At 61.1% G+C, this 114,931-nt stretch carries 102 protein-coding genes, 11 tRNA genes and 1 pseudogene (2 of these 114 cut by a window edge); 43 read left to right on the top strand and 71 right to left on the bottom strand.

Annotated features, from left to right (window positions below; genetic code table 11):
* Both KZO83_RS02140 and pncB read left to right on the top strand, forming a co-directional pair.
* On the top strand, positions 1–21 hold the final stretch of the coding sequence (locus KZO83_RS02140; protein WP_247619586.1) for a DUF4190 domain-containing protein. Its footprint begins 276 nt before the window's first position; only the last 21 of its 297 coding nucleotides appear in the window; the start codon falls outside the window, past its left edge; the stop codon is at positions 19–21.
* Positions 22–123: 102 nt separating this feature from the next.
* Positions 124–1,296: a nicotinate phosphoribosyltransferase gene (pncB, locus tag KZO83_RS02135; protein ID WP_040244435.1), complete on the top strand. Its 1,173-nt coding sequence runs from the start codon at positions 124–126 to the stop codon at positions 1,294–1,296.
* Between the two features lie 52 nt (positions 1,297–1,348).
* On the opposite strand, the gene KZO83_RS02130 is transcribed toward pncB, so the two are convergent.
* From KZO83_RS02130 to gap, 4 genes are all read right to left on the bottom strand, one after another.
* Positions 1,349–2,155, bottom strand: a complete 807-nt coding sequence (locus KZO83_RS02130) for a dienelactone hydrolase family protein (RefSeq protein ID WP_040244437.1) — start codon at positions 2,153–2,155, stop codon at positions 1,349–1,351.
* Positions 2,156–2,231: 76 nt separating this feature from the next.
* Positions 2,232–3,548 carry a sensor domain-containing diguanylate cyclase gene (locus KZO83_RS02125; protein WP_247619585.1) on the bottom strand — a complete coding sequence of 439 codons (1,317 nt, stop codon included), beginning with the start codon at positions 3,546–3,548 and terminating at the stop codon, positions 2,232–2,234.
* Between the two features lie 75 nt (positions 3,549–3,623).
* Positions 3,624–3,911, bottom strand: a complete 288-nt coding sequence (locus tag KZO83_RS02120) for a hypothetical protein (RefSeq protein WP_178997803.1) — start codon at positions 3,909–3,911, stop codon at positions 3,624–3,626.
* A gap of 382 nt (positions 3,912–4,293) precedes the next feature.
* Positions 4,294–5,295 carry a type I glyceraldehyde-3-phosphate dehydrogenase gene (gene gap / locus KZO83_RS02115; RefSeq protein ID WP_247619584.1) on the bottom strand — a complete coding sequence of 334 codons (1,002 nt, stop codon included), beginning with the start codon at positions 5,293–5,295 and terminating at the stop codon, positions 4,294–4,296.
* Between the two features lie 165 nt (positions 5,296–5,460).
* Here gap and edd point away from each other — a divergent pair, with 165 nt between their 5' ends.
* From edd to KZO83_RS02085, 6 genes are all read left to right on the top strand, one after another.
* Entirely contained in the window at positions 5,461–7,332 is a 1,872-nt protein-coding gene (gene edd / locus KZO83_RS02110) for a phosphogluconate dehydratase (RefSeq protein WP_247619583.1), read from the top strand.
* Positions 7,333–8,292, top strand: coding sequence for a glucokinase (gene glk / locus KZO83_RS02105; protein ID WP_247619582.1), 960 nt, complete (start codon positions 7,333–7,335; stop codon positions 8,290–8,292).
* Positions 8,289–9,200, top strand: coding sequence for a D-hexose-6-phosphate mutarotase (locus KZO83_RS02100; RefSeq protein WP_247619581.1), 912 nt, complete (start codon positions 8,289–8,291; stop codon positions 9,198–9,200). Before glk ends, KZO83_RS02100 begins: the two co-directional genes overlap by 4 nt.
* Positions 9,197–10,072: an aldo/keto reductase gene (locus tag KZO83_RS02095; RefSeq protein ID WP_178997793.1), complete on the top strand. Its 876-nt coding sequence runs from the start codon at positions 9,197–9,199 to the stop codon at positions 10,070–10,072. Before KZO83_RS02100 ends, KZO83_RS02095 begins: the two co-directional genes overlap by 4 nt.
* Before the next feature lie 119 nt (positions 10,073–10,191).
* Positions 10,192–11,838, top strand: coding sequence for a glucose-6-phosphate isomerase (gene pgi, locus KZO83_RS02090; RefSeq protein WP_247619580.1), 1,647 nt, complete (start codon positions 10,192–10,194; stop codon positions 11,836–11,838).
* Positions 11,835–12,806 carry a carbohydrate kinase family protein gene (locus KZO83_RS02085; protein ID WP_247619579.1) on the top strand — a complete coding sequence of 324 codons (972 nt, stop codon included), beginning with the start codon at positions 11,835–11,837 and terminating at the stop codon, positions 12,804–12,806. The genes pgi and KZO83_RS02085 overlap by 4 nt, the downstream gene beginning before the upstream one ends.
* 64 nt (positions 12,807–12,870) lie before the next feature.
* On the opposite strand, the gene KZO83_RS02080 is transcribed toward KZO83_RS02085, so the two are convergent.
* Positions 12,871–13,428: a DJ-1/PfpI family protein gene (locus KZO83_RS02080; protein WP_247619578.1), complete on the bottom strand. Its 558-nt coding sequence runs from the start codon at positions 13,426–13,428 to the stop codon at positions 12,871–12,873.
* A gap of 165 nt (positions 13,429–13,593) precedes the next feature.
* Between KZO83_RS02080 and KZO83_RS02075 the strand changes: the two genes are divergently transcribed.
* The 3 genes from KZO83_RS02075 to KZO83_RS02065 all read left to right on the top strand — a co-directional run bounded on the left by KZO83_RS02075 (position 13,594) and on the right by KZO83_RS02065 (position 16,403).
* Positions 13,594–14,277 (top strand): hypothetical protein, encoded by a 684-nt coding sequence (locus KZO83_RS02075; protein ID WP_247619577.1) that lies wholly within the window; start codon positions 13,594–13,596, stop codon positions 14,275–14,277.
* 83 nt (positions 14,278–14,360) lie between these two features.
* The gene (locus KZO83_RS02070; protein WP_247619576.1) at positions 14,361–15,287 is read left to right on the top strand and encodes a LysO family transporter; all 927 of its coding nucleotides are present in this window, start codon (positions 14,361–14,363) and stop codon (positions 15,285–15,287) included.
* Positions 15,288–15,395: 108 nt separating this feature from the next.
* Positions 15,396–16,403 (top strand): LacI family DNA-binding transcriptional regulator, encoded by a 1,008-nt coding sequence (locus tag KZO83_RS02065; RefSeq protein ID WP_246939707.1) that lies wholly within the window; start codon positions 15,396–15,398, stop codon positions 16,401–16,403.
* Between the two features lie 13 nt (positions 16,404–16,416).
* On the opposite strand, the gene KZO83_RS02060 is transcribed toward KZO83_RS02065, so the two are convergent.
* Positions 16,417–16,956, bottom strand: a complete 540-nt coding sequence (locus KZO83_RS02060) for a gluconokinase (RefSeq protein ID WP_247619575.1) — start codon at positions 16,954–16,956, stop codon at positions 16,417–16,419.
* A 160-nt stretch (positions 16,957–17,116) separates the two neighbouring features.
* Here KZO83_RS02060 and KZO83_RS02055 point away from each other — a divergent pair, with 160 nt between their 5' ends.
* Positions 17,117–18,463, top strand: coding sequence for a GntT/GntP/DsdX family permease (locus KZO83_RS02055; RefSeq protein ID WP_246939701.1), 1,347 nt, complete (start codon positions 17,117–17,119; stop codon positions 18,461–18,463).
* Positions 18,464–18,575: 112 nt separating this feature from the next.
* On the opposite strand, the gene KZO83_RS02050 is transcribed toward KZO83_RS02055, so the two are convergent.
* The 8 genes from KZO83_RS02050 to KZO83_RS02015 form a co-directional block, all read right to left on the bottom strand.
* Complete coding sequence (locus tag KZO83_RS02050; RefSeq protein WP_247619574.1) at positions 18,576–19,715, bottom strand: tRNA nucleotidyltransferase/poly(A) polymerase-related protein; 1,140 nt, start codon at positions 19,713–19,715, stop codon at positions 18,576–18,578.
* Between the two features lie 4 nt (positions 19,716–19,719).
* Positions 19,720–20,052, bottom strand: coding sequence for a thiosulfate sulfurtransferase GlpE (glpE, locus tag KZO83_RS02045; RefSeq protein ID WP_247619573.1), 333 nt, complete (start codon positions 20,050–20,052; stop codon positions 19,720–19,722).
* A 26-nt stretch (positions 20,053–20,078) separates the two neighbouring features.
* Positions 20,079–20,897: a symmetrical bis(5'-nucleosyl)-tetraphosphatase gene (locus tag KZO83_RS02040; RefSeq protein ID WP_247619572.1), complete on the bottom strand. Its 819-nt coding sequence runs from the start codon at positions 20,895–20,897 to the stop codon at positions 20,079–20,081.
* Positions 20,898–20,914: 17 nt separating this feature from the next.
* Entirely contained in the window at positions 20,915–21,298 is a 384-nt protein-coding gene (gene apaG, locus KZO83_RS02035; protein ID WP_247619571.1) for a Co2+/Mg2+ efflux protein ApaG, read from the bottom strand.
* Positions 21,295–22,110, bottom strand: coding sequence for a 16S rRNA (adenine(1518)-N(6)/adenine(1519)-N(6))-dimethyltransferase RsmA (rsmA, locus tag KZO83_RS02030; protein WP_247619570.1), 816 nt, complete (start codon positions 22,108–22,110; stop codon positions 21,295–21,297). Before rsmA ends, apaG begins: the two co-directional genes overlap by 4 nt.
* A 33-nt stretch (positions 22,111–22,143) precedes the next feature.
* On the bottom strand, positions 22,144–23,166 hold the full coding sequence (pdxA, locus tag KZO83_RS02025) for a 4-hydroxythreonine-4-phosphate dehydrogenase PdxA (protein ID WP_247619569.1): 1,023 nt from the start codon (positions 23,164–23,166) through the stop codon (positions 22,144–22,146).
* Positions 23,166–24,473, bottom strand: coding sequence for a peptidylprolyl isomerase (locus KZO83_RS02020; protein WP_247619568.1), 1,308 nt, complete (start codon positions 24,471–24,473; stop codon positions 23,166–23,168). The genes pdxA and KZO83_RS02020 overlap by 1 nt, the downstream gene beginning before the upstream one ends.
* 72 nt (positions 24,474–24,545) lie before the next feature.
* Positions 24,546–27,011: an LPS-assembly protein LptD gene (locus KZO83_RS02015; RefSeq protein WP_247619567.1), complete on the bottom strand. Its 2,466-nt coding sequence runs from the start codon at positions 27,009–27,011 to the stop codon at positions 24,546–24,548.
* A 214-nt stretch (positions 27,012–27,225) separates the two neighbouring features.
* Here KZO83_RS02015 and KZO83_RS02010 point away from each other — a divergent pair, with 214 nt between their 5' ends.
* The 4 genes from KZO83_RS02010 to speD all read left to right on the top strand — a co-directional run bounded on the left by KZO83_RS02010 (position 27,226) and on the right by speD (position 30,475).
* Complete coding sequence (locus KZO83_RS02010; RefSeq protein ID WP_247619566.1) at positions 27,226–28,260, top strand: aminoglycoside phosphotransferase family protein; 1,035 nt, start codon at positions 27,226–27,228, stop codon at positions 28,258–28,260.
* Positions 28,257–28,925, top strand: a complete 669-nt coding sequence (murU, locus tag KZO83_RS02005) for an N-acetylmuramate alpha-1-phosphate uridylyltransferase MurU (protein WP_247619565.1) — start codon at positions 28,257–28,259, stop codon at positions 28,923–28,925. The genes KZO83_RS02010 and murU overlap by 4 nt, the downstream gene beginning before the upstream one ends.
* A 152-nt stretch (positions 28,926–29,077) precedes the next feature.
* The gene (locus tag KZO83_RS02000; protein ID WP_247619564.1) at positions 29,078–29,497 is read left to right on the top strand and encodes an OsmC family protein; all 420 of its coding nucleotides are present in this window, start codon (positions 29,078–29,080) and stop codon (positions 29,495–29,497) included.
* A gap of 183 nt (positions 29,498–29,680) precedes the next feature.
* Positions 29,681–30,475 carry an adenosylmethionine decarboxylase gene (gene speD / locus KZO83_RS01995; RefSeq protein WP_178997753.1) on the top strand — a complete coding sequence of 265 codons (795 nt, stop codon included), beginning with the start codon at positions 29,681–29,683 and terminating at the stop codon, positions 30,473–30,475.
* A 143-nt stretch (positions 30,476–30,618) separates the two neighbouring features.
* Here the strand turns inward: speD and coq7 are convergent, their stop codons facing one another.
* The 5 genes from coq7 to phaR all read right to left on the bottom strand — a co-directional run bounded on the left by coq7 (position 30,619) and on the right by phaR (position 34,625).
* Positions 30,619–31,260: a 2-polyprenyl-3-methyl-6-methoxy-1,4-benzoquinone monooxygenase gene (gene coq7, locus KZO83_RS01990; RefSeq protein ID WP_178997751.1), complete on the bottom strand. Its 642-nt coding sequence runs from the start codon at positions 31,258–31,260 to the stop codon at positions 30,619–30,621.
* Between the two features lie 138 nt (positions 31,261–31,398).
* Positions 31,399–31,740, bottom strand: coding sequence for a histidine triad nucleotide-binding protein (locus KZO83_RS01985; protein WP_178997749.1), 342 nt, complete (start codon positions 31,738–31,740; stop codon positions 31,399–31,401).
* Positions 31,741–31,776: 36 nt separating this feature from the next.
* Complete coding sequence (locus KZO83_RS01980) at positions 31,777–32,649, bottom strand: phosphoribulokinase (protein ID WP_075370205.1); 873 nt, start codon at positions 32,647–32,649, stop codon at positions 31,777–31,779.
* 138 nt (positions 32,650–32,787) lie between these two features.
* The gene (gene purD / locus KZO83_RS01975; RefSeq protein ID WP_247619563.1) at positions 32,788–34,086 is read right to left on the bottom strand and encodes a phosphoribosylamine--glycine ligase; all 1,299 of its coding nucleotides are present in this window, start codon (positions 34,084–34,086) and stop codon (positions 32,788–32,790) included.
* 80 nt (positions 34,087–34,166) lie between these two features.
* Positions 34,167–34,625: a polyhydroxyalkanoate synthesis repressor PhaR gene (gene phaR / locus KZO83_RS01970; protein WP_247619562.1), complete on the bottom strand. Its 459-nt coding sequence runs from the start codon at positions 34,623–34,625 to the stop codon at positions 34,167–34,169.
* 117 nt (positions 34,626–34,742) lie between these two features.
* On the opposite strand from phaR, the gene KZO83_RS01965 reads away from it, so the two are divergent.
* The 3 genes from KZO83_RS01965 to KZO83_RS16310 all read left to right on the top strand — a co-directional run bounded on the left by KZO83_RS01965 (position 34,743) and on the right by KZO83_RS16310 (position 38,524).
* Positions 34,743–35,453: a 16S rRNA (uracil(1498)-N(3))-methyltransferase gene (locus KZO83_RS01965; RefSeq protein WP_247619561.1), complete on the top strand. Its 711-nt coding sequence runs from the start codon at positions 34,743–34,745 to the stop codon at positions 35,451–35,453.
* A gap of 183 nt (positions 35,454–35,636) precedes the next feature.
* Complete coding sequence (locus tag KZO83_RS16315) at positions 35,637–36,959, top strand: methyl-accepting chemotaxis protein (protein ID WP_272493564.1); 1,323 nt, start codon at positions 35,637–35,639, stop codon at positions 36,957–36,959.
* A gap of 212 nt (positions 36,960–37,171) precedes the next feature.
* Entirely contained in the window at positions 37,172–38,524 is a 1,353-nt protein-coding gene (locus KZO83_RS16310) for a methyl-accepting chemotaxis protein (protein ID WP_272493563.1), read from the top strand.
* A gap of 9 nt (positions 38,525–38,533) precedes the next feature.
* Here the strand turns inward: KZO83_RS16310 and KZO83_RS01940 are convergent, their stop codons facing one another.
* Complete coding sequence (locus tag KZO83_RS01940; RefSeq protein WP_247619560.1) at positions 38,534–39,835, bottom strand: lytic murein transglycosylase; 1,302 nt, start codon at positions 39,833–39,835, stop codon at positions 38,534–38,536.
* Positions 39,836–40,141: 306 nt separating this feature from the next.
* Here KZO83_RS01940 and KZO83_RS01935 point away from each other — a divergent pair, with 306 nt between their 5' ends.
* From KZO83_RS01935 to KZO83_RS01905, 7 genes are all read left to right on the top strand, one after another.
* Positions 40,142–40,318 carry a hypothetical protein gene (locus tag KZO83_RS01935; RefSeq protein WP_178997736.1) on the top strand — a complete coding sequence of 59 codons (177 nt, stop codon included), beginning with the start codon at positions 40,142–40,144 and terminating at the stop codon, positions 40,316–40,318.
* 91 nt (positions 40,319–40,409) lie between these two features.
* Positions 40,410–43,208 carry a monovalent cation/H+ antiporter subunit A gene (locus KZO83_RS01930; RefSeq protein WP_247619559.1) on the top strand — a complete coding sequence of 933 codons (2,799 nt, stop codon included), beginning with the start codon at positions 40,410–40,412 and terminating at the stop codon, positions 43,206–43,208.
* Positions 43,208–43,558 carry a Na+/H+ antiporter subunit C gene (locus tag KZO83_RS01925; protein ID WP_178997732.1) on the top strand — a complete coding sequence of 117 codons (351 nt, stop codon included), beginning with the start codon at positions 43,208–43,210 and terminating at the stop codon, positions 43,556–43,558. The genes KZO83_RS01930 and KZO83_RS01925 overlap by 1 nt, the downstream gene beginning before the upstream one ends.
* On the top strand, positions 43,555–45,069 hold the full coding sequence (locus tag KZO83_RS01920; RefSeq protein WP_247620163.1) for a monovalent cation/H+ antiporter subunit D: 1,515 nt from the start codon (positions 43,555–43,557) through the stop codon (positions 45,067–45,069). The genes KZO83_RS01925 and KZO83_RS01920 overlap by 4 nt, the downstream gene beginning before the upstream one ends.
* Positions 45,066–45,563, top strand: coding sequence for a Na+/H+ antiporter subunit E (locus tag KZO83_RS01915; RefSeq protein ID WP_247619558.1), 498 nt, complete (start codon positions 45,066–45,068; stop codon positions 45,561–45,563). The genes KZO83_RS01920 and KZO83_RS01915 overlap by 4 nt, the downstream gene beginning before the upstream one ends.
* The gene (locus KZO83_RS01910; protein ID WP_178997728.1) at positions 45,557–45,826 is read left to right on the top strand and encodes a K+/H+ antiporter subunit F; all 270 of its coding nucleotides are present in this window, start codon (positions 45,557–45,559) and stop codon (positions 45,824–45,826) included. Before KZO83_RS01915 ends, KZO83_RS01910 begins: the two co-directional genes overlap by 7 nt.
* A gap of 10 nt (positions 45,827–45,836) precedes the next feature.
* Positions 45,837–46,238, top strand: coding sequence for a Na+/H+ antiporter subunit G (locus tag KZO83_RS01905; protein WP_178997726.1), 402 nt, complete (start codon positions 45,837–45,839; stop codon positions 46,236–46,238).
* Positions 46,239–46,328: 90 nt separating this feature from the next.
* Here the strand turns inward: KZO83_RS01905 and hemH are convergent, their stop codons facing one another.
* A complete protein-coding gene (gene hemH, locus KZO83_RS01900; protein WP_247619557.1) occupies positions 46,329–47,315 on the bottom strand; it encodes a ferrochelatase in 987 nt (328 codons plus the stop codon).
* A gap of 109 nt (positions 47,316–47,424) precedes the next feature.
* Here hemH and KZO83_RS01895 point away from each other — a divergent pair, with 109 nt between their 5' ends.
* Positions 47,425–48,999: a cryptochrome/photolyase family protein gene (locus KZO83_RS01895; protein ID WP_247619556.1), complete on the top strand. Its 1,575-nt coding sequence runs from the start codon at positions 47,425–47,427 to the stop codon at positions 48,997–48,999.
* 146 nt (positions 49,000–49,145) lie between these two features.
* Here KZO83_RS01895 and KZO83_RS01890 read toward each other — a convergent pair whose 3' ends face one another.
* The 9 genes from KZO83_RS01890 to rnr form a co-directional block, all read right to left on the bottom strand.
* Complete coding sequence (locus KZO83_RS01890) at positions 49,146–49,448, bottom strand: DUF6482 family protein (protein WP_040244514.1); 303 nt, start codon at positions 49,446–49,448, stop codon at positions 49,146–49,148.
* A gap of 352 nt (positions 49,449–49,800) precedes the next feature.
* A complete protein-coding gene (locus KZO83_RS01885) occupies positions 49,801–50,100 on the bottom strand; it encodes a hypothetical protein (RefSeq protein ID WP_040244516.1) in 300 nt (99 codons plus the stop codon).
* Positions 50,101–50,165: 65 nt separating this feature from the next.
* The gene (gene dnaB, locus KZO83_RS01880) at positions 50,166–51,554 is read right to left on the bottom strand and encodes a replicative DNA helicase (protein WP_178997719.1); all 1,389 of its coding nucleotides are present in this window, start codon (positions 51,552–51,554) and stop codon (positions 50,166–50,168) included.
* 204 nt (positions 51,555–51,758) lie between these two features.
* Positions 51,759–52,205 (bottom strand): 50S ribosomal protein L9, encoded by a 447-nt coding sequence (rplI, locus tag KZO83_RS01875; RefSeq protein ID WP_040244521.1) that lies wholly within the window; start codon positions 52,203–52,205, stop codon positions 51,759–51,761.
* 15 nt (positions 52,206–52,220) lie between these two features.
* Entirely contained in the window at positions 52,221–53,072 is an 852-nt protein-coding gene (locus tag KZO83_RS01870; RefSeq protein WP_247619555.1) for a hypothetical protein, read from the bottom strand.
* A gap of 18 nt (positions 53,073–53,090) precedes the next feature.
* On the bottom strand, positions 53,091–53,318 hold the full coding sequence (gene rpsR, locus KZO83_RS01865) for a 30S ribosomal protein S18 (protein ID WP_040244525.1): 228 nt from the start codon (positions 53,316–53,318) through the stop codon (positions 53,091–53,093).
* 23 nt (positions 53,319–53,341) lie between these two features.
* The gene (gene rpsF / locus KZO83_RS01860) at positions 53,342–53,758 is read right to left on the bottom strand and encodes a 30S ribosomal protein S6 (protein WP_247619554.1); all 417 of its coding nucleotides are present in this window, start codon (positions 53,756–53,758) and stop codon (positions 53,342–53,344) included.
* A gap of 175 nt (positions 53,759–53,933) precedes the next feature.
* Positions 53,934–54,719, bottom strand: a complete 786-nt coding sequence (gene rlmB / locus KZO83_RS01855) for a 23S rRNA (guanosine(2251)-2'-O)-methyltransferase RlmB (RefSeq protein ID WP_247619553.1) — start codon at positions 54,717–54,719, stop codon at positions 53,934–53,936.
* Positions 54,720–54,750: 31 nt separating this feature from the next.
* A complete protein-coding gene (rnr, locus tag KZO83_RS01850; RefSeq protein ID WP_247619552.1) occupies positions 54,751–57,165 on the bottom strand; it encodes a ribonuclease R in 2,415 nt (804 codons plus the stop codon).
* A 203-nt stretch (positions 57,166–57,368) separates the two neighbouring features.
* On the opposite strand from rnr, the gene KZO83_RS01845 reads away from it, so the two are divergent.
* The 3 genes from KZO83_RS01845 to KZO83_RS01835 all read left to right on the top strand — a co-directional run bounded on the left by KZO83_RS01845 (position 57,369) and on the right by KZO83_RS01835 (position 57,689).
* Positions 57,369–57,455, top strand: a tRNA-Leu gene (locus KZO83_RS01845).
* A 31-nt stretch (positions 57,456–57,486) separates the two neighbouring features.
* Positions 57,487–57,573: transfer RNA gene (locus tag KZO83_RS01840), tRNA-Leu, on the top strand.
* Between the two features lie 29 nt (positions 57,574–57,602).
* Positions 57,603–57,689, top strand: a tRNA-Leu gene (locus KZO83_RS01835).
* Between the two features lie 55 nt (positions 57,690–57,744).
* Here the strand turns inward: KZO83_RS01835 and KZO83_RS01830 are convergent.
* From KZO83_RS01830 to KZO83_RS01800, 7 genes are all read right to left on the bottom strand, one after another.
* Positions 57,745–58,596 (bottom strand): DNA/RNA non-specific endonuclease, encoded by an 852-nt coding sequence (locus tag KZO83_RS01830; protein ID WP_247619551.1) that lies wholly within the window; start codon positions 58,594–58,596, stop codon positions 57,745–57,747.
* 72 nt (positions 58,597–58,668) lie between these two features.
* A complete protein-coding gene (locus KZO83_RS01825) occupies positions 58,669–58,944 on the bottom strand; it encodes an Lrp/AsnC family transcriptional regulator (RefSeq protein WP_040244535.1) in 276 nt (91 codons plus the stop codon).
* A gap of 142 nt (positions 58,945–59,086) precedes the next feature.
* On the bottom strand, positions 59,087–60,646 hold the full coding sequence (locus tag KZO83_RS01820) for a SpoVR family protein (protein WP_247619550.1): 1,560 nt from the start codon (positions 60,644–60,646) through the stop codon (positions 59,087–59,089).
* 22 nt (positions 60,647–60,668) lie between these two features.
* Entirely contained in the window at positions 60,669–61,949 is a 1,281-nt protein-coding gene (locus tag KZO83_RS01815) for a YeaH/YhbH family protein (RefSeq protein WP_247619549.1), read from the bottom strand.
* Between the two features lie 77 nt (positions 61,950–62,026).
* Complete coding sequence (locus KZO83_RS01810) at positions 62,027–63,949, bottom strand: PrkA family serine protein kinase (RefSeq protein ID WP_075370560.1); 1,923 nt, start codon at positions 63,947–63,949, stop codon at positions 62,027–62,029.
* A gap of 222 nt (positions 63,950–64,171) precedes the next feature.
* Entirely contained in the window at positions 64,172–65,221 is a 1,050-nt protein-coding gene (locus tag KZO83_RS01805; protein WP_247619548.1) for a threonine aldolase family protein, read from the bottom strand.
* 225 nt (positions 65,222–65,446) lie between these two features.
* On the bottom strand, positions 65,447–67,459 hold the full coding sequence (locus KZO83_RS01800; RefSeq protein WP_247619547.1) for an FAD-dependent oxidoreductase: 2,013 nt from the start codon (positions 67,457–67,459) through the stop codon (positions 65,447–65,449).
* Between the two features lie 145 nt (positions 67,460–67,604).
* Between KZO83_RS01800 and KZO83_RS01795 the strand changes: the two genes are divergently transcribed.
* Positions 67,605–68,606 (top strand): alpha/beta fold hydrolase, encoded by a 1,002-nt coding sequence (locus KZO83_RS01795; RefSeq protein WP_247619546.1) that lies wholly within the window; start codon positions 67,605–67,607, stop codon positions 68,604–68,606.
* A gap of 24 nt (positions 68,607–68,630) precedes the next feature.
* Here the strand turns inward: KZO83_RS01795 and KZO83_RS01790 are convergent.
* The 6 genes from KZO83_RS01790 to KZO83_RS01765 all read right to left on the bottom strand — a co-directional run bounded on the left by KZO83_RS01790 (position 68,631) and on the right by KZO83_RS01765 (position 70,012).
* Positions 68,631–68,707 (bottom strand) — tRNA-Asp (locus tag KZO83_RS01790).
* A 23-nt stretch (positions 68,708–68,730) separates the two neighbouring features.
* Positions 68,731–68,807: transfer RNA gene (locus KZO83_RS01785), tRNA-Val, on the bottom strand.
* Positions 68,808–68,881: 74 nt separating this feature from the next.
* A tRNA-Asp gene (locus KZO83_RS01780) sits at positions 68,882–68,958 on the bottom strand.
* A 47-nt stretch (positions 68,959–69,005) separates the two neighbouring features.
* Positions 69,006–69,082 (bottom strand) — tRNA-Asp (locus KZO83_RS01775).
* A gap of 51 nt (positions 69,083–69,133) precedes the next feature.
* Positions 69,134–69,209: transfer RNA gene (locus KZO83_RS01770), tRNA-Val, on the bottom strand.
* A 65-nt stretch (positions 69,210–69,274) separates the two neighbouring features.
* Positions 69,275–70,012 (bottom strand): alpha/beta family hydrolase, encoded by a 738-nt coding sequence (locus KZO83_RS01765; RefSeq protein WP_247619545.1) that lies wholly within the window; start codon positions 70,010–70,012, stop codon positions 69,275–69,277.
* A gap of 98 nt (positions 70,013–70,110) precedes the next feature.
* Between KZO83_RS01765 and fnr the strand changes: the two genes are divergently transcribed.
* Positions 70,111–70,854, top strand: a complete 744-nt coding sequence (gene fnr, locus KZO83_RS01760; protein WP_178997702.1) for a fumarate/nitrate reduction transcriptional regulator Fnr — start codon at positions 70,111–70,113, stop codon at positions 70,852–70,854.
* 3 nt (positions 70,855–70,857) lie between these two features.
* Here the strand turns inward: fnr and ttcA are convergent, their stop codons facing one another.
* The 3 genes from ttcA to KZO83_RS01745 all read right to left on the bottom strand — a co-directional run bounded on the left by ttcA (position 70,858) and on the right by KZO83_RS01745 (position 74,310).
* Positions 70,858–71,712, bottom strand: a complete 855-nt coding sequence (gene ttcA / locus KZO83_RS01755; RefSeq protein ID WP_178997700.1) for a tRNA 2-thiocytidine(32) synthetase TtcA — start codon at positions 71,710–71,712, stop codon at positions 70,858–70,860.
* A gap of 87 nt (positions 71,713–71,799) precedes the next feature.
* The gene (locus tag KZO83_RS01750) at positions 71,800–72,417 is read right to left on the bottom strand and encodes a 3'-5' exonuclease (protein ID WP_178997698.1); all 618 of its coding nucleotides are present in this window, start codon (positions 72,415–72,417) and stop codon (positions 71,800–71,802) included.
* A 75-nt stretch (positions 72,418–72,492) separates the two neighbouring features.
* On the bottom strand, positions 72,493–74,310 hold the full coding sequence (locus KZO83_RS01745) for a putative nucleotidyltransferase substrate binding domain-containing protein (protein ID WP_178997696.1): 1,818 nt from the start codon (positions 74,308–74,310) through the stop codon (positions 72,493–72,495).
* A 557-nt stretch (positions 74,311–74,867) separates the two neighbouring features.
* On the opposite strand from KZO83_RS01745, the gene KZO83_RS01740 reads away from it, so the two are divergent.
* The 6 genes and pseudogenes from KZO83_RS01740 to mntR all read left to right on the top strand — a co-directional run.
* Positions 74,868–75,128, top strand: a complete 261-nt coding sequence (locus tag KZO83_RS01740; RefSeq protein ID WP_178997694.1) for a DUF4212 domain-containing protein — start codon at positions 74,868–74,870, stop codon at positions 75,126–75,128.
* A gap of 6 nt (positions 75,129–75,134) precedes the next feature.
* Complete coding sequence (locus tag KZO83_RS01735) at positions 75,135–76,916, top strand: sodium:solute symporter family protein (protein ID WP_247619544.1); 1,782 nt, start codon at positions 75,135–75,137, stop codon at positions 76,914–76,916.
* A gap of 93 nt (positions 76,917–77,009) precedes the next feature.
* The gene (locus KZO83_RS01730) at positions 77,010–77,525 is read left to right on the top strand and encodes a hypothetical protein (protein WP_247619543.1); all 516 of its coding nucleotides are present in this window, start codon (positions 77,010–77,012) and stop codon (positions 77,523–77,525) included.
* A gap of 66 nt (positions 77,526–77,591) precedes the next feature.
* On the top strand, positions 77,592–81,542 hold the full coding sequence (locus tag KZO83_RS01725; RefSeq protein ID WP_247619542.1) for a hybrid sensor histidine kinase/response regulator: 3,951 nt from the start codon (positions 77,592–77,594) through the stop codon (positions 81,540–81,542).
* Between the two features lie 136 nt (positions 81,543–81,678).
* Positions 81,679–82,959 carry an Nramp family divalent metal transporter gene (locus KZO83_RS01720; RefSeq protein WP_247619541.1) on the top strand — a complete coding sequence of 427 codons (1,281 nt, stop codon included), beginning with the start codon at positions 81,679–81,681 and terminating at the stop codon, positions 82,957–82,959.
* 10 nt (positions 82,960–82,969) lie between these two features.
* A pseudogene (gene mntR, locus KZO83_RS01715) lies at positions 82,970–83,392 on the top strand (manganese-binding transcriptional regulator MntR); the annotation flags it as partial.
* A gap of 125 nt (positions 83,393–83,517) precedes the next feature.
* Here mntR and KZO83_RS01710 read toward each other — a convergent pair.
* From KZO83_RS01710 to KZO83_RS01700, 3 genes are all read right to left on the bottom strand, one after another.
* Positions 83,518–84,180 carry a response regulator gene (locus KZO83_RS01710; protein WP_040244569.1) on the bottom strand — a complete coding sequence of 221 codons (663 nt, stop codon included), beginning with the start codon at positions 84,178–84,180 and terminating at the stop codon, positions 83,518–83,520.
* A gap of 259 nt (positions 84,181–84,439) precedes the next feature.
* Positions 84,440–86,389, bottom strand: coding sequence for an acetate--CoA ligase (acs, locus tag KZO83_RS01705; RefSeq protein WP_247620162.1), 1,950 nt, complete (start codon positions 86,387–86,389; stop codon positions 84,440–84,442).
* Positions 86,390–86,529: 140 nt separating this feature from the next.
* Positions 86,530–87,096 carry a SprT family zinc-dependent metalloprotease gene (locus KZO83_RS01700; RefSeq protein ID WP_247619540.1) on the bottom strand — a complete coding sequence of 189 codons (567 nt, stop codon included), beginning with the start codon at positions 87,094–87,096 and terminating at the stop codon, positions 86,530–86,532.
* Between the two features lie 71 nt (positions 87,097–87,167).
* Here KZO83_RS01700 and KZO83_RS01695 point away from each other — a divergent pair, with 71 nt between their 5' ends.
* Positions 87,168–87,818: a UPF0149 family protein gene (locus KZO83_RS01695; protein WP_247619539.1), complete on the top strand. Its 651-nt coding sequence runs from the start codon at positions 87,168–87,170 to the stop codon at positions 87,816–87,818.
* Positions 87,819–87,826: 8 nt separating this feature from the next.
* Here the strand turns inward: KZO83_RS01695 and KZO83_RS01690 are convergent, their stop codons facing one another.
* Positions 87,827–88,939 carry a phospholipase D-like domain-containing protein gene (locus KZO83_RS01690; protein ID WP_178997680.1) on the bottom strand — a complete coding sequence of 371 codons (1,113 nt, stop codon included), beginning with the start codon at positions 88,937–88,939 and terminating at the stop codon, positions 87,827–87,829.
* Positions 88,940–89,084: 145 nt separating this feature from the next.
* Here KZO83_RS01690 and plsB point away from each other — a divergent pair, with 145 nt between their 5' ends.
* Positions 89,085–91,520, top strand: coding sequence for a glycerol-3-phosphate 1-O-acyltransferase PlsB (gene plsB / locus KZO83_RS01685; protein WP_247619538.1), 2,436 nt, complete (start codon positions 89,085–89,087; stop codon positions 91,518–91,520).
* A gap of 27 nt (positions 91,521–91,547) precedes the next feature.
* On the opposite strand, the gene KZO83_RS01680 is transcribed toward plsB, so the two are convergent.
* From KZO83_RS01680 to ampD, 7 genes are all read right to left on the bottom strand, one after another.
* Positions 91,548–92,321 carry a class I SAM-dependent methyltransferase gene (locus KZO83_RS01680; protein WP_247619537.1) on the bottom strand — a complete coding sequence of 258 codons (774 nt, stop codon included), beginning with the start codon at positions 92,319–92,321 and terminating at the stop codon, positions 91,548–91,550.
* The gene (locus KZO83_RS01675) at positions 92,318–93,115 is read right to left on the bottom strand and encodes an undecaprenyl-diphosphate phosphatase (protein ID WP_247619536.1); all 798 of its coding nucleotides are present in this window, start codon (positions 93,113–93,115) and stop codon (positions 92,318–92,320) included. The genes KZO83_RS01680 and KZO83_RS01675 overlap by 4 nt, the downstream gene beginning before the upstream one ends.
* 86 nt (positions 93,116–93,201) lie before the next feature.
* Complete coding sequence (tsaB, locus tag KZO83_RS01670) at positions 93,202–93,888, bottom strand: tRNA (adenosine(37)-N6)-threonylcarbamoyltransferase complex dimerization subunit type 1 TsaB (RefSeq protein WP_247619535.1); 687 nt, start codon at positions 93,886–93,888, stop codon at positions 93,202–93,204.
* A 143-nt stretch (positions 93,889–94,031) separates the two neighbouring features.
* Positions 94,032–94,688, bottom strand: coding sequence for an adenylate kinase (gene adk / locus KZO83_RS01665; protein ID WP_178997672.1), 657 nt, complete (start codon positions 94,686–94,688; stop codon positions 94,032–94,034).
* Positions 94,689–94,980: 292 nt separating this feature from the next.
* Positions 94,981–97,056, bottom strand: a complete 2,076-nt coding sequence (aceF, locus tag KZO83_RS01660) for a dihydrolipoyllysine-residue acetyltransferase (RefSeq protein WP_247619534.1) — start codon at positions 97,054–97,056, stop codon at positions 94,981–94,983.
* A gap of 156 nt (positions 97,057–97,212) precedes the next feature.
* Complete coding sequence (gene aceE, locus KZO83_RS01655; protein ID WP_247619533.1) at positions 97,213–99,903, bottom strand: pyruvate dehydrogenase (acetyl-transferring), homodimeric type; 2,691 nt, start codon at positions 99,901–99,903, stop codon at positions 97,213–97,215.
* Positions 99,904–100,215: 312 nt separating this feature from the next.
* Positions 100,216–100,791: a 1,6-anhydro-N-acetylmuramyl-L-alanine amidase AmpD gene (ampD, locus tag KZO83_RS01650; RefSeq protein ID WP_247619532.1), complete on the bottom strand. Its 576-nt coding sequence runs from the start codon at positions 100,789–100,791 to the stop codon at positions 100,216–100,218.
* Positions 100,792–100,944: 153 nt separating this feature from the next.
* Here ampD and nadC point away from each other — a divergent pair, with 153 nt between their 5' ends.
* The gene (nadC, locus tag KZO83_RS01645) at positions 100,945–101,799 is read left to right on the top strand and encodes a carboxylating nicotinate-nucleotide diphosphorylase (protein ID WP_178997664.1); all 855 of its coding nucleotides are present in this window, start codon (positions 100,945–100,947) and stop codon (positions 101,797–101,799) included.
* A 36-nt stretch (positions 101,800–101,835) separates the two neighbouring features.
* Here the strand turns inward: nadC and nadA are convergent, their stop codons facing one another.
* From nadA to KZO83_RS01585, 13 genes are all read right to left on the bottom strand, one after another.
* Positions 101,836–102,867, bottom strand: coding sequence for a quinolinate synthase NadA (gene nadA, locus KZO83_RS01640; protein ID WP_247619531.1), 1,032 nt, complete (start codon positions 102,865–102,867; stop codon positions 101,836–101,838).
* 204 nt (positions 102,868–103,071) lie between these two features.
* A tRNA-Lys gene (locus tag KZO83_RS01635) sits at positions 103,072–103,146 on the bottom strand.
* A gap of 34 nt (positions 103,147–103,180) precedes the next feature.
* Positions 103,181–103,255 (bottom strand) — tRNA-Lys (locus KZO83_RS01630).
* 55 nt (positions 103,256–103,310) lie between these two features.
* Positions 103,311–103,385: transfer RNA gene (locus KZO83_RS01625), tRNA-Lys, on the bottom strand.
* 68 nt (positions 103,386–103,453) lie between these two features.
* Complete coding sequence (gene rluB / locus KZO83_RS01620; protein WP_178997660.1) at positions 103,454–104,314, bottom strand: 23S rRNA pseudouridine(2605) synthase RluB; 861 nt, start codon at positions 104,312–104,314, stop codon at positions 103,454–103,456.
* The gene (gene scpB, locus KZO83_RS01615; protein WP_247619530.1) at positions 104,311–105,222 is read right to left on the bottom strand and encodes an SMC-Scp complex subunit ScpB; all 912 of its coding nucleotides are present in this window, start codon (positions 105,220–105,222) and stop codon (positions 104,311–104,313) included. Before scpB ends, rluB begins: the two co-directional genes overlap by 4 nt.
* On the bottom strand, positions 105,222–106,094 hold the full coding sequence (locus KZO83_RS01610; RefSeq protein ID WP_218975901.1) for a segregation and condensation protein A: 873 nt from the start codon (positions 106,092–106,094) through the stop codon (positions 105,222–105,224). Before KZO83_RS01610 ends, scpB begins: the two co-directional genes overlap by 1 nt.
* A gap of 153 nt (positions 106,095–106,247) precedes the next feature.
* Positions 106,248–107,363, bottom strand: a complete 1,116-nt coding sequence (gene pqqE, locus KZO83_RS01605) for a pyrroloquinoline quinone biosynthesis protein PqqE (RefSeq protein ID WP_247619529.1) — start codon at positions 107,361–107,363, stop codon at positions 106,248–106,250.
* Positions 107,360–107,641: a pyrroloquinoline quinone biosynthesis peptide chaperone PqqD gene (pqqD, locus tag KZO83_RS01600; protein ID WP_247619528.1), complete on the bottom strand. Its 282-nt coding sequence runs from the start codon at positions 107,639–107,641 to the stop codon at positions 107,360–107,362. Before pqqD ends, pqqE begins: the two co-directional genes overlap by 4 nt.
* Entirely contained in the window at positions 107,638–108,405 is a 768-nt protein-coding gene (gene pqqC / locus KZO83_RS01595) for a pyrroloquinoline-quinone synthase PqqC (protein WP_247619527.1), read from the bottom strand. Before pqqC ends, pqqD begins: the two co-directional genes overlap by 4 nt.
* Positions 108,405–109,304 carry a pyrroloquinoline quinone biosynthesis protein PqqB gene (gene pqqB, locus KZO83_RS01590; RefSeq protein ID WP_247619526.1) on the bottom strand — a complete coding sequence of 300 codons (900 nt, stop codon included), beginning with the start codon at positions 109,302–109,304 and terminating at the stop codon, positions 108,405–108,407. Before pqqB ends, pqqC begins: the two co-directional genes overlap by 1 nt.
* 7 nt (positions 109,305–109,311) lie before the next feature.
* On the bottom strand, positions 109,312–109,389 hold the full coding sequence (pqqA, locus tag KZO83_RS16450; RefSeq protein WP_075370104.1) for a pyrroloquinoline quinone precursor peptide PqqA: 78 nt from the start codon (positions 109,387–109,389) through the stop codon (positions 109,312–109,314).
* A gap of 94 nt (positions 109,390–109,483) precedes the next feature.
* The gene (locus KZO83_RS01585; RefSeq protein WP_247619525.1) at positions 109,484–111,298 is read right to left on the bottom strand and encodes a DNA repair helicase RadD; all 1,815 of its coding nucleotides are present in this window, start codon (positions 111,296–111,298) and stop codon (positions 109,484–109,486) included.
* 167 nt (positions 111,299–111,465) lie between these two features.
* Between KZO83_RS01585 and KZO83_RS01580 the strand changes: the two genes are divergently transcribed.
* Positions 111,466–111,675 (top strand): transposase, encoded by a 210-nt coding sequence (locus tag KZO83_RS01580; protein WP_247619524.1) that lies wholly within the window; start codon positions 111,466–111,468, stop codon positions 111,673–111,675.
* A gap of 48 nt (positions 111,676–111,723) precedes the next feature.
* A complete protein-coding gene (locus KZO83_RS01575; protein WP_247619523.1) occupies positions 111,724–112,041 on the top strand; it encodes a putative quinol monooxygenase in 318 nt (105 codons plus the stop codon).
* A 203-nt stretch (positions 112,042–112,244) separates the two neighbouring features.
* Here KZO83_RS01575 and purL read toward each other — a convergent pair whose 3' ends face one another.
* Positions 112,245–114,931: the 3' portion of a phosphoribosylformylglycinamidine synthase gene (purL, locus tag KZO83_RS01570; protein ID WP_247619522.1), read on the bottom strand. It continues 1,255 nt past the right edge of the window; only the last 2,687 of its 3,942 coding nucleotides appear in the window; its start codon lies beyond the right edge, outside the window; the stop codon is at positions 112,245–112,247.

Here is a 114,931-nt window from a genome sequence, read left to right as displayed (position 1 = left end):
GGTGTCATGGCCTTCATGTAAGCACTTTACCAGCCGACGCACAGCCCGGTGGCAGTGGTGCCTATCGTATAGCTGCGCTAAGCTGGCGTCCCCGTTTCGGAACCTCGCCGTATAGGATGCACGATGCTGGATTCGCTCCTCGACAACGACTTTTACAAGTTCACCATGCAAAGCGCGGTCATCAAGCGCTTTCCTTATGCGCGAGCTCGCTATGCATTTATCAACCGGGGTGACCATACCTTCCCCCCTGGCTTTGCCGAGCGGCTACGCGAGGCAGTGGACGCCATGGCGAACCTGTCGCTGACCCTCGAGGAAAAGCGTTACCTGGAACGCACCTGCCCTTATCTCGACCCGACTTATCTCGACTTCCTGTCGGGGTTCCATTACAACCCCGAGGAAGTCGAAATCGTACAGCAGGGCGGACACTTCACGTTGCGCATCGAGGGGCTCTGGTATCGCACCATTCTCTGGGAAGTGCCGCTGATGGCGCTGATCAGCGAAATCTGGTATCAAATGGGCGACGGTCAGCGCGATTCGGATGCGCTCATCGATACTCGCACCCGCGACAAGATCGAACACTACAAGCGCATGGGCCTCAAGATCGCCGAGTTCGGCACCCGTCGGCGCTACTCTTATGATGTCCATGATCGCGTCGTGGCTTCGCTATGCCATCACGGAAGCGGTACCTTTTCCGGTTCGAGCAACGTTCATCTAGCCATGCGACATGGCGTCAAACCGATCGGTACGCATGCCCACGAATGGTTCATGTTTCACGGTGCGCGCTTCGGCTTCAAGATGGCCAATAGCCTGGCCTTGGAGCATTGGGTAGATGTCTATCGCGGTGACCTGGGCATCGCGCTTACCGACACCTTCACCTCAGCCACCTTCTTCGACAGCTTCGACAAGAAGTTCGCCAAGCTCTTCGATGGCGTGCGTCACGATAGCGGCGACCCACTTGACTTCGCGGCCGCCACCATCGCGCATTACGAGCGCATGGGCATCGACCCACGCACTAAGACCATCATCTTCTCCGATGCCTTGACCCCCGAGCGCGTGGAGCGTATCGACAATTTCTGTCGTGGGCGCATTACCACCGCGTTCGGTATCGGTACCAACTTCACCAACGATGTCGGCGTTACGCCCATGAACATGGTCATCAAGATGACCGAGGCGCGCCCAGAGGGGCAGCACTGGATCCCGGTGATCAAGCTTTCCGACGTCCCCGACAAAAACACCGGCGACGCCGACATGATCGAACTCGCCAAGCGCGTTCTGGCACTCTCTCGGCGCGCCTGATTCACGCCCGGCAGCAATCTAGCGGCACGGCATGGCGCCGCTGGATTGTATGTCAGTCTTGGTTGAGAGCACGATCCAGTGCCACCAGGGCCGATTGCCAAGAGGCCGCGTCGGCGGCGGCATCATAACCCAAGGGCAGATCGAACTCGTCAGCCTTGGCATCGGATCCCGGATTGCTGAAACCATGCTTGGCGCCCGGATACTGCACCACGCGCACCTCAGCGCCCTGATCGCTTAGCGTCTGTGCCATCGACTCCAGCGCATCCGATTCGACAAGGCCATCGGCTTCGCCATTGTGAATCTGCACGATGCCATCGAAGGGCTGCGGGTCGGAGACCGCTTGAGTAGGGCTGCCATGGAAACTGATCGCTGCCTCAATGGGCATGCCCGCCAACGCCATGTTCATCACCACGCCGCCACCGAAGCAATATCCCAACGCCGCCATACGATCGCCACGGACGTAGGGCTGCTCTCGCAGCTTGGTCATGGCCGCCTCGAGGCTCGCACGCGCCGTAGGCCAGTCACTCATGACACGCTTGGAAAACGCCTGCGCATCGTCGGGATGCGCGGCAGTCTTGCCTTGACCGTACATATCGACCGCCAAGGCGACGAATCCCAGCGCCGCCAGTTGATCGGCGCGTGACTTCGCGTAATCGTTGAGACCCCACCATTCGTGCACCAACAACACCGCGGGGCGCGGCTCCTCGTCATTGACGTTGCGTGCCAGGTACCCCTGATACGTTTCTCCGCCAGTGGAATATTCGAACGTCTCACCAACGACCTTCGGGCCCTCCACGGTCTCCGCCCAGGCGCCCAGGCTCAGCATGCTTAGCAAACAGGCCAGTAGAAGTCGCATCATGTTCTTCTCCTTGATTCTTACGTCGTGTCCGGCTAATGCGCGGCGATGTGGCAACGAATGTCAGGTCATCACCTGTTCATACGGGTTGTGGTGGCGCCTGGTGCACGCGGTTGCGGCCATTGTGCTTGGCGGCATAGAGCCCCATGTCAGCGCGATGCAGCAGCGACTCCACCCCCTCGTGAGATTGGCGTTCCGCTACGCCGAAACTGACTGAAAAACTCAGCCATTCACCATGAAATTCGACCCGAACGCTTTCGAATTTCTTGCGCAGCCGCTCGGCCAGCAACGCCGCGTCGTTCAGTGACTGGCCGGCCAGCATCAACGAGAATTCTTCCCCACCGATGCGCCCGAACACATCATGATCGCGTAACGCAGTACGGCATATCTCGCCCACGCAAGCCAACACCAGATCGCCGGCCGCATGCCCCCAAGTGTCGTTGATCGTCTTGAAATGGTCGATATCGAAAATCATCAGAGACACACGCTGGAACACATGATCGGCGGCCTCCAAGCCACTACGCAAGCAACTCAAGTAGGCACCACGATTGAGCGCTCCGGTGAGACTATCAGTTGTCGAAAGCTCATGTAGACGATGCTCGCGATGCTTGCGGTCGGTAATATCGCGGGCCACCGCCAGGATCCATTCGTAGCGTTCGCTGGCAGGGTTCAAATAGGGCGAACAACAAGTCTCCAGCCACACATAATGACCTAGTCGATGCCGCATGCGCAGTTCCATGCGCAATGGTTCGCCATGACGCGAGGCATCGTGAATCAGGCGCTGCACGCGCGGCGCGTCGTCCGGCGGCAACAGCTCCAACAGTCCGCGATCGTGCAAAGCTTCGGGACGATGCCCGAGCAGGCCGCGAATCGACGGCGACGCGAAACGGCACTCCCCATCGGCGTCCATCAACAGGATGGCATCGCTGACATTTTCGACGATAAAGCGATAGCGGCGCTCGCTGTCGGCCAATCCCTCAAGACGGGTAAGCGCCACCTGCGTCTCGCTGATGTCGGCTAAGGAACCCACCAACTCGATCACATCGCCCGTGGCGTCACGCTGCACTGCTATATCATCTTGCATGTACCGAACATGCCCCTCGGCGCATGCAATGCGATAATACAGGCGAAGACGCGACTCGCCCGCCGCCAGCCCCGCGAACAGACGTGCCTCGACGTCCTCAGCATCGCGGACATGCTCGAGCCACAAAGCAGGAGTAGACTGAAGTTGCGCCCGCGTGGCGCCGATCAGCGTCGCGAGATTATAGCTAACGTAGTGCAGATCGTTACGCCACCAGCCGGGGCCGGTCGCATATAGGATGGCGGGAGAGCCCTCCAGCAATGCATCGCAATCGCTGGGAAGCGTGGAGAACCCCTTCGCGGCCGGTATGTCCATAATGAATCATCGCCCCACTTCACAGGCTTCGTGACGAATTCACACGACCGCTGACTCGGCGAAGGCACAAGCGGGCTACCGCACCCCGGTGCGCCGTTGCGGCGGCGAGACCTGTGAAGCTTCCGGCTCGGCTTGCTCAACGGGTCGGCGATCATGCGTTTCGAGATAGGCCGACACCAGGGTGCGCAGCTCTTCAATGCTCAGCGCCACACGCTCGCAACGGGACTGTCCCGACCAAGCGACGTAGACGGCAGGCGTGTCGCGCGATTGATCGACACCGGTGATCTTTCCTTGGCGATTGCGGTGTCCGTCGCGCAGCATGACACCGACTAGCCGATGAGCCTGTTGCACAAAATCGCGCATGATGCCCGTTCCGTTGATGAGAAATGATGCATGCCTTTTGCAGTCTATCACAGGAAGGGGATAAACCCGACCATGACGTGATGATGGACTCATTATGGCACTTTCGTCATTCTCTACAGGTTAGGAACTTAGGCATCGTCACGAAAGTTGCAACATGCCAGTGGCAATGCGGTGCTGCCTTACTTTGGAACATCGGCCGAGGGGTATCGAATCTTGAATGCCTCCGGCAGAAAAAAGGCGCCCTGAGGCGCCTGATTTCCCGAGTACTGACGCACTCGATGGGAAGCGAGAGCGAACGGACAACGATCGAGCGGAGCCGTGAGTGCGCGAGACGCATGTCCGGACGCTCCCACACGGTGTGGTTACGTCACCGACGATGGCCTTACTTGGCCGCGTGCATTGCCAGTGCCGTATCCAGCATACGGTTGGAGAAACCCCATTCGTTGTCGTACCACGCCATCACCTTGACGAGGCGGCCATTGACGCGCGTGTGGTTGGCATCGAAGGTGGATGAGTTCGCATCGTGGTTGAAATCGATCGACACCAGTGGCTGAGCATTAGAGGCCAGCACAGGAGACGTCTCGGCCGCCTTCTCGACGATGGCGTTGATTTCTTCCTGAGTGGTTTCACGGCCGGCAGTAAAGGTCAGATCGACCAGCGACACATTGATGACCGGCACGCGGACCGCCAAACCATCGAACTTGCCTTCGAGCTCGGGCAACACTCGTCCCACGGCCGCCGCAGCGCCCGTCTTGGTAGGAATCATCGACTGGGTCGCACTACGCGCCCGGTAGGGATCCTTGTGGTAGACATCGGACAGATTCTGGTCGTTGGTGTAAGCATGCACCGTCGTCATCAAGCCATTTTCGATGCCCACCGCATCGTTGAGCGCCTTGGCGACCGGCGCCAGGCAATTGGTGGTGCAAGAGGCGTTGGAAACCACACGATGCTCACTGGTCAACACGTCCTCGTTGACACCGAACACCACCATGGCATCGGCATCGCCGCTGGGCGCGGAGATCAATACACGCTCGGCACCAGCCTCGAGGTGCTTGGCGGCGGCGTCACGCTTGGTGAAGAGCCCCGTGCACTCCATGACCAGATCGACATTCAGCGATGTCCAAGGCAAAGCGGCCGGATCACGCTCGGATAATATGCGAATGCGGTCGCCATCGACGTTCAGCGACTCGTCGTCGTGCCCTACCTCGAACATGAAGTGTCCATGCACGCTATCATGCTTGAGTAGATGGGCATTGAGCGATGGGTCGCCCAGATCGTTGATGGCCACAACCTCGACGCGGTCGCGATAACCGTTTTCGTAGAGAGCCCGCAGGACGTTACGACCGATACGCCCAAACCCATTGATTGCAATACGCAGCGTCATAATGGCTTCCTCCTTTGATTGGCGTCACCCCAAGGATACGATAAGTACCTTTTGGAAGAATACTACAGCTATCCCCTTAATTTGGGCAAAAGACGCACGACCATCAAGGTATTTTTTGCTAAATTTACTTACATGACCACCCAACGCACTTGATGAGGTCCTGACATGCCACTGAATCAGACCGTTGCCGACGTTACTCGCCGCATCGAAGAACGCTCCAAGGAACGCCGAGCACTCTACGAAAAGCGCATGCACGATCAGTACAAGCGCGGGGTCCACCGCAGCGACCTCAGTTGCGGCAACCTTGCTCATGGTGTCGCTTCCTGCGGCAGCCAGGACAAGAATCAGCTCAAGCTGATGAACTCCGCCAATTTGGGCATCATATCGGCCTACAATGACATGCTGTCGGCGCATCAGCCCCTCGAGACCTTCCCTGCTACCATCAAGGATGCCGCTCGACAAATGGGCTCGACCGCCCAGTTCGCGGGTGGCGTTCCCGCCATGTGCGACGGCGTTACTCAGGGCCAGCCCGGCATGGAGCTGTCACTGTTCTCACGCGATGTCATCGCCATGGCCACGGCAGTAGGCCTGTCGCACAACATGTTCGATGGCGCGCTCTACCTCGGCGTGTGCGACAAGATCGTACCGGGGCTGTTCATCGCGGCTGCGCGCTTCGGCCACCTGCCGGCCACCTTCGTGCCCGCCGGCCCGATGCCCAGCGGCCTACCCAACAAGGAAAAAGCCCGGGTCCGCCAGCTTTTTGCCGAGGGCAAGGCGACGCGTGAAGACCTGCTGGAAGCCGAGTCGCAGTCCTATCACAGCCCCGGCACCTGCACCTTTTACGGCACCGCCAACTCCAACCAGCTGATGATGGAAATGATGGGCCTGCACCTGCCAGGGACATCGTTCGTCAATCCTGGCACCGAAATGCGCGAAGCCCTGACTCAGTTCGCCACCCAGCAGACGATTCGCAACACCGAGCCGGGTGGCGATTACCGGCCCTTCTACAAGCAGATCGACGCCCGCGCCATCGTCAACGCCATCGTCGGTCTGCTCGCCTCGGGCGGCTCCACCAACCATACCCTGCACCTGGTGGCCATGGCCGCCGCTGCGGGACTGACCCTGACCTGGGATGACTTCACCGATCTTTCCGCGGTAACGCCGAGCCTGATGCACGTCTATCCCAACGGCCAGGCAGACATCAACCACTTCCAGGCCGCGGGCGGCATGAGCCTCCTGTTTCGTGAGCTGCTCAATGCCGGGCTCATCCATAGCGACATCCCGACCGCGTTCGGTACCGACATGACGGCCTACACCAAAGAGCCCTTCCTCGAGGACGGCGAACTGATCTGGCGCGAAGGCCCCGAACAAAGCCTCGACGAGGACGTCCTGCGCCCGGTATCGAACCCCTTCTCCCCGACCGGTGGACTGACGGTACTCGACGGCAACCTGGGACGCGGCGTGATCAAAATCTCCGCCGTGAAGCAGGAAAATCGCCTGGTGGAAGCACCCATTCGAATCTTCGAGGATCAGAACGACCTCCAAGGCGCCTTCGAAGCCGGCGAGCTGGACCGTGACGTCATCGCTGTCGTCCGCTTTCAGGGCCCTCAGGCTAACGGCATGCCCGAGCTGCACAAGCTCACACCCTATCTCGGGGTCCTGCAGGATCGCGGCTATAAGGTCGCGCTGGTGACCGATGGCCGCATGTCCGGCGCCTCCGGCAAGGTCCCCGCGGCGATTCACATGACACCCGAGGCCCTCGACGGCGGTCCGTTGGGCAAGCTGCGCGATGGCGATGTCGTGCGCCTCGACGCCGACAACGGCCGCCTGGAAGTAAAACTCGACGCACAGACCTGGGCGCAACGCGAGCAGGCTGTCGGCAACCTCGATCACTACCATGTAGGGCTGGGACGCGAGCTCTTCGGCGGCTTCCGCCAGCTCGCTATGCGCGGCGAAGAAGGCTGCAGCGTACTGGGCGGCTTCGAGGCCGACGACCTCGCCCGCCAAGGAGCGCACACTCAAGGTGGGGATGTCTGAATGAGCCGACCTGCCTTGATTGGCGACATCGGCGGCACCAATGCCCGCTTCGCCTTGGTGACGCCGGGGGCGTTCGATCTTCAGGCCATCCGAACGCTTCCTTGTGCGCACTACCCGACATTGTCCGAGGCGATTCGCGCCTACCTCGACGAGGTGGGCGCAGACGCCCCCCGCGAGGCCTGTCTCGCCTTCGCCTGCCCCGTACACAACGATGAAGTCCGCATGACCAACAACGCTTGGTGCTTCTCCAAGCGCCAGGTTACCGAGGAGTTCGGGTTCGAGTTATTCAAGGTCATCAACGACTTCACCGCACAAGCCTTGGGTGTTCCCCACGTGGATGCCAAGGACCTGGTGCCGCTAGGAGAAGGCGAGGCCGCGCCGGGCAGCGCAAGGTTGATCTTCGGCCCCGGCACCGGCCTGGGAATGGCGGGTCTCTTTCCCGGTCAGCACGACTGGATACCACTTCCCACCGAAGGCGGACACGTGTCCTTCGCGCCCACCGACGCGCATGAACGCGAGCTGCTGGCGTACTTTTATCAACACTACGGGCGCGTCTCGGTAGAACGTATTCTCTGTGGTCAAGGCTTGCTGGATCTTTATCGCGCGAATGCGCACCTGGCAAAGCAGATTGCCCATTACAACACGCCTGCCGAGGTGACCGGCGCGGCACGCGCTGGCGACCCGCTCGCGCGTCAGTCTCTAGAGCGCTTCCTCAAGATTCTCGGCGATGTCAGCGGCGATGCAGCCTTGATGCTCGGTGCGCGTGGCGGCGTCTATCTGTGTGGTGGTATCCTGCCACGCCTTCTCGATTGGCTGCCCCACAGCCATTTCCGCGACGCCTTCACCGACAAAGGACGCATGCACGCGTACACTGCTCACATTCCCGTGTGGGTGGTCACAGCACCCTGGAATGGGTTGCTGGGTGCCTGCGAAGCGTTACATAACGAGGAGGTGGCATGATTCCTGATTCCCTGCGTCAATTGCTCGACGCGACCCAGGGGCAGCGCGAAGCCGAATGGCAAGGCCGTCGCGTGCTATTGTTCAACACGGCCTGGGGAGAACTCGCGGTCTCTCTGCAAGGCGCTCAGGTACTGCACTATTTGCCTTTCGCCCCCGACACCGAGCGGGCCACAGGCACCCAACCGGCACCCAGCAAGGAGGACGGCTGGCTGTGGGTCACCCCCACGCCACAGGCACTGCCCGGCACGATCCGCGGCGGCATCCCGGTATGCTGGCCCTGGTTCGCCGACGAGTCGCCGGACGGCCGCGGCCCCAAGCATGGCACTGCGCGTCAGGCCGAATGGCGACTGGACGGCGTCGACGACGAGGACGAAGGCGTCGAGGTGCACCTGTCGCCGACAGCACGCCTCGACGAACAACTCACGCCCCGCGTGATGATCCACGCCAGCGCCCAACGCCTGCATGTCGAGCTGGTTACCGAACACCGCGGCGAAACGCCCGTGAAACTGACCGCGGCATTGCATAGCTACCTGAGTGTTGCGCATACGCATCAATGCCGTGTCGAGGGACTGGCCGGCGCGCGCTACCTGGACAAGCGACAGGACTTTTCCGAGGCGCACCAACAGGGCGAGCTCGGTGTGCGCGGCCCACTGGATCGCATCTACGAATCCAATCGTCCACTCGTGCTCGACGACGGCGCACGCCGCCTTCAGATCGCCAAGCAAGGCAGCGATTCCACGGTGGTATGGCATCCTGACACTGAGTTGCCCGGCGACACGCCCGCCGATGTCGGCTACCGCTTCCTGTGCGTCGAGGCCGCCTGTACCCGCGTCGACCCCGTATGGCTGGTGCCTGGCGCCCAACACCTCCTGGCCACTACCCTGACCCGCGAGGACATGACGCAATGAGCGATGAGCTGACGTTTGACGTTCCTTTTGTGCTAGGCATGATGCGTCTTCACGAGCGCCCCGAACTCGCCGGTGCCACGCGCTTGGCCGACTGGATCGAAGCACGCCTCGATGAAGGGCTCGATTGGTTCGATCACGCTGATATCTACGGCAATCGTGAGTGTGAACGACTGTTCGGCGAGGCCTTGGCACGACGCCCAGCGCTCAAGGCCCGCGTCAAGGTAATCACCAAAACGGATATCGTGCTGCCCGCACGTGACACATCGCGTTTCGGGGTCAAGCATTACGATACCTCCCCCGAGTACCTGAATGCGCGAATCGACGCTTCGCTGGAGCAGCTTGGCGTCGAGCGCCTCGATCACTTCCTGCTACACCGCCCCGATCCGCTACTCGATGCCTCTGCCACTGCAGCCGCACTGGATGCCGCCATCGACGCCGGCAAGGTCGGCGCAGTGGGTGTTTCCAACTTCCTGCCCGAGCAGTGGCGACGCCTGCAGGCCGCCATGCGCCACCCGCTCGGCGCACATCAGTTTGAGCTGTCGCTGGCACGTCCGGAAGTGCTTTTCGATGGATTCTATGATGCCGTGATCGCCGACGACCTCGCGCCCATGGCCTGGTCACCACTCGGTGGTGGATTGGTCTTCGAGGATGTTCTGGGCAGCGCGCTGGAGCATTTCGCCGAAGAGTTCGAGTCGAGTACCGCCGGACTGGCTCTGGCCTGGCTACGACGCCTGCCGGGACATCCCGCGCCTGTCATCGGCACCCTCAAGGAAAGTCGTATTCAAGCATTGCACCGTGACAGCAACCTGACGCTGGATCGGGCCACTTGGTTCGCATTGCTTGAAGAGGCACGCAGTCATCGTGTGGCCTAGCCTGGGTCTCGCATGCGGCTTTCGTCGCATGAGCATTGTGGACCCGATGGCAAGCTGACACGATTCATCCAACCGACCCGCGTGGTCATGCCGCTCGATTCATGAATAAGGATGACGCCATGTTCCAACTCACGCGCAGCGTCACCTGGCGCGCTCTCGAACGTCTCCACCGCGAGACCGCCGATGATCGCATCAGTGATTACTTTGCCGCAGACCCCAAGCGTTTCGACAAGATGAGCCTGCGCGTCGGCGGCTTGTTCCTGGATTACTCCAAGCACCATGTCTCCGACGCGGTACTCGCCAAACTGATCGAACTCGCCGATCACTCGGCCCTGGTGCAGCGTCGCGCGCAGATGTTCTCCGGTGACATCATCAACGTCACCGAAGATCGCCCAGTCCTGCATACCGCCCTGCGTCATCTGGGTGATGAGCCGGTCTACGCCGATGGCAAGAACGTCATGCCCGAGATTCAAAGCACGCGCGAACAGATCAAGCGCTTCTCGGAGGAAGTACGCAGCGGTGATTGGAAGGGCTACAGCGGCGAGCGGATCAAAGATGTGGTCAACATCGGCATCGGCGGCTCGGACCTGGGGCCCAACATGGCCTGCCGCGCGTTGCTCAAGCACCGCCACGGCGAACTCAACTTTCACTTTGTCTCCAACGTCGACGGCGCGCACATCCAGAAAGTGCTGAGAGCACTCGACCCAGCGACCACGTTGTTCATCGTCTCGACCAAGACCTTTTCGACCCAGGAAACGCTGCTCAACGCCAAGACCGCGCGACGCTGGTTCCTCGACAATGCCGGCGAAGATGCCGATGTCGGCGCGCATTTCATTGCTGCCTCGACCAACCGCAAGGCCGCGATGGAATTCGGCATCCGCGAGGAAAACGTCTTCGAATTCTGGGCCTGGGTCGGCGGGCGATACTCGATGTGGTCGTCGATCGGTCTGCCCATCGCATTGTCCATCGGCTTCGAAGGGTTCATGGAACTCCTCGAAGGCGCCTACGAAATGGACCAGCACTTCATCGAGGCACCATTCGAGCAGAACATGCCGGTACTCATGGCGTTGATCGGCATCTGGTACATCAATTTCATCGGCGCCGAAACGCATGCCATCGTGCCTTACGATCAGGCCTTGCATCAGCTACCGTCGTTTCTCCAACAGCTCGACATGGAATCCAACGGCAAGTCGGTGGATATCTTCGGTCAGCCGGTGAATTACAAGACCGGCCCCATCGTCTGGGGGCAGACGGGTTCCAACGGGCAGCATGCGTTCTTCCAGCTGCTGCACCAGGGCACGCGCTACGTACCCATCGACTTCATCGCCTCGCTCAAACCCGAGCCGGAATTCGAGGATCACCACTTCGCCCTGCTCACCAACATGCTCGCGCAGGCCAACGCCTTCATGGAAGGCAGCCAGGACGGCAGCCAACTCGATCCCTATAGCTGTCCCGGCAACCGTCCCTCGAGCACACTGTTGCTCGATGAGTTGACGCCCAAGAATCTGGGCGCCTTGATCGCCTTGTACGAACACAAGGTCTTCGTCCAGGGCGTGATCTGGAACATCAACTCCTTCGATCAATGGGGCGTTCAACTCGGTAAGCGTATCGCCGGCGAGATTAGCGAGCGTATCGACACCAACGTCGGGGACTTCGATGCCTCGACCCAGGGCCTGCTGTCGCTGGTCCGCGAGCACTTTCCTGCATCGGCGTCGAACGGCAAGGCACCGGACAACAACAAGAAATCACGAGGAAAGACGTCATGACACCGCTCATTGCCTTCGGCGAGGCACTCGTCGACATGCTGTCCAATCGCCTGGATGACGCCACCGACGACATCCCCGAAACCTTCACGCCCTATGCGGGCGGCGCGCCGGCCAATGTCGCTGTGGCCTGCGCCCGCCTGGGGCTGTCGAGTCGCTTCTTGGGCATGGTCGGCGACGACCGCTTCGGCGACTTTCTCGTGGAGGAACTTGCGCGTCATGGCGTGTCGGTCGAGGACATTCGCCGCACGCGTGAGGCGCGCACGGCTCTGGCATTCGTCTCGCGCGATGCCCAGGGCGAGCGGCGTTTCGACTTTTACCGACCCCCCGCGGCGGATCTGCTTTATCGTCTCGAGCATTTGCCCGCCGGCATCTTCGCCGAGCCGGCGATCCTGCACATGTGCAGCAACAGCCTCACCGATGACGCAATCGCCGAGACCACACTGAGCATCGCCGACATCGCGCGGCGCGGCGAAGCCTTGATCAGCGTCGATGCCAACCTGCGCCACAACCTGTGGCCCGATAACCGCGTCGATATCGGCCGTGTCACCGCCCTGCTCGACCACGCACACTTGCTCAAGCTGTCCCGCGAGGAGCTCGACCTACTGCGCGGCGATCACGACGCCGATACGTGGCTGCAATGGCGTCTCGCTGCTGGCGTGCGCCTGATCGTAATCACCGACGGGCCAGACCCGGTCGTCGTGCACCGGCTTGGCAAGGTCATTCATGTCACACCGCCCGACGTGACGGCCGTGGACACCACCGCCGGGGGCGATGCCTTCGTCGGCGGCCTGCTGGCGCAGTTGGCCGAGGCCGATATCACCGCCGCTACGCTGGGCGAATGGTGCCAGGACGAGGCCCGCTTGCGTGATGCCACCCAGCGTGCCTGTCGCTGCGGAGCCTTCGCCGTAACGCGTCCCGGCGCTTATACGGCACTGCCCACCCGCGACGACCTCGACGCCATGGCCTAATGTCCGGCGGGGAAGCACCGCCGCACCACTGGGCACACACCGGGGCAGCGCGTGCCCGCCACCTTTACAGCAGGGCGTTGAACTGCTTCAGCCATTCGGGATGCGCGGGCCAGGCCGGGGCCGAGACCAACCGGCCACAGGTCACCGCTTGATCCGCCGCGAGCTCGACGAACTCACCGCCCGCCAGCCGCACCTCCGGCGCACAGGCGGGATAAGCCGAGACACGTCGCCCGCTTAGCGATACTGCAGCGGCGAGCAACTGCGCGCCGTGACAGATGGCGGCAACGGGCTTGTCGGCTTCCATGAAATGACGCACCAACGCCAACACCCGCTCATCGAGGCGAAGATATTCGGGGGCGCGTCCACCCGGCACCACCAGCGCGTCGTAGCCGGAAGCGTCGATATCGGCGAAACTAGCATTCAGGCTGAAGCGATGACCGGGCTTTTCGGAATAGGTCTGGTCGCCTTCGAAGTCGTGAATCGCCGTCTTGATACTGTCGCCCTTTTTCTTGTCCGGGCATACGGCTTCGACGCTGTGCCCCATCGCCTGCAACGCTTGAAACGGCACCATGATTTCGTAGTCTTCGACGAAATCCCCAGCGATCAACAGTATGCTGGCCATGCGTCAGCCTCCTGAAAGGGAAGAGGAAAGTGATACTATGCCGCTACTTTCAGCGTAGCGCCTGACGCGGCGCATCGCACGCGAAAGCCTGTCACGCCCCGCTCCCCCATCCATTGCCGGCTGCATTCATCGCCACATGCTCCAAACCCCACGGCGGAGGAACCCATGCCTGGATTATCGCGCCTAGTGATGCAGGTGCTGGTGGTGGTCCTGAGCGGCCTGACCGGCGCTGCCAACGCCCAGGACACACCTACCCCCTTCAGCGCCACTTATCACCTGCGCCTCGACGGCTGGCCGGATGCCGACGTCGATCACCGCCTCAGCCATCTTTCAACGAACGACTGGCAAAGCGAGATGCGCGCCAGCATCCTCACTGCCGAGGGCTACGAGCGCGGAAAATTCCGCCTCCAGGAAGAGGACGTGCAAGCCTGGCACTATGCCAGCGGCTATTCGCTGTTCGGCCTCGGGGAGCGTTATTACCTATCGGCACGCGACCTCGCCGACCTGCCCGATCGCCAGAGTGCCTTGTTCCAACTATCCCGGAAGCTGGACGATGCGCCCTGCCAGGATGACAAAGCCACCCCATGCGAACTGGCATATGCCGACCACAAAGGACGTACCGAGCATTTCGCTTATCGCGTCGCGGCACCGCAAACGCTCGAGGTCCCGGCCGGCGCGTTCGAGGCCCGCTGGGTCGATGGATGGAATCCTGAAAAGCCCAACCGCCGCCTACGCCTGGCCTTTTCATCGACCACACCCGGCTTGCTGATCAGCGTGGAATACTACCGCGACGGCGAGCTGACGAGTCGTATGGTGTTGACCGAACTGCAACGGGATGAAAAGCGCTAACCGCCCATAAGCAAAAGCTTTTGCGTCGCCGCGAACGCTCGCATAGAGTGGCGAGCTTTCGTGAAGTCCTACCTGGAGCGCGCATGCTGGCCGGATTGCTGTTGATCTTGTTGCCCTTGATCGTGGGCTATCTCATCCCGATTCGTCATCGCGGCGCTCTGGCTCTGATCGAGCGCGGCGTGAACGCCTCGGTCTACATCATCCTGTTCTTGATGGGCGTCAGTCTCGCCGGCCTCGAGGACCTGCTGGGCCAGCTCTCGCGCATGAGCGGCCAGGCCGCGACCTTGTTCGCGATCATCACCCCGCTCAACTTGCTGGCGTTGGCCTGGTTGTCACGCCGCAGCCGCCTGCGTGCCGGAGAGTCGCCGCGCGTCGCCAACGCACCGACCAGCACCGGCGCGGCGCTGGCCGGCTCGTTGTCGCTGGCAGGCGTGGTGGTCTTGGGAACGCTATTCGGCGTGGCGGCCGGCCATTGGGGCGACGGGGTCGTACATGCCTGGGCGGAGCCACTCGCCGAATGGGCGCTTTACCTGCTGCTGGCGTTGATCGGTTGCCAGTTGCGCAACTCGGGCATGCCACTCAAGCAGATACTGCTCAATCGCCACGGCCTGGTCATCGCGATCTGCGTCGCGCTCAGCTCGCTGGTCGGCGGTTTGCTGGCCGCGCCGTTGCTCGATCTGCGCTGGAACGAGGGCCTGGCCATGGCCGCCGGGTTCGGCTGGTATTCGCTGTCCGGCATTCTGATCGGCGATCAGCTCGGCCCGGTACTGGGCGGCGTGGCCTTCTTCAACGACCTGGCACGCGAACTATTCGCTTTCCTGCTCATCCCTCTGGTCATTCATCGCGCCACGCCACTCGCCATCGGCTATGGCGGCGCCACGTCCATGGACTTCACCCTGCCCGTCATTCAGCAGCACGGTGGCGTGGCCTGCGTGCCCATCGCCATCGTCAACGGCTTCTTGCTATCGCTACTCTCGCCGCCGTTGATCCTGCTCTTGCTATCTTTCTGACGCCGCTTGCGACCATGGCCCAACAGTCATGTCCAGACGAGGATGCTAATCTCCGAAAACGTTACCGCTAACATTGCGGCATAACATAACAAGGAGATGGGGACACACATGCCGCGTCGTTCATCGGGTCGCGTCACGCTTCAGGATATCGCCGAACGCGTCGGCGTCAGCAAAGTCACGGTCTCGCGTTGCCTGCGCGAGCCGCAGCGCGTCTCCGAAACGGTGAGACTGCGCGTCGAAGAAGCCATCGACGTGCTGGATTACATCCCCAACCGCCAAGCCGGAGCGCTTTCCAGCGGACGCAGCCTGAGCGTGGCATTGCTGGTGCCATCGATCTCCAATTCGGTATTCTCCGAGGTCCAGCGGGGCGTCGATGAAGGGCTCCGCGAGGCCGGCTATCAGGTGCTCATGGGCCACACCGGGTACTCGATCCTCGAGGAGGAGCGGCTGATCGATACCTTCCTCGCCTACGGCGTCGACGGCTTCGTGCTCTCCAGCACCCGACACACCGACTACGCCCAGCGCCTTCTGAATCGTGCGCGTCTGCCGGTCGTGGAAACCATGGAGCTAACCGATAACCCGCTCGACATCAACGTCGGCCTCGATCAACGCGTGGCGGGGCGTGCTATCGGGGAGGCCTTGATCGCTGCCGGCTATCGGCGCATCGGATTCTGCGGCGCACGACTCGATTACCGAGTGCAGCAGCGACTGGCCGGCTGGGAAGATGCCTTGAAAGCGGCGGGGCTTTCGACGCAACGCTGCCAAACGACACCGCGCCCCTCGTCCTATCGCCTTGGCGGGGAACTGCTTTCAGCCATGCTCGAACGCTGGCCGGACATGGATGCCGTGTTCTGTTGTAACGATGATTTGGCGGCCGGGGCCTTGTTCGAATGTCAGCGGCGGCGTCTCGATGTGCCCGGGCAGTTGGCCTTGGCGGGCTTCAACGGCCTCGACATCACCGATGCCACCTGGCCGACGCTTACCACCGTCATCACGCCTCGTCGCGCCATTGGCGAACAGGCCGCGCGCCTGATCGTCGAGCGCTTGCAGGGAGCCCCGCGCAATCCTTCTCGCCATGACATGGGCTTCGAGATCGCTCTGCGTCAAAGTACCTGACAACACGCCTCGCTCACGAGGCGTGCTGGGTACCGCGCTGCGACACACCCTGCACGCTGAGAGCAACGACATCGTCCAACGGCGCATCGATATTAACGGTAACCGCTTCGTCTTTTCCCGGTGACTCGAGTGTGGCCAGTTGACTATCGAGCATGGCCTCCCCCTTGAAGAAGTGATCCTGACGCGCCTTCAGACGCTCCAGCAGCACCTCGCGCGTACCGGCTAGATGCACGAAGCACAGCGCATCATCGCCGCCACGCAACAAGTCACGATACTCGCGCTTGAGCGCCGAACAGCCAATCACCACGGTTTCCCGGTTATCGCGCCCTTCCCGCACCAACTCGGACAAACGCGTCAGCCAGCCGGCACGATCCTCATCGTTGAGCGGTTCCCCGCGCGACATCTTGGCCACGCTGGTCGCCGAATGATAAGTATCACCGTCGATAAAACGCCCATCGAGCGCTTCGGCCAAACGTTCACCGACCGACGTCTTACCGCAGCCCGACACACCCATGACGATGATCCGCTGCGGATTGCTCGTCGATTCGTCCATATTCATCTTTCCTCGTTTCTCTATTCGCCTTTCGGAGCATTGTTGCGCACGGAATGTTACCGGTAACATGCATTTTCCTAAATCCGACGCCAAGGCACAACGCGACCATCGCCGCATCCCCCTCGTTGCCGGTCGCGCCTCCAATAGAGGTTTCGTTCACATGGATAACGCCACCACCCTGCTTCTTTCCGCGCTGGGCGGCATCATATTGCTGTTGTATCTGGTCATGCGACTGCGCCTGCATGCCTTCGTCGCGCTGTTGACCGTCAGCCTGATCGTCGGCCTCACCACGGGCATGGATCTCGATGCCATTCTTCAATCCGTGCAGGACGGCATGGGGGGAACGCTCGGCTTCGTCGCGACCGTGGTCGGTCTTGGCGCGATGTTTGGCAAAATGCTGGAAGTCTCCGGCGGGGTCGATCGCCTGGCCAGCACGTTGCTCAATCGCTTCGGGGAAAACCGCTCGCAATGGGCCATGGGGGTCACCGGTTTTCTGGTGGCGATTCCGGTGTTCCTGGATGTCGCCTTCATCATTCTGGTGCCGCTAATCTATGCCCTGACCCGCCGCACCGGGCGCTCCCTACTCTACTATGGTATCCCGCTCCTCGCCGGGCTTGCAGTTACCCATTCGTTCATTCCCCCGACGCCGGGACCGATTGCCGTGGCGGAGCTGATCGGCGCCGACCTGGGCTATGTCATCCTCTTCGGGGCCATGGCGGGCCTGCCGGCCATGATCATCGCGGGGCCGATCTTCGGGCGTTATATCGCCAAGCATATCGACGCGGGCATTCCTGACTACATGGAGCTGCCCAAGGACGAGATCGATAGCACTGGGTTGCCGAGCTTCAAGCTGATCCTCGCCATCATTCTGCTGCCGCTGGTGCTGATCGTGCTCAACACCGTCTCCGGCGCAGTGCTGGCCGACGACAATCCAATCGTCACCACCCTGGCGTTCGTGGGTCATCCTTTCGTGGCGCTGACGCTGGCAACACTGCTGTCGTTCGTCTTTTTGGGTACGCGCCGTGGCATGAGCCGCGAGAATGTCATGGAAGTCGCCACCAAGGCGCTCGAACCGGCCGGCATCATCATTCTCGTCACCGGTGCCGGTGGCGTCTTCAAGCAGATGCTTATCGATTCCGGTGTTGGTGATGTCATGGGCCAGATGATGGCCGATAGTGCCCTACCGCCGATTCTGCTCGCCTTCTTGATTTCCACCGCCGTGCGCGTGGTTCAAGGCTCCGCCACTGTTGCAATGATCACCGCCGCCGGACTGATGGCGCCCTTGATCTCCACGCTAGGACTGGAAGGTCCAGTGCTTGGCTTGATCGTGATCGCCATCGCCTCCGGCGCCACGGTACTCAGTCACGTCAACGACTCTGGGTTCTGGCTGGTCAACCGTTACTTCGGCCTGACCGAGGCACAGACCCTGAAGAGCTGGACAGTGATGGAAACCCTGATCGGGCTGGTGGGGCTTGCCGTCGCGTTGATCATCGGGCTGTTCGTGTAACCTCCGCGCGCGCATCGCATAAAAACGCAGAAGGGGCCTCGATGGCCCCTTCTGCGTTTACATATCGCGGTTTCTACTTTCCCGTTGCGCGCATCGCGATCACGGCCAAGGCTTACAGCTTATACAGTTTGACCACGTCCTCGATGCTAGCCAGTCGACGCTGGGCCAGCGCTTCTCCCAGCGCCTTGCCGCGATAGCCTTCCTCGAGCAGCGTGCGCGGTTCGATCTCGCTCGCCACCTCCCAGGCAGCCTCGACGAGCTTGGCCAATTCTGGGGCTTCCAGCGCCAGATAACGCTGCAGCGGCGCGATGCGCTCGGACCGCCGCCAGGCGTCGATGGCATCGAACCAGGCCATCACGTCGGTACCCGTCAGCCCAGCATCATCATACTTCTGCCGCAACGTCCGGGTACGTGCCACCTGGCGGGCCAGGTCACGCCACGCATTGGGCACGCGCAGGCGTTCGCACAAGGCCTCACGTGCATCATCCGCCAAGGCTTCGAGCAATCGTGCCCAACGCCACATCGCAGGATCGTCGCTGGCAGGCAGTGTCGCCATGGCTTGCTCGCCAAGGTCGAGATCGGCGTCGGCATTCAGTTCCGGCATCCATACGGCCAGGGCCCCGCACGCTTGAAGCGCCTTGAAGTAGGCGATGGGACGTGGCTCAGCCAGCGCCTTGACGGTTTCCTGCCAGACACGCTCGGCGACGAGGTGACCGATTTCGCCGCTGTCGCATAGCCGACGCATCAGGCACTTCGTGTCGTCGGCGATGACGAAGCCCAGATCACGATAGCGCGCCCAAAAGCGTGCCGTACGCAGCACACGCAACGGGTCTTCGACGAACGCTTCGGAGACATGACGCAGCACGCGTGCATCGAGATCCTGCGCGCCCTGGAAAGGATCGACCAGATGCCCCTCAGGGTCTTCCGCCATGGCGTTGATGGTCAGATCACGGCGCGCCAGATCTCCCTCGAGGGTCACCTCAGGACTGGCGTGAACCACGAACCCGGTATAGCCGTGGCCCTGCTTGCGCTCGGTACGCGCCAAGGCATACTCTTCGTGGGTCACCGGGTGCAGGAAGACCGGAAAGTCGCGCCCCACCGGAATGAATCCCCGCGCGGTGAGCTCTTCCGGCGTGGCGCCAACCACCACCCAGTCTTCATCGGTGACTGGCCAGCCCAGGCGTGCATCGCGCACCGCCCCGCCTACCCGGTAGACGTCGAAGCCTTCGAGCACATCGCGAGGCGCGTTCATCGGCTCAGCTCTCGACCTGATCGGGATGACGCGCCGCCCAGTCGGTGAAGCCACCGTCGAGGCTATAGACATCGCTAAAGCCCTGGGCCGCTAGCCAGGTAGCCGCCTGCTGACTGGAATGGCCGTGATAGCAGACAACCACCATGGGGCGTTCACGCGGTGCACGCTCGAACAATTCCGCCACGCTGGCGTTATCGAGGTGATGGCTGCCGGGAATATGCCCTTGTGAATAACTCAACGGGTCGCGGATATCGACCAACGTCAGCTCATGGGCACTCTCGAGCCATTGGGCCAACGTGGTCGGCGCGAGATGGGTAAAACTCGTCTCGTGGGACATGGGAATGCTCCTTGGCAGAGTTGGCGTCAACGCCGCGGGTGGGCCGGCTCGACGTAGCGTTCACCGCTTTCCAGGTCGACCGCGGTCAGCTCGCCACCCCACACGCAGCCGGTGTCCAGCGCCAGGGCACGCACGCGCGCGTCGGGGGTCATGCCCTCAAGCGCCGCCCAGTGACCAAAGACGATACGCGGATCGTCATTACGCGTATAGGTGAACCAAGGCGCGAAACCTTCTGGTGCGCTATCCAAGCCTTCCTTGGCGTCGAAGTCGAGTGTGCCGTCGGCGGCGATGAAACGCATGCGCGTGAAGGTATTGACGATCACCCGAAGGCGCTCGACTCCCTCAAGGTCGTCCGACCAACGCGCCGGCGAGTTGCCGTACATCGCGACCAGGAAATCGCCCACCGCATCGCCACGCAACACCGCCTCGACCTCGGCAGCGTAGTCGCGCGCCTGCTTCAGCGACCAATGTGGCGGCAATCCGGCATGCACCATGACCGCGTCGAGCGCGGCATCATGCACCAGCAGCGGCTGGTGACGCAGCCAATCGAGCAGCTCGTCGCGGTCATCGGCCTCGAGAATCGGTTGCAGCGTATCGGAACGCTTGAGGGGCGCACCGGCCCAGGCCGCCGCCAGCAAATGCAAGTCATGGTTGCCCAGCACGACCCGGGCGCTGTCACCAAGTGCCTTCACGGCACGCAGGCAATCAAGCGATCCCGGCCCACGGTTGACCAGGTCGCCCACTAGCCACAGGCGGTCGCGTCGTGGATCGAAGGCGATCCGTTCAAGCAACGCCGCGAACTCCGCATAACAGCCCTGCAAGTCGCCGATGGCATATGTCGACATATTTCTCCCAACCATACTCAGTGTATCTGGTTAGGTCCCGCAAGACGGAATGCCGCGATGGGGACCTCGAAGGCGCGCTGCTCAGTCGTGTCCAGACAGGTGTAGCTACCTTCCATGACGCCCACCGGACCATCGAGCACCGCGCGGCTGGTATAACGAAAGCGCTGACCGGGACCGATCAATGGCTGCAGCCCAACGACCCCTTTGCCGCGCACTTCCTGCACCTTGCCGCTGCTCTGAGTAATCTGCCAATAACGTGCCAGCAGTTGGATCGAGCGCATCGAGCGATTGTGCACGGTAATCGTGTAACTGAAGACATAACGCTGTTCGGCGGGGGCGGATTCACCTGCCTGATAGGCCGGTTCGACCTCTACCTGCACATCGGCGGCCACGTCGCTCATGGTGTCGCTCCCGCGACATGATTGGCAATACGCACCAGCTCTTCGACACTCAGCGTCTGCGGGCGACGCCCCGCATCAATCTCTAGCGCGGCCCAGGCCGCGTCGTCGAGGCGGCTCTTGAAGTTGTTACGCAGCGTCTTACGACGCTGGCCGAAGGCTTCGCGCACGATCTCGCCAAAAAGCGCTTCGTCGTGCGCGGCATGCGGTGGCTCAGCGTGCGGCACCAAGCGCACGATCGCCGACTCCACCTTGGGACGCGGCGCAAAGGCCTCCGGCGGAACCACGAACAAATTGTCCACCCGGCAATAATATTGCGCCATGACCGAAAGACGGCCCCAGGCCGCGCTACCCGGTGTCGCCGCCAAACGCTCGACGACCTCCCTTTGCAGCATGAAATGCATGTCGGCGATGGCGCCACGCGCCGTCAACAGATGAAAGATTAGCGGCGTGGAGATGTTATAAGGCAGGTTACCGATAACGCGTAGCGGCTTGCCGGGCGTCTCCCCTTCCGCCGCGAGAGCGGCGAAGTCGAACTTGAGCGCGTCTCCTTCGTGAATGACGAATGCCGGATAATTGAAGAACTGCACGCGCAGCCCCGGAATCAGGTCACGATCCAGCTCGATGACCTCCAGCGCGCCGGAGGCATCAAGCAGCGGCTCCGTCAACGCGCCTTGCCCGGGACCGATTTCGATCAGGCGCTGATCGGATCTCGGCGCGATGGCATGCACGATGCGCGCTATAACGCCGGGATCGCGTAAGAAGTTCTGACCGAAGCGTTTACGAGCCTGGTGGACCGGGGGGCGATTGGACATGGACGTGGCATATTCCTTGGGGCAATCGGGCATTCATTCAGGTGCGAAATGGCCACTGCGGACCATTCTGGCGGCGACATCGAGTGCCACCCTCAAGCTACCGGCGTCTGCCTGACCACTTGCGGCCAAGTCGAGCGCCGTTCCGTGATCGACCGAGGTGCGAATCAGAGGCAGCCCCAGCGTCACGTTGGCGGCTTCGCCGAAACCGGCGTATTTCAGTACTGGCAAGCCCTGGTCGTGATACATGGCGAGCACGGCATCGGCGTGCTTCAGGTGGTGCGGCGTAAACAACGTATCGGCGGGCAAGGGACCGACGAGATCCAGCCCATCGCGACGTAGCTCGGCCAGCGCCGGCGCGATGATATCACGCTCTTCGGTGCCCAAGTGTCCGTCCTCGCCGGCATGCGGATTGAGACCGCAAACCAGGATACGCGGCCGCGCGATGCCGAAGTGGCGACGTAGATCAGCGTCCAGAATCGTTGTCACGCGACGTAAACTCTCGGCATCGATGGCATCAGCCACCGCGCGCAGAGGGAGATGCGTCGTCGCCAGCGCCACGCGCAAGGGCGGCTCAGTGCGCTCGGTGGCCAGCATCATCACCACCTCTTCGACGCCACAGGCATCGCGCAGGTATTCGGTGTGGCCGGTAAAACCGGGATAACCGCCCTCGATGATGACACCCTTGTGCAAGGGTGCGGTGACCATGGCATCGGCATGGCCATCTCGACAGGCCGCGATGGCGATATCCAGCGTTTCAAGCACATAGGCGGCGTTGGCGGGGTCGAGTCGACCAGCCTCGGCGGGGGTTCGCAGCCGCACTGGCCATACCGGCAAGACACCGTCACGTGGCGCAGGTACTGGCGCTCCGTCGGCCAAGGGGACGATGCGCACCGCCAGCGCCAGCCGTGCGGCGCGCTCGGCCAGTAAGTCGGGATCGCCGATAGCGACGAGGCGCGTCTCGTGATCCTGCCAGGCCGCCGCCAGTGCCAGCGTCAAATCCGGACCGATTCCCGCCGGCTCGCCGGTGGTCAATGCCAGCACCGGAGAAGACGTCATCACTGCTGGCCGTCTTCCAGGCGGTTATCGATATACGCGCCGGAGCGGATTTCTTGCGTCCAGGCCTCGAGTTCGTCGTTCACTTTGCGCTGGAACAAGGTCTGACGGACCTGTTCGCGCTGAGCATCACGGGTCACGTCCTTCTGGCGACGATCTTCGAGCTCGATCACATGATAACCGAAGCGCGAACGCACCGGCTGAGACAACTCGCCCACGTCCATGTCGTTCACGGCATTCTCGAACGACGGCACCATCTGTCCGGGACGCACCCAGCCCAACTCGCCACCATCGAGAGCACTGCCGTCATCGTCGCTGTACTGCTGCGCCAGCTCGGCAAAGCTCTCGCCACCCGCGATCCGTCGACGAATGTCCTCGGCCAGTGCCTTGGCCTGCTCGTCGCTACGATTCGGATTGGTGCCAATCAGGATATGACGCACTTGGTTCTCGGTGACCACCGTCTTTTGCTCGCTCTGGCCACCACGCGTCTCGATACGCTTGACCAAGTGGAAGCCACTAGGGCTGCGTACCGGCTCGCTGACCTCGCCGTCGGCAAGCTGGGGCACCACATCGGCAAAAATCGTGGGTAACCGGTCACCGCGGCGCCAGCCCAGATCACCACCGGAAAGCGCCTGTTCGCCATCGGAATCGGCCGTGGCAAGTTGCTGAAAGTCGGCGCCATTTTGTAGCTGGCGATAAAGATCGCGTGCCTTGGCCTGCGCCTGTTCGACCTGTTCAGGCGTGGGCGACTCGGGTAGCGCGACGAGAATGTGCGCCAGATGATAGGCCGTATCGGAAGCGTCACCTTGCTGATCGAGGTAGCGATCCACTTCACGATCGGTAATGTTGACGCGACTGGCAACCTGGCTCTGTTGCACCTGGCGCAGCAGCATTTCGCGGCGTACTTGTTCGCGTACCGCCGCCAACGACATGCCATCTTGCTCGAGCGAGTCGGCAAACTCATCCAGCGACATGTCATTGTTCTTGGCGATATCGCGCACGGCGGCATTGAGCTGCGTATCGTCAATGCTCACATTGGCGCGGTCGGCCATCTGCAGTTGGATCTGCTCGACGATCATGCGATCGAGCACCTGGCGGCGCAGGTCCTCCTTGTCCGGCACGGGCACATTGCGCCTGGCCATCTGCTGACTTACCTGGGCCACGCGATCCTCGAGCTGGCTCTGCATGATCGCATCCTTGTTGACGACCGCCACGATGCGATCCAGCGGCTGGGGCTGTGCCAGCGCCACCAGTGGCGTCAACGCCATCAGTAGCATGAAGCCCAGGGAGGCGAACGATCTCAAGCGCATGAAGTCCTCTCTACGTTACTGTCTTGTCGCCGGTTCATGTCTGAACCGGCGGTGAATAGATGCCAGTGTGACTTAGAAGGTAGTCGCCCGATAACCGGGAATGGCTTCCTCGAAGTAACTATCGGCTTCCTGGCCAACGCCACCCAAGCCCTTGAATACGAAGCGCAGGAACAGTCCGCGATCCGTATAGTCGTCATCGATGGTATTGGCGGTGTCATTGTCTTCGACCCACTCGCGCCAGACGAGTTGTACTGCGGAGCAACAGTCGTTGAACTGGATACCTGCCAACTGTTCCAGGGCGCGATCGTTGGTGTTGTCATACAAGAAACGACCGATCAAATCCATACTCGAGGTCGCTTTGTACGCGAACGACACATCGTAATCTTCGCGATTGTAGCCTAGGCGATCTTCGGCATCGTCCTGTGGCTGGAACCCTTCGAGTTGCCAATTGTAGCCAAGGTTCAATACGTGGCCGGCGGGGTCCTGGTACTGCAGGTATGCCGAGGCTTTCTCGGTCATGCTGCGGTCGGGATCATAGAACCAGGCATAGCGGCTACGCCAGCGCTGGGTCATCTGCCACTCCAACTCAGTGATCACCGGCGAGCGGTCCCGCGTAGCGTTGTACCAGTCCTGATAATTGCGCTCACGGTTCGGCAAAGTATCGGGGTCGCCGTTCATGTCGATGTTGCGGTCGGAGAAATAGCTGCTCTGCCCCACCGATAGCGACAAGCGCTCACGCCCGGTAGCGTCTTCCAAAAAGCGTGTAGAAGCGCCATAAGACAACTTGTTGACATCACCCAGGCGGTCGGCACCGGAGAAACGGTAAGGCGACCACAATTGTCCCCAGGAGACGGCACGCTCGCTGGTATCGAAGTCGGGGAAGTCGCTCTGGTCACGCTCCGGCACGTAAGCGTAATAGAGTCGCGGCTCCAGGGTCTGGCGCCAATCGGTGCCGAACAGCGTGGTGTCGCGCTCGAAGATCAGCCCTGAATCCATCGACAGCACCGGCGCCACCAGGGAAGGATCCTCGTCGCGGTCGGTTTGCCGATTGCCGTAATCGAGCTGATAACTCGATTGCCAGAGCTGCGCGCGCGGTTCGAAAAAGCCCCAACTGGGATCGGCGCGCCACCCCAGCGCCGGCGTCAGATGCACGCGCGAGCCATTGGCGGCCTCGCGCAGCGGAATTCTGCGCCGATTGCCGGTTTCCTCATCCGTCCACAGCCCTTGGCTATCGACACCATCGAGGTTGCGCCAGAAGTAGGTCGCGTTGGAGTTCCACTCCTGATAGAAACCGTTGTCCTGGCTCCAGCGAGCATCCGCGCTCAGACTGGGCAACCGATAGAAGGGCTTGTCGTCCTCATCGAGCGGATAGTCGAGCTTTTGATACCCTTGGGCGCGAGCATCGAGGCGCCAAGTATCGCCGCGATACGTCATACGTGCCAGACGTGCTAGGTGATCGGTATCTTGCTCGGCAAAATCGCGGCCGAAATCATCGAAGTAACGACCGTCGCTCGCTGCACCATACGCCAGTTGATAATCCAACTGCGGGGTGAAACGCCCCGCATGCTGATAATCGATATACCAGCGCTCTTCGTCCTCAAAAGCGTCATCGGGATCGTTAGGGTTGTCGCTTGCGCCGCCCCTATCGCTGGCCAGATAGGCGCCTTCGACCGTTCCCCGATCGCTCCCGAACAAGTAACGGAACTCACCACCCAGCATGGTACCGTGCTCGCTCATCCAGCGCGGTGACAGGGTGGCATCGTAATTGGGCGCCAGGTTGAGGTAGTAGGGCTGGGTGTAATCCAGCCCGTCGCCCGAAAAGCCAAGTGTCGGCCACAGAAAACCGCTCTGCCGGCGGTCGTCGATGGGGAAACGTATCCAAGGCCAATAGAACACCGGCACGTCGCCCATTTCCAGGCGTGCATTGGTCGCAGTACCGAAGCCCTCTTCACGATCCAGGGTCACGTCGCTGCCCACCATGCGCCATAGGCGATTACCCGGCTCACAGGTGGTAAAACTGGCATCGTCGAGGCGATAGCGGCCGTCGGCCAGGCGCTGAAGTTCGATGGCATCGCCACGCAAGCGCTGATCGTGGATGACGTAATGTGCATCGTCGACTTGAGCGGCGTCGCTATCCAGCGACATGCTGGCATCGCCGCCGCGCACCAGCAGCCCTGGATTGCGAACCGCCGTCGGGCCCTCGGCGAAGGCGCGATCGCGCTCGGCGTTGACGCGCACACGTGGCGACTCGAGTTGCGTCTCGCCACGCCGCAGCGCCACTTCGCCGGACAAAATGGTGCCGCCATCGTCGCCATAGGCCGCTTCAGCCGAGTCGGTGCGGATCTGCCGAGGCGTATCGCCGGCAGGCAGCTGATAGCCTGGCTCGACATAGCGCCCGCTACACAGCGCACCTTGCGGCGCGCTATCGCCCCAAGGCTGCCAGTCCAACTGCTGCGCAGGCAGGGGAGCGGGAGGCGCTGCGTGGGCAGCGGCGGTCATCAAGCCTGAGAGGGCAGTCCAGAAGAGTCGCTTGCCCATGGTCCTCTGTGTCCTTGCCGAGTGGAATCGGTATTATACAGTCCCTGTCGCGTGCGTCTGCCTCGCGAAGACACACTAAGTGCGACACGCAGACGTACCACGCGGCGCCATGAGCGTCGGCGGTGCGCGACGAGTGAAGGACGCGCCAGGGAATCGACGCCCAGCATGCGGCGGCGAACCAGGCCCGTCAACACGCAACCCATGAGGAGCCTGCATGAACGAGCGCTCGGAAACCCTGCAACGCTGGGTCGCCCGGCAACACGCCCTGCCCTTCGACGCCTGTCCGTTGGAAGACGTCGCCGGCGATGCCAGCTTCCGCCATTACTACCGTTTCCGTCTGCCTGATGGGACCCAGCGCGTACTGATGGATGCCCCACCCGAGCACGAGAACAGCCAAGCGTTCGTGGACATCGCCCGTGCTTGGCGCGCAGCCCAGCTACCGGTGCCTGCTCTGTATGGCGTCGACCTCGAGGCCGGTTTCGTCGAACTCGAAGACCTGGGCGACGACGTCATGCATCTTCACTTGGGAAGCGATGCCGATGCCCACACCTGGTTTGAGCGTGCCCTGGAACTGCTCGAACACATGCAGCGCCAAGCGCCGAGTGCAGCGTTACCCGCCTACGATCGCGACCTGCTGGGACGCGAGCTGGATCTGTTTCCCGACTGGTGCCTGTCGCGCCTGCTCGAGATTCCCGCGCCGCCCGAGTGGCCAGCGCTGCGCGAGGCGCTCATCGACAGCGCCCTCGCTCAGCCTCGGGTCGCCGTTCATCGCGACTTCGACGCCATGAACCTGATGGTGCGCGACGACACGCTGTGGTTGATCGATTTCCAAGACGCCGTGCGCGGCCCTCTCAGCTACGATCTCGTCTCGCTGTTGCGCGGACGCTACCGGCTGTGGTCGCGCGAACGCATGGACGCCTTCATCGAGACCTTTCATCGGCGGGCGGTGACGGATGGTCGGCTGCCCGCCGACAGCGACATCGCCACCTTCACGCGTCAGGTCGAGGCCATGGGCGTGCAGCGCTCGCTCAAGGTGCTGGGGATTTTCTGCCGCCTGGCGTTGCGCGACGCCAAGCCGCGTTATCTGGAGCGCCTCCCGCACTTCCTGGCGCATTTGCGGCAAGGACTTGCGGCGCTCCCCGCGCACGGTGAATTCCTCACCTGGGTGGACACCACCTTCACGCCTGCGCTGTGCCGCGAACTCGATCGCCGGGGCGTCACCCACTCCCTGCAGGAGTGCATTTCATGAAGGCCATGATCCTCGCCGCTGGCCTGGGAACGCGGATGCGCCCTCTCACCGATCATTGCCCCAAGCCACTGCTGCCGGTCGCCGGCAAGCCATTGATCGTGCACCATCTGGAGCGTCTGGCGGCGGCGGGCATCACCGATATCGTGATCAACGTCAGCTACCGCGCCAAGCAGATCGTCGAGGCTCTTGGCGACGGCCGGCGTTTCGGCGTATCGCTCACCTTCAGCCACGAGGCGACGCCCCTCGAGACGGCAGGCGGCATTCGCCACGCACTGCCCTTGCTGGGCGACGCGCCCTTTCTCCTCATCAATGGCGACGTCTGGTGCGATGTCGCACTGGAGACGCTGCCCGCACTGAGGGACGACCTTGCCCATCTGGTATTGGTCGACAACCCCGGCCACCATGCCAAAGGGGACTTCGCTCTCGACGACACGGGACGCGTGCGGCTCGATGGTGCTTCCTGCCTGACCTATGCGGGACTGGCGCTACTCGCCCCCGCGCTGGTCGCCGGATTGCCGGACGATGCCCCAGCCAAACTGGCGCCCTTGCTGCGCGAAGCCATCGTTGAAGAACGCGTGGGTGGCACACACCATCGCGGCGACTGGGTCGATGTTGGCACCCCTGAGCGTCTCGAGGCACTGGACGCCCATCTGCGCGGCATTTGAGATCGGCCGCAGACATCCCCACATTGAGTGAATAGCCATCGCGGCGCTCGCGGCGAGAGGCGACACAGACACACCAATCCCGTTACCATGCAACGTTTTCAGGCCACGCTCCAGGCGCGTGGCACACGCAGACAAATGAGGAATTCCAGCCCATGAAAGCCAGCATCAAGTGGACCGATGGCCGCCAGTTCGTCGCCGAGGCCGGCAGTGGCCATAGCGTGGTCCTCGATGGCAACCCCGAGCACGGTGGTCGCAATACCGGTGCACGCCCCATGGAAATGATGCTCATGGGCTTGGGTGGCTGCACCTCATTCGACGTCATGCAGATTCTCGAAAAGGCGCGTGCCTCCGTGACCGACTGCGTGGCAAGCGTCGAGGCCGAGCGCGCCGAAGGCACGCCCTCGGTATTCACCAAGATTCATGTGCATTTCACGGTGACAGGCCATAGCGTCAAGGAAGCCCAGGTCAAGCGCGCGGTGGAGCTTTCCGCCGACAAGTATTGCAGCGCGTCGATCATGCTCGCGCGCGGCGGCGTCGAGATGACGCATTCCTACGCAATCGTCGAGGCGTGAAGCGCCCGTGTGGCGTGTGCCTGACGACATGGCTCGCATGACGGCATACAAGAAATTGCAATCGACAGATGCGCCGGTCACGGTGGATGTGCATAATACGCGCCTTCCTGCATACGCATCTGCTCGGGTTCCGGCGCCTGTTCGTCGGGTTCAGTACCAACCTGCCAACTGGGAGGCTCGGACGTGACCGATAATCTCCGTCTCCACGGGTTCAACAACCTGACCAGCTCGCTGAGCTTCAATATCTATGATATCTGCTATGCCAAGACGGAAGAGCAGCGCAAGGCTTACATCGATTACATCGACGAGCTTTACAACGCCGAACGCCTGACGCAGATCCTCAAGGACGTCACCAACATCATCGGTGCGCACGTGCTCAATATATCGCGCCAGGATTACGAGCCGCACGGTGCCAGCGTGACCATCCTCATCGCCGAACATGAGCTCGATGAGCACGACCCCGAGCATATCGAGCCGGGGCCGGGACCGCTCCCCGAAACCGTACTCGGACACCTCGACAAGAGTCACGTCACGGTGCATACCTATCCGGAGTCGCACCCGGACAACGGCATCAGCACCTTTCGCCTGGACATCGACGTATCCACCTGCGGCATGATCAGCCCGCTCAAGGCGCTGAACTATCTCATCCACAGTTTCGATTCCGACATCGTGACCACGGATTATCGCGTGCGCGGCTTCACGCGCGACGTCGACGGCCGCAAGCTGTTCATCGACCACGACATCACGTCCATCCAGGACTACCTGGCGGAAGATACCAAGCGCGCCTATCAGATGGTCGACGTCAACGTCTATCAGGAAAACATGTTCCACACCAAGATGTTGCTGAAGGACTTCGAACTCGATAACTATCTGTTCGGCAGCACCCGTCGCGACCTGACCTTCGAGGAAGCCCGCGACATCGAGGATCGGCTGCGCAAGGAGATGTTGGAAATCTTCTATTCCCGCAACCTCGACTGATTTGCCGCTGCGCGGCGACGCCTTGATCCGTCAGTTTGAAGCGAGAAGAAAAAGCGCCCCCCACCTTGGCTAGGCCGAGGTGGGGGTCGCTTTTGGGTATTCCTCTTCTAGCGCCCGGCTTCGCGCTTATAGCTGTAATACGCTTACAGCTTATACACCGATCTGGTCATCACCTGCGACATTACCCGCATGCCCAGCTTGAGAGGAGCAGGGAAGCGCGAGCCGCCCGCCTCCAACGCCCAACGTTCGTGATGCGCTTCGTCGGTACGCATCTGCTCGAGCACCGCCCGCGAGCGCCTGTCGCCCTGCGGCAATTTGTGCATGTGATCGTCGAGGTGACGCCCCACTTGCTCCTCGGTAGCAGCAACGAAGCCCAGGCTGATGTTATCGCCCAACACCCCGGCGAGTGCGCCCATGCCGAATGACGCCGCGTAGAACGCCGGGTTGAGATAGCTGGTCCGGTCATTGAGCTCGCGCAGACGTTCATCGCACCAGGCAAGATGGTCGATTTCCTCGGCCGCCGCTTGTTCCATTTGATCACGCGTCTCATGCAGCTTGGCGGTTGACCCCTGACCCTGGTAGAGCGCCTGGGCGCACACTTCGCCGGTATGGTTGATGCGCATCAGCCCCGCAGCATGGCGACGCTCGGCGTCGGTCATTTCGCCATCCTGCGTGCCTACGGCGGGGTTGGCGCGCGAGGCACTGGCGGCGTGCGGCACCAGCGTGCGCAGGATGGTATCGAACTGCTGGATCAAGTTATCGGTGCGGGAAAGCTGGCGGGACATTTAGGAGTCTCCATGCAACGAAGCGGAGTATAAAAAGCGCGACCATCGTGAAACCGGGCCACTCGAGGAACGAGGGGCCCGGCAGCATCGATGCGTCCATCGCTGGGAAGAAACGCGCAAGATACTGACGCGTTACGGTCAGCCCGCTGGCCAAGTGAAGCGACGACCGCCCATCAAATGCATATGTACATGATAGACTGACTGGCCGCCATGTTCATTGCAATTCATCACCACGCGATAACCGTCCTCGGCAAAACCCAGCTCCCGCGCCAGACGTGCAGCAGTATGCTGTAGCCGTCCGACCAACGCCAGATCGTCCTCTTCGATGTCGTTGAGCGTGGCGATGTGCTTCTTAGGGATGATCAGAATATGCGTGGGCGCCTGGGGATTGACGTCGTGAAACGCCAATACGTGATCATCCTCGTAGACGATATCCGGCTCGATATCGCGGTTGACCATCTTGCAGAACAGACAATCCATGAGCTTTCCTCTCCGAAAATCGATGTCGGTAACCGCCTAGCGGAAGCGGCGCTGATCCAACAACTGCGTCACCAATGGCGCCAGAATCAAATCCATGGCTAGCGACATGCGTGCGCCTGGCACGACCAGGGTATGCGGGCGCGTCATGAAGGAGTCGCGAATCATGGTCAGTAGATACGGAAAATCCACCGAATGCGGGTCGCGAAAGCGAATCACCACCATGGACTCAGCATCGGTGGGAATGTCCTGCACCTCGAAAGGGTTGGACGTATCCACCGTCGGCACACGCTGAAAGTTGATGTGGCTACGCGAGAACTGCGGCTGTATATAGCGCACATAATCGTGCATACGTCCCAGGATGGTATCGATCACCGACTCCTGAGAATGGCCACGCAGATTGGTGTCGCGGTGAATCTTCTGGATCCACTCGAGATTCATCGTCGGCGCTACGCCGACCAGCAGATCGACATGCTTGGCGATATCGTATTCATGCGTCACCAGCCCACCATGCAGGCCTTCGTAGAATAGCAGGTCGGTGCCGCCAGGCACTGGCTCCCACTCGGTGAACGTGCCCACCTGATACCCGGCCTCGATATGCTGCTTGTCTTCAGCATGGATGTAATGACGATGCATGCCCATACCCAGGTCGCCATATTCCTGAAACAGCCCCTCGAGGCGATCGAGCAGGTTGGCTTCCACCGCAAAATGCGAGAGTTCAGACTTGCGACTAGGCTCTTCCTCGAAAATGCGCGCCAACTCATCGCGCGTGTAGCGATGAAAGGCATCGCCGTCGACAAACGCCGCGTGAATGTCCTCGCGCGCGAACATACGCTCGAATGTCCGCTTGACGGTCGTGGTGCCGGCGCCAGAGGAGCCGGTCACCGCGATGATCGGATATTCACGCGACATGGCGCGTTTCTCCGGTTCGCAAAATCTTCGACACTCGGCGCATGCTGACCGCGCGCTCGGCACTGCTCGATCGTACAGCTTCCATGTCGCGTTACCCTGCTCGTCGCTTATCGTTAGTAGAGCGGCATGCCGAACGTCTCATGCGCCGGCATCGCGCTCCCGGGCCACCGCGCGATGGGCGATGTCACGGCGGTACAACGCCTCAGGCCAATCGATCGCGGCCACGCCTTCATAGGCATGCTCGCGCGCCACCGTGACACGCGCCCCTAAGGCCGTCACACATAGTACGCGGCCACCGCTGGTCACGACCCGACCATCGTCGCGCAAGGCGGTGCCGGCGTGGAACACCTTGCAACCCACAGCCTCGGCGCCGTCCAACCCTTCGATGACATCGCCTTTACGGTAGGCGTCGGGATAACCACCGGCCGCCATGACCACGCCCACCGCCGCACGAGTGTCCCAGTCGCAATTCTGGGCCACGAGCTGCCCTTGGGTCGCAGCCAGGCACAGCGATACCAGATCCGACTTCAAACGCAGCAGGATGGGCTGGGTTTCCGGGTCCCCGAAACGGCAGTTGTACTCGATCACCTTGGGAGCGCCTTGCGACGAAATCATCAGTCCTGCATACAGGAAACCGGTATAGGGGCGCCCTTCGGCGGCCATGCCTCGTACGGTGGGCAGAATGACCTCATCCATGATGCGCTGCTCGACCGCCGGAGTAACGACAGGCGCCGGCGAATAGGCGCCCATGCCGCCGGTGTTGGGGCCAGTATCGCCATCGCCGGCGCGCTTGTGGTCCTGGCTGGTGGCCATGGGGAGCACATGTTCGCCGTCCACCATGACGATGAAGCTGGCCTCCTCGCCTTCCAGGAACTCCTCGATCACTACCCGCGCGCCGGCATCGCCGAAGGCATTGCCGGCGAGAATGTCACGCACCGCCGCGTCGGCTTCCTCCAGCGTCATGGCCACGATCACCCCCTTGCCGGCGGCGAGGCCATCGGCCTTGATGACGATCGGCGCTCCCTGCTCACGCACGTAGGCCAGCGCCGGCTCGACGTCGCTGAAAGCGGCATAGGCAGCGGTGGGGATCGCATGCCGGGCGAGGAAATCCTTGGCGAAGGCCTTGGAGCCCTCCAGCTGGGCAGCGGCCTGTGTCGGGCCGAAGATCGCCAGTCCCGCGGCCCGGAAACGATCGACTACGCCTTCGACCAGTGGGGCTTCGGGGCCGACGATGGTCAGATCCACGCCGTTGTCTCTCGCGAACGCCTCCAAACCGGCAAGGTCCGTGGCAGCGACATTCACGTTGGTGAGCTTCGACTCGCGCGCCGTGCCGGCGTTCCCCGGCGCCACGAAGACAGCATCGACCTGTGGTGATTGGGCTGCCTTCCAGGCGAGTGCGTGCTCGCGGCCACCGCCGCCGATGATCAAAACCTTCATCTGGATAAGACCTTATGGAGCTATGACGAAAAAGATCGAGCCATTATGGCAGAAAGCGTGCGTCACGACAGAGCGAGGCGTCAGCGTTCCGGCATATCATCGTCGGACGCCCGGTTCTGACGCATCATGCGCTGCCAGAAACGCAGATTTTCCTCGGCCAGCTCCTGCATCGTCTCTACTGGCGAGTGACGAATCGCCTGCTGCCACTGATCCTGCATATGGCGCTGCTGTTCGAGCATCAGTTGCGTGCCTTGTTCGAGATAACGGGCCAGCGGCAAAGACTGACCCATGGCGTAAATGCGGATCAATTGTTCGAGCAAGTTATTGGAGAAGACATCGGCATCATTGTCGTTGCGCTGCTCCTGCTCGGTGATGATCGACAACAGGATGGGCCGGGTCAGATCTTCACCGCTCTTGGCATCCTCGACGCGAAACGGAACCTCGTCGAGCACCAGGCAACGCAAATCTTCCAGCGTCACATAGTGACTCTGCTGAGTATCGTAGAGACGACGATTGGCATACTTGCGTATCACGCGCACGGCGCAGTCCTTACTAAGGCTTTCATTGCATTGTGCACCGACATTCGAGCAGCGCAAGCTACCCACGACAGCATGGGGCCATGATAGTAGACTACGCGCGCCATTCACGGAGCTTCCATGAACCTCATCCTCTTCGACGACAACGACCGCCTCGATGCCCAGCGCATGCATCTGCGCGACCCCGTACGCCTACGCCACCTGCGCGAAATACATCGCGCCGTGCCCGGCGACGAACTGAGCGTGGGACTGGTCGGCGGCGCGCTGGGGCGCGGTAGGCTGCAATCATTGGACGACACGGGCGCCATTTTCACGGTCACTCTGGATCGCGATCCCCCCGCGCCATTGCCGGTTCATCTGCTGCTGGCACTGCCGCGTCCTCGCATGCTAGCCCGTACGCTCGAGCACGTCACCGCATTGGGGGTGAAACAACTTACCCTGCTGCATACTCGGCGCGTCGAAAAAAGCTACTGGCAGTCGCCGGAATTGGCCCCCGAGAAGATCCGCCATCATCTCATCCTCGGGCTCGAGCAGGCACGCGACACGCATCTGCCATGCGTGACATTCGAGCCACGTTTCAAACCCTTCATCGAGGATCGCCTGCCTGCACAACTGAGCGGGCGTCGCGCGCTGATCGCGCATCCCGGCATGGCCACGACCTGCCCGCGCGGCCTCGACGAGCCCATCACACTGGCGATCGGCCCCGAGGGCGGCTTCGTGCCTTACGAGGTCGAGCGTTTCACGGCTCTCGGCTTCGAAGGCGTACATCTCGGTGAGCGCATCCTGCGCGTCGAAACCGCCGTGACCGCACTGCTCGCACGCCTATTCTGACCCTCATCCGACGCCCCGTCCGAGCCACCTCTTTATGCGACGATGGCTCAGGCGCTAACGTGCTCGTAGTTTGCTTATTCGCGCATGCGATTCGCGAGGACCTCAATCCGCTGTCGATACTGTCGATATTAAGTAGTAGCCCTCGACAAGATTTCGCCAAGGATAATAAGAGGTACTCAGGAGATGGCCCTATTCCGTTCGCCGCACCATCATGAAGCCGTGCTCGACGCCATTCACCGCGCCATGGCCGTCATCGAGTTCTCGCCCGAGGGCCGCATTCTCTCTGCCAATGCCAACTTCCTCGATGCCACCGGATATCGTGCCGATGACCTGATCGGCCAGCATCATCGTCGCCTTTGCGCACCCGAGCTGGCCGCGAGCCACGAGTATGCAGCCTTCTGGGAGCGACTGCGGCAAGGCGAATTCATCGCCGGGCGCTTCAAGCGCCGGACCCACGATGGTCAGCCTCTCTGGCTGGAAGCCTCGTACAATCCGATCTGTGACCGCCACGGAAAGGTGATCCGCGTGGTCAAGACAGCGACCGATATCACCACGCGAGTGCGCGACGAACAGGAGATGAACAGCCGTCTCAATGCCATCGACCGGGCCATGGCGATCATCGAGTTCACGCCGGACGGGCACATCCTGACCGCCAACGACAATTTCCTGAACACGGTGGGCTACACGCTCGACGACATCCGCGGGGTCCATCACCGGATCTTCTGCGCGCAAGACTACGCCGCCAGCCAGGAGTATCGCGATTTCTGGACCCACCTGAACGCCGGTGAATTCATGTCGGGGCAGTTCCAGCGCCTCGATCGACAGGGCCGAACACTGTGGCTCGAAGCCAGCTACAACCCGGTCTTCGATGCCGAGGGGCGGCTTTACAAGGTGGTCAAATTCGCCACCGACATCACCGACCGCGTGACGCGAGAAGACGAAAGCGCGCGCATGGCCTACCGCATCTCATCGAACACGGAGACCTCCGCCAACGACGGCTCGCGCATCATCAACGACACCGTCACCGAGATTCGGCATATCGCCGATCAGGTCGCGACCACGTCGCAACAGCTCGCAACCCTCGAACAGCGCTCCGCGGATATCAATGCGGTGATCGAAAGCATTCATGACATCGCCGAGCAGACCAACCTGCTGGCGCTCAACGCCGCCATCGAGGCTGCTCGCGCCGGTGAGCATGGCCGTGGCTTCGCGGTGGTTTCCCATGAAGTGCGCCAACTGTCGATACGTACTTCGCAAGCCACCCGCGATATCACCACCACCATTGCCAGCCTGCGTGACCTCACACAGGAAGTGAACGGTGGCATGCAGGCTTGCCTAGGCAGTGTGGAGAACGGCGTCCGCATGGCGGGGGAAGCCGGGCATGCCATCGATAAAATTCGTGCCGGGGCCAACGACGTCGTCAGTGCCATCGCTCATGTCGCCTCTACCCGGCCTCACCTCGATACCGAACAAGCTTCCCCCACAGCGCACGCCGCTTCCGCCTGACACGCGCCTCCTTGCCTCTTCTTCACGTATCGGTCCACCACCGCAAGGGGGTGGACCGGCGATGACTCGCGTCAAAAAAATGGACATGATCCACCATATATGTACAATTCTTGTACATATAAATGTTTCGCTTTAGCACCACATCCATACATTTAGTAACAAAAAGAAACACTTGATAGCGAATCTTTCACCGCCCAAGACATGGAGACTCCATGGTCCGTTTCCGCCAGCATCGCCGCGACGCCGCCATGCTCGAGGCACTCGATCGCGCTACCGCCATCATTCACTTCCATCCAGACGGGACAGTGCTCGATGCCAACGAGAATTTCCTGAAGATAACGGGGTATCATCTCGACGAGCTTCAAGGGCGACACCATCGCTTATTGTGCGAACCGGCTCACGCACAAAGTGCCGCGTATCGCGACTTCTGGCGGCGACTGGCGCAGGGCGAATACATGACCGGGCGCTACAAGCGCATCGGCAAGGAGGGGCGACCTGTCTGGCTTGAAGCCTCTTATACGCCGATCATCGGGCGCTCGGGACAGGTCAAGCGCGTGGTCAAGACAGCTAGCGACATCACCGACAAGGTGCGTGCCGAGAACGACATGCGTAGCCGCCTCGACGCCCTGGATCGCTCGACGGCCATTATCGAATTCACGCCTACGGGCGATATCCTGACGGCCAACGCCAACTTCCTGGGGACCGTGGGATATCGCCTCGAAGAGGTCGTGGGGGCGCATCACCGTCTTTTCTGCGCGGCCGAGTACGCCAACAGCCAGGCATACCGAGACTTCTGGACGCGCCTCAATGCCGGTGAATTCATCGCTGGGGAGTTCAAGCGTCTCGATAGCCGGGGACGGACACTGTGGCTCGAGGCCACCTACAACCCGGTTTTCGACCATGACGGAAACTTGTACAAGATCATCAAGTTCGCCACCGATATCACCCAGCGCATCGAGCGCCATCAAGCGGAATCGAACAGTGCCCGCATGGCTTATCGCATTTCCACCGACACTGACGTCAGCGCAACCGACGGCGCACGCATCATCGGCGAGGCCGTTGAGGAAATCCGCCATATCGAGGCTCGGATTCGCCAGACCTCTACCGTCATCGACGAACTCACACGGCGTTCGCAGGACATCAATGCGGTCATCGAGAATATCCAGCAAATCACCGAGCAGACCAACCTACTGGCGCTCAATGCCGCCATCGAAGCAGCACGCGCGGGAGAACATGGCCGCGGGTTCGCGGTGGTCGCCCGCGAGGTGCGCGAGCTATCGACCCGCACGTCGCACGCCACCCGCGACATCGTGTCGACGATCGACACCCTGCGTGAACTGACCCAACATGCCGATGCCGGGATGCGCGACTGCCTGAGCAGTGTGGAAGGCGGGGTGCAGCGTGCGGAGGACGCCGGCGAGACGATTCAACGCATCCGTCAGGGAGCCAATGAGGTGGTGGCTGCCATCGAGCGTTTCTCCGCGACGCTGGACGACGACCGAGGAACAGAGCCGGCCTATCCGTCGCCGCAGGCGATCGCGACACCTCTACCGGCGACCGCCTGAGCGACACGCTTACCGCGCCGAGGCGTCGCGCAGTGCCTCGAGCAAGGCAGGCGTAGGAAAGCCATCCGGCGTAGCGCCCTGACTGCGTTGATAAGCGCGCAGTCCCTTGCGGGTATTGGGTCCCACTATCCCATCCGGCGAGCCGCCGGTGGAAAAGCCCAAGGCATTGAGGCGACGCTGCATTTCCTTGATCTGGGTACGCGACAACGGGTCGACCTCACGGGGCCAGGCGCCTTGAATACCGTCGCCGCCAGCGATGCGCTCGGCCAGCGTCACGACCGCCAGGGCATAACTGGTCGATGCGTTGTAGCGCATGATGGCGCGGAAATTGGGGCCCACCAGGAAGGCCGGCCCGCGCGCCCCCGCCGGGGCGATCACCGAGGCCGCGTCGAACGTCGGCAAGGCTCCCTCGCGTGCGGCCACGCCCTGTGCCCGCCATGCAGCGCTGGAATGACGCACCGACAGCTCGGTTTGCGCATAATCAAAATCTTCGGGCAAAGTGACTTCCACACCCCAGGGCTGCCCTGCCTGCCAGCCGGCCTCCTCGAGATAATAGGCCGTCGAGGCCATCACATCGTCCACGCTGCCCCAGATATCACGGCGACCGTCACCGTCAGCGTCAACGGCATAGGCGAGGAAGCTCGACGGCAGAAACTGCGTATGCCCCATGGCACCCGCCCACGAGCCACGCATATGCTCGCGGTCGATATCGCCGCTTTGCAGAATCTTCAAGGCAGCGAGCAGTTCGCGACGGGCGAAGTCCTGACGCCGCCCCTCGAATCCAAGCGTAGCCAGCGCATCGATGGTCGAGAAGCTGCCGAAATGGCTGCCGTAGTTGCTTTCTACCCCCCAAATCGCCGTCAATATCTCGGCTGGCACCGCATAGCGATTCTCCGCATGCATCGCGGCATCGCGTTGATCATCGAGTTTTGCACGCCCCTGGCGGACGCGCTGATCGGAGACTGCCGTGTCCAGATACGCCCAAACCAGTCGGGAGAACTCCGGTTGCGAACGATCGAGTTCGATGATTCGCGGCTGAAAGCGGACATCGTCGAAGGCCGCCGCCAGCGTGGCGCCATCAATGCCTTCCGCCGCCGCATACTTCCGGTAGTCTTCCACCCAGGCGGCGAACCCGGCGAATTCCCGCGACGACGCTTGTTCATCGTTCGAGGTCTTAGCGGTGTCGGCACTTGGCGCCTTCGCCGATAGACTATCGACCTGAGCCGAAGAAGCCGCAGTATCGCTGGTCGCCATGCCTTGGCATCCCGCCAGACAAAGCCCCAATGCGAGGCTGCAAATGGGTCGTTTCATGTATCGTTCCTTGTCAATGACGACGATGAAGGCCAAACGCCGAGCGACGCGGCCAAAACAGGCCGACAGGGCCAGCTGCCGGGCACGATCATGCTACCTAGGCGACGACGTCGCCACCAGAGTCATCATGGCCTGAAAAACATGCACCGCTGCATCTTTCGCCATCCAGGCTATGGCGAGGCCAGGAAAGGACATGGTACATTCGATCAACCATCCCGTTTTGGCGCCCGACGCAATAAATCACCAAGCAATACAAGCCGCTGTACACAGCTTCGCGCCAAAGCGTTCCGAAGGAGGAGAGACACCATGACAGGACACCCCCTGCCCGGCTGCCTGCCGCTGCGCATGCCCTGCCATTACGGTGCCCATCGTCTGTCACTCATGCCAGCCGGCGATGCAACCGACCGCACCCCTGCCTGGATGCTGGCACCCCGAGGGATCAGACGCCCTTATCTGACGGACCCACCCGTCGTTCGCGACTGACGTTCACGCTACCGCCGTCCATACTCGTATCCGAACCTCCGCCCGGACGGTCGCGGGTACCCCCAAACGTTAAACGACAAGAGCAAGTTGCATGTCATTGCTACTGATCGTGCTGTTGCCGCTGCTCGGCAGTCTGTTGCCACTGCTGGGTTCGAACCAGCGACGCCACCAATGCGCCCTATTGACCGCCGTGATGCCCCTCATCGCACTGTTGGTCACATTACGCGAGACGCCCGGCGTACTCGCCGGCGATGTTCCACGCCTGGCCTTCTCGTGGGTGCCAGCTCTAGGCCTGGATCTTGCCTTGCGCCTCGATGGTCTCTCGCTATTGTTCGTGCTGCTGATCCTAGGGATCGGGCTGCTGATCATCCTCTATGCGCGCCACTACCTGGCCGAAGCGGACAATATGCCGCGCTTCTATGCGTATTTGATGCTCTTCATGACCTCGATGCTGGGCATCGTGATGGCCGACAACTTGATCCTGCTATGGATGTTCTGGGAGTTGACCAGCCTATCGTCCTTCTTGCTGATCGGCTTCTGGAGCCATCAGTCAGCCGCACGCAAAGGGGCTCGCATGGCGCTGGCCGTCACCGGCATGGGAGGGCTGGCACTGCTTGCTGGCTTTATTCTGATCGGCCAGATCGTGGGCAGCTTCGATATGCAGACGGTGCTCGATAGCCGCGATGTCATACTTGCAGATCCGCGTTATCTGCCAGCACTGCTATTGGTTCTGCTCGGCGCGTTCACCAAGTCGGCGCAGTTTCCGTTCCAGTTCTGGCTTCCCCAAGCCATGGCGGCACCGACACCGGTATCGGCCTTTCTGCACTCGGCCACCATGGTCAAGGCTGGGGTCTTCCTGCTGGCTCGCCTGCACCCGGCGCTGGCCGGATCGCAAGAGTGGCTGTACCTCGTCAGCTTGACCGGGTTGGTGACCATGCTTTTCGGCGCCTATTTCGCGCTGATCAAGCTCGATCTTAAAACGATTCTGGCATATTCGACGGTCAGCCACCTGGGGCTGATCACCATGCTGTTCGGCCTCAACAGCCAGATGGCAGTGGTTGCCGGCATTTTCCATATTCTCAACCACGCGACCTTCAAGGCGGCGCTATTCATGACCGCCGGCATCATCGACCACGAATGCGGCACGCGGGACATTCGCAAGCTCAAAGGGCTATGGCGCTACATGCCGATGACCACGGCGCTGGCTACCATTACCGCCGCCGCAATGGCCGGTTTTCCCTTGCTCAACGGTTTTCTCTCCAAGGAGATGATGCTCGCCGAGACGCTTGAGACGCCGCTTCTCGGCGGCCTGGCATGGCTGATTCCCGCCCTGGCTACCATCGGAAGCATCCTGGCTGCCGCGTACTCGCTACGCTACGTGCGCAATACTTTCTTCGACGGTAAGCCGCGTGAGCTGGAGAAGACCCCGCACGAAGCACCATTTCCCATGCGTCTGCCCGTCCTGGTGCTCGCCATCGTGTGCATCATCGTCGGGCTTTTCCCTGCCTTCATCGCCACGGGGCTATTGACGGCCGCCGCCAATGCCGCCTTGACGATGCCCGCTCCCGAACTTCACCTCAGCATCTGGCACGGTTTCAATCTGCCCTTGCTGATGAGCGCAATCGCGTTGGTCGGTGGCCTCATGGTGTACGTGCTACGCCAGCATCTGTTCACCTTCCACCGCCAATTCCCATCGCGTGACTCGCTGGCAATCTTCGAGGGCGCCGTGCAACGCCTAGTGCGCTTCACTCAATGGAGCATCGATACCCTCGAAAACGGTTCGTTGCAACGCTACATGCTGTGGGTCGTCATCAGCGCCCTGGTCGTGTCTGGCATGAGTTTGATGGGAATCGAGACCTTGAAAGGCGAGTTGGCCATTCAGGAGGCCGATCCCTTACTCATCGTCGGTGCCGCGATCACCTGTTTCGCCGGTTTGGCGACGGCTTTCCTGCACCGCCGCCGCCTGATTTCGCTGATCATGCTCTCGGTGGTCGGCTTGATGGCATCGCTGGCTTTCGCGCGCTTCTCGGCGCCTGACCTGGCACTGACCCAGTTAGCAGTCGAGGTGGTCACGGTCATCCTCTTGATGTTGGCGCTCTTCTTCCTACCACAGAAGACGCCCAAAGAGTCGAGTGCGTCGCGCATCGTGCGCGATGTTCTGATGGCAGCGGGCTTCGGCGGTGTTGTGGCGAGCCTTAACTATGCCCTGCTGACACGCCCCTTGAACTCGATTTCCGACTACTTCCTCGAGCACAGTGTGCCCGGCGGCGGCGGGCATAATGTGGTCAATGTCATTTTGGTCGATTTCCGTGGCTTCGATACGCTGGGCGAGATCACGGTGTTATGCATCGCGGGAATCGGCATCTACAAGCTACTCAATCGCTTGCGCCTGTTCATGCCCTCCAGCGATAGCGAGGGACGCCCCTGGTCGCCGGACCGCTACCCTATGATTCTGGCCTCGGTTTCCCAATCGCTATTGCCCATGGCCTTGCTGGTCTCGGTCTTCATTTTCCTGCGCGGCCATAACGCTCCAGGCGGTGGCTTCATCGCGGGGCTGGTGACGGCGGTGGCGCTGATCTTGATGTACATCGCCCATGGGGTCGAATGGGCCCAGCAACGCTTGTCGTTCCAGTATCAGCCGATTGCCGTCGCTGGCGTCGCCATTGCCGCGCTGACCGGGGTCGGCAGTTGGGTCTTCGGGTATCCGTTCTTGACCTCGGCCTTCGGCCACTTCCACATCCCGCTGATCGGTGACGTGGAGCTGGCGACGGCCATGCTGTTCGATCTCGGTGTCTATCTTACCGTGGTCGGTGCCACGCTGATGATCCTTGCCAACCTGGGCAAGGTAACCACATCGCACCGCCCCTCCAAGCAGAAGGAGAAAGCGTGATGGAAGCGCTATTCGCGACCACCACGGGGATCCTGGCCGCCAGCGGATTGTATCTGGCGCTACGCGGGCGAACCTTTCCCGTGGTTGTCGGCCTGACGTTGTTGTCCTATGCCGTCAATCTGTTCTTGTTCTCAACCGGCGGGCTTACCACCGACGGTGCGGCCGTGATAAGCGATGGCGCCGGTAAGTACGCCGACCCGCTACCGCAGGCCTTGGTGCTTACCGCCATCGTCATCGGCTTTGCCATGACCGCCTTCTCGGTGATTCTCGCCATGCGCGTACGCGGTGACGTGGGCAGCGACCACGTCAACGGCAACCGCGTCGACGAGCCGCGGGAGGACAAGTCCTGATGCAGCATTTGATCATTCTGCCGGTTCTTTTGCCGCTGCTCACTGGAGTGGCATTGCTGATCCATCGTGGCGGCGCGCTTACCTTACGCCGCACAGCTAACGTACTCTCGACGATCGCCCTGGTAGTGATAGGAATCTTGCTGGTCGCCGACAGCACCGACGATACCATCCGCTATTACGCTTTGGGCGACTGGCAACCGCCATTTGGCATCATTCTAGTACTCGACCGTCTATCCGCCCTGATGGTGCTGCTTACGTCGCTACTGGCGCTGGGCAGCTTGCTCTATGCCTGTGCCGGTGACGACGAGCAAGGCTCTAACTTTCACGGGTTGTTCCAGCTGCAACTGATGGGCATCAACGGCGCCTTTCTGACCGGCGATCTCTTCAACCTATTCGTCTTCTTCGAAGTACTGCTCATCGCTTCTTATGCGTTGTTGATGCACGGCGGCGGCAAGGCCCGCACGCACGCCGGCTTTCATTACGTGGCGCTCAACTTGCTAGGCTCGATGCTGTTTCTGATCGCGCTGGGCATCCTCTACGGCACCATGGGCACGCTCAACATGGCCGACATGTCAGCAGTCGTGACCACGCTGGATACCGCCGACCTGGGACTGGTAAAGGCTGGCGCTCTGTTGCTGCTGATCGTGTTCGGGCTCAAGGCAGCCATGTTGCCGCTATACTTCTGGTTGCCACGGGCCTATGCCGCCGCGCCGGCGCCTATAGCAGCCCTTTTCGCGATCATGACCAAGGTCGGGATCTATTCGATCATCCGTGTGTATACGCTGATCTTCGGTGAGCAGGCCGGTCCCCTGGCCAATCTCGCCCAGCCGTGGATATGGTGGCTAGGCTTGGCCACGCTCGCGCTCGGTGCCGTAGGCGTGTTATCCGCACGCGACATGCGCACCCAGGTGGCGTATCTGATTCTGGTCTCGGTGGGCACACTTTTAGCGGGTATCGGCATGCACAGCGAAGTCGCGTTGGGCTCACTGCTGTATTACTTGATCCACACCACCCTGGTCAGTGGAGGCATGTTTCTGTTGGTCGATGCCATTGCACAGCAACGCGGCAAGGCCGGGGCCCGTATCGTACAGTCTCGTACGCTGACGCAGCCCGCTACACTGGGGCTGATGTTCTTCGCCGGCACCATCGCCATGGCCGGCTTGCCGCCGCTTTCCGGTGCCTTCGGCAAGGCCCTGCTGCTTCAGGCCGCAACGACGGCACAGCAGCATTGGTTGTGGCCGATTCTTCTAGGTAGCGGGCTCGCTTCCTTGATAGCACTATCGCGTACCGGCTCGACCATCTTCTGGCGGGCATCGGGCGAGAAGACCGGCATCACGCTGGGCCCACTGCGCGTCACCGGCACGCTCATGCTGATCGGCTGTGCGCCGCTAATGGTGGCCTTCGCCGGCCCCATTACGGCATTCACCCAGGCGACTGCCGCTCAATTGCTCGACCGTGATGCGTATGTAGAATCCATTATCGCCCGCGGCGACACTGGAGGTGATACATGATTCGTCCTCGCAAGTGGCTACCGATGCCGCTGTTGTCGGTCTTGCTACTGATCGTGTGGCTGCTGTTGATGAATGGCGTTGCCTTGGGTCACTGGCTGCTCGGCGGATTTCTGGCCATCGTCATCCCACTGATTACTAAGCCCTTCTGGGAAGCACAACCCAGGATCAAGAAACCTTGGCTCATGGTGCGTTACTTCTTTCGGGTGCTGCTCGATATCGTGGTCGCCAACCTGGAGGCCTCCAAGGTCATACTCGATCCGCGAGGACGGGCACGTCCTGCCTTCGTCGAGTACCCGCTCACGCTGCAGGAGAATTTCGCGATCACCATGCTGGCCAGCACCATCACCCTGACACCTGGGACGGTTTCGGCGCACCTGCGCATGGATGGCAAAACCCTGTTGATCCACGTCTTGGATGTGGATGATATCGGCGACATGAAACGTCATATCCATGAGCGCTACGAGCGTCCGCTCAAGGAGATCTTCGAATGCTAGATTTTGCCCTCAAGGTCAGCGTGGCGTTGCTATCGGTCGCGATCGTACTCAACCTCTACCGTGTCGCAATCGGCCCCAGCTTACCTGACCGCATCCTGGCGCTGGATACCATGTACGTGAACTCCATCGCCTTGATCGTGCTGTTCGGTATCTGGCTAGGGCATCGCACCTATTTCGAAGCGGCGCTACTGATCGCCATGCTCGGTTTCGTGAGTACCGTGGCGGTATGCAAGTACTTGCTGCGCGGCGATATCATCGAATAGCGGAGGGACCATGATTGCCTTATATACCTTGATGGAAGGCGTCATCGCCTTCTTCTTGATCGCCGGTAGCATCTTCGCCTTGATTGGCTCACTAGGGCTGGCACGCATGAAAGACTTCTACATGCGCCTGCACGGTCCCTCGAAGATTTCTACGCTCGGCGTCGGCTGTGTACTGCTGGCCTCGATCGCCTATTTCAGCCTGCTCGAAAGCGGTCCCAGCCTGCAGGAACTACTGATCACCATCTTTTTGTTCATTACTGCTCCAGTCTCCGCACATCTGCTGAGCAAGAGCGCCTTGCATCAGAAGCTCGAGCGCGACCCTAGGACCCGCGGCAACCCAGAGGAGCTTCAGGAAGACGACGATGAGCGCACTCTCGAGGAAACGCCCCAAGGCAGTTCCAAACTGCCCTGAGCTGCGCCTGGCGTCCAACAGACGACGCCCGATGGCTTCATGCCATCGGGCGTCTGACGTACAGGTGCCTCGTCGAAGCGATGGGCGGCGTTACCAACCCTGGGTATGCTGCTCGACGAGCGAGGCCAGCAGATCGATATGATCCTGACGATCGTTGAGCGCGGGAATGTACTGGTAGTTACCGCCGCCCGCCTCCTCGAAATAGCCACGATTTTCGACCTCGAGCTCTTCCAGCGTTTCCAGGCAGTCGGCGGCAAAAGCGGGGCTGATCACATTGACGCCTTCAACACCCTCGGCGCCCCATGCCTTCAAGGTTTCGTCGGTATACGGCTTGAGCCATTCTTCGCGCCCGAAACGCGACTGGTAAGTCTGTCGCCATTCATCCGCCTCGAGCCCCAACGCCTCGGCCACCAGGCGGCTGGTCTCTTCGCAATGCCGTGGGTAAGGATCGCCGGCATCGGCGTAGCGCTTGGGAATGCCGTGATAGGAAAACAGCAGGCGTGGTTGCCGGCCATGCACCGTCCAATGCTCGCGAACGCTTTCTGCCAGCGCCTCGATATAGGCCGGATGGTTATGATAGTCGCGCACGAAACGCAACTCCGGCAAATGCGGACACGGCGCTAGGGCGCGCGCCAAGCGGTCGAATACCGCCCCCGTCGTCGTGGCGGAAAACTGCGGGTACAGGGGCAGCACCAGAATGCGCTCGACCCCGGCGTCGCGTAACGCCAGTCCGGCCTCCTCCATACTGGGCTTGCCATAGGTCATCGCCAGCTCGACGGGGATTTCGGTGCCCATACGCGTCGCCAGTCGTTCCTTCAGCGCACTTTGCTGGCGGCGCCCGATGGCGAGCAGTGGCGAGCCATCTTTCCCCCACACGGCGGCATACGATTTGGCGACACGCGGCGGTCGAATGCGCAGGATGACACCATGCAGAATCGGCAGCCACTTGGCGCGCGGCAGGTCGATCACGCGCCGATCACCGAGAAACTCCGCCAGATAGCGACGCACCGCTGACGCCGTCGGGGCCTCGGGCGTGCCAAGATTGACGAGCATGACACCGAAGGGAGCTGACCCCATTGAAACCTCTCCTGTAAAAGACCGTGGCAGATCAGTGTAACAAGCCACAGGCACGTTAAGCTTATCGCGTTATACTATGAGAACGATTTGTATAACATTTGGATAACTCATGTCCAAGACATTACGCTTGATCCTCGGCGACCAACTCAGCCTGACGCTTCCTATTCTAGAGTCAGCACCGGAAAATGCGGTCATCGCACTCTGCGAAGTCGGTGAAGAGGGTCGTTACGTCCCCCACCACCCTCAGAAAATCGCCATGATGCTGGCCGCGATGCGACATTTCGCCGCCACCCTGCGACAGCGGGGATTCCAGGTGCATTACAGCACCCTCGACGATACCGACAATACGCAGCAATTGACCCCCGAGGCCGAGCGAGTGGCCCAATTGCATGGGTGTGACGAGATCCAGGTGACCCTACCCGGCGAGTGGCGTTTGGCAAAGGCCATCGAGTCACGCCGCAAAAGCCGCGTTGGCCCCCGCTGGCGAGTACTCGAAGACACGCGTTTCTTTTGTTCTCGGCAGCGCTTTGCCCAATGGATGGAAGGACGAAAACGGCCTCGCATGGAAGACTTCTACCGCATGATGCGACGTCATACCGGCATGCTCATGGAAGCAGACGCACCTGTCGGGGGACAATGGAACTTCGATCACGACAACCGCCTTCCCATCGATGACGCACCGCCACCACCCTCTGCGCCTCGACACCGCCAGGATACACTGACACGCGAAGTGTTGGCGCTCGTGGCAACGCATTTCGATGATCATTTCGGCACGCTGGCAGGCTTCAACTGGCCCGTCACACGGCGTCAGGCACTTGCCGACCTTCGGCATTTCATCACTCATGCCTTGCCTTGTTTCGGGCATTATCAGGATGCCATCAGCGATAAGTCGCCCTACCTCTTTCACTCGCGACTCTCCGCTGCGCTCAATATCGGCCTGTTGTTGCCCGACGAAGTCTGCAAGGCCGCCGAGAACGCTTGGTGGCGTGGCGCGGCGCCCCTCAACGCGGTCGAGGGATTCATCCGACAAATCCTGGGCTGGCGAGAATACGTGCGCGGCATTTACTGGCATCACATGCCCGACTACAAGCGCGACAACCGCCTCGCTGCCGAACGTGGGCTTCCCGCATGCTACTGGAATGGCGACACCGATTTGCGCTGCCTCAAACGCGCCATCGAAATGACGCATGACAATGCCTATGCGCATCACATCCAGCGCCTGATGATCACTGGCAACTTCGCGCTGCTATGCGACGTGCGTCCCGCCGCTTTGTGCGACTGGTATCTTGCCGTCTACGCCGATGCCTGCGAATGGGTCGAACTGCCCAACACACTGGGCATGGTCCTGCATGCCGACGGCGGTTACTTGGGCTCCAAACCCTATTGCGCCTCGGGCAAGTACATCGACCGCATGTCGGACCACTGCACTCAGTGTCGCTATGATCCACGCCAAAGCGTGGGCGACGACGCATGTCCGTTCAACGCCTTGTACTGGCGCTTCCTGGAACGCCATGCCGACCCGCTTGCCGATAATCCGCGCATGCGCGTCATTTACGGCACGCTCAACAAGATGTCGACGGAGAAGCGTCGGGCATTACGCGAACAGGCGGAGACTTTTCTCGATACGCTGACGTGGACGCGCCCTTATGGGCAAGGGCAGCATGCAACAGATTATGGAGAGTAATGCTTGTTATGGAGAGTAACGCTAGGCGGGTAGAAATGCCCGGTGCCTTCGCACCCAGGCCCCGGCGGCTCGCCGGGCTATAAATGTAACACTACGGTTGGTGAATGAAGCGTCGAACGCGCGTCGGATGGGTCATGCATGGGACGTCAAAATACCAACGGCATGCGCGACGTCAGCGGGGATTGATAATGCGTGTCACGACCGACCATCTCATCATGGGCAACCCACTGTACGAGATAGGCACGATGGATCCCTGCCTGCTTGAGCTCTGCATAGACATCGTCCAGGGCACGAAACAGCATCGGTTTGCCACGCCGCATCAGCGGGTAGTGCTGGCCTTCGATGTCCTCCATCTCGACGCGGTATAGACGACTGCCCGCGTGGCTGATGACGCGAATTTCGAAGTTATGCTCCGCATCCACGAAGTGTTTGAGTTCGTTAATTTCCATAATGTTCTCCTTGAGAAAATAAAATTCGACAAGACATACGCCACCTACCGCAGCGCACGTTCAGCTTGCCTTGTTCATATGACAAGCATGTTGCAACAAGTATGACGGGGACAGCGATCAACGTCTCGTCGAGGGGCGTATTACCCACCTAAACCTTGACTGGAAAGGGGAAATACACTTATTGAGACGCATCGCCGCACAAGAAGTTCCACTATTTGCGCGCTTGGCGAGGGAAATACGTAAAGGAAGGAGAAGATATGAAACGTTCAAACAGCGAGACGTGCCCAGGCCCTGCGAACGACGCTCGCCAGGGGCCGGCGTACCGGCCCCTGCGTTGACCCCATGCGATGCATCAAGAATCGCGCTGATACGTGGAGGGATCGATCGCCACTCCGAGCGAATTACGGTCGACCCAGTTACCCGCACGGGTTTCCTTGTAGCGAAACACTACACGATCACCGACCGAAACGGGCAGTTCGGCATCCTCAGTCTGATAGCTGTAGGTTTCACCATCGACGACCAGGGAATAGCGGTAGAGATCGGGCATCCCCAGCCATTCCTTGAACGGCCCTTCACGCTCGACGCTTTCCAGTTGGCCGCGCCCCTCGAGCTTGGGGGTACGTTTTTTGCCACGTTGAAATCCGCTCGCCATCTCCCCTCCTGTTCACTTGCGAGCCGGCATTATAAGGCAACACCGGCATGTTTGCCTTGCCATCATCACTCGCCCATATGCTGACCATAGCTGTCGGGAGCGAGGTCCTCAAAGCGTGTGTACTTGCCGATGAAGGCCATATGAACGGTCCCAATCGGCCCGTTACGCTGCTTGCCGATGATCAATTCGGCCAAGCCATGATTGTCGGGATTGTCAGGATTATAGACTTCATCGCGATAGACGAAGGCGATGACGTCGGCATCCTGCTCGATGGCTCCCGACTCGCGGAGATCCGACATCACCGGGCGCTTGTTGGGTCGCTGCTCAAGCGAGCGGTTGAGCTGCGACAACGCGACGACCGGACAGTTGAACTCCTTCGCCAATGCCTTGAGCGAGCGCGAGATTTCGGAAATCTCACCGGTACGGTTCTCGGAAAAGCCGGGGATCTGCATGAGCTGCAGATAGTCGATCATGATCATGCCGATGTTACCGTGCTCGCGCGCCAGACGCCGAGTCCGTGAGCGCATCTCGTTAGGTGAAAGCCCCGCCGTATCGTCGATGAAGAGTTGCTTGTCCTTGAGCAAATTGACCGCCGAGGTCAAGCGCGGCCAGTCTTCGTCTTCCAACTGCCCGGTCCGCACGCGTGTCTGGTCGATACGCCCCAACGAGGACAGCATGCGCAACATCAAGGCATCGGCGGGCATTTCCATGGAAAACACCACGACCGGCTTGTCACTGGAGATGACCGCATGCTCGACCACATTCATGGCGAATGTCGTCTTACCCATGGAAGGACGCCCGGCAATGATCACCAGGTCCGACGGTTGCAGCCCCGACGTCATCTCGTCCAGGTCTCGAAAACCGGAGGAAAGCCCCGTCATCTCACCCTGCATGTTGAAAAGCTCGTCGATACGATCGACGGCCTTGCTGAGCAGGTCGCTCATGCCGATCGCCCCACCGGTCTTGGGGCGGTCCTCGCTGATCTGAAATACCAGGCGCTCGGCCTCGTTGACCAGCTCGTCGGAGGGTCGCCCCTGCGGAGCGAAGGCGCCTTCGGCGATCTGATTGGCTGCCTGGATCAATTTGCGCAAGGTCGCTCGTTCGCGCACGATATCGGTATAAGCGCGAATGTTACTCGCCGATGGCGTGTTGCGCGCCAGCTCGGCCAAGTAAGCCAGTCCGCCCACACCTTCCAACTGATCGCGGTTTTCCAGCGTCTCAGACAGCGTGACCACATCGAGCGGATGCCCTGCTTCGGCGAGCTGTGCCATCGCATTGAAGGTCAGACGATGTTCGTAGCGATAGAAATCGTCGGCAGTCAGACGCTCCGAGACCGTATCCCAGGCACTATTGTCCAGCATCAGCCCGCCGAGCACTGATTGCTCGGCTTCCAACGAGTGCGGTGGCACTTTGAGGGCCGCAGTTTCCTGGTCGTGCTCGACGTATTCGCTCATGCTCGTTTCCTGACCGGTCGATATCGAAGGTCGGCGAAGTGCACACGTTCACCGTGTCGGCCACCCCTATGATGCCGTGGTAGCCATACCGTTGCACCTCAGGGCCCCTGTCTCACGTACCCCAACACCTTGGCTCATGGCACAAAAAGGGCGCGAAGGTTACCCTTCGCGCCCCATGCCGGCATGTCACCTGGCGGTAATCGCTTACTCGGCCACGATCACGATGCGAACGCTGGTAGCGACTTCCGCGTGCAGTTGCAGCGTAATGTCATACTCGCCTGTCCGGCGAATCGGACCTTCCGGCATGCGCACTTCGCTCTTGACTACATCAAGCCCCGCCTGCGTCAGTGCATCGGCCAGATCGCGCGGGCCGATGGAACCGAACAGCTTGCCTTCATCACCCGCCTTGGCGACCAACGACAGCTCGATTTCAGCCAGCTGTTCAGCACGCGCTTCGGCTTCGGACTTACGCTCTGCGGCTTGTGCTTCGAGCTCGGCACGTTGCGCTTCAAAAGCGGCAACGTTTTCCTTGGTAGCCGGCACGGCCAGGCCGTAAGGCACCAAGTAGTTACGACCGTAACCGGCCTTGACAGCGACTTGGTCACCCAAGTTACCCAGCTTGCCAATCTTATCGAGCAGAATGACGTCCATCTCGTTAACCTCTCATCAGTGGTTGCCGGCCAAGCGTGCGCGGAAATCCGCGAAAGTATCGACAACGGCCAGCAACAGCACAACCAGAATCGTGGGCCAGGTCGTCAGCAGCAATGCGTAAAAGCCGACCAACCAGAACCCGCTCATCCCCTTCAATCCAATCCAACCATGCACCAGCGCAATGCCCGCCACGAGCAGGGGAATCCACGCCAGCATCGTCGCCATTGGCATGGATACCAGCACGCCCAATACCCCAACGCTCACCAGCAGCAAAAGCTCCTTGGTGTTCAAGCGCAGCGCATGGAACTCGTCGCGAAATCCACCGGGATTATACAACCCGGCTTGCCAGCTACGCGCTAGTGCCAAACAAGCGACTGCCGCAAGCAGGACCACTAACCCTGTAATGCCGCCGATCAACATGCCCGCCAGTTGTTCGCTGGAGACACCTTGGGCACTCAACTCGGTGAGCATGGCGTCGACGTCCGCCGAATTCTGGCGTACCTGATCGAGCAGTGGGCCCGCCCCACCCGGAGGCAGGAAGATCCCGAGCTGCACCAGCACCACACAAACCAACATGCCGGCAATCAGGGTCTCGCCCCAACGCATCCGAGCGCGCAGTATGGTCGCCATCAGCGTCACCAGCAAAACGCTGGCAAGCGGAACGGCGTCTCCCTGCACCCACCACCAGCCAGCCGGCAGTGCGGCGGCAATCAATACGGGCAGGCCAGGGCCCAGGCCGCGGCGTAACGTTACCAACGCGGCGACGGCGGCACTCAGCCAAAACAGCCAGGGAATCAACGCCGCAATCAGCGCGACCATCGCCGCCTGTGGCGTACCGCGCATCACCCAACGGGCCAGTGCCTGCATCGCGCCAGTCGCCTTGTTTTACTGGTGGCTGTCGGTATAGGGCAGCAGCGCCAGATAACGAGCGCGCTTGATGGCCGTGGACAGCTGACGCTGATAACGAGCCTTGGTGCCGGTAATGCGGCTGGGTACGATCTTACCGGTTTCAGTGATATAGGACTTGAGAGTATCAAGGTCCTTGTAATCGATGTACTTCACGCCTTCGGCGGTGAAGCGGCAAAACTTACGGCGACGGAAAAAGCGTGCCATGGTTTATCCTCCAGAGGTACGAATCAGTTGGCTTCAGCTTCGGCGTCTGCATCAGCGTTCGTCTCGGAACGCTCAGCATTCGGACGCTCGCTTTTCTCTTCACGACGACGCGGCTTTTCTTCGGCCGGCTTCATCATCGGAGACGCTTCGGTGATCGCCTCTTTGCAACGCACCACCAAGCTACGAATGATGGCATCGTTGAAGCGGAAGATATTCTCGATTTCGTCGAGAGTTTCGCCGCTGCACTCGATGTTCATCAGTACATAGTGGGCCTTGTGGATCTTGTTGATCGGGTAGGCCAGATGACGACGCCCCCAATCTTCCAGACGATGCACAGTGCCGCCGTTTTCGGTAACGAGCCCGGTATAGCGCTCGACCATGGCCGGCACCTGCTCGCTCTGATCCGGGTGGACCATGAACACGATTTCGTAATGACGCATGATAGCTCCTTACGGTTTGACAGCTTCCACGAGGCCCGTCAGTACCCAGTACAGGGCCGCGAGAAGCAAGGAGAGAAAGTCTCTATGTTTCCAGACACGCGAAACGATGCCCGGAAAGCCGACCAATTGTAGTGATCACCCCGCGTGCTTGCAACTTGTCTCGCCCGACCGAGCATCAAGAGACATGGCGTTGGCGCACGGCTTCGAACAGACACACGCCCGTGGCAACCGAGACATTGAGGCTCGACACACTACCCGTCATGGGCAGTTTGGCGAGTAGATCGCAGCCCTCTCGCGTCAGCCGGCGCATGCCTTTACCTTCGGCGCCCATGACGATGGCCACAGCCCCCATCAAGTCGACCTCGTAAAGGCTCTGAGCCGACTCGCCCGCGGTACCGACGATCCATACCCCATGCGTCTTGAGGCGCGCCATCGCCCTCGATAAGTTGGTGACCTGATAGACGGGCGTGACGTCGGCAGCGCCGCAAGCCACCTTGCGTACCGTGGCGTTGAGGGGCGCAGCCTTATCCTTGGGCACGATGACACCGTGCGCACCTGCCGCGTCAGCGCTTCGCAGGCAGGCACCGAAGTTATGCGGATCGGTCACCCCATCGAGGATCAATAGCAACGGCGGAGACGGCTGCTGCCAAGCGCCGAGACGAAACCAAAGCGCCTCCTCGCTCTCGGCCTTCAGCGGTGGCGCGAAAGCGATCACGCCCTGGTGCACGGCGCCTTTTGCCACGCCATCTAGCGTTTCGCGGGCGACGCCAACGCATTTGATGCCAGCCTGACGGGCGCTCTCCAAAAGGCTGTCCAGGCGTGCTTCGGCACGCCCTTCCTGCAACCAGAGCTCGCGTGGCGGCTGGCCGCGCTCGAACAATGCACGCACGGCGTGCACGCCATATACGGCGTCCAAGCCTTCGGGCGTCGAGACACGCGCCCGGGAAGGTTTAGCGCTCATGATGCTCCACTCCCCGTTCCATGGCGCTTATTCAACGCTTGTCACCTTTGCCGCCACCCTTGCCGCCTCGCGAACGTCGACGCGGCTTGTTGCCGTCACGCTCCTTCTTCGTCGCGTTGCCGGTTTGCCCTGCATCTTGCTTGCCACGTGCCGAAGCACCACCGGTAGTGGACTTCTTGCGCCGGGCGGGATTCTGCGGACGTGGCTTCTCGTCGGCCAGCTCGAAGTCGATCTTGCGATCATCCAGGTCGACACGTGCCACCTGCACGGTGACGCCATCGCCCAGCCGATAGGACATGCCGCTACGCTCACCCTTGAGACGATGCTTCTCGGCCTCGTAGTGATAATAATCGGACGGCAGCGAGGTCACGTGGACCAACCCCTCGACATAGACGTCGTCCAGACGCACGAAAACGCCAAACTGCGTCACCGAGGCGATGGTGCCCTCGAAGATTTCACCGAGCTTGTCAGACATGAATTCGCACTTCAGCCAGTCTTCCACGTCACGCGTGGCATCGTCGGCACGACGCTCGGTCATCGAACAATGCTCACCGAGCTCGAGCATTTGCTCGAAACTATACGGTGCCCATTTGCTAGGCGGCTCTACCGGCGCACCTTCGGCACGCAGCACCGTATTGGTCTGCCGCGGCCCGCGAATCACCGAGCGAATGGCGCGATGCACGAGCAGGTCCGGGTAGCGCCGAATCGGCGAAGTGAAGTGCGCATAGGCAGGATACGCCAGACCGAAGTGGCCATCGTTCTGCGGCGAGTAGACCGCGCGACTCATCGAACGCAGCATCACCGTCTGGATGACGTCAGCGTCGGGTCGCCCCTTGATTGTCTCGGCGAGGTCTCGATAGTCCTGCGGCGAGGGATCGTCGCCTCCGCCCAGAGACAACCCCAGCTCGTTGAGGAACAGACGCAACTTATCCAGGCGTTCCGGCGAGGGCTTCTCGTGGATGCGGTATAGCGCCGGCAGGTCATGCTTGTCGAGAAAGCGTGCCGTTGCCACGTTAGCGGCCAGCATGCATTCTTCGATGATCTTGTGCGCATCGTTGCGCGAACGCGGCACGATCTTCTCGATCTTGCGCGCGTCGTTGAAGACGATCTCCGTCTCGGTCGTCTCGAAATCGATGGCGCCGCGTGCCTCGCGGGCTTCCCTCAGGATGGTATAGAGGCTCTTGAGGTTCTTGAGCGACGGCACGAGGTCGCGATATTGCTCGCGCAGTGCATCGCCTTCGGGGCCTTCGTCATCGAGGATCGAGGCAACCTTGTTGTAGGTCAGGCGCGCATGGGACTGGAAGACCGCTTCGTAGAAACGATAGCGGCTGATCGCGCCGTTCGGCGAAATGTTCATCTCGCAGACCAGCGCCAGGCGGTCGACCTCGGGATTGAGCGAGCACAGCCCGTTCGAGAGCAACTCCGGCAGCATCGGCACGACCTGGCCGGGGAAGTAGACCGAGGTGCCGCGCGTGATCGCTTCCTGATCCAGCGCACTGCCCGGGCGCACATAGTGCGACACGTCGGCGATCGCTACCAACAGCTTCCAGCTACCGGACTTGGTCTTCCATGCACAGACGGCATCGTCGAAGTCCTTGGCGGACTCGTCATCGATGGTCACCAACGGCACATCACGCAAGTCGATGCGATGCTGCTTGTCGGCCTCGTCCACGGACGCGGACATGTCCGCGATCTCGGCATGCACGTCGGGCGGAAACTCGGCGGGAATCTCGTAACTACGGATGGCAATGTCGATTTCCATCCCAGGATCCATGCGCTCACCGAGCACTTCCGTGACCTCGCCCACTGGCTGTACGCGCGTCGCCGGCTGCTGAGTAATACGGGCCGAGACGATCTGTCCATCACGCGCGCCGCCGCTGACGCTATGCGGAATGATGACTTCTTGGGCGATGCGCGATTTCTCAGGAATCAGCACGCCGAATTCGGCGGTATTCTGGCGATAGATACCCACCAGTGACTGTGTGTTGCGGGCGATGACTTCGACGATGGTCGCTTCGTCGCGGCCGCGCCGATCGCGGCCGCTGACACGCACCAGCACCTGGTCGCCGTCGAAGACACGCCGCATTTGACGTGGTGGCATGACCAGGTCGGGTTTCTTGCCATCTTCGCGGATCAAGAAGCCCATGCCATCACGATGGCCTTGCACCCGCCCCTTGATGAGGTCGAGCTTATCGATCAGCGCGAAGGCCCCGCGCCGATTGCGCAGTATCTGACCTTCACGCTCCATCGCGGCAAGTCGCCGACGCACGCCTTCCAGGCGCTCTTCGTCGTCCACCGCCAGCATGCGACTGAGGTCTTCGGGTGTGATGGGCTTACCGTATTCTTCCAGCCGGGCGAACAAGTATTCGCGGCTGGGGACTGGATTATCGTATTTACTCGCTTCACGTTCCGCATGCGGATCGTCACTGAGTTTCCAATGATTCATGGTAATGACTTCCTTACAGGCGATGTGGCAAGTAAACGTCGAGCGCCGATGGCGTTGTTATGAAATTCAATCATTTTGCCAGTATAGCGGGCACAGCCAGTCGACCCAACCATGGCGGCTTACTGCCTGCCACGAAACAAGGCATGAAGCATGGTTTCGTGGCTTGCAATCACGCTCAAAATGGGTATTATACATCGCGCCTTGCCCAGGTGGCGGAATTGGTAGACGCGCTAGCTTCAGGTGCTAGTGTCCGTATGGACGTGGAGGTTCAAGTCCTCTCCTGGGCACCATCGATCTTCCGCTAGATTGATGCAGGGCAACGCCCGGATGGCGGAATTGGTAGACGCGCTAGCTTCAGGTGCTAGTGTCCGTATGGACGTGGAGGTTCAAGTCCTCTTCCGGGCACCATCAAAAAACATTAGTGAAGTGCATGACGCGCCCAGGTGGCGGAATTGGTAGACGCGCTAGCTTCAGGTGCTAGTGTCCGTATGGACGTGGAGGTTCAAGTCCTCTCCTGGGCACCACCGTGCATGCTGCTTTGCGAAGTTTAAAAGCTCCCTCTCTGTAAGCCCCATTATTCTATTGGTAACGCCCGGGCCGACGCGCGACGCGCTGCAATGCCCACCCCTTTGTCTCGATATTGGCTTCCAAGGGCGTTTCGACGTCTTCCGGCAGGCGCGGGAAGAAATCGAGTCGGGTTCTTGCCTCGAGTTCGTCGATACTGACCAGAAAGCGGTCGAGCGGCTCGTCACCACGCACTGTCTGTGGAATCAGAAACGCTAGCGCTCGCGGATGCTCGCCAGGCACCACGATGATTTTGTAAAACGCCGACGGCACCTGTGTGAATCCCACACGATGCATGAAGTGCTCATCGAAGACCGGACCGGTGACCACTCGGAGCTGCTCGAAGCGCGGCAGGAAATCGTCCATCACGACTTCTTCGAGACGTTGCCACACGCGCCGGTTCAAATCGGGGCGCTGCGGCGTGATATTCGTCATCTGGAAGGTGTCGAGCTGAGCCGCACGCCCGTGCACTCGGGCGATGGCATAGTTAGGGGCCAGATGACCACGGTCGTAGCCGCTATGCGTGTACTGATCCGAGATGACCGGCCACAACGAGCGCCAGTCCTGCGCAAAACCATGCGGGCGATCACCGATCGGCGCATCGGGCGTTTCGTGGAGCGCATAACTGACCCATAAAGGGCTGACCCGAATATCCGACCATCCCACCAGGAAAGCGTGACTGCGCAGCACCCGATTGAATCCCTGCCAACTGGTGGTTTGCCACTCGGGAACCCCCATCCAGCTAAGCCGGTCGCGAACCTCGCGCTCCTGCCAGTACCATAGCCCGGACCCCACCACGGCGAAGATTAAGGAAATGCCCGCGCCACGCACTAAGCGCCGAAACTGATAGGAAATAACGGCGATCATGCCGGCGACGTATCCTTGTCCTGCAAAAACGAAACGTGAAGTGAGCGATTACCCTAGACGACGAGGACGCCGCTACCAACCCAACGAGAACATGGTTTCGAGATCGTGACGCGAATGCACCTGCATGGCGTTGAGTGTCTCCGTTTCACGAATGCCCTTGACCTCCATCAGGCGCTCGGTCACGAGCTGCGCCAGCGACTCGAAGTCGCGCGTGCGGGCGATGGCCACCAGGTCATAACGGCCACAAGTGGAAAACACCTCGCTGATACCCTCCAGCTCGGCCAACCGTTGGGCAACCGCATTGATCTGGCCCTTTTCCACGTCGATCAAAATCACCGCGCTTTGCATGACACTCTCCTACACTGCCTACTGCACTCGGGGCGTCGCGCCAGCCTACGGCCGGCACGCTCAAAGACGCACCGGCACGACACTTCGCCGACGGCGCGAGCGCCAGTATATCAGCCCTGCGCGCCGCGGCTAGCGACGCGTTTCAGCCACTGTCTCGCGCGTCACCGGGGAGCGGCCACTGATAGCGGCGCACGACCTCGTCGTCCTCAACCGATTCCAGCTTGACCGCAAACCCCCACAGTTGATGCAGGTGGCGCAAGACCGGATACAGAGTCTTGCCCAATGGCCGGCGTGCATCCTGGACGTGACGCAAGGTCAGCGAACGATCGCCACGAATATCGGCCTCCCAGACCTGAATATTGGGCTCACGCAGCGACAAGGCATATTGCGTGGAAAGCGCCTCGCGCACGCGCTGATAGCCACGCTCATCGTGAATGGCACTGATGGTGAGCATCTCATCGCGATCGTCGTCGTCGAGGCTGAATAGCTTGAGATCGCGAATCACCTTGGGGGACAGGAACTGCTGAATGAACGACTCGTCCTTGAAGTTGCGCATCGCGAAATGCACCGTCTCCAGCCAGTCGCTGCCGGCGATCTCCGGGAACCACTCGCGGTCCTCTTCGTCGGGTGCCTCGCAGATCCGTCGGATGTCTGAAAACATCGCAAACCCCAGGGCATAGGGGTTGATACCGTTGAAATGCGGACTATCGAACCCCGGCTGCTGCACGACGGCGGTATGCGAATGCAGAAACTCGAGGATCGTACCCTCGTCGATCAGCCCCTCATCGTAGAGCCGGTTCATCAACGTATAGTGCCAGAACGTCGCCCACCCCTCGTTCATCACCTGGGTCTGGCGTTGTGGATAAAAATACTGCGCCAGCTTACGCACAATGCGTACTATTTCCCGCTGCCACGATTCGAGAAGCGGCGCGTTCTTTTCCAGAAAATACAACAGGTTTTCCTGCGGCTCGGGGGGATAATGCCCGTATTGATGGAGTCCCAGCGGATCGTCGCCATCTTCCACGAACGCCTGCGACTCATCGCGTGGCGCTTTCCCCGGAATCGTGCGCCACAGGGCGTTCACCTGCGCCTGGAGATAGGCTTCACGTTCCTGCTGGCGGCGCGCCTCTTCCTCCGAGGAGATCGGCGAGGGGCGCTTGTAACGATCGACCCCGTAGTTCTGCAGGGCATGACAGGCATCCAGGAGCTGTTCCACCGCCGTGACGCCGTGACGCTGTTCGCATTCGGCGATGTACTTACGTGCAAACACAAGGTAATCGACGATCGCCGAGGCATCGGTCCAGGCGCGAAATAAATAATTGCCCTTGAAGAACGAGTTGTGGCCATAGCAGGCATGCGCCATGACCAGGATCTGCATCATCAAGGTGTTCTCTTCCATGAGATAGGCGATACAGGGATCGGAGTTGATGACCAGTTCGTAGGCCAGCCCCATCTGACCGCGCCGATAAGCCTGCTCGACGGACAAGAACTGTTTGCCGAAAGACCAGTGATGATAGCCCACCGGCATGCCCACGCTGGCGTAGGCATCCATCATCTGTTCGGAGGTAATGATCTCGATCTGATTGGGATAAGTATCCAGGCGGTATTCCTTGGCAAACCGCGCAATCTCACGTTCATAGGCCGTCAGAATCTCGAAATTCCAATCCGAACCGGTGGCGATGGGGGTCGATACAGTACTCATGTCATCTCCTCGGCACGGTGCCTCATTGCGCTATACGCTTACGAAACAGCTTGCGAAAGACCGGATAGATGTCGCCTGGCTCGACGATCTGCTGCATCGCGAAGCGCTCAGGGTGGCGTGCCTGCACGCGCTCATATTCCTCCCACAGCGCCTGATGCGAATGTGGCGTGATTTCCACATAGGTGTAGTACTGCAGCTTGGCCATCAACGACGACATGAGCAGATCTCGGCAGGTCGTCGAGTCATCGTCCCAGTTGTCGCCGTCGGAGGCTTGAGCGACGTAGAGATTCCACTGCGCGGGCGAATAACGCTTGGTGATGATCTCATCGACGAGGGTCAACGCACTGGAGACGATGGTCCCCCCGGTTTCCCGGGAATAGAAGAACTCCTCCTCGTCGACTTCCTTGGCCGCGGTGTGATGACGAATGAACACCAGCTCGACCTTCTCGTAGTTGCGCTCCAGAAAGAGATACAGCAGCAAAAAGAAACGCTTGGCGATATCCTTGTGGCCTTGTGTCATGGAGCCGGAGACATCCATGACACAGAACATCACCGCCTTGTTGGAGGGCTGTGGCTGGTCGACGAGGTTGTTGTAGCGCAAGTCGTAGGTATCGATGAACGGCACCGCCTCCAGACGCTTTTCAAGACGCTCGATTTCGGCTTTGAGCTCGTGAATACGCGTCGGATTGCGTAGTACCGGGTCCTTGCGCTCCTCTTCTTGAAGCGCTTCCTCGGCTTCACGCAGGGCACGCTTGATGGGCGCCCGCATGCCAATACGCCGGGCCTGCGCCTCGCGCATCGAGCGCACGATATTGATCCGCGACGGCACGCCATCGCGGGTCACCCCGGCCCGTACCGGCCGCACCTCGTCGAGGTCTCGCAGTTGCTTGCGCTCGAGATGCGGAAGCGCCAGACCGTCGAAGACGAAATCCAGAAATTCCTCGCGGCTCAGGGAAAACGCGAATTCGTCCATGCCCTCGCCTTGATTGGACGCGCTGCCTTCCCCCGCGCCGCCCTCCCCAGCACCGCCCGGACGCCGCAGCCGATCCCCTTCGACGAACTCCTTGTTGCCGGGACTGACGATGGTGCGTGAGCCACCGGGGCCGTGCTGAAACACTGGCTCGGAAATGTCTTTGGAGGGAATCGAAACCTTCTCGCCACGCTCCATGTCGGTGATCGAGCGCCGGTTGACCGCCTCCTCCACCGAGCGCTTGATATGACTGCGATAGCGCTGCAGGAAACGCTGCCGGTTCACGGCACTTTTGTGCTTGGCATTGGCGCGTCGATCAATGAAGTAGGTCATCGAGACCTCCTCTCGTTCAGTCGCCGGCGATGGCAAGCCCGCGCCGCCGCCAGTGAATGCCCGACACCTCCGGGCGACTAATGCGACTTGCGAACCCGCAAATACCACTCCGACAGCAAGCGTACCTGCTTCTCGGTATATCCCCTGTCGACCATGCGCGCCACGAAGTCCTCATGTTTCTTCTGATCCGAGTTAGACGCCTTGGCGTTGAAAGAGATGACCGGCAACAACTCCTCGGTGTTGGCGAACATTTTCTTCTCGATCACGCCTTTAAGCTTCTCGTAGGATTGCCAACTGGGGTTCATGCCATTGTTCTGGGCACGCGCGCGCAATACGAAGTTGACTACCTCATGGCGAAAATCCTTGGGATTGGAGATGCCGGCCGGTTTCTCGATCTTCTCCAGATCTTCGTTGAGCGCTTGACGGTCGAACAGCTCGCCAGTCTCGGGGTCACGATATTCCTGGTCCTGAATCCAGAAATCGGCATAGGTCACATAACGATCGAAGATGTTTTGCCCATACTCGCTGTACGACTCGAGATACGCGGTCTGGATCTCCTTACCAATGAAGTCGACGTAACGCGGCGCCAGATACTCTTTGATGAAACGCAGATAGCGCTCGAAGGTTTCCTTGGGCAGTTGCTCTTGTTCAAGACGCTGCTCCAGCACATACAACAAATGAACTGGATTGGCAGCGACTTCGTGGGTATCGAAATTGAAGACCTTGGAGAGAATCTTGAAGGCGAAACGCGTCGACAGACCTTCCATACCCTCGTCGACACCGGCCGCATCGCGATACTCCTGTAGCGACTTAGCCTTGGGATCGGTGTCCTTCAAGTTCGCGCCATCATAGACCCGCATCTTGGAATAGATACTCGAATTCTCAGGCTCCTTGAGACGCGAAAGTACCGAGAACTGCGCCAGCATGCGCAGCGTGTCCGGCGCACAGGGCGCGGCGTTCAGCGACGAATGTTCGAGCAGCTTCTTGTAGATGTTGATCTCTTCGGAAACGCGCAAGCAGTACGGCACCTTGACGATGTAGACACGATCCAGGAAGGCCTCATTGTTGCGGTTGTTGCGGAACGTCTGCCATTCGCTTTCGTTGGAATGCGCCAGGACAACGCCATCGAAAGGAATCGCCCCCATCCCCTCGGTGGGGTTGTAGTTACCCTCCTGCGTCGCCGTCAGCAACGGATGCAAGACTTTGATCGGCGCCTTGAACATTTCGACGAATTCCATCAGCCCCTGGTTGGCCTTGCACAAGCCACCGGAGAAGCTATAGGCATCCGGGTCGTCTTGGGAATAGAGCTCGAGTTGGCGAATGTCGACCTTGCCCACCAGCGACGAAATATCCTGGTTATTCTCGTCGCCAGGCTCGGTCTTGGAGACGGCAATCTGGTTGAGACGTGACGGATAGAGCCGCACGACACGAAACTGAGCGATATCACCGCCGTATTCCTGCAAGCGCTTGGCGGCCCATGGCGACATCACCGCCCGCAAGTGGCGCCGTGCGATGCCATATTCCTTCTCCAGCAACTCGCCGTCCTCCTCCGGCGAGAAGAGCCCCAGCGGCGACTCGAAGACCGGCGAGCCCTTGATGGCATAGAACGGCACATGCTCCATCAACAACTTGAGCCTTTCGGCCAGCGAGGACTTGCCGCCGCCTACTGGCCCCAGCAGATATAGAATCTGTTTCTTCTCTTCCAGCCCCTGAGCGGCATGCCGGAAATACGCCACGATCTGCTCGATGGCCTCTTCCATGCCGTAAAATTCGGAAAACGCCGGATAGCGGCGGATGACCTTGTTACTGAAGATACGTGACAGCCGCGCATCCTTGGCGGTATCGATGACCTCCGGCTCGCCGATCGCCTCTAGCATGCGCTCCGGCGCGCTCGCATAGACACTGGGCTCGCGGCGACAAAGTTCCAGATACTCCTGAAGACTCATCTCCTCTTGCTGAACACGCTCGTAACGGTTCTGAACATGATCGAAGATACTCATTAAACGCCTCCTTTCACGACCCGGGGTCGCTCATCGGATTCTGGGCTATCTATGTATCAGCGTAGACGGATGAAGAAGAAAGGGGCGGTACGAAACGCATTTCCTTTCAACGAAGCGGCACGGCCCTGGACATGAGAGCCCACAAACGGCCATTGGTTCGTTGAAATCCGAAAAAGGCGGGAAAGGCGAGAGCACATCAATGCCCTCGCCCTGGCGTGTCGATTAGGCGGCCGACAAGGCGTCGCGCGCATCGTCGAGCAGCCGATCGAGCAAAGCTTGAGTGGTATTCCAGGCACAGACGAAACGCGCGCCGCCAGCGCCGATGAAGGTGTAAAACGTCCAACCACGCTGGCGCAGTGTTTCGAGGACCGCGACGGGTAGCGTCACGAAGACACTGTTGGCCTGGGCGGGAAACATCAACTCAGCTCCCGGCAAAGCAGCGAAGCCCGCCGCGAGATAACGTGCCATGCCATTGGCATGCTCGGCGTTACGCAGCCAGGCGCCGCTTTCCAGCAGCCCCAGCCAAGGTGCAGTGATGAAGCGCATCTTGGAGGACAGTTGCCCCGCTTGCTTGCAGCGGTAACCGAAATCTTCCGCCAGGGCGTGATTGAAAAATACCACCGCCTCGCCCATCGGCAAGCCATTCTTGGTCCCTGAGAAGCACAACGCATCGACGCCGGCCTGCCAAGTGAGCTCCGCCGGCGTAGCCTCGAGCGACGCGCAGGCATTGGCGAAGCGCGCCCCGTCCATATGCACGTGCAGACCATGTTTATCCGCCATGGCACGAATCGCCATCAGCTCATCGCGGGTATACACGGTGCCCACCTCGGTGGCCTGAGTCAGCGAGATCGTGCGCGGCTTGGGGTAGTGGATATCGCTGCGCCGCGTCACCAGCGACTCGATCCCCTCGGGTGTCAACTTGCCATCCGCGCCGGAGCAGGTCAGCAGTTTGGCACCGTTGGAAAAGAACTCCGGCCCGCCACACTCGTCAGTTTCGATATGTGCCAGTTCATGACAGATGACGCTGTGATAGCTCTGCCCCATCGAGGCAAGCGTCAGCGAATTGGCGGCGGTGCCGTTGAAGACGAAAAACACGTCGCAGTCATAGTCGAAGAAACGACGAAAGCGGTCAGCGGCTTTCTGGGTCCAGGCATCATTGCCATAGGCGAGATCATCGCTAGCGTTGGCGCGCAACAGATAGTCGAGCGCCTCGGGACAGATGCCGGAGGTATTGTCGCTGGCCAGAAAGCGCGGCGTACAGTCGGATTCCATGCCTTGTTGTCCTCATAGGTGGCGAGAAGTAAAGACGCTTGAAACGCAACGCCAAGCGCCGGGTGCCAACGCCTGCCGTTATCCTGCAAAAAATTGCGTCTCAAGCCAGTCTACTCATCGCCGCCTCTCATCGGAAGCCCGCCAGCATGCGCCTTCTTATAAAAGCACTTTTCTTAGAAGGGGAGTTACAAAACGGGCGAGCGCAGTCCTTTTGTAAACACCCTCTTATAGGCGCGCCGCCAGGCGAGTTCCCTGATCGATGGCCCGCTTGGCATCGAGCTCCGACGCCTCCTGTGCCCCGCCGATGACATGCACCTCGCAGCCGGCCACCGACAGCGGCGCCTCGAGTTCCGTCACCGATATCTGGCCTGCACACACCACGACCGTCTCCACCTCGAGACACGTCTCGACGCCCTCGCGCACGATATGCAGCCCGGCCGCGTCGAGGCCACGATACTCGCAGCCATTCAACATGCGCACCCCACGCTGGCGCAGCGCGGCGCGATGTACCCAGCCGGTGGTCGTGCCCAGCCCTTTGCCAGGCTTGCTGGTCTTGCGCTGGAGCAGCGTTACCTCGCGGGGCACACGCGGCGCTTGCGGTGTAACGAGACCGCCTCGCGCCACCAACGATAAGTCGACGCCCCACTCGGCACACCACGCATCGCGATCCAACGCAGGATGCTCGGCATGGGTCAAGAGTTCCGCGACATCGAAGCCGATCCCACCGGCGCCTATGATCGCCACGCGCGTGCCGACACGCTCGGGGTGCATGATCGCCGTGGGATAGTCCATCACGCGCGGGTCCTCGCTACCGGGCAACGACAACGCCCGCGGCGCGACCCCCGATGCCAGCACCACGACATCGAAGTCCCGCAAGCGTTCCACCTCAGCCAGTGTGTTCAGGTACACCCTAACGTCCAGCGCCTCGAGCATACTGCGGTAATAGCGCAGCGTCTCGCGGAACTCTTCCTTGCCGGGGATGCGCTGCGCGTAGCGAAACTGGCCGCCGATTTCGGCCTCGCGCTCGAAGAGCGTGACACGATGGCCGCGCTGCGCCGCCGACACGGCGGTCGCCAGACCCGCCGGTCCGGCGCCGACCACTGCAATGTCACGCGGCGTTGCCACGGCCGCAAGCGTCAATTCGGTCTCGTGACAAGCACGCGGATTGACCAGGCATGAGGTCAACTTGCCTTGGAAGGTGTGGTCCAAACAGGCCTGGTTGCAGGCAATGCAGGTATTGATGAACGCCTCGCGCCCCTCGCGCGCCTTGGCCACCCACTCGGGATCGGCGAGAAAGGGACGCGCCATCGAGACCATGTCGGCGTGCCCTTCGGCCAGCACACGCTCGGCCACCTCGGGCATGTTGATGCGGTTGGTGGCAATCAGCGGGACTGTAAGCACCTCACGCAGGCGCCGCGTCACCTCCGTGAACGCCGCCCGCGGCACGCTGGTGACGATGGTCGGTACTCGCGCCTCGTGCCAGCCGATCCCGGTGTTGATCAGGTCGGCGCCCGCCGTCTCGATCGCGCGCCCCAAGGCCACGACCTCCTCATGGCTACTACCCTCCTCGACCAAGTCGATCATCGACAGGCGAAAGATGATCAGGAAGTCATCGCCCAGTGCCCGACGAATTCGCTGCACGATCTCTACCGCGAAGCGCATGCGGCTCTCGAATTCCCCGCCCCACTCGTCGTCGCGGTGATTGGTACGCCGACACAGGAACTGATTGATCAGATAGCCTTCTGATCCCATGATCTCGACGCCGTCGTAACCCGCATCGCGCGCCAGTTTGGCGCAATGGACATAGGCCTCGACCTGCTCCGTCACCTCGTCGCCGTTCAACGCCCGGGGCGTGTAAGGGTTGATCGGTGCCTTGAGCGCCGAGGGCGCCACCAGGGCGGGTGAATAGGCATAACGCCCGGCGTGCAGAATCTGCATGCAGATATGGCCGCCCTCAGCATGTACCGCCTGAGTCACCTGCCGGTGCGCCTCGACTTCTTCCGGCTCGCTCAATTTAGCGGCGCCTTCGAACACCGCGCCCTCGGGATTCGGTGCGATACCGCCAGTGACGATCAACGAAACGCCCGCTCGTGCCCGTTCGGCATAAAACGCCGCCAGACGCGCGAAGCCATCGGGGGTTTCCTCGAGGTTGGTATGCATCGAGCCCATCAGGATGCGGTTATCGAGCGTCACGGGCCCCACGGTCAACGGGCGGAAGAGATGCGGATACTGAGTCACGGCGCGTCCTCGCTTGCACTCGGTTTTAAACCACCATACATTTTCAAACAACTGTATGAACAGTGTAGCGAAGGCGTCACGGGAGACAATCCCGACCAAGGGCGCAGGCATTACTGCCTTCTCACGCTAAACGAGCGAGCCTCGAATGGACTACCAAACCTCTCAACACCGCATGCCCATCGCCACTGGCGGTGAGCTGAATCTCATCCGCTTTCAGCCGGAACGCATACACGGCCTGCCCATCCTGTGCTGGCATGGTGCCATTGAGTCGGGGCGCATCTTTCACAGCCGTAGCGGCAAGGGAATGGCACCCTGGCTCGCCCGGCAGGGACACGAGGTCATGGTGATCGATCAACGCGGTCGCGGCAGCGCCTCGCCGCGTCCGGCACGTGGCGCCTCGTTCTCGCAGCGCGAAGTCATCATCGATGAAGTCGCCACCGCGCTGGCCACCTGCCTGAATCTGAGCGGGCAATCGCGCTGCCATATCATGGCGCATTCCTGGGGTGGCGTCTTGATCGCCGCGCACCTTGCACGCGTTCCCAGCAGTCGCGAGCGTGTCGCCAGCCAGGTTTATTTCGGCACCAAGCGTCGAGTGCGGATCCAAAACCCCAGCAAATGGCTCTATATCGACCTGATCTGGAAAGGGCTCGCGCCGCTGGCACGACGTATGTGCGGTTATCTGCCGGCACGCTCGCTACGCTGGGGTAGTGACGACGAATACGCCGCCAGCCATGCAGACAGCGTCGCCTGGGTGCGCGAGACGGCGTGGCGGGACCCCGAGGATGGTTTCGATTACGCCGCCGCCCTGGCTCACGGAGGGTTGCCACCCACGCTGCATTTGGCCGGGCGTCGCGACCGGGCGCTGGGACACCCACGAGACGTGACACGCTTCGTTGAGGAATGTGGCCCGCATCGGCATGCAGTACGTGTACTGGGACGCGAGAACGGTCAGGGGCGAGATTACGGTCATCTGGACATGCTGACGCACCCCGATGCCGTGAAAGACGTCTATCCGCAGGCCCTCGCTTGGTGCCAGGCACATCAGGGCGACACGGTCTCGGGCGAGGCAGATCCTGAGGAAGCAGCGCGACAGGAGCATCCGCGCATGGAGAAGGCAGGCCCAAACGACAAAACCCCAAGTCAATGACTCAGGGTTGGCCGATGGCGATCGTGGCGGACCGGACGGGACTCGAACCCGCGACCTCCGGCGTGACAGGCCGGCATTCTAACCAACTGAACTACCGGTCCGCATTATCCGATTTTTATCGGATTGGTGGGTGGTACAGGACTCGAACCTGTGACCCCCAGCATGTGAGGCTGGTGCTCTAACCAGCTGAGCTAACCACCCGGATCGCATACTGCTTGATACTGCATGTTGCTGCTGCATGCCTTATCGTCAATGACGCTTCGGCGAGGAAATCGTGGCGGACCGGACGGGACTCGAACCCGCGACCTCCGGCGTGACAGGCCGGCATTCTAACCAACTGAACTACCGGTCCGCTGAATACAACGCTAACCACACATTGTCGAATTTCCGATGAAGAATTGGCGGACCGGACGGGACTCGAACCCGCGACCTCCGGCGTGACAGGCCGGCATTCTAACCAACTGAACTACCGGTCCGCTGCATTCTTCTTTTACGTTTCCCCATCATGCGAAATACATTTCGCGTAATGGTGGGTGGTACTGGGCTCGAACCAGTGACCCCCAGCTTGTAAGGCTGGTGCTCTTCCAACTGAGCTAACCACCCGTGGTCACGTGGCGCTGCATTCTACAGAGAGACTGTGGAAAGTCAACCGATTACATTCATCTGATTCATTCACTTGCCTGCATGGCATCGGCCACGACACGCACTGCTTCCTCGATCAACGCTGCCTGATCATGCCCGGCGCGGCGTCGTGGCTGCCAGTCATGATCGCCATCGTCGAGAAAATGCATGTGCACTGTGGCCGGCAAGGCATATTCACGCACTTCGCTCTCACTCCCAAAGGGGTCCCGCGTACCTTGCAAGACCCAGGTGGGACAGGTCAGGTTCGGCCAATGCGACAACCGCGTGCGTTCGGGCTTGCCGGGGGGATGAAACGGATAACCGAATAACGCCAGGCCCGGCGCCTCGTCACGCGCCGCCAGCAAACTCGACACGCGCCCGCCCATCGACTTGCCCCCCAGCCACAGCGGCGATGGCGCTTCGCCGGCAAGCGGCGACAACGCGTCTCGCCATGCGGCCAGTTCGTCGACCAGGCTTTCGATACGCGGCGGGGGACGCCGACGATTTTCATGCCATACCCGCTGCATGTAGGCGAAGTCGATGGCCCAAACCTGCACACCATGCAGCGCCAGCGACTCTCGCAAGCGCTGCATGAAGCGCGACGTCTGCCCTGCCCCGGCGCCATGGGTCAGCAACAAACGTCCCACACACGGCATGCCACGCACTTCCAAAGGGCCCAGGCCCTCCAGATAATAATGTTGCGCCGCGATGGTGGGCGAAACGCCGCTCGCGTGCAGCGACGTCAGCGAGCGGGGCGTCGCTGCATAGGCATGTTCGAAGCTCATATCAGCCGTGTCTCATTGGGTGGCAGGGTGCGTCACTATGCGGCTTTGACGGGTTGCACGCGCTACCCTAAGGTAAGTTCGCCCAAGGAGAAAACGCCATGACCGACGACAACGCCGTATCGGCCTCGCCGATGCATGCCCATTGCCAGACATGTCGGCTCAACTCGTTGTGTCTTCCATTGGCGCTGGGGCTCGAGGATCTTGACGACTTCGACGCCATCATCCGACGGCGCGCGCCCCTCAAGCGCGGTGACACGCTTTTCAACGCCACGACGCCTTTCACGCACCTCTTCGCGGTACGCTGCGGCAGCCTCAAGCAAAGCGTCGCCCAAGCCCACGGCGAGGAGCGCATCACGCACTTTTACCTGCCCGGAGAGCTCGTGGGTCTGGACGGTCTTGCCAGCGGTGGTCATCCAGGCCGCGTCGAAGCGCTCGAAACCACTGCCGTATGCGCGATTCCCTTCGATCAACTGGACCGCCTCTCCGTTGATCTACCCGAGCTGCGCCATGCGCTCTACCGCAGCATGAGCCGCGAGCTTCACGACGACCGGCATTGGCTTTGCCGGCTCGCCGGCCACACGGCCGAGTCACGCCTCGCCAGTTTCATCATCGACGTGTCACACCGCTTTAAGCGCTGCGGTTTCTCCCCTACGCGTTTTCGCCTGCCCATGGCACGTGCCGATATCGGCAATCATCTCGGCCTGGCGGTGGAAACCATCAGTCGTCTAATGAGTCGTTTTCAGCAGGCCGGATTGATCCAAGTAGCGCGCCGCGAGATTACACTGCTCGAAGGCGAGCGCCTCGCTGCCGTAGCGCGCGGCGAGACGTCGCTTCGCGAGTGAGCATCACGCCTCGCGGGCCAGAACGTCGAGTGCCTCGATGCGCTGGCTCTGGAACTCGCGTTGCTTGTCTTCCAGCCCCACGAAATCGAAGAGGTTGCGGTCGGCCAACTGCGACGGCGCCACATTGGTGATCGACTTGAACATCGCTTCCAGGCGCCCGGGGTGTTTCTCTTCCCATTCCGCGAGCATCTCCTTGACCACCTGGCGCTGAAGATTGGGCTGCGAACCGCATAGGTTGCAGGGAATGATCGGAAACTCCCGCCACTCGGCATACTCGGCGATATCGGCCTCACGGCAATACGCCAAGGGCCTAATGACGACATTCTTGTTGTCGTCGGAGAGTAGTTTGGGGGGCATCGACTTGAGCGTGCCACCGAAGAACATATTGAGAAACAATGTCTCCAGCATGTCTTCGCGGTGATGGCCCAGCGCGATCTTGTTGGCACCAATCTCTTCGGCGAAGCCATACAGCGTGCCACGCCGCAATCGCGAGCAAAGCGCGCAGGTGGTTTTGCCTTCCGGGGTTTTCTCCTTGACCACCGAATAGGTATCGCGCTCGACGATGTGATAAGGCACGCCCACACCGTCCAGGTATTCGGGCAACACGTGCTCGGGGAACCCTGGCTGTTTCTGGTCGAGGTTGACGGCCACCAGCTCGAACGAAACGGGTGCGTTACGCTGCAGGTTCATGAGGATATCCAACATGGTGTAGGAATCCTTCCCGCCGGAGAGGCATACCATGACCTTGTCGCCGTCTCGAATCATCCCGTAGTCGACGATGGCGTTCCCCACCTGGCGCCGCAGGCGTTTTTGCAACTTATTGAATGCCAGTTTGTCTTGGCCGTTGAGTGCATGCATGACGATAGCGCTTTGGCCTGCCGTGGTGAGTGAAGCACCCCATGTTATCACCGCAGGCGACTACGACGAAGTATCGAGCCCAGCCGCTCAGGCGCTGATCGCACGCCCATGACACAGGCGCAGATACATCAGCGCCGTGGTCACGGCATCACCCAATGCCGTATGACGCCCCATGATGGGCACCCCCAAGGCCTCGCTCATGGCCTCGAAACGCACATCCGGCTCGATATCCGGCTGCACGCGCCGGCGTTCACGCGCATACAGCCGGCAGACATCCAGCGTTCGATTGGGTAGATCGAACCCCGTACGCGGGCGCAAGTGCCGATTGATGACCGCCACGTCGTAATCGATACACCAGCCGATCAACGGACGATTACCGATGAAGTCGAGCAAACGATCGAGTGCGTCACCCAACGCCTCGCCGCCCCACAGATCCACGCCGCGCAAGCCATGAATACGAATGGACTCCCCCGACAGGCTCTCCGGCCGCTGCAGGCGCAGATCCAACGACTCACTGGTCAGAACACGTCCATCGCGCACCTTGACCGCCGCCAGCGCCACTAACTCCGCACGCCGCGGGTCAAGATCGGTGGTCTCACAATCCAGAGCGATGACTTCGCTGCCGCAATACCGTTCGAAACGCCAGGCATGATGCCCGCCCAGTTGTCGGCGCCGATCACCGGCACGACGCAATGCTTTTATCATCGCAACCTCCCGTATACCCCTGACGATGGCCCGCGGAGCGTGACTCGACCTCGCGGCCCATGCCTGACGAGCACCTCAATATTCAAGATGAAAACGCTGTGACAAGCGTTGTTTGAATTCCTTGACCGTATGCAACGCCTCGCGCAGCAAGTCACGCTCGAAGCCGCTGAGGCGCTGAACGACCACGCGATTGGGCTCCTGCGACGCGTCGTTCCCCTCCAGGCTTTCCAACTGCTGACGCAGCCGCAGCTCGGAAAATAGCGACATGGCTTCGCCCAGATCGTCAGCGAAAGGCCGGTCGAGTCGACCGTCGTCAACCAATGCATCGAGACGCGCAAACGTCGAGGTGGCGGCGACTCGGCGCTCCAGCGCCAGCGTGCGCACGCCATGCACGATGGGAAAAATGCCTCCTTTCTTGATGTCGATGCCATGCTCCGGACGCTTGAGCGTGCCAAACAGGGTCAGCGGGGTGGAGTAACGCAATACGCCCCGCGCGAAGTAAGACAACAGCAACTCATCGTGGGAGCCGCGCGCGAACAAGTGCTCACGAAGACCTTCGAGCAAGCTCGCGTTACCGGCGATGGCATGGGCGTCGAGCATGATGGCGAGATTCATCAATGCATCTGGATCGCGACTCGAGGCCCAGCGAGCGATTTTGCCGCGCCATGCCGACTCGCTCGCTACCCACTGCGGATTGGAGACCATGATGTTGCCCGGGCAAGGCGGATAGCCAAGCCTGCCCAGCGTGTCGGTCAGGGCACCCATGGCGTCCTCGATACCCGGCCAATCGCTGCCATCGGCCAGAATCAGGGCATTGTCCTGATCGGTCTTGAGGATCTGTTCGCCGCGCCCCTCGCTGCCCATGACAAGCAGGCATGACTGAGACTGACGATCCTCGGGTATCAAGAACCGGAACGCCTTGTGGATGATCCGACCGTTGAGCGCCGCCAGAAGCTCCATGGCGAAGCGCAACTTCACGCCTTGCGCCGTCAATGTCTGAATCAACTGAGGCAGACGCGCGCTGGCACGCGCTAACGCCTCGATATCCTCCGCCTGCTCGATCTGCAGGCTAACGGCATGGGCGCGGCTCGAAAAATACCCCAGCACATCGGTCAACTCGACGACGCCCACCGCCTGCGCGCCCTCCATGACCACGACACGCGCCACCTCATGGCGCGTCATGCTCACCAACGCGGTAAAGAGATAGTCGTCGGCGTGCGAGGTGATCAGCGTGAAATGCGCAATGCCGCCCACCTCGGCGGAGTGCGGCAAGCCTTGCTGAACCAGCGCATCGAGAAGGTCAGTCTTGGTGACCATCCCGCAGCGTCCCGCATGGCTGACCAGCAAGCTATCGGCATGACGCTCGCGCAAATGCGTGACGGCCTCGGCAATCGTAGTATGCCCTTCGACCACGACGGGTTCGCGCATGCATTCCGCCACCCGTGCCAGCATGAAGCGTGCCATGCTCATGCCCCCTTCTGCGCGTCGCTCGAGCACATGGCGCGCCTTTTCGGCCAGATGCTGCCGAAAGTAGTTATCGAAGGCGGGGTACGCAGTGCAAATGTCCTCGAACAACGCGCGCGGCAGCAAATAACATAGACTTTCTTGCTCGGCCTGAAAGCGGTAGCGACTGGTGCCGTTGAGAATGCTGATCGCCCCAAACAGATCGCCCGCCGTGTAGTGGCCGATACGCCGCTCCCTCTCGCTAGCGTTGAGATCGAGTTCCGCCACTTCACCTTTGTGAATCAGGAATACATGCTCACCGGGTTGACCGGCATCGAGTATCACCTCGCTCTCATTGAAATAGGCGAGATCGACTCCGTCCCGGACACGCTGCCGTCCTTTGTCATCGAGCAAGCTGAAAGGTGGTTGCAAGAGGTTGATATCGACCATGGTAGTACCCTCGTCCTGTGCCGACCCTGGCACGACTTGGTGTCATCATTACCGCTTCATGTTCCTTATACTTTTCGGTAACACGGCCGAAAGATGATTACCATATTACGTGATCAAGAGTAGCAAAGCTGACTTTTATTACGACACATAGACTATCGTTCTACGTTGATATCGCACCCCAAAAACCGCCATTGACTTATGCTCCACTGGGCTCACTTACATCTTTTTTATAAGCCTGCTACAAATCCTCACTCCCTTTCATAACCTCATGACAAACATGAAAATTCAAAAAATGACTCTTTAAACTAATGGCTTGATACCAAAGTATGGGGTTCTTTTTTCGCCGTCATTGGCCACTATCATCAGTATGGCTATTCAAGGCAATCCCAGGTAGTTAACACTCGGCGGACAGCACAGTCATTATCGATAAAAGTCTAGCGCCACTATCGTATCAATGACGTTACCCTACAGAGTGTTCTATACCTGCGATTGCTTTGAAGCGTCTCGCACACTCTCATCACAACACCAACATATCCCTACCAGTGGAGAGCGACACCATGGCAGATGAAAAATCCAATGCCGAAGCTTACTGGAAAGCCAACGTGCGTCTAATAACCGGCTGCCTGATCGTATGGGCACTCGTCTCGTACGGGTGCGCGATATTGCTGCGCCCCCTGCTATCCAGCATTCCCGTCGGCGGCACTGACCTGGGCTTCTGGTTTGCTCAACAGGGCTCCATTCTGACGTTCATTGGCCTGATCTTCTTCTATGCCTGGAAGATGAATCGGCTGGACAAGCAATACGGACTCGAGGAGTAAGCCAGCATGAGTCAATTTGCCATCAATATCCTGTTCGTCGGCGCTTCTTTTGCTCTATACATTGGCATCGCTATCTGGGCCAAGGCGGGCTCAACCAAAGATTTCTATGTCGCCGGGGGTGGCGTACACCCGATCACCAACGGCATGGCGATAGGCGCTGACTGGATGTCCGCCGCATCGTTCATTTCCATGGCGGGCCTCATCGCCGCTGGCGGCTATGCCAACTCCACCTTTCTAATGGGCTGGACCGGCGGTTATGTACTTCTGGCCCTGCTATTGGCGCCTTACCTGAGAAAATTCGGCAAGTTCACGGTGCCCGAGTTCATTGGCGACCGTTTCTACAGCCGCACGGCACGCATGGTGGCCGTCGTCTGTCTGATCGTGGCGTCCCTGACGTACGTCATCGGCCAAATGGCCGGCGCTGGCGTCGCTTTTTCACGCTTTCTGGAGGTCGATGCGACTACCGGCCTGATCATCGCCGCCGTCGTGGTGTTCTTCTATTCCGTGCTGGGTGGCATGAAGGGCATCACATACACGCAGGTGGCTCAGTACATCGTCCTGATCGTCGCCTATACCATTCCGGCAGTCTTCATCTCACTGGAACTGACTGGCAACCCGCTTCCGCCGCTAGGTCTGTTCTCCGATCATAGCGCGTCGGGCGAACCGCTCTTGTCCAAGCTCAACGAAGTCGTGACCGCACTGGGCTTCAATGCTTATACGGCAATGGTGGACAACAAGCTCAACATGGTGCTGTTCACGCTGTCGCTGATGATCGGCACGGCCGGCTTGCCCCACGTCATCATGCGCTTCTTCACCGTACCCAAGGTCGCCGATGCACGCTGGTCCGCCGGCTGGGCACTGGTGTTCATCGGCCTGCTCTATCTGACCGCACCGGCGGTGGCCTCCATGGCACGCTTGAACCTGATGACTACCATCTATCCCGACATGGCGGGTCAGGTCGAGAATTACGACGCCGCCGCCTCCAACGCCATCGCCTACGGCGACCGTCCCGATTGGATTCGGACCTGGGAAGAAACTGGGCTGATCACCTTCGAGGACAAGAACAACGACGGCAACATCCAGTTCTACAACGACAGCACCGATTTCGCGGATCGCGGCTGGCAGGGCAACGAGTTGACCGTCAATAACGACATCCTGGTATTGGCCAACCCGGAGATCGCCAATCTGCCCTCCTGGGTCATCGGGCTGATCGCCGCCGGCGGCCTGGCAGCGGCACTCTCCACTGCTGCCGGACTGCTACTGGCCATCTCCTCGGCGATCAGTCATGACTTGATAAAAGGCGCCATCAACCCACGAATAACCGAACGAGGGGAGTTAAAAGCGGCCCGTATTTCGATGTCGATCGCCATCGTGGTTGCCACTTACCTCGGTGCCAATCCACCAGGGTTCGCAGCACAGGTCGTGGCATTGGCCTTCGGCATCGCCGCTGCCTCACTGTTCCCGGTGCTGATGATGGGGATCTTCTCCAAGCGGGTGAATAATAAGGGGGCCATCGCGGGGATGTTGTCAGGGCTAACCTTCACCCTCGTCTACATCTTCATCTACAAAGGCTGGTTCTTTATCCCCGGCACCAATAATCTGGCGGATACGCCTGAAAATTGGGTGCTCGGCATCTCACCGCTGTCTATCGGCGCGGTAGGTGCGATCATCAACTTCGCGGTAGCCTACCTCGTGTCCAAATCATCCGAGGAACCGCCCCGGGAGATCCAGGAACTGGTGGAAAGCGTGCGCTACCCCAAAGGTGCTGGTGGTGCCGTCAATCACTAAGCCATAATACCCACTGGCTCGGCGGGCCCGGGCCACGGGATCACACTATCGGGCTTCCCAGGGGGAGGCCCGATTTCGTTGCAGGGAGACATTATGATTTGGCAATTGATAGCGGTGATATTTGCCGGCCTCGGCGCGGCCGGGATCGGGTTGATCCTGCGGCAGCTCAGCGGCAAGCGCTTACCCCGCTGGATCGTGCCGGCACTAGCAGGCGTAGGAATGCTCAGCTATCAGATCTACTATGAATACAGTTGGCTAGCCACCAAACAGCAGCAACTGCCCGACTCCGCCGAGGTCGTCGATGTCGAATACGATTCGATGTTTTGGCGGCCATGGACGTACCTATACCCCTTACCCGTCGCCTTCGAGGTGATCGATCGCGATCATTTACGCACCACCGAGGCCCACGGCCAACGCATGGTGGAATTCATCCTCTATCGTTTCGAGAAACAGGTCACGGATCGCGTAACCCACCAGACCTATCTGATGAACTGCAGCGAACGGGAATGGGTGCCGCTAATCGGCGATGAGCGTCAACCAGACGCCTCAGCGCTGCACGATATTGGCACCGAGAACCCGCTTTACCAGACCCTGTGTGAAACCTCCTGAGCATACGGACGACTGACGCGCGCCAGCGGATTACCCTAGAATGGCCGCAAACATAGGGGAGAGAGCATGTTTGCTGGCTGGCTACTGATCGTCATATCGCTGATCTACATTGCCGTATTGTTTGCCATCGCCTGGCGTGGCGATAGCCAAGCCAAGCGCCATGGACCGGGCAGACGGCGCCCCATCGTCTACAGCCTCGCGCTGGCGGTCTACTGTACGTCGTGGACGTTCTATGGCGCCGTCGGCGAGGCTGCTACGTCGGGCTGGTCATTCGCCAGCATCTTTGTCGGTCCGATCCTGACCTTCCTGCTGTTCTGGCCCGTATTGGCCAAGATGATCCGCGTCGCCAAACGCCAGAACGTGACTTCGATCGCCGACTTCATCGCCTCACGCTATGGCAAGACCCAGTCATTGGCGGCATTCGCCAGCCTCGTGGCCTTGATCGGCACACTGCCCTACATTGCCTTGCAACTGAAGGCCGTGGCCTCGGCATTCACCGTTTTGACCGACAGCGCCGACCTGACGCGTGCCCCTGTGTTCGGCGATACGGCCTTCTATATCGCCGCCGTCATGGCGCTGTTCGCCATTCTCTTCGGCACGCGACATACCGATGCCACCGAGCATCATGAGGGCCTGATTCACGCCATCGCCTTCGAATCGCTGGTCAAACTGGTCGCCTTCCTGGTGCTCGGCGCCTACGTCACTTGGGGCATGTTCGACGGCCTCGGCGACCTGTTCGGCCGCGCCGATACTCATCTAGAATTGCAGCGCCAACTGACTGAGCAGGATTTCGGCCACGGCTTCTGGGCACAGACGCTACTCGCGATGCTGGCGATCTTCTGCCTGCCCCGCCAGTTTCACCTCGCCGTGGTCGAAAACACCCACGCAGACGACGCCAAGCGCGCCCGCTGGCTATTTCCGGTGTATCTGGCCGCCATAGGCTTCTTCGTGCTGCCCATCGCAGCAGCGGGCCTGACGATGTTTCCCGATGGCGACGTCAACCCCGATACCTTCATGCTGGCGCTACCCATGGCCGGCGGCAGCGAATGGCTGGGACTACTCACCTTCATCGGCGGGCTCTCGGCAGCGACCGGCATGGTCATCATGGCCGCCGTGGCGGTGTCGATCATGATCTCCAACGAGATCATCATTCCGGTACTGTTCCGTCTACGCTGGTTCGTCACCGAAGGCGACTACGCCAAGCTGGTGCTACGAGCACGACGTGCGACCATCGTCGTCATCCTGCTGCTGGCCTACATCTTTTATCGCCTGATCGCCGAATACAGCACCTTGGCCTCGACGGGCATGCTGTCGTTCGCTGCGGCCGCCCAGTTCGCGCCTGCTTTGCTGGGCGGCTTGTACTGGAAACGCGGCAATCGTCTCGGTGTGATCGCCGGCATGAACGTCGGCTTCGCGGTATGGGCCTACACCCTGCTGCTGCCGGCCCTGGTGCAGGCCGAATTGCTGCCGATGACCTGGTTGACCAGCGGCCCCTTGGGGCTCGACTGGCTGGCACCGACGCATCTGTTCGGGCTCAACGTCGGTGACAGTTTCACCCATGGCGTCATGTTGTCCTTGGGACTCAACCTGTTCTGCTACATCTTTGTCTCGCAGATCACCCCACAGCGCGTCGTCGAGCGCATCCAGGCATCATTATTCGTCGATAGCGTCGAAACTCGCCAGACCTCGGTCAACCGCCCCTGGACCGGTGCTACCACGGTGGGTGATCTCAAGGTCCTCTGCGAGCGCTTCTTGGGCACCAGCCAGGTACAGCGTGCCTTCGAGGACTATTCACGCCGTGGCGGCCAGTCCGTGGACGACAATACCCGCGCCTCGATCGACGTCATTCAGTTCACCGAACGGCTATTGTCGTCGGTACTCGGGGCATCCTCGGCACGCATTGTGGTCAATTCGGCGCTGCAAGGGCGCGGCATCGGCATCTCCGATGTCATCTCGATCGTCGACGAAGCCTCGCAGGTGCTGGAGTTCAACCGCGCCTTGCTGCAAGCAACCATCGAGAACATCAACCAGGGCATCAGCGTGATCGATCAGAACGCGCGTCTGGTGGTGTGGAACCAGCGTTATCTGGAGCTGTTTCGTTTCCCCGACAGTCTGATCCGAGTCAACGCGCCGTTCGACAAGATCCTCCGCTACAACGCGCATAACGGCGAATACGGTCCCGGCGACCCCGAGGAACACGTAGAACTCTTGATGGACAACATCCGCCAGGGGCAACCGCACCGCTACGTGCGTTACCGCCAGGATGGCACGGTGCTCGAGGTTCAGGGCAATCCCATGCCAGGCGGTGGATTCGTCTACACCTATCAGGACATTACCCAGCAAAAGCGCACCGAAGAGGCGCTGATCCGCTCCGAGAACAACATTCGCATCTACACCGACAATGTGCCGGCGCTGATCGCCTATTTCGACAAGGAATGCCGCTACCTCTTCACCAATCGTGCCTATGAAGCGGCGATGGGCATCGATCGCAACGAAGCGATCGGCGAGCGTTTCGACCACGTCATGCCCGCCCAGGTCATCCGCGAGCGTTCGCCGTGGATGCATCGTGTTCTGGCTGGCGAGCGGGTGAGCTTCGAAATCTCACAGGACGACGGCGACGGCGGCGTACGCTACATGCTGGTGACCTACACGCCCCACTTCGGCGAAGGCGAAAGCGTACTCGGGTTCTTCGCCCTCTATCAGGACATCACCGAGCGCCGCCTGGCCGAAATTGCCCTGCGCGAAACCAACGAAAATCTCGAGGAACGCGTCCGCGAGCGGACCCAGGCGCTGTCGGAAGCCAACGCCGCCCTGCGCCAGGAAAACCGTGTGCGCGCCGAGGCCGAGTCGGCGCTGCGCCAAGCCAAGCAGGTCGCCGAGGAGGCCAACGCCTCGAAGACACGCTTTCTGGCCGCCGCCAGTCATGACCTGCTCCAACCGCTAAACGCCGCGCGTCTTTTCACCTCGGCACTGGGGCAGCAGGTCGAGGCCGATGAGCTGCGTCATACCATCGGCCATATCGACAATTCGCTACAGGCTGCCGAGGAGCTTTTGAGCACGTTGCTCGACATCTCCAAACTCGATGCCGGCGCCCTGACACCCCGTCGCACACAGTTCCCGTTGACCGACATCCTGCGCCCGCTGCGCGCCGAGTTCGAAGTCATGGCGACGGATCGTGGGCTCGACCTGGATGTCGTTGCTACTGGGACCTGGGTGGACAGCGACGCCCAGATGTTACGACGCATCGTGCAAAATTTCCTCTCCAACGCGCTGCGCTATACACAGCAGGGGCGGGTGCTGCTGGGTTGCCGGCGCCAGGGCGAGCAATTAAGCATCGAGGTCTGGGATACCGGTCCGGGCATTCCCGAGGCCAAGCAGACGGAAATCTTCCAGGAATTTCGTCGCCTCGATCAGGCCTCGCGTCATAAGGAAAGCGAGAAAGGCCTGGGGCTCGGGTTATCCATCGCCGACCGTATGAGCCGAGTGCTCGAGCATCCCATCAAGATTCGTTCGTGGGAAAATGTCGGCACCGTCTTTTCAGTGTCGGTGCCTCGCGTCGAAGGGCGTCAACAGGAAAAGAGCGCCGAGGACACACCCACGCGGCGTCCCGGCAACAAACTCGCGGGCGCCAGAATCCTGTGTATCGACAACGAGACCCTGATTCTCGAGGGCATGAAAGCGATGCTCGAGGGCTGGGAGTGTGAAGTATTCACCGCCACGTCCATCGGCGGCGCCAAGTCGGTGCTGCGGCATCTGGATAGCGATCCCGAGGCTATTCTCGCCGATTACCATCTGGACAACGAGGTCACCGGCTTGATGGCCTTGGAAGCGCTCGAGGAACTCTGTGAAGGCCCCGTTCCAGGTATCGTGATCACCGCCGACCGTACCGACGAGGTCGCCGAGGAGATCCGTCGCAATGGCTATCAGTTGCTGCTCAAACCGGTGCGCCCCGCCGCCTTGCGGGCGCTTTTGACACGCACCCTGCAAGCCAACCGCGCCGTTCGACAGGATACCTAAGCGTGCGCGGGTAACTTCGGATGCAACTAATAGTCAAACTCAATCGACTCTTGGGACAAGGGCTATTGGTCAACCTAGGGCCTCTAAGTTAACCTTCAGACATTCGATTAACCATGGTTAACTTAGAGTCGCTACCATGCTGAGTACAATTTCTGACAGCGCAATACGCGCGCAAGCGGCGTCGACACTCAACGGGAAGGCACAGCGCTGGGGATGGACGGCCTTCTTCGGCCCCGCACTGATCGCAGCGGTGGCCTATATCGATCCCGGCAACTTCGCCACCAATATCGAAGCGGGCTCGCGCTACGGCTATACTCTGCTGTGGGTAGTGCTCGTCGCCAATCTGATGGCCATGCTGATCCAGACCCTGTCAGCACGTCTGGGACTGGCCACCGGGCGCAACCTGCCCCAAGTGATTCGCGCACGCTATCCACGCCCCGTGGTCTGGTGCTATTGGATACAAGCAGAAATCGTAGCCATCGCCACCGACCTCGCCGAGTTTCTCGGTGCGGCGCTGGCCTTCAACCTGCTGTTTGGGTTGTCATTGATGGAAGGCGCATTGCTCACCGGGGCGATCACCTATCTAGCGCTGCATCTCTACCGCTACGGCTTCCGACTCATGGAAATCGTCATCGGCGCCATGATTCTGGCCGTGGCAGGTGGTTTCATCCTCGAGCTGGCGCTCAGCCGGCCGGAACCGACGCCGCTCCTCGAGGGTCTGCTCATTCCCGGCTTCCCGGATAGCTATTCGCTCTACCTGGCGGCGGGCATACTCGGCGCTACGGTCATGCCGCATGTGATCTACCTGCACTCGGCACTGTCGCAGCAACGGATTCAGGTGAAAGACGACGCCCATCGATTGCGCTTGATGCGTTACTACCGCCTGGATGTCATCATCGGCATGGCCATCGCTGGCATGATCAATCTCAGCATGCTGGCCATGGCGGCAGCAGCCTTTCATGCCAATGGCCATCTTGATGTCGCCACCATCAGTGACAGCTATAAACTACTGGCACCGATGCTCGGCCAGGTCACGGCCAGCCATGTTTTCGGCGCCGCCTTACTACTCGCTGGTCTATCGTCGTCCATCGTCGGCACGCTCTCGGGGCAGGTGATCATGCAAGGCTTCATGTCTTTTACGATCCCTCTGTGGCTACGCCGCCTAGTGACCATGCTGCCGGCGCTGGTGATCATCATGCTTGGCGTGTCCGAGCAGAAGGCCTTGGTCGCCAGTCAGGTGATTCTTAGCTTCGGAATACCGTTCGCTCTCATACCACTGCTTTTTTTCACCGCCAATCGCCGTATCATGGGCAACCTAGTCAATCACAAATCGGTAACCGTGGTGGGCGGTATTGTGTGCACGTTGATCGTCGCCCTCAACGCGTACGTGCTATTTTCTACGTTCACGGGACACTGAAAGCAGGGGTTGCATGAAGTCTCAGCCCAAGCACGAATATTTCAAACGCGTCCGGCAGGATCATCAGACCGAATTGGTCGAAGATTATGTCGAGGAAATCGCGCACCTGCATACGCAACTGGGCGAAGCGCGCGCCAGCGATCTGGCCGAGTGTTTCGGCGTCAGCGCGGCGGCGGTGTCGAAAGTCATCGCACGCTTGAAACGCGACGGGCTTGCCGTCGCTCGTCCCTACCGCGGAATCTTCCTGACCGACGAGGGAGATGCGCTCGCCAAGCGCGTCATGGCACGCCACCGGGTGGTACTCGATGCCTTGCGAGCGCTCGGTGTGCCCGAGGAAGTAGCACGTGCCGACTCCGAGGGCATCGAGCATCACTGTAGTGAGGAAACCGTGAACGCCATGCGCGACTTCCTGCGCCGCCAATCGCATTCATAGGCCCCCTGGATAGCCTTGGGAGCACGCTCTGATACGCAGATACGAAGAAGCCGCTCCCATTAAGCGACGGGAACGGCTTCTTGCCTCTCACATGGCCTCGTCTCGTATGCTGTCGCCAAGACAGCCTAGGACTCGACCTTGGGCGGTTCGACCTCGAGCTTCTGTGCGGCGATGACCGCCTGTGTGCGCGAATGCACACCCAGTTTGCGGAGAATCGCCGTGACATGCGCTTTGATGGTCGCCTCCGACACGTTGAGTTCATAGGCGATCTGTTTGTTGAGCAGACCTTCGTTCAACATGTTAAGTACCCGGAACTGCTGGGGTGTCAGCGAGGCGATGGCTTCGGCAAAGCGCGCTTCATCTTCGTTCGACTCCCCGAGCACATCGGCCATCTCCTCGGGCAACCAGACCTCCCCTTCGAGCACTTGTCGGATCGCCTCGGCGATAACATCCAACGACGAGGACTTGGGAATGAAACCCGATGCACCGTAGTCGATGGCACGACGCACTACGGGCGGCTCCTCGCTGCCCGAAATGACGACCACGGGCACCTCGGGCGACTGACCGCGCAGTTGGATCAGTCCCGAAAAGCCATGCGCACCCGGCATGTGCAAGTCGAGCAAGATCAGGTCGGCATCGGGATGGCGCATTACCATGTCGGACGTCGCCTCCATGGTATCGGCTTCGACGATCTCCGCCTGTGGCGCTACTTGGCGCAACGCCTGGTTGAGCGCGGCACGAAATAGCGGGTGGTCATCGGCGACGATGAATTTCTGGGCAAAAGCCATTGTGTCTCCTCCGGATCCCCCTGGAGCGAACGGTCGTGCCGCGATTGTCATCGGCAAGCATCAGGTTCACTTCTTGTTTTCAGCATGTTACCCCATGCTGTAGACAATACCCAAGCCTTGCGTCGACGCACCCCCGAACGTTCCTGGTGGCACGAAAAAGCCGGCCATCGGCCGGCGAAAGTCGGGCGGGTACCCGAGGCAAGCTGGCGTGCTGCCCCGTGTCGAACGAACCGACGCTAGATACCCACCCCAACGCGTATCAACGATTGGCGCGGTGCTCGATCAACTCATCGACCACGCTCGGGTCAGCCAGCGTACTGGTATCACCCAAGCCCTCGCACTCGTTAGCGGCGATCTTACGCAAGATACGCCGCATAATCTTGCCGGAACGGGTCTTCGGCAGCCCCGGCGCCCACTGAATGACATCCGGTGTCGCGATCGGCCCGATATCCTTGCGCACCCACTGCGTCAACTCCTTGCGTAGCTCCTCGCTAGGTTCGACGTCGTCGCCCAGGGTCACGTAAATGTAGATGCCCTGCCCCTTGATGTCGTGGGGATATCCCACCACAGCGGCCTCGGCCACAGCGCTGTGCGCCACCAACGAGGATTCGATCTCAGCGGTGCCCATGCGGTGACCGGAAACGTTGAGTACGTCGTCGATGCGGCCAGTGATCCAGTAGTAGCCATCCTCGTCGCGACGGCAGCCATCGCCAGTGAAGTAGACACCTTCGTAAGGAGAGAAGTACGTCTGCACGAAGCGCTCGTGATCGTTCCAGATGGTGCGCGCCTGACCAGGCCAAGAATCGAGGAGCACCAGATTGCCCGAGGTGGCGCCTTCGAGCACATTGCCCTCGTTGTCGAGCAGCGCCGGGCGCACGCCGAAAAACGGCCGCGTGGCGGAGCCTGGCTTGAGATCAGTGGCCCCCGGCAGCGGCGTGATCATGATGCCACCGGTCTCGGTCTGCCACCAGGTGTCGACGATCGGGCAGCGCGAGTTACCGATCACACGGTGGAACCAACTCCACGCCTCGGGGTTGATTGGCTCCCCCACCGAACCCAGCACACGCAGGCTATCACGCTGACTCGAATCCATGATGTTCTCGCCATGCGCCATCAACGCGCGAATGGCGGTCGGCGAGGTATAGAGGATCGATACCTGGTGCTTGTCGATGATCTCGCCGAGACGCCCGTGGGTGGGATAGCTTGGCACACCTTCGAACATCAGCGTGGTCGCGCCGTTGGCCAGCGGGCCATAGACGATGTAGCTATGCCCGGTGACCCAGCCCACGTCGGCGCTGCACCAGTACACTTCACCTTCGTGGTAGTCGAATACGTAGCGATGCGTCAGCGCCGCATAGAGCAGATAGCCCCCGGTGGTGTGCTTGAGCCCCTTGGGACGCCCAGTGGAGCCGGAGGTATAGAGGATGAACAGCGCATCCTCGGCGTTCATCTTCTCCGCCGGGCATTCGCTGGACTGGCGATCGACCCACTCGTGGTACCAGGCGTCGCGGTCGTCGTGCCATTCGATCTCGCCACCGGTGCGGCGCACGACCAGCACTTTGTCGACGATATCGGTGCCGTCACGTGTCATCGCGGCGTCGACGTTGTCCTTGAGCGGTACGTGCTTGCCACCGCGTACTGACTCGTCGGCCGTGATCACCACGCGTGACTGAGCATCGACCACGCGTTGTGCCAGCGCATCTGGCGAGAAGCCACCGAAAACCACCGAATGGATCGCCCCGATACGCGCACATGCCAGCATCGCCACCGACGCCTCGGGGATCATTGGCATGTAGAGCGTCACGGTGTCGCCCTTGGTAACCCCCATTTCCTTGAGTGCGTTGCTCAAGCGGCACACCTCAGCATGCAGCTCACGGTAGGTAATGGTCTTGTCCTGCCCCGGATCGTCGCCTTCCCAGATGATCGCCGGCTGATCGCCGCGGGTCTCGAGATGGCGATCGAGGCAGTTGTAGGCGGCGTTGAGTTCGCCATCTTCGAACCAGCGAATATCCACGTTGGAGGCGGCGAATGAAGTGTTCTTGATCTTGGTCGGCGCCTTGAACCAATCCAGCGACTCGGCCTGTTCCGCCCAGAAGCCTTCGGGATCGTCGACGGAGCGCTGATAAAGGCTCAGATACGCCTCGTTATCCGCCCAGGCATTGGCGGCGAACTCCTCCGCCACCGGGTAGACTTTCTGCTGTTCGGTCATGGCTTCCTCGCAAAGGTCGAGAAATGGATGATCGGCCACACGCTTGCCAACGTGACCGTCCAAGAATGTGCCACCAGCATATACCCCTAGCCCCCCTGGCTCCCTATTAGACCTTGGTATTAACAAATTTCCTTTTTAATTCATTGAGTTACGTCATTATCACAAGCTTTTTGCGCAACGAAGCGAAGTCGCTGTCGACAATATCGACAGCGGTACGCCGTTCCGCGTCGGGCCCGAGCGTGGCGCCGCGCGGAGAAACGATGCTCGGTGTCACAGTCACAGCGATAACGATAAGGCGCGGGACTCGCCCGAGAGACATCGAAACGGTGCGTGGTACGTGGCGGCAAACCGTAGAGCTTCTGCATGACGGTACGCCATTCGTGGCCGTGCGGACGCGCCGGTGGCCCCTCGAGATGAAAGACCACCCAATGCGCCATTTCGTGCGGCACGACGTCTTCCATGAACGCCTGGCGATTCTCGCTCAGCAGGACCGGATTGAAGCGCAGCCCGCCACGGGCGAAGTGTGCCTGACCGGCGCCCTTGCCGCGTAGATCCAGCCATACCTTGGGGCGCGGCAGTGAGGGATGGACCTCGAGGGCGACACACCAGGCCGCTTCGACGCGCGCGAGCAGCGCCTCGTGGAGAGCCGGCTCGTCGAGCGACACTAACCAATCGTTATCGGGAGAGGGCAAGGTGACAGACATCATGGGATGCTAGAATGCCGCGCAACGCGACAGGCGTCCACCATTCACCGACCGCTCCCTGCAAGAGGCCCATCATGTCCGAGACGTCGCCCCCCATGCCCCTGCTCGACGACGAAGCGCTCGAGACTCTCGACGATTTCCTTGAATCCGACCAAGTCGACCCTGAAGCGCTCGACTTGATCGGCACGCACGGCTTCCTCGTCGCGCTGGCGATCGCGCCGATCGAGACACCGGCCACGACCTGGGTCGCCGAGCTTTACCATGGCGAGCCGCAGTTCACCGACGCCGCGCAGCGCGAACAGATTCTCGGCCTCTGCGAGACGCTCAAGCAAAACGCCATCGAAGCCCTCGAGCACGGTCATCTACCCGAACTGCCGTTCGATCTCGAGCTCGGCGACATCGCCCCCGAGGAAACGCCCATCGGCGATTGGTGCGCGGGCTTCATGGAAGGTGTGTTTCTCAATGAAGTCGCCTGGTTCGAGCACGATGAAGCCCGGGTCGCCGAGCTGCTGCTCCCCTTCATGGCTTTGTCGGGGCTATTCGACGACGAACCCGACATGCACGAACTGATTGCTGACGGCCCCCGAGCCGAGGCGCTCGTCAAGCAGCTACCCGAGCTGATCCTGGATCTCTATCTGCACTACCGGGTCCCCGAGGAAAAACCCAAGCCCACACCGCGCAAGAAGAAACCCGCCGGACGCCCAGGAGGCAAGGGTCGCCGCTAGACACGCATTCAGCGCAGCCGTGTCATCCACCCGTTGAGGGTGCCGAAAATCCACTCACGGCAGCGCTGAGTCCAGGGGCGATAGCGCCACTGCTCCCAATGGATTTCCTCGCTGGCGGCGAAGTTACGCTCGAACAGAGCCGCCACGTCGCGGGCGAATCTCGTATCCTCGACTTCCTGGTTAGCCTCGAGATTCCACTGCAGGCTCCAGTGATCGAAGTTGCACGAGCCGATCGACGCCCAATCGTCGACCAGCACGAACTTGGCGTGAATGAAGGTCGGCTGAAACTCGTAGATGCGTACCCCGGCCCGCAAAAGTCGCGCATAGAAACGTTGCCCGGCATAGCGAATGCTCGGATGGTCGTGGCGCGAGCCCGGCAGCAATAGCCGCACGTCAAGGCCCAGGCGCGCGGCGCGGATCAGGCGCCGGCGCAGGCTGAAGGTCGGCACGAAGTAGGGCGTGCACAGCCACAACCGCCGCTCGGCAGTGGCAATACGCTGATGCAGCGAATGCCGGATCGCCTGGTAACGATGCCCACGCCCACTGATCATCCGTCCGCGCATATTCTCCGTGAGTGGTGCGATGGAGCGCGAGGAAGGCCAGTGACGCGGCGCCGCCTTGCGGCGCGTCAATGGCGACTCCCAGAGTTGCGCGAACAGGCCGACCCAATCCGCGACGACCGGCCCCTCGATACGTACGGCGACTTCATACCACGCCTCGACGAAGGAATCGACGGCGCCGAAACCACCGGTAAAAGCCAGCTTCTCGTCGACGATCAGCAGCTTGCGATGATCGCGCGACAGATTCTTGCCCAGTTGATGCCAGGCCAGCGGATTGAAGAAACGTAGCGCCACGCCGGCCTGACGCAAACGCTCGCGGTCAGCATGCGCGAGCTTCATCGAACCATAACCATCGAGCAGTACCAGCACCGTGACACCGCGCCCGGCCGCTGCACACAAGGCATCGATCACGCGTGTGGCGAGCGTTCCCGATTCCATCAGGTACAATTCGAGATAAAGCGTGGCGCGCGCTTCATCGATGGCTGTAAACAAGGCGGGAAGAAAGCGTTTGCCTTCCGGCAACAAGGTGAAACGATTGCCTACCTGCCAACGTCCGCGCATGGTGTCTCCTTGAATTCGCCGCCTGCGCGGCGGCTTGATCATGCATCATTGACGCATGTTTGCAACGTCGCTGAAAAGCGCCAGCCTTGGGCCTACCCGGCCTGACTGGCTATACTGCTTCATCGCGTTCCTTCAAGGCTAATGGATGGCTGTTCTACGCACGTTCCTCGCTCCCTTGCGCGCCCTGTGCCGCAGGCTGCTCGACCACTGGCTCGACTACCATCATGTCGAAGCGCAGCAGCCCACACTCGATGCCATGCGGCCCACCCTCTACGTGTTGCCGCACCCCGCCTTCTCGGACAGGCTGGCACTCGAACTGATGACACGCCGCGAGGGCCTTCCCAGTGCCCGAGGCAGTGTCGTGCTCGGCGAGACACGCCTTCCCGCTTGTATCGCCCTACCCCGGCTCAGTCGCGGGCTGACGCAGATACACGGACGACGCTCGCTGCACCTCGACACCTTGCTGGCAGAGCTAGCCGACGCGCCCAATCGAGATGTCCAGCTAGTACCGGTAAGCGTGTTCTGGGGACGCGCCCCGGGCAAGGACTTCGGCTTCTGGAAACTGCTCGCGGCGGATAGCTGGCAGTGGAGCGGACGCCTGCGCCGACTCTTGTCGATGGCGGTCAATGGCAAGCACGTGCAGGTACATATCGGCGCCCCGTTGCAACTACGCACGTTGATCGAGACACGTCCGTTACCGGTCGCCCAGCGCAAGACGGCACGCGTGCTGCGCGTTCACTTTCGTCGTGTACGCGCCCGTGTGCTGGGTCCCGACCTCTCGCACCGCAATACGTTGATCCGCGGCGTGGTCGACAGCCCACAAGTGCGCCAGGCGATCTCCGACGCGGCCACCGCCCGTGGCACCAGCCCCGAACGTGAAACACGCCGGGCACTGCGTTATGGCCGCGAAATCGCTTCCAACACCTCCTACCCGGTACTGCGTTTCCTCTACCAACTGCTGCGCCGGCTCTGGAATCGTCTCTACGACGGCGTCACCGTCAACGGGCTCGATGACGTCAAGGCGCTGGCCGGCGATCACGAATTGATCTACGTGCCCTGTCATCGCAGCCATATCGACTATCTTTTGTTGTCCTACGCACTATTTCGCGAGGGATTGATGCCGCCGCACATCGCGGCAGGCCGCAACCTCGACATGCCGGTGATCGGCGCGCTGCTACGTCGAGGAGGGGCGTTCTTCCTGCGCCGCAGCTTTCGTGACAATCGCCTCTACGCGGCGGTATTCAACGAATACGTGCATCGTCTGATTTCGCGCGGGCACCCACTGGAATACTTCATCGAGGGCGGACGCTCGCGCACCGGGCGCATGCTGGCGCCGCGCCCTGGCATGCTCGCCATGACCCTTCGCTCATTCGCCCGCGACCCCCGCCGCGAGGTCGCCTTCGTGCCGGTCTATGTCGGCTACGAGAAGGTGCTGGAAAGCGGTAGCTACCTCAAGGAATTGCGTGGCGGGCACAAGAAGAAGGAGTCGCCCTTCGACCTGTTGCGCATCGTACGCCGGCTGCGACAGTCATACGGGCATGTCACGGTCAATGTCGGCGAACCGCTCATGCTCAGCGGCTTTCTCGACCGTCAGGTGCCCGATTGGCGAGACAACCGTCGCCAAACACGCCCCGACTGGCTGAACCAGGCCGTGCCCGCGCTGGGCGCCACCCTGAGCCAACGCATCAACGCGGCAGCGGCCATCACCCCGGTCTCGCTGGTCGCCCTGGGGCTTCTGGCCAATTCGCACCACGCCATCGAGGCCGATTTGCTCGAGCGTCACATGCGCTTGCTCGTGGATCTGAGGCGGCATCTGTCAGGCGGCGAGCGCATCACGCTGCCCGAGGGCGAGCCTCGGGACTGGATCGCCCATACCGCTCAATTGGAGTTCATCGAACGCCGCCAACAGGCACTCGGCGAACTGGTGCTCGCCACGCCGGAACAAGCCACGCTGCTGACCTGGTATCGCAACAACGTCTTGCACCTGTTCATCGACATGGCACTGGTCGCCTTCGCATACCGGCATAACGCCCGCTTTAATACGGAGGAGTTGCTCACGCTGCTGGGCCCCGCCTGGCCAGTGCTCGCGCATGAATTTCACCTGCCCGCTGATGCCTTTGCGCCGCGTCTGGAACGCGCTCTGGCGGCACTAGTGTCGGAAGACTTGCTGATCGAGACCGATCACGGCTGGGAGCGCCCGGCGGGGCACCTGGCCAGTAGCGAACATCTGCGCCTGCTGGGCCGGCTGGTGCAACCGACTCTGGAGCGCGGTTATCTGCTATTGGCCGTACTGCTGCGCGAAGGAAGCGGCACCCTGAACCGCGAGGCGTTGGAGGAACAAAGCCGTCAGTTGGCTGAACGTCTCACCCTGCTCTCCGGGCTCAACGCGCCGGAGTTCTTCGACAAACGCCTCTTCAGCGGCTTGCTCGACACTCTCGAGGCACAGGGCTGGTTATGGCAGGAAAACGACACGCTATGCTATGACAGCTCGCTCGAAAGCGCTCAGCGGCGTGGGCAGGCGCTCTTCGATCCCAGCCTGCGCCACCGCCTGACCCAGTTGGTACATCGCCGGCCATCATAGGTAGTGTCGGGCGCGAGATGATGACGATCACGCAGGTTTCAGGCTGCGATGCACATAGAGGTCATAGCGGCTGGTCTTGCCCTCGAGTACGTGATCGGGCGAGGGGCCCTCAAGCGGTGGCGCGCGGCGGGGACGCTTGACCACTACCCGGTGCGTAGCGACCTCCAGAGCGGCTTCCAGCAGACGCGGCGCGTCGTCATCGTCACCGGCCAGTTCGCGGAAGACGCGCATCTCTTTCTTGACCAACGCGCTCTTGTCACGGTGTGGAAACATGGGGTCGAGATGCACCACCTGCGGCGCAACGTCGTGACGCGCCACCAGCGTCGCCAGCTCACGCGCGGCATCGCCATTCGCCACCCGCATGCGCGCCACGATCTCGGCGGCCTCTTCATCCGCTCGGGCACGCCGCACGCCATCTCCGAGCAAAGCGTAAATCGCCGCCACACGCTCGATCAGCAACACTTGGGCACCGAGGCTCGCCAGCACGAAGGCATCGCGCCCCAGCCCCGCCGTGGCATCGACGATGCTCGGCGTCACGCCATGCGCCAGTCCGCATGCCTTGGCGATCAATTGCCCACGCCCGCCGCCGAAGCGACGCCGGTGCGCCACTTTGCCGGCGGTGAAGTCGACCCGAATCGGCGCCGCGCCATAGCGACGCGTATCGCCCGACAGCGCTAAGCCCTCATCGCGCATGGCCAAGCACAAGATGGTGTCGGCATCCGCCTCGGGTTGCCAGGGCAACCCAAGCCGCGCTGCCAGCGCGCGTACCGGCTCACCGATGGCCGTGACCGGTTGACTCATGTCACCCAAACCAGCAGCACCACGCCTAGAATCAAGCGGTAGATGACGAACGGCAGCATGCCGATGCGATCCAACGCGGCCAGGAACAACTTGATACACAGCCACGCCGCGACGAATGACATCAGCGTTCCCGCGACGATCGTCCCCCAGGCCACCCCCTCGCCCGCTTCGACAAGCTCAATGCCTTTGAGCGAACCGGCGGCGAGAATCAGTGGAATCGACAGCAAGAACGAGAAACGCGCGGCGGCCTGGCGGGTGAAGCCCAGCAGCAAGGCCGCCGTGATCGTGATGCCCGAACGCGACGTCCCGGGAATCAATGCCAAGGCCTGGGCGAGCCCGATGATCAGCGCATTGCGCAGCGACATCGCGGTCAACGCATGCCGACGGCTACCTCGCACATCCGCCCACCACAGCAGCAACCCAAAAACCAAGGTGGTGATGGCAATCACCAATGAGGCGCGAAGATATGACTCGATGACACTTTCCAGCAGAAAACCGATGATGACGGCAGGCAGAGTGCCGATGATCACCGCCCAGCCCAGGCGGCTTTCCGGTGTCGCTGGCGCGCCGCGACACTGCGCCACCCAATCACGCACGATGCGCGTCACTTCACGGTGGAAGACCAGCATCACCGCGGCTAGCGAGCCGACATGTACGGCAACATCGAAGGCCAACCCCTGATCGGGCCAGCCCAGCAACTGCGACGGGAGAATCAGGTGAGCGGATGACGAAATGGGCAGGAATTCGGTAAGGCCTTGAATGATGGCCAGCGCAACGACGTGCAACCAATCCATGAAATGTCCTTGAAGCAACGAAAAACATGACGCTGCGTACGGGCGTGCGAGCACGCCATTATTATTCTCGAGGGCTTAAGAAACGCTTAGGCGCGCTGCCACGCCACCTCATTGCGTAGATACACCGGAACCGTCTCGTCGGCGGCGGGACGCTCTCCCGCTTCCCAGGCCTGTACCGCCAGCCGTGCCATGTCCTCGGCGGCCGGTTGCGGCTCGCTCAGGATCTGGCCTAGCGCGGCCTGAACATCGGCAGGCATCCGCTCACGTAGGGCCCAACCCGAACCGATGCCCACCCAGTCGACATCGTGGGAAGCCACAGGTAGACGCAGTCGCTCCGGTGCCAACACGGCTTCCTGCATGAGCGGCTCAAGCATGCCATCGTGACAGCGATAGGAAGCGGCATAGACCTCGTTCATGCGCGCGTCCATTGCCACCACCACATAGCGCGCGTGGAGACGCCGATGCGCAGCAAGCGCCAGGGCTTCCAAAGTGGATACGCCGATCAAGGGACATTCGAGCGCGAAAGCCAGCCCCTGCGCCGTCCCGGCAGCGATGCGCAAACCGGTGAACGAGCCCGGCCCACGACCGTATGCCAACGCATCGAGATCGGAGAGCCCTACGCCCGCCTCGGCCAGCACCTCATCGACCATCGGCATCAGGAGCTGAGTGTGTTGACGTGGGGCGTCACGATAACGGGAAACGACATGGCCATCGCGCCACAAGGCGCAGGAACAGGCGCTAGTAGAGGCATCCAGGGCCAACAAAGTGGGCATCGGCGATCATCGAGCAACGGGTGAGCCCGCACTATAAACGTGCCATCGGTCATTGGCAAAACGCCCGGCGCACCGCCCGATGCAATCTTGACGCAGGTCGTCATTGCGCGGCGCCAGGGACGCCGCGCGGTAGGAACAGATACTTATCCTTCGAGCGCCGTCAGCACCTGCTGGCGGATCGACTCGACGCTGCCGGTACCTTCCACACGGTGGTAGGCTGGCGCGCTTTGTGGGTCTTGCTGGGCCCATTCGCGGTAATACTTCACCAGCGGCTCGGTCTGTTCATGATAAACGGACAAGCGGTTGCGCACGGTCGATTCCTGATCGTCGTCGCGCAGCACGATCGCTTCACCCGTCACGTCATCCTTGCCCTCTTCCTTGGGCGGCTGGTATTCGACGTGATAGACACGCCCCGAGCCCGGGTGCACCCGACGACCCGCTAGACGCTTGACGATTTCCTCGTCATCCACGGCGACCTCCAGCACATGGTCGAGCTTGACGTTGGCGTCTTTCATCGCATCGGCCTGGGGGATCGTGCGCGGGAAACCATCGAACAGGAAACCATTGGCGCAATCTGGCTGGGCGATACGCTCCTTGACCAGTGAGATGATGATATCGTCGGACACCAGACCGCCGCTGTTCATGATCTCTTTGACCTTGAGTCCCAGTTCACTTTCCTCCTTGACCGCCGCACGCAACATATCGCCGGTGGAGATCTGCGGAATGTCGAAATGCTCGCAGATGAATTGGGCCTGGGTGCCCTTGCCTGCGCCCGGGGCGCCCAACAAGATCAAACGCATCGATAGTGCTCCTTGAACGAGTCATCACATGTTCGTTATTAGCCATGGCATGTTCCATGAAGCACACGCCATCGCAGTGAGAATGGCCCATGACGATACCTGCACGGCTCAAGCGGCACAAGCACGCCCGCCCCGGGCTCGGCCTGCTCTAAGCGCTATAATTCGCCTTTTTTCATGGAGTTGCCTCGAGCGTTGTACTTTCGTCGCGCGCGTGACAGTGGCTCCGTTTGTCGTGACATAAAAAAGCGGCCCCCGAGGAGGCCGCTTCTATCACGTCACCGCTATGCTCGGATTACATCAGCAGGCGACGAATATCGCTCAGTGCCTGGGCCAAAAAGGCCGTGAAGCGCGCCGCATCCGCGCCGTTGACCGCACGGTGATCGTAGGACAGCGATAGCGGCATCATCAGCCTTGGGGCGAACTCGGCGCCGTCCCACACCGGTTTCGTCTGCGCCTTGGAAACGCCGAGGATGGCGACTTCCGGGGCGTTGACGATGGGCGTGAAGGCGGTGCCGCCGATGGAGCCCAGGCTGGAGATGGTGAAGCAGCCACCGGTCATCTCCTCGCGCTTGAGCTTTTTCGACTGCGCCTTGCCGGCCAGTTCGACCGACTCCTTGGCCAGCTCGATCAGCGACTTCTGGTCGGCGTTACGGATTACCGGCACCATCAAGCCGTCCGGCGTATCCACGGCGATGCCGATGTGCACGTAATGCTTCTGCACCAGCGTTTCGCCGTCGCTCTTCAGGCTGACGTTGAACTGCGGGAACTTCTGCAAGGCGTAGGCACAGGCCTTGATCATGAACGGCAGCGGCGTGAGCTTGGCGTCCTGCTTGGCGGCCTCGTCCTTCATCGACTTGCGGAAGGCTTCGAGCTCGGTGATGTCCGCTTCGTCGAACTGGGTGACGTGCGGCACGTTGAGCCAGCTGCGATGCAGGTTGGCCGCGCCCGCCTTCATCAGGCGGCCCATGGGCTTTTCCTCGACCTCGCCGAACTGGCTGAAGTCGATGTCCGGCACCGCCGGGATACCCGCACCGCCCGCTGGCGCGGCACTGCTCCCAGCCCCGCTGGAACGCTGCTGAAGGGCGTTTTTGACGTAGCCTTGCACGTCTTCCTTCAGCACGCGGTTCTTGGGCCCGGTGGGTGTGACCTGAGCCAGGTCGACGCCCAGCTCGCGCGCCAGCATACGCACCGCCGGCCCCGCATGCACATGAGCACCCGCCGTCTTGTCGTCGCCTTGCTTGTGACGCGCCTCGGGGCTCGGCTCGCCCGTGGGCTGCTTGGCAGATGACGTCGACTTGGCAGTGCTGGCCTTTTGCTGACCGGCATCGGCCTTCTGGTCCGCCTTGCCAGCGTCGGGCTTCTTGCCGGTATCGGCTTTCTTGGCCGGCTTCTTGCTACCGGCCACTTCTATATAGCCGATCAGGTCGCCCTCGGAGACGCTGTCGCCTTCCTTGACCGAGACCTCGACCACCTTACCCTTGTAGGGGCTGGGCACGTCCATGGAAGCCTTGTCGGATTCCAGCGTGATCAACGTGTCTTCCGCGTCGATCTCGTCGCCTTCGCTGATCGCCAATTCGATGATCGGCACGTTCTCGCTGCCGCCGATATCCGGGACACGGAGTTCCTTGCGGCCTCCCTCGTCGCCGCCTTCTTCGGTATCCTCGCCGGCGTCTTGATCCTCGGTGTCCGCGTCCGACTCGGCACTGTCAGAGTCGCCTTCCGCCGGCGCTTCGTCGGTATCGTCGTCTGCGTCGTCACCTTCGCCGGCGATCTCCATGCTGCCGATCAGGTCACCCTCGGAGACGCTGTCGCCCTCCTTGACCGCCAGCGAGACGAGCTTGCCACTGTAGGGGCTCGGCACGTCCATCGATGCCTTGTCGGATTCCAGCGTGATCAGCGAGTCTTCCGCGCTGACCTCATCGCCTTCACTGACCGGCACCTCGATGATTTCGACGCCTTCGCTGCCGCCGATATCCGGCACCTTGATTTCGACGGTGCGTTTGCCGCCACCGGTGGATTTCTTCTTCGGTGCCGCCTTTTCGGGCTCAGCCGTTTCCTGCTTCTCGGCGCTCTCGTCCTGTGACTGATCCTCGTCCTGCGAGGACGTGTCACCGGCATCGTCGCCACCGCCTTCCGCTTCGAGCTCGAGAATATCGTCACCCTCGGAGACGCTGTCGCCTTCTTTGACCAGCACTTTGACGACCTTGCCCCCCTTGGGCGCAGGGACATCCATGCTGGCCTTGTCGGATTCCAGCGTGATCATGGTGTCTTCGGGCGCGATGACATCGCCCTCAGATACCGCCACCTCGATGATCTCGACGCCTTCGCTGCCGCCGATATCGGGAACTTTGATGATTTCGCTACTCAAGGTCGCGCTCCTTTCCAATCTGGTGGCCTGATCGCTCCGGTCCTCAATACCGACCGGATGACGCGATCAGACCATGCAATCTGGCCATGGCCGCCACCGCACTCAGGCGATGGCGGCACCTTGATGGGACACTTCAGTCCATGACATCAACGGGGCTCAAGACACCAGCGGGCTGGGCTTGGCAGGGTCGATGCCGTATTTCTTCATGGCATCATTGACGACCTTGGCGTCGATTTCACCGCGACTGGCCAGCGCACGCAGCGCCTGAATGGTCACGTAGTAGCGATCAACTTCGAAGAAACGACGCAGCGCTTCACGCGTGTCGGAACGCCCGAAACCATCGGTCCCCAGCACATGGAAGTCACTCGGTACCCAAGCACGAATCTGATCGGCGTAGAGCTTCATGTAGTCGGTCGAGGCGATGACCGGCCCCTCGACATCTTTCAGCTGCTGTGACACCCACGGCTTCTCACGCTTCTCATCGTAGTCGAGGAACTGCAGCCGGTCGTATTCGAGCGCTTCGCGACGCAGTTCGTTGAAGCTGGTCACACTCCACACATCGGCGACGACATCGTGATCGTTCGCCAGCATCTCAGCGGCGGCTTCGACCTCACGGAGAATCGTCCCGCTGCCCATGAGCTGCACGCGCGGCTGCTTCTTACGACCGTCCTTCTTGCCTTCCTGAAGCAGATACATGCCGCGAACGATGCCTTCCTCGCTGCCCTTCGGCATCTCCGGGTGCGGGTAGTTCTCGTTCATCACGGTCAGGTAATAGAAGCAGTTTTCCTTGTCCTGGAACATCCGCTTCAGACCATCTTGCAGGATCACCGCGACCTCGTGGCCATAGCACGGGTCGTAGGCACGGCACGACGGTACGGTCGACATCAGAATATGGCTATGGCCATCCTGGTGCTGCAAACCCTCGCCATTGATGGTCGTGCGCCCGGCGGTACCGCCGATCATGAAACCGCGCGCCTGCAGATCCCCGGCGGCCCAGATCAGGTCGCCGACGCGCTGATAGCCAAACATCGAGTAGTAAACGTAGAACGGGATCAGCGGCAGGTGATGGTTGGCGTAGGCCGTCGCCGCCGCGATCCACGCGGAGATGGAACCGGCTTCGGTGATGCCTTCCTCGAGGATCTGACCCTTCTGGTCCTCGCGGTAGTACATGATCTGGCCGGCATCCATGGGCTCGTACTTCTGCCCTTCGGCGGCGTAGATACCCAACTGGCGGAACATGCCCTCCATTCCGAAAGTACGCGCTTCGTCGGGAATGATCGGCACCACGCGAGCACCCAACTGCTTGTTCTTGACCAAGCCATTGAGCACACGCACGAAGGACATCGTGCTAGACACTTCACGGTCGCCGGAGCCCTTGAGCTGACTGGCGAACATCTTGTCGTCGAGCCCAGGGATCTCGAGTGCCTCGAAATCGTTCTTGCGGGCCGGCAAAAAGCCACCGAGTTTTTCGCGCTGGAGATGCAGATACTTCATCTCCGGGCTATCGTCGTCGGGCTTGTAGTACGGGATGTCACCGCTTTCGATCTGCTCGTCAGAGATCGGTACGCCGAAACGATCACGAAACGCCTTGAGAGCGTCGGTATCCATCGACTTGATCTGGTGAGCCTCCATGTCGGCTTCGCCGCTGCCGCCGCCCATGCCATAGCCCTTGACGGTATGCGCCAGGATGACGGTGGGACGATTGTCGGCGTTGTTGACTGCTTCATGGTAGGCCGCGTAGACCTTCTGCGGATCGTGACCGCCACGGTTGAGACGGAAGATCTGCTCGTCGGAGTAGTCCTTGACCATCTCCGCCGTTTCATCGTATTTACCGAAGAAATGCTCGCGGGTGTACTTGCCGCCCTGGGCTTTGTAGTTCTGGTACTCGCCGTCGACCGCCTCGTCCATGCGCTTTTGCAGCATGCCCTTGGTGTCCTGTTCGAACAGCGGGTCCCACTGACCGCCCCAGACGACCTTGATCACGTTCCAACCGGCACCGCGGAAGACCCCTTCGAGCTCGTCGATGACGCGCGAGTTGCCGCGCACCGGCCCGTCGAGACGCTGCAGGTTGCAGTTGATGACGAAGATCAGGTTGTCGAGCTTCTCGCGGCTGGCCAGATGGAGTGCGCCCAGCGATTCCGGCTCGTCGCACTCACCGTCACCGAGGAAGGCCCAGACCTTGCGGTCCTGCATGTCCTCGAGCTCACGCGAATGCAGATACTTCATCACGTGGGCCTGATAGATCGCCTGGATCGGCCCCAGTCCCATGGAGACCGTGGGGAACTGCCAGTAATCCGGCATCAGGTACGGGTGCGGATAGGACGGCAGCGCTTCGCCGTCGACTTCCTGACGGAAGTTATCCATCTGCTCCTGCGTCAGACGACCTTCCAGAAACGAACGTGCATAGATACCCGGCGTGACGTGCCCCTGGATATACAGCAGGTCACCCTTGTGGTCGCCATTGTCAGCACGGAAGAAGTGATTGAACCCCACTTCGTAAAGCGTGGCACTGGACTGATAACTGGCGATGTGACCGCCCAGACCCTTGTGCTTCTTGTTGGCGCGCAATACCTGAACCATCGCATTCCAGCGGATGGCCGAACGAATCTTGCGCTCGATGAACATGTCACCGGGCATCTTGGCTTCGCGATGCATCGGAATGGTATTGCGATGCGGCGTGGTCCCGGAAAAGGGAGGTGAAGAGCCATCGCGACGCAGACGATCCGCCAAGCGGCTCATGATGTAACGAGCGCGCTCTTCGCCCTCATGCTCGATGACCGAGGCCAAGGAATCCAGCCATTCCGTGGTTTCGATCGGATCGAGATCGTTTCTTGCCTCCAGACTCATAGACGTCTCTCCGAATGAAGATTGTATGTCGGTCATGGCCCGTCTACGCATCGCGATGGGGCCTGTGGCGCTCTTCAGTGCGGGCGCGACCTTCTTTGGGTCGTGTCTCCGAGAAAACTTTCTGTAATTTCCTTACAGCGGGGCGTGCAAGACGCACGAATTCAGGGCACGACGATACCGCAAACGCCGTCTGCTGCCAATTCGATAGGCCGCAAGCGACCTGCAAAATACTTATTGCCCCTGCCCGCTTAGGACATATCGCAGGGGTACAACAAAGTCTTACGCGATGTAGTGAATTTACACGCATGCAGTTCAGCAGGACGCTGTGTCCACCATCTCCTCGAGACAACGATGAAAATAGGCCCAGTCGAAGGCCGGGCCGGGGTCGGTCTTGCGCAACGGCGCAATATGCGCGTGACTGGTCATCCGCTCGACACTCAAAGCAGGATATTGTGCCTGCAAGGCGGTCAATACACGCACCAGACAGCGATACTGCGCGTCGCGATAGGCATGAATATCGTCGCCCTCCAGCTCGATACCGATGCTGAAGTCGTTGAGTTCACGGCGTTCACGCTGACCATCCCACCAGCGCGAGCGGCCGGCATGCCAGGCGCGCCGATCGAACCCCACGAACTGCACCGCTTCACCATCGCGACGGATCAGCACATGCGCCGAGACCCGCAAGGCGTGAATCGTGGCAAAGTAAGGGTGCGCAGTGGGATCGAGACGATTGGTGAACAAACGCTCGATGGCATCGCCACCGAAGCGTCCCGGTGGCAGGCTGATGGCATGCAACACCAATGCCGATACTTCCCCCTCGGGGCGCGCGTTATGGTTGGGCGAGACGACGTGCCGCGCCGTGGTGAGCCAGTGATTGTCGACCCGCATGCCTGCTCCTATCTTCTCGGGACGTACTTCTCGAAACGTACCTCTCAGGACGTACTTGCAGGACGCACCCGAATGACCAGCGTACCCCTGACCGAATCGCCGTGATCCCGATATAATGCCCCTATTGTCGCACATCAAAGAAAGGCGCCTGACATGCAATATCGCGAAGCTCTCGCGGAGGATATCCGCACCAGTGCCGCCCGCCTGCTGGCGGAGGACGTCGGCCCCGGCGACATCACCGCACAGTTGATCCCTGCCAAGCAGTGGGCCTGGGCACGCGTCGTGGCCCGCGAGGACGCGGTGCTGTGCGGAGTGGCCTGGGTCGACGAGCTCTATCGGCGTCTCGACCCGAGCGTCAAGCTCACCTGGCATGCCGCCGATGGCGACGCCCTAGCGCCCGAGGAGACTTTTCTCGAGCTGGAAGGCCCCGCGCGCAGCTTGATGACCGGTGAGCGCGCAGCCCTCAACCTGCTGCAGACACTCTCGGGCACGGCGACGCGCACGCGCGATTACAGGGCACGGGTCGCCGACACCGGCGTGGCACTGCTGGACACGCGCAAGACCCTACCCGGCCTGCGCTTGGCGCAGAAATACGCCGTCACTTGCGGCGGCGGTCACAATCATCGCCTGGGCCTGCACGACGCCTTTTTGATCAAGGAAAACCATATCGCCGCCTGCGGCGGCATTGCCAAGGCCGTCACCGCCGCACGCCGCATCGCCAGCGACCTGCCGGTGGAGGTAGAAGTAGAAACGCTCGACGAGCTCGACGCCGCCCTCTCCGCCGGCGCAGACACCATCATGCTCGACAACTTCGATCTCGAGACGCTGCGCGAGGCAGTCGCACGCACGGCCGGGCGCAGCCGCCTGGAAGCCTCCGGCAATGTCAGCGAGGCAACCCTGCGCGATATCGCCGACACCGGGGTCGACTGCATCTCCATCGGCGCGCTGACCAAGGACGTCAAAGCCGTCGATCTATCGATGCGCGTCGTGCGTACCGAAACGCTTTGACGATTCTTGTGTGGCCATTGCCGTTGTCTAGCGGGCTCAGCGACCGAACGCCAGCATCCGCTCCAAGGGCTTGAGCGCTCGCTGACGCAGCGCCGCCTCGATGTGAATCTCGTCACCGCCTTCTCTGAGGGCGCGCTCGAGGCGATCCAGGTCATTCATTGCCATCCACGGGCAGTGCGCGCAACTCCGGCAGGTCGCGCCGTCGCCTGCCGTGGGCGCCTCGAACAGCGTCTTGTCCGGCACCGCCTGCTGCATCTTGTAGAAAATACCGCGGTCGGTGGCCACGATCAGGCGTTGCTGGTCGAGTTCGCGTGCGGCCTTGATCAGTTGCGAGGTCGAGCCCACCACGTCGGCCAGTTCGACGACTCCCATCGGCGACTCGGGATGCACCAGTAAAGCGGCATCAGGATAGACCTTCTTGAGATCCAGTACTCCCTGAGCCTTGAACTCCTCGTGCACGATGCAGGCGCCATCCCAGAGCAGCATGTCGGCGCCAGTACGCTCGCGGATATAACGCCCCAGGTGCTTGTCCGGTGCCCACAGGATCTTTTCGCCACGGGCCTGGAGATCCTCGATGACCTCGACCGCGATCGACGAGGTCACCACCCAATCCGCGCGCGCCTTGACCGCCGCCGACGTATTGGCATAGACCACGACCGTGCGGTCGGGATGCGCATCGCAGAAGGCCGCAAACTCATCCGCCGGGCAGCCGTCGTCCAGCGAGCAGGTCGCCTCCAGCGTGGGCATCAAAACGGTTTTCTCAGGGGACAGGATCTTGGCGGTCTCGCCCATGAAGCGGACACCCGCCACTACCAGGGTCGTGGCCGAGTGCCGGGCGCCGAAGCGCGCCATCTCCAGGGAGTCGGCCACACAGCCGCCGCTTTCCTCGGCCAGCTGCTGAATGGCATCGTCGGTGTAGTAATGTGCCACCAAGGTGGCATTACGCTCGCTCAACAAACGCTTGATCGTTTCGGTCTGCGCACGCGCCTGTGCACTCGGCGCGATCGGGCAGTACGCACGGGCCAGCGACGAGGCTGCCTCAGGCGCTTTCGGTGTCATGATCGTCATCGTGTCTACCACTGTGACTGGCAGGGACTCCCCCTGCATAACGAGAAGCGTAGCGCCGCGATCTCTTCGCGGACGCACCGCACCCGGTTTCATGATACTGCCCGTCGATGTCGGCTCGCCAGCATCGTGTTCACACGAACATCGCCACCGGCGCATGGCACCAGAACGCAAAAACCCCGCCTCATGCGAGACGGGGTTGAATGCTGGTGGGTCGTGTAGGATTCGAACCTACGACCAATTGGTTAAAAGCCAACTGCTCTACCACTGAGCTAACGACCCATAACCTGCCCATTCAGACAGTTTTCGGCGGCAATGGTGGGTCGTGTAGGATTCGAACCTACGACCAATTGGTTAAAAGCCAACTGCTCTACCACTGAGCTAACGACCCGCCGCCGGGTCTTCGAAACGTACATTGCGTCACGCCATTCAGAGGCGCTGGACAATGGTGGGTCGTGTAGGATTCGAACCTACGACCAATTGGTTAAAAGCCAACTGCTCTACCACTGAGCTAACGACCCGTCCCGATAGGGCGCACATAGTACTGATAACACTCGACATTGACAAGATTTTTTTGCTGAAAAGCCGCTCACCGCGAGCGCCGCGAGCTCTTCGGCTTGCGCATGGCATTGACCGGGCGACGCTTGTTCTTATCGCGGCTCCAACGGTTCTTCTCGTCGGGCGTCAACGCGGGTACCTTGCGTGCCGACAGGCCCGCCAATTGCGCCAAGTCGTCTACCTCTTCCTGTGAAAGTTCGACCCATTCACCTGCCTTGGCGCGTTTATCGAGGAAGATATTGCCGTAACGAACGCGCTTGAGGCGGCTCACAGTGAGCTCTTGCGACTCCCAGAGCCGGCGCACCTCGCGATTTCGCCCTTCGAGAATCACCACGTGGAACCACGTATTGATGCCTTCGCCGCCAAACTCCTGGACATCGGTGAAACGCGCCGGACCATCTTCGAGCATCACCCCCTCGGTCATGGCAGTCACGTTTTCCGGGCGAACGCCGCCCATCACGCGTACCGCGTATTCGCGCTCGACCTGCGTGGAAGGATGCATCAAACGGTTGGCGAGTTCGCCGTCAGTGGTAAATAGCAACAGACCACTGGTGTTGATATCCAGGCGACCAATGGCGATCCAACGCTCTCCTTTGAGGCGCGGCAAGCGATCGAAGACAGTCCGACGTCCCTCGGGATCGCGTCGCGTGCACAACTCGCCCTCGGGCTTGTTGTACATGATGACGCGTCGCGGCACTTCCTCGGCATCGCGTAGGTTGACGGGGCGCTCGTCGAGGGTGACCCGGTCACGCGTCTCGATGCGATCGCCCAGCGTGGCGACCTGGCCATTGACCTTGACGCGGCCGTCGGTGATGGCGGTTTCCATCTCACGACGCGAGCCGAAGCCCGCGCGCGCCAGTACCTTCTGCAATTTTTCGGTAGGCGTGTTCATGAATCGAACGTTGTCTCGTCTGTTGAATGTTCCGCGTCCGCCGCGTCGGAAGTGTTGGCGTCACCCTCAGCAGGCGATGCTCCGGCTTCCTCTTCCCGTCGGCGGGCGCGTTCGGCCAGGCGAGCTTCGAGTTCGGCGAAACTCACTCCCGACCGCTCGGACGCCGTCCCGGCGTGCTGATCGTCGGCCGTCCCGGCCGTCGTCGTATCTGTCGTGTCTGGCTCGGCCTCGGATGGCGACACTGTCTGCGACGCCTCCTCTACCGGTGTCGTATTTTCGGTGTTGTCGGCGTGACTGTCACGCGCCGATGGATTATCCACCTCATCCGGCCCCAACGTCTCCTTATCATGCCCCAGAGCCTCCTCGAAACGCGTCTCGAATTCCTTGAGTTCATGCATCGGCGGCAGGGCATCGAGGGTCTTGAGGCCGAAGTCATCGAGAAAGGCACGCGTAGTGGCGTAAACCGAGGGCCGCCCCGGCACGTCACGCTGTCCCACGACGCGAATCCATCCCCGCTCGGTCAGGGTACGCATGATCGAGCTGCTCACCGAGACCCCGCGAACTTCCTCGATATCGCCACGGGTGACGGGTTGACGATAGGCGATCAGCGCCAAGGTCTCCAGCAACGCGCGCGAATAACGCTGCGGCTTTTCATCCCACAGCCGCGATATCCAAGGCGAAAAACGTGCACGAATGCGGACTTGAAACCCCGAGGCGGTCTCGATGAGTTCCAGAGCGCTATGCTCGAGGCGCTCGCCGAGACGCGCCAAGGCATCACGCAGCTCACCACGCGATGGGCGCTCACGCTCATCGAACAGACTCTCCAGGCGTTCGGAAGTCAGCGGTTCGCCGGCGGCCAACAACGCCGCTTCGCAGACTTCGTCGAGAGACGTCGTCGCCTCGTTCATCAGGGTTCCTCTTCGGCATTGGCGAAGGCGCTTTCTCCGCCATCGTCATCGTCCGTCGCGGGGCTGTCGTCGACCGCTTCAGCCACCAGCCGGGCACGCACATGAATCGGCGACAGCGGCGCGTTCTGCGCGATCTCGATCATCGCCTCTTTGGCCAGCTCGAGAATCGCCATGAAAGTCACCACCACGCCCGCGCGCCCCTCCTCGAGCGTGAACAACGCCTCGAACGGGGTATAACGTTGGCCGTCCAACTGTTCCATGACACGTAGCATACGCTCGCGGGTGGATAGTACCTCGCGGCTGATCTGGTGAGACTGCTGAAACTCGGCCCGCTTGAGCAGTCCCGACAGGGCGTGCAGAAGCTCATCCAGCTCGACCTGGGGGTGAACCACTCGGGTCTCGAGCGTGGGCAGTGCAGCCTGCGCCGTTACCCAATCACGCCCTTCGCGCGGCAATTCATCCAATCCCTCGGCGGCCAGCTTCAACTGCTCGTATTCCTGCAAGCGGCGGATCAGTTCGGCGCGCGGGTCTTCGGCGTCTTCGTCCTCCCCCTTGGGTGGACGCGGTAACAACGTGCGCGACTTGATCTCCGCCAGCATCGCCGCCATCAGCAAATACTCGCCGGCCAGGTCGATCTCCAGCGCACGCATCAGCTCGACGTATTCGATGTACTGATGCGTGATCGCCGCTACGTCGATACCCAGGATATCGAGGTTCTGACGCCGGATCAGGTACAGCAATAAATCGAGCGGCCCTTCGAAGGTTTCGAGAAAGACACGCAACGCCTCGGGCGGAATGTAGAGATCTTCCGGCAGCTCGGTGATGGGCTGATCGTGCAGGCGCGCCAATACCGCCGCTTGGGACGCGGCCAAGGCGGTATCGGCACTGACGGGCTCGGCGGTATCACTCACGCGTGACGCTCTCCTCGATTGCGCCTCACGGCGCGACCTTCGACAAACGCGCAGTGTAGCAAGGCTGCTGGGAGGCGAACACGCCCGCGTCATGCAAGACGTGTCGATGGGCCGTCAGGCGCTCTCGGTCGTCCGCGCAAAGCGCCGATAAGTGAACTCGGACGCACCCGAGGCATCGCGCACCGCCAAGGTTTGGACCTCGTCGTGATACGGAGACTTTTCGCACACCGGGTCCATCTGTGTTGCATCGCCGGTGAGCATCAGCGCCTGACAACGGCAGCCGCCCCAGTCGATTTCCTTGCGCTCGCAGCTCTGGCAAGTCTCGGGCATCCAATCCGTACCGCGATAGGCGTTGAAGGCCGGGCTGTCGTACCAGATTTCCCGCAGCCCATGATCCGCGACATTCCAGAACTCCAGATGCGGAATCGTCTCCGCCGCATGGCACGGCAGCACCTTGCCCGAGGGCGTCACGTTGAGGGACTGGCGTCCCCAGCCATTCATGCAGGGCTTGGGCAGCCGCGCATGGTAATCCGGGACCACGGCATCGATGACCAGGCGCCCTTGCAGGCGCTCACGCGCGGCCTCCACTCGCTCGACAGCTTCCATGACCTGCTCGCGACTCGGCATCAGGGCCGCGCGATTGACCAGCGCCCAACCATAGTACTGCGCATGGGCAATCTCCAGCCGCCGCGCACCTAATTCTACGGCCAGATCCACGAACTCATCGATCTGATGCAGGTTGGCGCGGTGGATCACCGCGTTCAACGTCAATGGCAGCCCGACGTCCGTCACCTCGGCGGCGAAGGCACGCTTGCGCGCATGGGCGCCGGTCATGTTGGCGACGTGATCGGTCACCTCGGGCGTCGCGCCCTGAAACGACAGTTGAACGTGATCGAGGCCCGCGTCCGCCAGGGTCTCCAACCGGACACGGTCGATGTTGACGCCGGCGGTAATCAGGTTGGAATACAAGCCCGCGTCCACGCAGGCCGTCACCAGCTCGGGCAAGTCGGGACGCAGCGCAGGCTCGCCGCCCGAGAGATGGACCTGCAGCACGCCAAGCTCGGCGGCTTCGGCGAAGACGCGCTGCCAGGTCGCGGTATCCAGCTCTTGGCGGCGGCGCTCCAGCGCCACGGGATTAGAGCAGTACGGGCACTGCAGCGGGCAACGGTGCGTCAACTCCGCCAGCATCCCCATAGGCGGCTGCACGTCATGCGCCTGCGAATGTGTCATGCAACCTCCAGGACACGTTTCTCGACCAACCCAGCGAACATGGCCGTCACGTCCTCGGCGATACGCTCGCGCGGCGCCTGATAGGTCTCGCACAGCCCATCGATGATCGCGCCGACGCTGCGCTCGCCGTCCACATGACCGACCACGGCCTGCGCGATGCCATCGAGCTGGAAGACGCGCTCAGGGGCCAGCAGTACCCAGCCGCCCCGCCGTTTATCTTCGCGTAGCCTGACGCCGCGCGGTAGGCGCACGATGTCGCTTTCCTGAATTGTCGTCATAACGTCCCTGTTTGCACTTCGCCATCCCAGGCCCCGGGCGGCACATGACCGGGTGCGACATAGGCGTGATGCAAGGCATCCAGTTGGGTCCATAGCACCTGGCATTTGAATATCAATGCCTCAAGCACCGCCTGCTGCTGATCCGGACGTTCGGCATGGCGCTTGACGTAATCGAGCGCCATCTCCGCATCCCGCGGCGCCTGGGTCAAACGCGGTTCGAAATAGGCCAGCGTCTCGGCGGAAACGAAATCGTAGTGCTCGAGCATGCCGCTGACCCGCTGGCCGATCACCAAGGGCGAAAACAGCTCGGTCAGCGACGAGGCGATGGCTTCCAGCACGCTGCGCTCGCGCACGAAATGCAGATAGGCCTCCACCGCAAAGCGCGTGGCCGGCAGAATCCGCCGGGTCGAGACCACCATCTCGCGATCCAACCCCAGCCCGTCGGTGAGCTTCAGCCAGCGCGCGATACCGCCCTCGCCCTCGGCTTCACCGTCGTGATCCACCAGCCGGGCGCGCCACTCGCGGCGCAGCGCCGGGTCGTCGAGGCGCGCGATCAGCGAAGCGTCCTTGAGCGGAATCATCGACTGGTAGTAATAGCGGTTGAGCGCCCAGGCCCGTACCTGGCGGCGATTCAGTTCGCCGTTTTGCAGCATGAGCTGAAAGGGATGGCGATGATGGTAACGCTGCTCGCCGATCGCTCGTAAACGTGCTTCCAGTGCGTCCGCGTTCAGCGCCTCGTGGATCGGGGTTTCAATATCACTCATCAGCATTCCAGTTCCATGCCATCGTGGGCGATCTCCCACCCGTGACGCGTGGCCTCCCGGCGCTCCGAGGAATCGTCGATCAAGACCGGATTGGTGTTGTTGATATGAACGAAGACACGCCGCCCGATGTTCAGCGACGACAACGCGGCCATACTGCCCGTCTCGCCGGACATCGACATGTGCCCCATGCGGCTCCCCGTCTTGTGGCCGACACCGGCGCGAATCATCTCGTCATCACGCCACAGCGTACCGTCGAACAGCACCAGATCGGCGCCCTCGAGACGTGCCGCTAGGCGTTCGTTCAGCGCGGCGCAACCGGGAATGTAATACGTACGGCGACCCGCGGCGCGGAACTCGATGCCCACGGTCGCTTCTCCTTCCACGCCAATGTCTACCTGCTCGCCTTCCAGATACAACGCCGTCTTGCCCGGCACCGCAAACATGCGCGCCTCGAGCCCCTCGGCAAGCGTCAGGGGCTGCTCCAGCGCCACCGAGACACGCTCGACGTAATCCGGATTGAGCACATTGAAAATCGGGCTGTCACGCAACACGGCCTGGATCTCCGCCGTGGCATACAATCGGTAGGGCGAACTTTCACGCAAGCTCAACAAACCACCGACATGGTCGACGTCGCCGTTGGTCAGCAATACCGAAGCAATCGGGGTGTGGCGTTGTCCCTGCTGGGGAAACAGCGCGGGCGTTCGGCGTATCTGGGTCAGCACTTCAGGTGCGCAATTGATCAGGGCCCACGAGCGACCATCGGCACTAACGGCAATGGAGGATTGGGTTCGCGGCGTGACGCGCGGGTCGCCCGCCCATGCCAGCCGGCATACTTCACAACGGCAATTCCATTGGGGCAGACCGCCACCGGCGGCCGCCCCGAGTACACGAATATACAAAGCCGCCTCAGAATTCGGCGGGCATGTAATCGTTGATTTCCAGCGCGATGCAGATCTCTTTGACTGCCGGAGTGGTCCAAGTCATGTCGTTTCTCCGCTAGTGGGTTTGCCTTCTCATCATAACCCCTTGATAGCACTATCGCATTAGCAATTACAAAGAATGCGCATATTGGTGACCATCACCCATCGGCTTTGCGATAGCGCCCCGCGTAGTCGAAAAGCTTGTCGCGAATCTGCCAGTAACGCCCGACCTTGCGTCCTACGACGAAATCCGGGGCCTTGAGTCGATGCTCGTCGGCGATGACCTCATCCGCCGAGCGTGGCTGCCAATCGCTGCCCGGTGCACGCAGGTGGTAGCGCAAGAACGCCAGCGTGAAGGCGCGACGCTGCACAGGCGTTTCCAGCGCAAACCATTCATCGAGCGTGGCGCCGTCCTCATCGTGATAGGTCACCTTCAAGCGTGGCAGCCCCCGACCGTTGAGCACCGATTGCAGCTGCATGCCCGACACGCGCAGCACCTTTGCCTCCTTGAGTCTTAGGGCCGCCTTGAGTTTGTCATCGGGATCGACCATGCGCTCACCGCATTGATGGCAAGCCCGCGCGGCGATGTCGTTTTCCGCGCCGCACTGATCGCAGACCTTGAAGCGATAGCGAAAGTCGCACTGATGGCGATGGCCGTCCGCATCTTCCACCAGGCCTTGACAGCGGCGGCCGTGATGCTCGATGACCAGATCGCCATCACGCTTGCCCCAGAACAGATTGGCGTGCCCGCACGCCGGGCATTCCACCTGAACCGGTTCAGCGTCTGAATCGGGGCGCGGCTCGCCGACTTCCGGCGCGTATAAACCCCAGGGATTGCCCGCGTAATCGAGGATCAGACAGTCTTCCTTGCCAGGCGACAAGCGCAACCCGCGCCCGACGATCTGTTGATACAGGCTGACGGACTCCGTAGGTCGCAGGATGGCGATCAAATCCACGTGCGGCGCGTCGAACCCAGTGGTCAGCACCGCCACGTTGACGAGATACTTGATATCGCGCGCTTTGAAGGCCGCAATCAAGCGCTCGCGCTCCTTCGTGGGCGTCGAGCCGACGATCAACGCCGCCTGCTCGGCCGGCAGGTAACCGACGATTTCCTCGGCGTGAGTCACGGTGGCCGCGAAGATCATCACGCCACACCGCTCGCGCGCCTGCTCGACGACCTCGGCGATGATACCCGGCGTCGCTCGATGCCCCTGAACGACGCGATTCAACTCGGCTTCCTCGAAGCCGCCATCGCGTCCTGGCACCAGGCGCGAGAAATCGTAACGAGTCTGCCGACCATCCTCGGCGTAGAGCGCTGCATCCACGCGCTTGGGCGCGACCAGATAGCCCTGCTTGACCATCAGCCGCAGCGGCTGCTCGAACACACAATCCTGGAAGAAACTCTCGGCCTCGCCACGCACCATGCCATGATGATGGCGGTGATAAATGAAGCCTTGCCCCAGGCGATACGGCGTCGCGGTCAGCCCCAGCACCTTGAGACGCGGATTGTGCTTGCGCAGATGCGCGATCACGCGATGATAGCTCGACGGCGCCTTGCTCTGGCGGGCGTCGTCACTGGCAGGCGGGGGAATGCGGTGACATTCGTCGATGACCAGCAGCGTGAATGCCCCCCACTCGTCGTGTGCCTCGAAACGCGCCAGGCTATTGACGACGGACTGCACCGAGCCGAAGACCACCTGACGCTCGCTCTCCTTACGCCCTAAGCCAGCGCTGAATAAATCCGCCTCCAGGCCGTAAGCTAGGTACTTGGCATGGTTCTGCTCGACCAGCTCGCGCACGTGGGCCAGCACGAGGACCCGGCCGCGTGCCAGACGCGCCAACTCGGCGATCACCAACGACTTGCCACTCCCGGTCGGTAACACCACCACGGCCGGGTCGTCGCTCTCGCGAAAGTGCTCGACGACCCGGGACACGGCCTGGTGCTGATAAGGACGAAGCGAGGGCGCGCTCATGGCAAACTTCCAATCGAATCAAAAAGCGCATCCTACCACCGGCGACAAGATCGGCCAGATGGCAATACGGACCTTGATCTCGCTACCCCGCGCCCCGACCTCATGAGTGAGGCACAGATGACAACGATCACCCCGTATCGCATTAATGTTTCCAACCAGGAGTCCCCATGCAAGCACCCAGCAGTCCCGATTGTCCTGAATGCGGTAGTCGCGCCAAGCGTTTCCCTCCCGGTCGCGAGGGGCAATATCATGTTTTTTGCAAAAAATGCGACCATGACTTCGGGCGTTACGACCGCCTCGTCGCCGACTACCGTCATCTGCTTGACGACTTGGAAGCCCATCTCGGAACCTCGGACAACGCGCCACGCGACATCTGAGATTGTTATCGGCACTTTTCACTGACATCCGTTATTCGGAGATCCTTCATGTCCTCGACTCAACCCTATTTCGTGGTGCTCGCCGAATTCCGTCTCAAGGAAGGCCAAATACCCGCATTTCTCGCCTTGGCGCACAACGACGCCAACGAATCACTGGCCAATGAGGAAGGCTGCCTGGCGTTCGACGTGCTGACGCCGGAAGGTAGCGACAATGTCGTCGTGCTGCACGAAGTCTATCGCGACCGCGACGCCTTCGAGCACCACATGCAGATGCCCCACTACGCGCCTTTCAAGGAAGGCAGTGCACCGCTGCTCGCCGACGAGCCATCGGGACGCTTTTTCTATACGGCCATCCGTCCCGAATAACGCGCTCCTCGCCGGGCAAGCACGAGACCGCGACACCGAACGCCGCGGTCTTGCCGCCTCGCCCGACTCAGCGGCTTGGCTCACCTGACTTGGCTCGTCGAATAAATCATCTCTCTAAAGGTAACGGTGCCGGCGTCAGGACGAAATAAAAAGCCGGCTTGCCCTGAGGCAAGCCGGCTTTCGTCTTCATAAGCACACTTACATCAATCCACCCATCCGCGCGCGTTGCGGAAAAGGCGCATCCAGGCGCCGTCTTCCTGCCATTCGTCGGGACGCCAGGAGTTGGTGACCGCGCGGGCCACGCGCTCGGGGTGCGGCATCATGATCGTCACGCGGCCGTCCGGCGTGGTCAGCCCCGTGATCCCCGAGGATGAGCCATTGGGGTTGGCGGGATAGCGCGTGGTGACCTGGCCATAGTTGTCCACGTAGCGCATGGCGATCTGATCGCTGGTCTGCATGCTGCGCAAATGACCGCTATCGCGGAATTCGGCGCGCCCTTCACCGTGGGCCACGGCGATCGGCAGGCGCGATCCTTCCATGCCGGCGAGCAGGATCGAGGGACTCTTCTCGACCTGCACCATGCTCACGCGCGCTTCAAACTGCTCGGACTCGTTGCGCACGAAACGCGGCCAGTTCTCGGCCCCGGGGATCAACGACTTGAGCTGCGAGAGCATCTGGCAGCCGTTGCACACGCCCAGCGAGAAGCTGTCATCACGCTGGAAGAAGCCTTCGAAGGCGTCGCGCGCGCGACTGTTGAAGAGCACCGACTTGGCCCAGCCGCCGCCGGCGCCGAGCACGTCGCCGTACGAGAAGCCGCCACAGGCGATCAGCCCTTTCATGGTTTCCAGATCGACACGCCCCTCGAGGATATCGCTCATATGCACGTCGATGGCCGCGAAACCGGCGCGATCAAAGGCCGCCGCCATCTCGACATGGCCGTTGACACCCTGCTCGCGCAGCACCGCCACGCGTGGCTTCTCGCCACGCCCAACATAGGGCGCGGTAATGTCCTCGTCGACATCGAAGCTAGGCTGCGCCGAAAGGCCCGGATCGCGCAGGTCGAGCAAAGCGTCGAATTCGGACTTCGCGCAGTCCGGATTATCGCGCAGCGCCTGCATGCGATAGCTGGTCTCGGTCCAGGTGCGCTGGGCGATGGCCCGCGTGGTTTCCAGCAGCGGTTCTTCGAACAGCGTGACACGGACCTGATCGTCGTAGCGCGGCCGTGCCACCACACCGCAGGTCTCGAGGCCGGCCGCGGCCAGCTGGGCGAGCACGAACTCGGTGTCGCGGCGATTGACCTGAATCACCGCCCCCAGTTCTTCGGCGAACAAGGCATCGAAGGCCTCGTAGGCGTCGTCGATCAACCAGTCGAGCTTGATCTCCAGCCCCCCGCGCGCCGCAAAGGCCATTTCCAGCAGGGTCACCAGCAGGCCACCGTCACTGCGATCGTGGTAGGCGAGCAGCTTGCCGTCGGCATTGAGGCCTTGAATGACCGAGAAGAACGCCTTGAGGTCCTCGGCGTCCTCGAGGTCGGGGCATGCATCCCCGACCTGGCCGTATACCTGCGCCAGCGCCGAGCCCCCCAGCCGGTTCTGCCCCTGGCCCAGGTCGATGAGAATCAAGTCGCTCTCGTCCTGGTCCAGGCGCAACTGCGGGGTCAGGGTGCGCATGGCATCGGTGACCGGTGCGAAACCGGTGATATTGAGCGTCAGCGGCGCTGTCACGCTCTTGTCTTCATGCTCGCCCTCGGCGGTCTCTTCCTGCCAGGCGGTGCGCATGGACATCGAGTCCTTGCCCACCGGAATGGCGATGCCCAGCTGCGGGCAGAGTTCCATGCCCACGGCATGCACGGCGTCATACAGGGCCTGGTTCTCGCCTTCATGCTCGGCGGCGCTCATCCAGTTGGCGGAGAGCTTGATGTCGGAGAGCTTGGCAATCGGCGCCGCCGCCAGGTTGGTGATGGCCTCGGCCACCGCCAGGCGGGCGCTGGCCGCCGGGTCGACCAGTGCCACCGGCGGACGCTCGCCGAGGGCCATGGCCTCGCCGGCATGCGTATCGAAACTGGCCGTGGTCACCGCGCAGTCCGCCACGGGCACCTGCCAGGGCCCGACCATCTGGTCACGCGCCACCTGCCCGGTGATCGAACGGTCGCCGATGGTGATCAGAAAGCTCTTGGACGCCACGGCCGGCAGGCGCAGCACCCGATCCAGCGCCTCGCGCAGATCGAGATTGTCGAGCCCCAGGCTGGGCATCGTCAGCGTGCGTCGCTCGAAGGCACGCGACATCTTGGGCGGCTTGCCGAACAGCACGCTCATCGGCAGGTCGACGGGACGCGTATCGAAGTGACCATCGTGGACCGACAGATGGTGGGCCTCGGTCGCCTCGCCGACCACGGCATAGGGGCAACGCTCGCGCCGGCACAGCGCGTCGAAGGCCTCCAGGTCGTCCGGCGCCACCGCCAGCACATAGCGCTCCTGGGCCTCGTTGCACCAGATGGCCAGCGGGCTCATGCCCGGCTCGGCATTGGGAATGTCGCGCAGCTCGAAACGCCCGCCCCGATCGCCGTCCTTGACCAGTTCCGGCAGCGCATTGGAAAGCCCGCCGGCGCCCACGTCGTGAATGAAGCAGATGGGATTGTCGTCGCCCAGCGCCCAGCACCGATCGATGACTTCCTGGGCGCGCCGCTCGATCTCCGCGTTGTCACGCTGCACGGAGGCGAAATCGAGATCCTCGCTGGATGCGCCCGAGGCCATGCTCGATGCCGCCCCGCCGCCGAGGCCGATTTTCATCGACGGACCGCCCATCACGATCAGCTTGCCACCGACCGGTATATCGCCCTTGGCGACATGACCTTCGCGAATATTGCCGTAGCCGCCGGCGAGCATTACCG

It is taken from the genome of Chromohalobacter moromii (assembly GCF_023091865.1).
Classification (GTDB): domain Bacteria; phylum Pseudomonadota; class Gammaproteobacteria; order Pseudomonadales; family Halomonadaceae; genus Chromohalobacter; species Chromohalobacter moromii.
This window is presented reverse-complemented; position numbering and strand designations above follow the sequence as displayed.

Bases quoted from the DNA above. Each gene is read 5' to 3' on its own strand.
- rnr (WP_247619552.1), bottom strand. From the start codon at position 57,165: ATGAATCATTGGAAACTCAGTGACGATCCGCATGCGGAACGTGAAGCG.
- KZO83_RS01795 (WP_247619546.1), top strand. From the start codon at position 67,605: ATGGACTACCAAACCTCTCAACACCGCATGCCCATCGCCACTGGCGGT.
- rlmB (WP_247619553.1), bottom strand. From the start codon at position 54,719: ATGAGCGCTAAACCTTCCCGGGCGCGTGTCTCGACGCCCGAAGGCTTG.
- rsmA (WP_247619570.1), bottom strand. From the start codon at position 22,110: ATGTCCAATCGCCCCCCGGTCCACCAGGCTCGTAAACGCTTCGGTCAG.
- KZO83_RS02055 (WP_246939701.1), top strand. From the start codon at position 17,117: ATGGATAACGCCACCACCCTGCTTCTTTCCGCGCTGGGCGGCATCATA.
- KZO83_RS02120 (WP_178997803.1), bottom strand. From the start codon at position 3,911: ATGCGCGATTTTGTGCAACAGGCTCATCGGCTAGTCGGTGTCATGCTG.
- glk (WP_247619582.1), top strand. From the start codon at position 7,333: ATGAGCCGACCTGCCTTGATTGGCGACATCGGCGGCACCAATGCCCGC.
- nadA (WP_247619531.1), bottom strand. From the start codon at position 102,867: ATGACGATCATGACACCGAAAGCGCCTGAGGCAGCCTCGTCGCTGGCC.
- pgi (WP_247619580.1), top strand. From the start codon at position 10,192: ATGTTCCAACTCACGCGCAGCGTCACCTGGCGCGCTCTCGAACGTCTC.
- purD (WP_247619563.1), bottom strand. From the start codon at position 34,086: ATGAAGGTTTTGATCATCGGCGGCGGTGGCCGCGAGCACGCACTCGCC.
- KZO83_RS01910 (WP_178997728.1), top strand. From the start codon at position 45,557: ATGCTAGATTTTGCCCTCAAGGTCAGCGTGGCGTTGCTATCGGTCGCG.
- rpsR (WP_040244525.1), bottom strand. From the start codon at position 53,318: ATGGCACGCTTTTTCCGTCGCCGTAAGTTTTGCCGCTTCACCGCCGAA.
- KZO83_RS01940 (WP_247619560.1), bottom strand. From the start codon at position 39,835: ATGAAACGACCCATTTGCAGCCTCGCATTGGGGCTTTGTCTGGCGGGA.
- KZO83_RS01710 (WP_040244569.1), bottom strand. From the start codon at position 84,180: ATGGCTTTTGCCCAGAAATTCATCGTCGCCGATGACCACCCGCTATTT.
- KZO83_RS02125 (WP_247619585.1), bottom strand. From the start codon at position 3,548: ATGGACATACCGGCCGCGAAGGGGTTCTCCACGCTTCCCAGCGATTGC.
- KZO83_RS02080 (WP_247619578.1), bottom strand. From the start codon at position 13,428: ATGGCCAGCATACTGTTGATCGCTGGGGATTTCGTCGAAGACTACGAA.
- KZO83_RS01585 (WP_247619525.1), bottom strand. From the start codon at position 111,298: ATGAGCGCGCCCTCGCTTCGTCCTTATCAGCACCAGGCCGTGTCCCGG.
- KZO83_RS01735 (WP_247619544.1), top strand. From the start codon at position 75,135: ATGAGTCAATTTGCCATCAATATCCTGTTCGTCGGCGCTTCTTTTGCT.
- pdxA (WP_247619569.1), bottom strand. From the start codon at position 23,166: ATGACGTCTTCTCCGGTGCTGGCATTGACCACCGGCGAGCCGGCGGGA.
- tsaB (WP_247619535.1), bottom strand. From the start codon at position 93,888: ATGCCCACTTTGTTGGCCCTGGATGCCTCTACTAGCGCCTGTTCCTGC.
- coq7 (WP_178997751.1), bottom strand. From the start codon at position 31,260: ATGTCCCGCCAGCTTTCCCGCACCGATAACTTGATCCAGCAGTTCGAT.
- KZO83_RS01825 (WP_040244535.1), bottom strand. From the start codon at position 58,944: ATGCAAAGCGCGGTGATTTTGATCGACGTGGAAAAGGGCCAGATCAAT.
- KZO83_RS16310 (WP_272493563.1), top strand. From the start codon at position 37,172: ATGGTCCGTTTCCGCCAGCATCGCCGCGACGCCGCCATGCTCGAGGCA.
- plsB (WP_247619538.1), top strand. From the start codon at position 89,085: ATGGCTGTTCTACGCACGTTCCTCGCTCCCTTGCGCGCCCTGTGCCGC.
- rplI (WP_040244521.1), bottom strand. From the start codon at position 52,205: ATGGACGTCATTCTGCTCGATAAGATTGGCAAGCTGGGTAACTTGGGT.
- KZO83_RS02070 (WP_247619576.1), top strand. From the start codon at position 14,361: ATGCTGGCCGGATTGCTGTTGATCTTGTTGCCCTTGATCGTGGGCTAT.
- nadC (WP_178997664.1), top strand. From the start codon at position 100,945: ATGCAATATCGCGAAGCTCTCGCGGAGGATATCCGCACCAGTGCCGCC.
- acs (WP_247620162.1), bottom strand. From the start codon at position 86,389: ATGACCGAACAGCAGAAAGTCTACCCGGTGGCGGAGGAGTTCGCCGCC.
- rpsF (WP_247619554.1), bottom strand. From the start codon at position 53,758: ATGCGTCATTACGAAATCGTGTTCATGGTCCACCCGGATCAGAGCGAG.
- KZO83_RS02000 (WP_247619564.1), top strand. From the start codon at position 29,078: ATGAAAGCCAGCATCAAGTGGACCGATGGCCGCCAGTTCGTCGCCGAG.
- KZO83_RS01980 (WP_075370205.1), bottom strand. From the start codon at position 32,649: ATGTCGCGTGAATATCCGATCATCGCGGTGACCGGCTCCTCTGGCGCC.
- KZO83_RS01895 (WP_247619556.1), top strand. From the start codon at position 47,425: ATGTCCAAGACATTACGCTTGATCCTCGGCGACCAACTCAGCCTGACG.
- KZO83_RS01690 (WP_178997680.1), bottom strand. From the start codon at position 88,939: ATGCGCGGACGTTGGCAGGTAGGCAATCGTTTCACCTTGTTGCCGGAA.
- KZO83_RS02060 (WP_247619575.1), bottom strand. From the start codon at position 16,956: ATGGACGAATCGACGAGCAATCCGCAGCGGATCATCGTCATGGGTGTG.
- apaG (WP_247619571.1), bottom strand. From the start codon at position 21,298: ATGAGCGACGTGGCCGCCGATGTGCAGGTAGAGGTCGAACCGGCCTAT.
- KZO83_RS02095 (WP_178997793.1), top strand. From the start codon at position 9,197: ATGAGCGATGAGCTGACGTTTGACGTTCCTTTTGTGCTAGGCATGATG.
- hemH (WP_247619557.1), bottom strand. From the start codon at position 47,315: ATGGGGTCAGCTCCCTTCGGTGTCATGCTCGTCAATCTTGGCACGCCC.
- KZO83_RS01885 (WP_040244516.1), bottom strand. From the start codon at position 50,100: ATGGCGAGCGGATTTCAACGTGGCAAAAAACGTACCCCCAAGCTCGAG.
- KZO83_RS01985 (WP_178997749.1), bottom strand. From the start codon at position 31,740: ATGGATTGTCTGTTCTGCAAGATGGTCAACCGCGATATCGAGCCGGAT.
- adk (WP_178997672.1), bottom strand. From the start codon at position 94,688: ATGCGTTTGATCTTGTTGGGCGCCCCGGGCGCAGGCAAGGGCACCCAG.
- KZO83_RS02130 (WP_040244437.1), bottom strand. From the start codon at position 2,155: ATGATGCGACTTCTACTGGCCTGTTTGCTAAGCATGCTGAGCCTGGGC.
- KZO83_RS02085 (WP_247619579.1), top strand. From the start codon at position 11,835: ATGACACCGCTCATTGCCTTCGGCGAGGCACTCGTCGACATGCTGTCC.
- KZO83_RS01820 (WP_247619550.1), bottom strand. From the start codon at position 60,646: ATGAGTACTGTATCGACCCCCATCGCCACCGGTTCGGATTGGAATTTC.
- KZO83_RS02075 (WP_247619577.1), top strand. From the start codon at position 13,594: ATGCCTGGATTATCGCGCCTAGTGATGCAGGTGCTGGTGGTGGTCCTG.
- edd (WP_247619583.1), top strand. From the start codon at position 5,461: ATGCCACTGAATCAGACCGTTGCCGACGTTACTCGCCGCATCGAAGAA.
- KZO83_RS02040 (WP_247619572.1), bottom strand. From the start codon at position 20,897: ATGTCGACATATGCCATCGGCGACTTGCAGGGCTGTTATGCGGAGTTC.
- KZO83_RS01890 (WP_040244514.1), bottom strand. From the start codon at position 49,448: ATGGAAATTAACGAACTCAAACACTTCGTGGATGCGGAGCATAACTTC.
- KZO83_RS16315 (WP_272493564.1), top strand. From the start codon at position 35,637: ATGGCCCTATTCCGTTCGCCGCACCATCATGAAGCCGTGCTCGACGCC.
- KZO83_RS01870 (WP_247619555.1), bottom strand. From the start codon at position 53,072: ATGCAGGCACTGGCCCGTTGGGTGATGCGCGGTACGCCACAGGCGGCG.
- dnaB (WP_178997719.1), bottom strand. From the start codon at position 51,554: ATGAGCGAATACGTCGAGCACGACCAGGAAACTGCGGCCCTCAAAGTG.
- rluB (WP_178997660.1), bottom strand. From the start codon at position 104,314: ATGAACACGCCTACCGAAAAATTGCAGAAGGTACTGGCGCGCGCGGGC.
- KZO83_RS01925 (WP_178997732.1), top strand. From the start codon at position 43,208: ATGGAAGCGCTATTCGCGACCACCACGGGGATCCTGGCCGCCAGCGGA.
- KZO83_RS02100 (WP_247619581.1), top strand. From the start codon at position 8,289: ATGATTCCTGATTCCCTGCGTCAATTGCTCGACGCGACCCAGGGGCAG.
- KZO83_RS02065 (WP_246939707.1), top strand. From the start codon at position 15,396: ATGCCGCGTCGTTCATCGGGTCGCGTCACGCTTCAGGATATCGCCGAA.
- aceE (WP_247619533.1), bottom strand. From the start codon at position 99,903: ATGAGTCTGGAGGCAAGAAACGATCTCGATCCGATCGAAACCACGGAA.
- KZO83_RS01725 (WP_247619542.1), top strand. From the start codon at position 77,592: ATGTTTGCTGGCTGGCTACTGATCGTCATATCGCTGATCTACATTGCC.
- KZO83_RS01805 (WP_247619548.1), bottom strand. From the start codon at position 65,221: ATGGAATCCGACTGTACGCCGCGCTTTCTGGCCAGCGACAATACCTCC.
- scpB (WP_247619530.1), bottom strand. From the start codon at position 105,222: ATGAACGAGGCGACGACGTCTCTCGACGAAGTCTGCGAAGCGGCGTTG.
- KZO83_RS01675 (WP_247619536.1), bottom strand. From the start codon at position 93,115: ATGGATTGGTTGCACGTCGTTGCGCTGGCCATCATTCAAGGCCTTACC.
- pqqD (WP_247619528.1), bottom strand. From the start codon at position 107,641: ATGACGACAATTCAGGAAAGCGACATCGTGCGCCTACCGCGCGGCGTC.
- KZO83_RS01680 (WP_247619537.1), bottom strand. From the start codon at position 92,321: ATGAGTCAACCGGTCACGGCCATCGGTGAGCCGGTACGCGCGCTGGCA.
- KZO83_RS01580 (WP_247619524.1), top strand. From the start codon at position 111,466: ATGCAAGCACCCAGCAGTCCCGATTGTCCTGAATGCGGTAGTCGCGCC.
- KZO83_RS01815 (WP_247619549.1), bottom strand. From the start codon at position 61,949: ATGACCTACTTCATTGATCGACGCGCCAATGCCAAGCACAAAAGTGCC.
- KZO83_RS01765 (WP_247619545.1), bottom strand. From the start codon at position 70,012: ATGAGCTTCGAACATGCCTATGCAGCGACGCCCCGCTCGCTGACGTCG.
- pncB (WP_040244435.1), top strand. From the start codon at position 124: ATGCTGGATTCGCTCCTCGACAACGACTTTTACAAGTTCACCATGCAA.
- KZO83_RS01730 (WP_247619543.1), top strand. From the start codon at position 77,010: ATGATTTGGCAATTGATAGCGGTGATATTTGCCGGCCTCGGCGCGGCC.
- pqqE (WP_247619529.1), bottom strand. From the start codon at position 107,363: ATGACACATTCGCAGGCGCATGACGTGCAGCCGCCTATGGGGATGCTG.
- KZO83_RS02050 (WP_247619574.1), bottom strand. From the start codon at position 19,715: ATGAACGCGCCTCGCGATGTGCTCGAAGGCTTCGACGTCTACCGGGTA.
- murU (WP_247619565.1), top strand. From the start codon at position 28,257: ATGAAGGCCATGATCCTCGCCGCTGGCCTGGGAACGCGGATGCGCCCT.
- KZO83_RS01695 (WP_247619539.1), top strand. From the start codon at position 87,168: ATGTCCGAGACGTCGCCCCCCATGCCCCTGCTCGACGACGAAGCGCTC.
- gap (WP_247619584.1), bottom strand. From the start codon at position 5,295: ATGACGCTGCGTATTGCAATCAATGGGTTTGGGCGTATCGGTCGTAAC.
- KZO83_RS01740 (WP_178997694.1), top strand. From the start codon at position 74,868: ATGGCAGATGAAAAATCCAATGCCGAAGCTTACTGGAAAGCCAACGTG.
- pqqC (WP_247619527.1), bottom strand. From the start codon at position 108,405: ATGAGTGATATTGAAACCCCGATCCACGAGGCGCTGAACGCGGACGCA.
- KZO83_RS01745 (WP_178997696.1), bottom strand. From the start codon at position 74,310: ATGGTCGATATCAACCTCTTGCAACCACCTTTCAGCTTGCTCGATGAC.
- pqqA (WP_075370104.1), bottom strand. From the start codon at position 109,389: ATGACTTGGACCACTCCGGCAGTCAAAGAGATCTGCATCGCGCTGGAA.
- ttcA (WP_178997700.1), bottom strand. From the start codon at position 71,712: ATGCATGCACTCAACGGCCAAGACAAACTGGCATTCAATAAGTTGCAA.
- KZO83_RS01930 (WP_247619559.1), top strand. From the start codon at position 40,410: ATGTCATTGCTACTGATCGTGCTGTTGCCGCTGCTCGGCAGTCTGTTG.
- KZO83_RS01935 (WP_178997736.1), top strand. From the start codon at position 40,142: ATGACAGGACACCCCCTGCCCGGCTGCCTGCCGCTGCGCATGCCCTGC.
- KZO83_RS01720 (WP_247619541.1), top strand. From the start codon at position 81,679: ATGCTGAGTACAATTTCTGACAGCGCAATACGCGCGCAAGCGGCGTCG.
- KZO83_RS01700 (WP_247619540.1), bottom strand. From the start codon at position 87,096: ATGATGTCTGTCACCTTGCCCTCTCCCGATAACGATTGGTTAGTGTCG.
- KZO83_RS01830 (WP_247619551.1), bottom strand. From the start codon at position 58,596: ATGATCGCCGTTATTTCCTATCAGTTTCGGCGCTTAGTGCGTGGCGCG.
- KZO83_RS01810 (WP_075370560.1), bottom strand. From the start codon at position 63,949: ATGAGTATCTTCGATCATGTTCAGAACCGTTACGAGCGTGTTCAGCAA.
- KZO83_RS02015 (WP_247619567.1), bottom strand. From the start codon at position 27,011: ATGGGCAAGCGACTCTTCTGGACTGCCCTCTCAGGCTTGATGACCGCC.
- KZO83_RS01905 (WP_178997726.1), top strand. From the start codon at position 45,837: ATGATTGCCTTATATACCTTGATGGAAGGCGTCATCGCCTTCTTCTTG.
- KZO83_RS01915 (WP_247619558.1), top strand. From the start codon at position 45,066: ATGATTCGTCCTCGCAAGTGGCTACCGATGCCGCTGTTGTCGGTCTTG.
- KZO83_RS01575 (WP_247619523.1), top strand. From the start codon at position 111,724: ATGTCCTCGACTCAACCCTATTTCGTGGTGCTCGCCGAATTCCGTCTC.
- KZO83_RS01965 (WP_247619561.1), top strand. From the start codon at position 34,743: ATGAACCTCATCCTCTTCGACGACAACGACCGCCTCGATGCCCAGCGC.
- KZO83_RS01750 (WP_178997698.1), bottom strand. From the start codon at position 72,417: ATGATAAAAGCATTGCGTCGTGCCGGTGATCGGCGCCGACAACTGGGC.
- ampD (WP_247619532.1), bottom strand. From the start codon at position 100,791: ATGCGGGTCGACAATCACTGGCTCACCACGGCGCGGCACGTCGTCTCG.
- fnr (WP_178997702.1), top strand. From the start codon at position 70,111: ATGACCGACGACAACGCCGTATCGGCCTCGCCGATGCATGCCCATTGC.
- glpE (WP_247619573.1), bottom strand. From the start codon at position 20,052: ATGTCCCACGAGACGAGTTTTACCCATCTCGCGCCGACCACGTTGGCC.
- KZO83_RS02020 (WP_247619568.1), bottom strand. From the start codon at position 24,473: ATGCGCTTGAGATCGTTCGCCTCCCTGGGCTTCATGCTACTGATGGCG.
- KZO83_RS02010 (WP_247619566.1), top strand. From the start codon at position 27,226: ATGAACGAGCGCTCGGAAACCCTGCAACGCTGGGTCGCCCGGCAACAC.